The 109080-nt window shown below is 34.8% G+C and carries 105 protein-coding genes; 60 read left to right on the top strand and 45 right to left on the bottom strand.

Annotation, left to right across the window (positions count from 1 at the left end; all coding sequences use genetic code 11):
• Positions 1-81: 81 nt before the first annotated feature.
• Complete coding sequence (locus tag ACODST_RS20105) at positions 82-1254, bottom strand: proline dehydrogenase family protein (RefSeq protein WP_488933875.1); 1173 nt, start codon at positions 1252-1254, stop codon at positions 82-84.
• Positions 1255-1535: 281 nt separating this feature from the next.
• Between ACODST_RS20105 and aroB the strand changes: the two genes are divergently transcribed.
• From aroB to recQ, 6 genes are all read left to right on the top strand, one after another.
• Positions 1536-2603 (top strand): 3-dehydroquinate synthase, encoded by a 1068-nt coding sequence (gene aroB, locus ACODST_RS20110; RefSeq protein ID WP_488933876.1) that lies wholly within the window; start codon positions 1536-1538, stop codon positions 2601-2603.
• A 57-nt stretch (positions 2604-2660) separates the two neighbouring features.
• Positions 2661-2840, top strand: coding sequence for a hypothetical protein (locus ACODST_RS20115; protein WP_488933877.1), 180 nt, complete (start codon positions 2661-2663; stop codon positions 2838-2840).
• Between the two features lie 63 nt (positions 2841-2903).
• Positions 2904-4307: a type III PLP-dependent enzyme domain-containing protein gene (locus ACODST_RS20120; RefSeq protein WP_488933878.1), complete on the top strand. Its 1404-nt coding sequence runs from the start codon at positions 2904-2906 to the stop codon at positions 4305-4307.
• A gap of 111 nt (positions 4308-4418) precedes the next feature.
• Positions 4419-5387: a deoxyhypusine synthase family protein gene (locus tag ACODST_RS20125; RefSeq protein ID WP_343694168.1), complete on the top strand. Its 969-nt coding sequence runs from the start codon at positions 4419-4421 to the stop codon at positions 5385-5387.
• Positions 5388-5396: 9 nt separating this feature from the next.
• On the top strand, positions 5397-5807 hold the full coding sequence (locus tag ACODST_RS20130; protein ID WP_488933879.1) for a DNA primase: 411 nt from the start codon (positions 5397-5399) through the stop codon (positions 5805-5807).
• A gap of 137 nt (positions 5808-5944) precedes the next feature.
• Positions 5945-8089 carry a DNA helicase RecQ gene (gene recQ, locus ACODST_RS20135; RefSeq protein ID WP_488933880.1) on the top strand — a complete coding sequence of 715 codons (2145 nt, stop codon included), beginning with the start codon at positions 5945-5947 and terminating at the stop codon, positions 8087-8089.
• Positions 8090-8194: 105 nt separating this feature from the next.
• Here the strand turns inward: recQ and ACODST_RS20140 are convergent, their stop codons facing one another.
• From ACODST_RS20140 to ACODST_RS20155, 4 genes are all read right to left on the bottom strand, one after another.
• The gene (locus tag ACODST_RS20140; protein WP_488933881.1) at positions 8195-8710 is read right to left on the bottom strand and encodes a DinB family protein; all 516 of its coding nucleotides are present in this window, start codon (positions 8708-8710) and stop codon (positions 8195-8197) included.
• Between the two features lie 18 nt (positions 8711-8728).
• Positions 8729-11314, bottom strand: a complete 2586-nt coding sequence (locus ACODST_RS20145; RefSeq protein ID WP_488933882.1) for a phosphoenolpyruvate carboxylase — start codon at positions 11312-11314, stop codon at positions 8729-8731.
• Between the two features lie 97 nt (positions 11315-11411).
• Positions 11412-11891 (bottom strand): Lrp/AsnC family transcriptional regulator, encoded by a 480-nt coding sequence (locus ACODST_RS20150; RefSeq protein ID WP_008468989.1) that lies wholly within the window; start codon positions 11889-11891, stop codon positions 11412-11414.
• 77 nt (positions 11892-11968) lie between these two features.
• On the bottom strand, positions 11969-13123 hold the full coding sequence (locus ACODST_RS20155) for a M14 family metallopeptidase (RefSeq protein WP_488933883.1): 1155 nt from the start codon (positions 13121-13123) through the stop codon (positions 11969-11971).
• 312 nt (positions 13124-13435) lie between these two features.
• Here ACODST_RS20155 and ACODST_RS20160 point away from each other — a divergent pair, with 312 nt between their 5' ends.
• Positions 13436-13891: a helix-turn-helix domain-containing protein gene (locus ACODST_RS20160; RefSeq protein ID WP_488933884.1), complete on the top strand. Its 456-nt coding sequence runs from the start codon at positions 13436-13438 to the stop codon at positions 13889-13891.
• 84 nt (positions 13892-13975) lie between these two features.
• Here ACODST_RS20160 and ACODST_RS20165 read toward each other — a convergent pair whose 3' ends face one another.
• A complete protein-coding gene (locus ACODST_RS20165) occupies positions 13976-14527 on the bottom strand; it encodes a 1-acyl-sn-glycerol-3-phosphate acyltransferase (RefSeq protein WP_488933885.1) in 552 nt (183 codons plus the stop codon).
• Positions 14528-14594: 67 nt separating this feature from the next.
• On the opposite strand from ACODST_RS20165, the gene ACODST_RS20170 reads away from it, so the two are divergent.
• Genes ACODST_RS20170 through ACODST_RS20195 form a run of 6 tightly spaced genes read left to right on the top strand, consistent with a single transcriptional unit; the run spans position 14595 to position 19283 of the window.
• Positions 14595-15260: a spermidine synthase gene (locus ACODST_RS20170; RefSeq protein WP_488933886.1), complete on the top strand. Its 666-nt coding sequence runs from the start codon at positions 14595-14597 to the stop codon at positions 15258-15260.
• A gap of 10 nt (positions 15261-15270) precedes the next feature.
• On the top strand, positions 15271-15948 hold the full coding sequence (locus ACODST_RS20175) for a peptidoglycan DD-metalloendopeptidase family protein (RefSeq protein WP_488933887.1): 678 nt from the start codon (positions 15271-15273) through the stop codon (positions 15946-15948).
• 6 nt (positions 15949-15954) lie between these two features.
• The gene (locus ACODST_RS20180) at positions 15955-16431 is read left to right on the top strand and encodes a hypothetical protein (protein WP_488933974.1); all 477 of its coding nucleotides are present in this window, start codon (positions 15955-15957) and stop codon (positions 16429-16431) included.
• 10 nt (positions 16432-16441) lie between these two features.
• Positions 16442-16963, top strand: coding sequence for a hypothetical protein (locus tag ACODST_RS20185; RefSeq protein WP_488933888.1), 522 nt, complete (start codon positions 16442-16444; stop codon positions 16961-16963).
• 51 nt (positions 16964-17014) lie between these two features.
• Entirely contained in the window at positions 17015-17485 is a 471-nt protein-coding gene (locus ACODST_RS20190; protein ID WP_488933889.1) for a nuclear transport factor 2 family protein, read from the top strand.
• Positions 17486-17540: 55 nt separating this feature from the next.
• The gene (locus tag ACODST_RS20195; protein ID WP_488933890.1) at positions 17541-19283 is read left to right on the top strand and encodes an APC family permease; all 1743 of its coding nucleotides are present in this window, start codon (positions 17541-17543) and stop codon (positions 19281-19283) included.
• A gap of 92 nt (positions 19284-19375) precedes the next feature.
• On the opposite strand, the gene ACODST_RS20200 is transcribed toward ACODST_RS20195, so the two are convergent.
• Positions 19376-20863, bottom strand: coding sequence for an aminotransferase class V-fold PLP-dependent enzyme (locus ACODST_RS20200; protein ID WP_488933891.1), 1488 nt, complete (start codon positions 20861-20863; stop codon positions 19376-19378).
• A 171-nt stretch (positions 20864-21034) separates the two neighbouring features.
• Between ACODST_RS20200 and msrA the strand changes: the two genes are divergently transcribed.
• A complete protein-coding gene (msrA, locus tag ACODST_RS20205) occupies positions 21035-21568 on the top strand; it encodes a peptide-methionine (S)-S-oxide reductase MsrA (RefSeq protein ID WP_488933892.1) in 534 nt (177 codons plus the stop codon).
• Between the two features lie 24 nt (positions 21569-21592).
• Complete coding sequence (locus tag ACODST_RS20210) at positions 21593-23167, top strand: protein adenylyltransferase SelO (RefSeq protein ID WP_488933893.1); 1575 nt, start codon at positions 21593-21595, stop codon at positions 23165-23167.
• Between the two features lie 121 nt (positions 23168-23288).
• Here the strand turns inward: ACODST_RS20210 and ACODST_RS20215 are convergent, their stop codons facing one another.
• Together ACODST_RS20215 and ACODST_RS20220 are read right to left on the bottom strand one after the other, a co-directional pair.
• On the bottom strand, positions 23289-24257 hold the full coding sequence (locus ACODST_RS20215; RefSeq protein WP_488933894.1) for a YpdA family putative bacillithiol disulfide reductase: 969 nt from the start codon (positions 24255-24257) through the stop codon (positions 23289-23291).
• Between the two features lies 1 nt (position 24258).
• A complete protein-coding gene (locus ACODST_RS20220; protein WP_488933895.1) occupies positions 24259-24735 on the bottom strand; it encodes a CYTH domain-containing protein in 477 nt (158 codons plus the stop codon).
• Positions 24736-24930: 195 nt separating this feature from the next.
• On the opposite strand from ACODST_RS20220, the gene ACODST_RS20225 reads away from it, so the two are divergent.
• Entirely contained in the window at positions 24931-25845 is a 915-nt protein-coding gene (locus ACODST_RS20225) for an OmpA family protein (protein WP_488933896.1), read from the top strand.
• A gap of 12 nt (positions 25846-25857) precedes the next feature.
• Positions 25858-26409, top strand: a complete 552-nt coding sequence (locus tag ACODST_RS20230; RefSeq protein ID WP_488933897.1) for a hypothetical protein — start codon at positions 25858-25860, stop codon at positions 26407-26409.
• Between the two features lie 62 nt (positions 26410-26471).
• On the opposite strand, the gene ACODST_RS20235 is transcribed toward ACODST_RS20230, so the two are convergent.
• The 7 genes from ACODST_RS20235 to menD all read right to left on the bottom strand — a co-directional run bounded on the left by ACODST_RS20235 (position 26472) and on the right by menD (position 35010).
• Positions 26472-27509, bottom strand: a complete 1038-nt coding sequence (locus ACODST_RS20235; RefSeq protein WP_488933975.1) for an o-succinylbenzoate synthase — start codon at positions 27507-27509, stop codon at positions 26472-26474.
• Positions 27510-27564: 55 nt separating this feature from the next.
• Entirely contained in the window at positions 27565-28767 is a 1203-nt protein-coding gene (locus ACODST_RS20240) for a tetratricopeptide repeat protein (RefSeq protein ID WP_488933898.1), read from the bottom strand.
• 150 nt (positions 28768-28917) lie between these two features.
• Positions 28918-29595: a metal-dependent hydrolase gene (locus tag ACODST_RS20245; RefSeq protein WP_488933899.1), complete on the bottom strand. Its 678-nt coding sequence runs from the start codon at positions 29593-29595 to the stop codon at positions 28918-28920.
• Between the two features lie 26 nt (positions 29596-29621).
• On the bottom strand, positions 29622-30584 hold the full coding sequence (menA, locus tag ACODST_RS20250; RefSeq protein WP_488933900.1) for a 1,4-dihydroxy-2-naphthoate octaprenyltransferase: 963 nt from the start codon (positions 30582-30584) through the stop codon (positions 29622-29624).
• 96 nt (positions 30585-30680) lie between these two features.
• Positions 30681-31514, bottom strand: coding sequence for a 1,4-dihydroxy-2-naphthoyl-CoA synthase (locus tag ACODST_RS20255; protein WP_111369033.1), 834 nt, complete (start codon positions 31512-31514; stop codon positions 30681-30683).
• A gap of 851 nt (positions 31515-32365) precedes the next feature.
• Complete coding sequence (locus tag ACODST_RS20260) at positions 32366-33223, bottom strand: CvfB family protein (protein ID WP_488933901.1); 858 nt, start codon at positions 33221-33223, stop codon at positions 32366-32368.
• 122 nt (positions 33224-33345) lie between these two features.
• On the bottom strand, positions 33346-35010 hold the full coding sequence (gene menD / locus ACODST_RS20265) for a 2-succinyl-5-enolpyruvyl-6-hydroxy-3-cyclohexene-1-carboxylic-acid synthase (RefSeq protein WP_488933902.1): 1665 nt from the start codon (positions 35008-35010) through the stop codon (positions 33346-33348).
• A gap of 178 nt (positions 35011-35188) precedes the next feature.
• On the opposite strand from menD, the gene ACODST_RS20270 reads away from it, so the two are divergent.
• Positions 35189-36364 (top strand): thioredoxin family protein, encoded by a 1176-nt coding sequence (locus tag ACODST_RS20270; protein WP_488933903.1) that lies wholly within the window; start codon positions 35189-35191, stop codon positions 36362-36364.
• A gap of 75 nt (positions 36365-36439) precedes the next feature.
• A complete protein-coding gene (locus ACODST_RS20275; protein ID WP_488933904.1) occupies positions 36440-36937 on the top strand; it encodes a GNAT family N-acetyltransferase in 498 nt (165 codons plus the stop codon).
• A 114-nt stretch (positions 36938-37051) separates the two neighbouring features.
• Here the strand turns inward: ACODST_RS20275 and ACODST_RS20280 are convergent, their stop codons facing one another.
• Positions 37052-37639: a glutathione peroxidase gene (locus ACODST_RS20280; RefSeq protein WP_488933905.1), complete on the bottom strand. Its 588-nt coding sequence runs from the start codon at positions 37637-37639 to the stop codon at positions 37052-37054.
• Positions 37640-38382: 743 nt separating this feature from the next.
• Here ACODST_RS20280 and ACODST_RS20285 point away from each other — a divergent pair.
• The 6 genes from ACODST_RS20285 to ACODST_RS20310 all read left to right on the top strand — a co-directional run bounded on the left by ACODST_RS20285 (position 38383) and on the right by ACODST_RS20310 (position 41716).
• The gene (locus ACODST_RS20285) at positions 38383-38913 is read left to right on the top strand and encodes an RNA polymerase sigma factor (RefSeq protein ID WP_488933906.1); all 531 of its coding nucleotides are present in this window, start codon (positions 38383-38385) and stop codon (positions 38911-38913) included.
• Complete coding sequence (locus ACODST_RS20290; protein WP_488933907.1) at positions 38913-39701, top strand: anti-sigma factor; 789 nt, start codon at positions 38913-38915, stop codon at positions 39699-39701. The genes ACODST_RS20285 and ACODST_RS20290 overlap by 1 nt, the downstream gene beginning before the upstream one ends.
• 85 nt (positions 39702-39786) lie before the next feature.
• Entirely contained in the window at positions 39787-40170 is a 384-nt protein-coding gene (locus ACODST_RS20295; RefSeq protein ID WP_488933908.1) for a DoxX family protein, read from the top strand.
• Between the two features lie 80 nt (positions 40171-40250).
• Entirely contained in the window at positions 40251-40583 is a 333-nt protein-coding gene (locus tag ACODST_RS20300) for an ArsR/SmtB family transcription factor (RefSeq protein WP_488933909.1), read from the top strand.
• 17 nt (positions 40584-40600) lie between these two features.
• The gene (locus tag ACODST_RS20305; protein ID WP_488933910.1) at positions 40601-41074 is read left to right on the top strand and encodes a DUF6428 family protein; all 474 of its coding nucleotides are present in this window, start codon (positions 40601-40603) and stop codon (positions 41072-41074) included.
• A 12-nt stretch (positions 41075-41086) separates the two neighbouring features.
• Positions 41087-41716: an arsenate-mycothiol transferase ArsC gene (locus ACODST_RS20310; protein ID WP_488933911.1), complete on the top strand. Its 630-nt coding sequence runs from the start codon at positions 41087-41089 to the stop codon at positions 41714-41716.
• A 51-nt stretch (positions 41717-41767) separates the two neighbouring features.
• Here the strand turns inward: ACODST_RS20310 and ACODST_RS20315 are convergent, their stop codons facing one another.
• On the bottom strand, positions 41768-44977 hold the full coding sequence (locus ACODST_RS20315; protein WP_488933912.1) for a cytochrome c biogenesis protein: 3210 nt from the start codon (positions 44975-44977) through the stop codon (positions 41768-41770).
• Between the two features lie 278 nt (positions 44978-45255).
• Between ACODST_RS20315 and ACODST_RS20320 the strand changes: the two genes are divergently transcribed.
• The 13 genes from ACODST_RS20320 (at position 45256) to ACODST_RS20380 (ending at position 60464) form a co-directional block, all read left to right on the top strand.
• Positions 45256-46017 carry a Rossmann-like and DUF2520 domain-containing protein gene (locus ACODST_RS20320; RefSeq protein ID WP_488933913.1) on the top strand — a complete coding sequence of 254 codons (762 nt, stop codon included), beginning with the start codon at positions 45256-45258 and terminating at the stop codon, positions 46015-46017.
• Positions 46001-46528, top strand: coding sequence for a KdsC family phosphatase (locus tag ACODST_RS20325; RefSeq protein ID WP_488933914.1), 528 nt, complete (start codon positions 46001-46003; stop codon positions 46526-46528). Before ACODST_RS20320 ends, ACODST_RS20325 begins: the two co-directional genes overlap by 17 nt.
• Positions 46529-46643: 115 nt before the next feature.
• Entirely contained in the window at positions 46644-47579 is a 936-nt protein-coding gene (locus tag ACODST_RS20330; protein WP_488933915.1) for a geranylgeranylglycerol-phosphate geranylgeranyltransferase, read from the top strand.
• On the top strand, positions 47572-48156 hold the full coding sequence (locus ACODST_RS20335) for a Maf-like protein (RefSeq protein WP_488933916.1): 585 nt from the start codon (positions 47572-47574) through the stop codon (positions 48154-48156). Before ACODST_RS20330 ends, ACODST_RS20335 begins: the two co-directional genes overlap by 8 nt.
• Positions 48157-48167: 11 nt before the next feature.
• Positions 48168-48698 carry a mechanosensitive ion channel domain-containing protein gene (locus ACODST_RS20340; RefSeq protein ID WP_488933917.1) on the top strand — a complete coding sequence of 177 codons (531 nt, stop codon included), beginning with the start codon at positions 48168-48170 and terminating at the stop codon, positions 48696-48698.
• Between the two features lie 113 nt (positions 48699-48811).
• Positions 48812-49912: an AI-2E family transporter gene (locus ACODST_RS20345; protein WP_488933918.1), complete on the top strand. Its 1101-nt coding sequence runs from the start codon at positions 48812-48814 to the stop codon at positions 49910-49912.
• A gap of 86 nt (positions 49913-49998) precedes the next feature.
• Positions 49999-51831 (top strand): hypothetical protein, encoded by a 1833-nt coding sequence (locus tag ACODST_RS20350; RefSeq protein WP_488933919.1) that lies wholly within the window; start codon positions 49999-50001, stop codon positions 51829-51831.
• A 193-nt stretch (positions 51832-52024) separates the two neighbouring features.
• Positions 52025-52528: a hypothetical protein gene (locus ACODST_RS20355; RefSeq protein ID WP_488933920.1), complete on the top strand. Its 504-nt coding sequence runs from the start codon at positions 52025-52027 to the stop codon at positions 52526-52528.
• A 208-nt stretch (positions 52529-52736) separates the two neighbouring features.
• A complete protein-coding gene (locus tag ACODST_RS20360) occupies positions 52737-54359 on the top strand; it encodes an LVIVD repeat-containing protein (RefSeq protein ID WP_488933921.1) in 1623 nt (540 codons plus the stop codon).
• A 181-nt stretch (positions 54360-54540) separates the two neighbouring features.
• Positions 54541-57072, top strand: a complete 2532-nt coding sequence (locus ACODST_RS20365; protein WP_488933922.1) for a PIG-L family deacetylase — start codon at positions 54541-54543, stop codon at positions 57070-57072.
• Positions 57073-57190: 118 nt separating this feature from the next.
• Entirely contained in the window at positions 57191-58918 is a 1728-nt protein-coding gene (locus ACODST_RS20370) for a sodium:solute symporter family protein (RefSeq protein WP_488933923.1), read from the top strand.
• A gap of 253 nt (positions 58919-59171) precedes the next feature.
• On the top strand, positions 59172-59792 hold the full coding sequence (locus tag ACODST_RS20375) for a hypothetical protein (protein ID WP_488933924.1): 621 nt from the start codon (positions 59172-59174) through the stop codon (positions 59790-59792).
• A gap of 42 nt (positions 59793-59834) precedes the next feature.
• Complete coding sequence (locus ACODST_RS20380; RefSeq protein WP_488933925.1) at positions 59835-60464, top strand: MCP four helix bundle domain-containing protein; 630 nt, start codon at positions 59835-59837, stop codon at positions 60462-60464.
• A 7-nt stretch (positions 60465-60471) separates the two neighbouring features.
• Here the strand turns inward: ACODST_RS20380 and ACODST_RS20385 are convergent, their stop codons facing one another.
• The 7 genes from ACODST_RS20385 to ACODST_RS20415 all read right to left on the bottom strand — a co-directional run bounded on the left by ACODST_RS20385 (position 60472) and on the right by ACODST_RS20415 (position 65294).
• Complete coding sequence (locus ACODST_RS20385; RefSeq protein ID WP_488933926.1) at positions 60472-60885, bottom strand: DUF1348 family protein; 414 nt, start codon at positions 60883-60885, stop codon at positions 60472-60474.
• A gap of 7 nt (positions 60886-60892) precedes the next feature.
• Positions 60893-61414 (bottom strand): TetR/AcrR family transcriptional regulator, encoded by a 522-nt coding sequence (locus ACODST_RS20390; protein WP_488933927.1) that lies wholly within the window; start codon positions 61412-61414, stop codon positions 60893-60895.
• A gap of 134 nt (positions 61415-61548) precedes the next feature.
• Positions 61549-62391, bottom strand: a complete 843-nt coding sequence (locus ACODST_RS20395; RefSeq protein ID WP_488933928.1) for a DUF2911 domain-containing protein — start codon at positions 62389-62391, stop codon at positions 61549-61551.
• Between the two features lie 70 nt (positions 62392-62461).
• The gene (locus ACODST_RS20400; RefSeq protein ID WP_488933929.1) at positions 62462-63124 is read right to left on the bottom strand and encodes an HAD family hydrolase; all 663 of its coding nucleotides are present in this window, start codon (positions 63122-63124) and stop codon (positions 62462-62464) included.
• Between the two features lie 128 nt (positions 63125-63252).
• On the bottom strand, positions 63253-63972 hold the full coding sequence (locus ACODST_RS20405; RefSeq protein WP_488933930.1) for a tRNA threonylcarbamoyladenosine dehydratase: 720 nt from the start codon (positions 63970-63972) through the stop codon (positions 63253-63255).
• Positions 63973-64047: 75 nt separating this feature from the next.
• Complete coding sequence (locus ACODST_RS20410) at positions 64048-64695, bottom strand: TatD family hydrolase (protein WP_488933931.1); 648 nt, start codon at positions 64693-64695, stop codon at positions 64048-64050.
• Entirely contained in the window at positions 64695-65294 is a 600-nt protein-coding gene (locus ACODST_RS20415; RefSeq protein WP_488933932.1) for a DUF1684 domain-containing protein, read from the bottom strand. The genes ACODST_RS20410 and ACODST_RS20415 overlap by 1 nt, the downstream gene beginning before the upstream one ends.
• Before the next feature lie 97 nt (positions 65295-65391).
• On the opposite strand from ACODST_RS20415, the gene ACODST_RS20420 reads away from it, so the two are divergent.
• The 10 genes from ACODST_RS20420 to ACODST_RS20465 all read left to right on the top strand — a co-directional run bounded on the left by ACODST_RS20420 (position 65392) and on the right by ACODST_RS20465 (position 73991).
• Complete coding sequence (locus tag ACODST_RS20420) at positions 65392-66609, top strand: MDR family MFS transporter (protein WP_488933976.1); 1218 nt, start codon at positions 65392-65394, stop codon at positions 66607-66609.
• Positions 66610-66775: 166 nt separating this feature from the next.
• Complete coding sequence (locus ACODST_RS20425; RefSeq protein WP_488933933.1) at positions 66776-67144, top strand: BlaI/MecI/CopY family transcriptional regulator; 369 nt, start codon at positions 66776-66778, stop codon at positions 67142-67144.
• A 10-nt stretch (positions 67145-67154) separates the two neighbouring features.
• Positions 67155-68753 (top strand): M56 family metallopeptidase, encoded by a 1599-nt coding sequence (locus ACODST_RS20430; protein ID WP_488933934.1) that lies wholly within the window; start codon positions 67155-67157, stop codon positions 68751-68753.
• Between the two features lie 7 nt (positions 68754-68760).
• Positions 68761-69129: a BlaI/MecI/CopY family transcriptional regulator gene (locus ACODST_RS20435; protein ID WP_488933935.1), complete on the top strand. Its 369-nt coding sequence runs from the start codon at positions 68761-68763 to the stop codon at positions 69127-69129.
• 6 nt (positions 69130-69135) lie between these two features.
• On the top strand, positions 69136-69267 hold the full coding sequence (locus tag ACODST_RS20440) for a hypothetical protein (RefSeq protein WP_488933936.1): 132 nt from the start codon (positions 69136-69138) through the stop codon (positions 69265-69267).
• Positions 69268-69326: 59 nt separating this feature from the next.
• Entirely contained in the window at positions 69327-70949 is a 1623-nt protein-coding gene (locus tag ACODST_RS20445; protein ID WP_488933937.1) for a M56 family metallopeptidase, read from the top strand.
• A 93-nt stretch (positions 70950-71042) separates the two neighbouring features.
• Positions 71043-72476 carry a serine hydrolase gene (locus ACODST_RS20450; RefSeq protein WP_488933938.1) on the top strand — a complete coding sequence of 478 codons (1434 nt, stop codon included), beginning with the start codon at positions 71043-71045 and terminating at the stop codon, positions 72474-72476.
• 80 nt (positions 72477-72556) lie between these two features.
• Positions 72557-72700 (top strand): SsrA-binding protein, encoded by a 144-nt coding sequence (locus ACODST_RS20455; RefSeq protein ID WP_488933939.1) that lies wholly within the window; start codon positions 72557-72559, stop codon positions 72698-72700.
• Between the two features lie 60 nt (positions 72701-72760).
• Complete coding sequence (locus ACODST_RS20460; RefSeq protein ID WP_488933940.1) at positions 72761-73606, top strand: EamA family transporter; 846 nt, start codon at positions 72761-72763, stop codon at positions 73604-73606.
• Between the two features lie 4 nt (positions 73607-73610).
• A complete protein-coding gene (locus ACODST_RS20465; protein WP_488933941.1) occupies positions 73611-73991 on the top strand; it encodes a hypothetical protein in 381 nt (126 codons plus the stop codon).
• 30 nt (positions 73992-74021) lie between these two features.
• On the opposite strand, the gene ACODST_RS20470 is transcribed toward ACODST_RS20465, so the two are convergent.
• Positions 74022-74576, bottom strand: a complete 555-nt coding sequence (locus ACODST_RS20470; protein WP_488933942.1) for a fasciclin domain-containing protein — start codon at positions 74574-74576, stop codon at positions 74022-74024.
• Between the two features lie 215 nt (positions 74577-74791).
• Here ACODST_RS20470 and ACODST_RS20475 point away from each other — a divergent pair, with 215 nt between their 5' ends.
• The 4 genes from ACODST_RS20475 to ACODST_RS20490 all read left to right on the top strand — a co-directional run bounded on the left by ACODST_RS20475 (position 74792) and on the right by ACODST_RS20490 (position 76989).
• The gene (locus tag ACODST_RS20475; RefSeq protein WP_488933943.1) at positions 74792-75325 is read left to right on the top strand and encodes an ExbD/TolR family protein; all 534 of its coding nucleotides are present in this window, start codon (positions 74792-74794) and stop codon (positions 75323-75325) included.
• Between the two features lie 26 nt (positions 75326-75351).
• Positions 75352-75879 (top strand): ExbD/TolR family protein, encoded by a 528-nt coding sequence (locus tag ACODST_RS20480; RefSeq protein WP_488933944.1) that lies wholly within the window; start codon positions 75352-75354, stop codon positions 75877-75879.
• A 132-nt stretch (positions 75880-76011) separates the two neighbouring features.
• The gene (locus ACODST_RS20485) at positions 76012-76437 is read left to right on the top strand and encodes an ExbD/TolR family protein (protein ID WP_488933945.1); all 426 of its coding nucleotides are present in this window, start codon (positions 76012-76014) and stop codon (positions 76435-76437) included.
• An 18-nt stretch (positions 76438-76455) separates the two neighbouring features.
• The gene (locus ACODST_RS20490; protein ID WP_488933946.1) at positions 76456-76989 is read left to right on the top strand and encodes an ExbD/TolR family protein; all 534 of its coding nucleotides are present in this window, start codon (positions 76456-76458) and stop codon (positions 76987-76989) included.
• Positions 76990-77069: 80 nt separating this feature from the next.
• Here ACODST_RS20490 and ACODST_RS20495 read toward each other — a convergent pair whose 3' ends face one another.
• From ACODST_RS20495 to ACODST_RS20535, 9 genes are all read right to left on the bottom strand, one after another.
• Entirely contained in the window at positions 77070-79874 is a 2805-nt protein-coding gene (locus tag ACODST_RS20495) for a DUF7619 domain-containing protein (protein ID WP_488933947.1), read from the bottom strand.
• 140 nt (positions 79875-80014) lie between these two features.
• Positions 80015-81790, bottom strand: coding sequence for a 30S ribosomal protein S1 (rpsA, locus tag ACODST_RS20500; protein WP_488933948.1), 1776 nt, complete (start codon positions 81788-81790; stop codon positions 80015-80017).
• Between the two features lie 341 nt (positions 81791-82131).
• Positions 82132-82671, bottom strand: a complete 540-nt coding sequence (locus ACODST_RS20505; protein WP_488933949.1) for a hypothetical protein — start codon at positions 82669-82671, stop codon at positions 82132-82134.
• A gap of 54 nt (positions 82672-82725) precedes the next feature.
• On the bottom strand, positions 82726-83052 hold the full coding sequence (locus ACODST_RS20510; protein ID WP_488933950.1) for a helix-turn-helix domain-containing protein: 327 nt from the start codon (positions 83050-83052) through the stop codon (positions 82726-82728).
• 236 nt (positions 83053-83288) lie between these two features.
• Complete coding sequence (locus tag ACODST_RS20515; protein ID WP_488933951.1) at positions 83289-84665, bottom strand: nucleoside permease; 1377 nt, start codon at positions 84663-84665, stop codon at positions 83289-83291.
• A gap of 68 nt (positions 84666-84733) precedes the next feature.
• On the bottom strand, positions 84734-85426 hold the full coding sequence (cmk, locus tag ACODST_RS20520) for a (d)CMP kinase (protein ID WP_488933952.1): 693 nt from the start codon (positions 85424-85426) through the stop codon (positions 84734-84736).
• A 231-nt stretch (positions 85427-85657) separates the two neighbouring features.
• On the bottom strand, positions 85658-86677 hold the full coding sequence (gene porQ, locus ACODST_RS20525; protein WP_488933953.1) for a type IX secretion system protein PorQ: 1020 nt from the start codon (positions 86675-86677) through the stop codon (positions 85658-85660).
• 275 nt (positions 86678-86952) lie between these two features.
• Complete coding sequence (lon, locus tag ACODST_RS20530; RefSeq protein WP_488933954.1) at positions 86953-89406, bottom strand: endopeptidase La; 2454 nt, start codon at positions 89404-89406, stop codon at positions 86953-86955.
• 225 nt (positions 89407-89631) lie between these two features.
• Entirely contained in the window at positions 89632-90324 is a 693-nt protein-coding gene (locus ACODST_RS20535; RefSeq protein WP_488933955.1) for a hypothetical protein, read from the bottom strand.
• A 245-nt stretch (positions 90325-90569) separates the two neighbouring features.
• Here ACODST_RS20535 and ACODST_RS20540 point away from each other — a divergent pair, with 245 nt between their 5' ends.
• From ACODST_RS20540 to ACODST_RS20555, 4 genes are read left to right on the top strand one after another with little or no spacing between them, the layout of a single operon-like run.
• Positions 90570-91124, top strand: a complete 555-nt coding sequence (locus ACODST_RS20540; RefSeq protein WP_488933956.1) for an RNA polymerase sigma factor — start codon at positions 90570-90572, stop codon at positions 91122-91124.
• On the top strand, positions 91121-91657 hold the full coding sequence (locus tag ACODST_RS20545) for an anti-sigma factor (protein ID WP_488933957.1): 537 nt from the start codon (positions 91121-91123) through the stop codon (positions 91655-91657). Before ACODST_RS20540 ends, ACODST_RS20545 begins: the two co-directional genes overlap by 4 nt.
• Positions 91641-92699, top strand: coding sequence for a hypothetical protein (locus ACODST_RS20550; RefSeq protein ID WP_488933958.1), 1059 nt, complete (start codon positions 91641-91643; stop codon positions 92697-92699). Before ACODST_RS20545 ends, ACODST_RS20550 begins: the two co-directional genes overlap by 17 nt.
• Positions 92700-92718: 19 nt before the next feature.
• Complete coding sequence (locus tag ACODST_RS20555; RefSeq protein ID WP_488933959.1) at positions 92719-93450, top strand: head GIN domain-containing protein; 732 nt, start codon at positions 92719-92721, stop codon at positions 93448-93450.
• Positions 93451-93543: 93 nt separating this feature from the next.
• Here the strand turns inward: ACODST_RS20555 and ACODST_RS20560 are convergent, their stop codons facing one another.
• From ACODST_RS20560 to ACODST_RS20590, 7 genes are all read right to left on the bottom strand, one after another.
• Complete coding sequence (locus ACODST_RS20560) at positions 93544-94869, bottom strand: MFS transporter (protein WP_488933960.1); 1326 nt, start codon at positions 94867-94869, stop codon at positions 93544-93546.
• A 155-nt stretch (positions 94870-95024) separates the two neighbouring features.
• Positions 95025-95837, bottom strand: a complete 813-nt coding sequence (locus ACODST_RS20565; protein WP_488933961.1) for a M48 family metallopeptidase — start codon at positions 95835-95837, stop codon at positions 95025-95027.
• A gap of 85 nt (positions 95838-95922) precedes the next feature.
• Positions 95923-98322 carry a glycoside hydrolase family 31 protein gene (locus ACODST_RS20570; protein WP_488933962.1) on the bottom strand — a complete coding sequence of 800 codons (2400 nt, stop codon included), beginning with the start codon at positions 98320-98322 and terminating at the stop codon, positions 95923-95925.
• A gap of 203 nt (positions 98323-98525) precedes the next feature.
• On the bottom strand, positions 98526-100430 hold the full coding sequence (glgB, locus tag ACODST_RS20575) for a 1,4-alpha-glucan branching protein GlgB (RefSeq protein ID WP_488933963.1): 1905 nt from the start codon (positions 100428-100430) through the stop codon (positions 98526-98528).
• 47 nt (positions 100431-100477) lie between these two features.
• The gene (locus tag ACODST_RS20580) at positions 100478-101758 is read right to left on the bottom strand and encodes a glucose-1-phosphate adenylyltransferase (RefSeq protein ID WP_488933964.1); all 1281 of its coding nucleotides are present in this window, start codon (positions 101756-101758) and stop codon (positions 100478-100480) included.
• Positions 101748-103175 carry a glycogen synthase gene (locus ACODST_RS20585; RefSeq protein WP_488933965.1) on the bottom strand — a complete coding sequence of 476 codons (1428 nt, stop codon included), beginning with the start codon at positions 103173-103175 and terminating at the stop codon, positions 101748-101750. The genes ACODST_RS20580 and ACODST_RS20585 overlap by 11 nt, the downstream gene beginning before the upstream one ends.
• 41 nt (positions 103176-103216) lie before the next feature.
• Positions 103217-103429, bottom strand: coding sequence for a hypothetical protein (locus tag ACODST_RS20590; RefSeq protein ID WP_488933966.1), 213 nt, complete (start codon positions 103427-103429; stop codon positions 103217-103219).
• 31 nt (positions 103430-103460) lie between these two features.
• Between ACODST_RS20590 and ACODST_RS20595 the strand changes: the two genes are divergently transcribed.
• Together ACODST_RS20595 and ACODST_RS20600 are read left to right on the top strand one after the other, a co-directional pair.
• Positions 103461-104162, top strand: coding sequence for an alpha/beta hydrolase (locus ACODST_RS20595; protein WP_488933967.1), 702 nt, complete (start codon positions 103461-103463; stop codon positions 104160-104162).
• A gap of 46 nt (positions 104163-104208) precedes the next feature.
• Entirely contained in the window at positions 104209-104859 is a 651-nt protein-coding gene (locus ACODST_RS20600) for an endonuclease III domain-containing protein (protein ID WP_488933968.1), read from the top strand.
• Here ACODST_RS20600 and ACODST_RS20605 read toward each other — a convergent pair whose 3' ends face one another.
• From ACODST_RS20605 to ACODST_RS20615, 3 genes are all read right to left on the bottom strand, one after another.
• Positions 104860-105294, bottom strand: coding sequence for a nuclear transport factor 2 family protein (locus ACODST_RS20605; protein ID WP_488933969.1), 435 nt, complete (start codon positions 105292-105294; stop codon positions 104860-104862).
• A gap of 18 nt (positions 105295-105312) precedes the next feature.
• Positions 105313-105765, bottom strand: a complete 453-nt coding sequence (locus ACODST_RS20610) for a DUF1569 domain-containing protein (protein WP_488933970.1) — start codon at positions 105763-105765, stop codon at positions 105313-105315.
• 163 nt (positions 105766-105928) lie between these two features.
• A complete protein-coding gene (locus ACODST_RS20615; RefSeq protein WP_488933971.1) occupies positions 105929-107257 on the bottom strand; it encodes a vWA domain-containing protein in 1329 nt (442 codons plus the stop codon).
• A 165-nt stretch (positions 107258-107422) separates the two neighbouring features.
• Here ACODST_RS20615 and ACODST_RS20620 point away from each other — a divergent pair, with 165 nt between their 5' ends.
• Together ACODST_RS20620 and ACODST_RS20625 are read left to right on the top strand one after the other, a co-directional pair.
• Positions 107423-108313 (top strand): hypothetical protein, encoded by an 891-nt coding sequence (locus ACODST_RS20620; protein ID WP_488933972.1) that lies wholly within the window; start codon positions 107423-107425, stop codon positions 108311-108313.
• On the top strand, positions 108310-108858 hold the full coding sequence (locus ACODST_RS20625) for a hypothetical protein (protein ID WP_488933973.1): 549 nt from the start codon (positions 108310-108312) through the stop codon (positions 108856-108858). The genes ACODST_RS20620 and ACODST_RS20625 overlap by 4 nt, the downstream gene beginning before the upstream one ends.
• Positions 108859-109080 lie beyond the last annotated feature (222 nt).

Raw genomic sequence — 109080 nt, forward strand, 5'->3', positions numbered from 1 at the left:
AAACTGTAAACTGTAAACTGTAAACTGTAAACTGTAAACTGTAAACTGTAAACTGAATACTAAGAACTGAACACTTAAAAACTATTCCTTCCCTTTTCTGCGTTTACGTTCCGCTTTAATCATTGATAATTCACGACTTGTCTGACCCGCTACAGAGGTGTTTTCTTCAGCACGGCGGATTAAGTATGGCATAACGTCTTTTACAGGTCCAAATGGCAGATATTTAGCCACATTATAACCGTTTTCGGCTAAGTTATAGCTGATATTATCACTCATTCCGTATAATTGTCCAAACCAGATTCGGTTATCATTTTTGGCAATTCCTTTCTGAGCCATTATCTCCATCAATTTATAAGAACTCAATTCATTGTGGGTTCCTGCGAAAATTGACATCGTTTCCAAATGATCAGCCATATAGTGAACAGCAGCATCATAATTATCATCCGTTGCCTGTTTAGAAACACAGATCGGAGAAACATATCCTTTTTCTTCGGCTCTTTTGTTTTCTTTTTCCATGTAAGCTCCACGAACCAATTTCATTCCAATATAGAAACCTTCCTTTTTAGCGATTTCATGCAAACCTTTTAAATAATCCAAACGATCCCAGCGGTACATTTGTAAAGTGTTAAAAACAATCGCTTTTTCTTTATTGTATTTACGCATCATATCCGTAACCAAATCATCAGCAGCATCCTGCATCCAGCTTTCTTCACCGTCAATCAGTAAAGCCACATCTTTTTTATGTGCTTCACTACAGATTTTATCAAAACGGGCTATCACTCTGTCCCATTCAGCCTGCTCTTCCGCAGATAACGTTTGTTTTTCACCTAATTTCTCATACAATTCAAAACGTCCTAAACCAGTTGGTTTAAAAACCGCAAATGGAATAGCAAGACGTTCTTTGGCAAATTCAACAGTTCTTAATGTCATAGCCAGGGCTGCATCAAACTGCTCTTCTTCTTCTTTTCCTTCTACTGAATAATCTAATACAGAAGAAACTCCTTTGGTAAACATTTTATCCACCACCGTTAAGCAGTCGTTTTCGTTTACACCTCCACAGAAATGATCAAAAACAGTGGCACGAATTAAGCCTTCAACCGGAAGATGTGCTTTGATAGCAAAATTAGTAACAGCAGTACCAATTCGTACCAAAGGTTCGCTGTCGATCATTTTAAAAAGAAAATAAGCCCTGTCAAGCTCCGTATCGCTTTTAAGAGAAAAAGCAACCTGCGTGTTATCGAATATTTTTTCCATTAAGTTTAGTTTTTGTGCAAAGATAGAGAGTGTTTTGAAAATTCTTTACGAAATCGTATGATATTTTTTCAAATTGATAATCCGAAAGATTGAAAATAATAAATTTATGATGTAAAATTTTACCTGTTTATAACTGGAGCCCTTAAAACTTTTAAAGGAATATTTTTACAGCTCTTAAAACTAATTTAGAATGAATCATTTTAAAACAAATTACCTCTCAAGTTTGAATATTATTTAGTTTAAAATACTTTATTTTTGCGCTTTTAATTAACTAAAGAATTATGAAATCTATTCAGGCCAATAATTATCTCGTACATTTCAACCAAAATGCTTACGAAGCTTTAAATAAACACTTAAAAGAAAATAAATATTCGAATATCTTTATTATAGTAGATACCGAAACCAACGAATATTGTCTTCCTAAATTTCTTCCTGTAATTGAAACAGAGCTGAACATCGAAATCATTGAATTTGAAGCCGGTGAAGCCAATAAAAATATTGAAACCTGTATTCAGATCTGGCATGTATTAACAGAGCTTGGCGCCGACAGAAAATCGCTTGTAATTAATCTGGGCGGTGGTGTTGTAACCGATCTGGGCGGATTTGTAGCTTCCACTTTTAAAAGAGGGGTTGATTTTATAAACATTCCAACTACTTTATTATCTATGGTAGATGCTTCTGTTGGCGGTAAAACCGGGGTTGATTTAGGAAATCTTAAAAACCAGATTGGAGTTATCAATGTACCGCAAATGGTTTTAATAGACACACAGTACCTTGAAACCTTACCGCAGAGTGAAATGCGTTCCGGACTAGCAGAAATGCTGAAACACGGTTTAATTTATGATGCTGCTTACTGGAGAGAATTTCTGGATATAACGTCTATAGATTATAACGGACTTGATGAACTTATTTATCGTTCGGTTGAAATTAAAAACGAAATAGTAATCCAGGACCCGACTGAAAAAAACATTCGTAAGGCCCTTAATTTCGGGCATACCTTAGGTCATGCCATCGAAAGCTACTTCCTCGAAAGCGAAGATAAAACTACTTTACTGCATGGTGAAGCAATTGCCGTGGGAATGATCCTGGAAAGTTATATTTCACTTCACAAAAACTTAATTTCAAAAGAAGAATATATTGAAATCAAAACGGCCGTTCAGTCTATTTATGATCAGGTAATTTTTGATGAAAATGATATTGATCCTATTCTTGAATTACTGGTTCATGACAAAAAAAATGAATATGGTTTAATTCAATTTGCTTTAATTGAAGGAATCGGTAAAATAAAAATTAACCAATCCGTTGAAAATAAATTGATTCTGGAAGCGTTTCAGGATTATAAATCTTAATTTTTTTTTAATCAAAAGCATTGCTTTTGGTATATTTTATTTTTTACATTTGCCACGATGAAAACAAACAAAAAACAAAGACAATTCAGCGTTTACAGAAACCGGCTCAGCAGTTCTTTACTAAGAATGCTGGATCGTTTTTACAATAGCAAAAGTCCTTTTTGTTTTGATGTTTTCCAATGTTCAAAAGCCGAACACGAAAAACTGCAGATTGTATTTGCCAATATCAGAGTTTGAATTTTAGATTTAGAACCTTTTTTACTAAATTTAAAATAACAAACTTAAAATATTGAAAACTAAATGAATACAAAATATTCTGATCTTATAAACCAAACGTATTATTTCCCTCAGGAAGAATTTAAATTAAACAAAGACAACTTATTGTTTCATAACATCGATTTAATGAAATTGGTAGAACAATACGGCACACCTTTGAAATTTACGTATCTGCCTCAAATTTCTGAAAACATCAATAAGGCAAAGTCCTGGTTCAGAAAAGCGATGGAAAAGAACAAATACGAAGCAAAATATTATTATTGCTATTGTACTAAAAGTTCTCATTTTGAATACATTATGAATGAGGCTTTCAAGAATAACATTCATATCGAAACTTCATCAGCATTTGATGTTAATATTGTTGAGAATTTACTGGAAAACGGTAAAATCAATAAAAGTACTTATGTAATTTGTAATGGTTTCAAAAGAGACGAATACATTACCAATATTGCCCGATTAATTAATAACGGTCATAAAAATACTATTCCTATTATTGATAACTACGAAGAACTGGATTTACTTCAGGGAGAAATCAAAGGAAAATTCAAAATTGGAATTCGTATTGCAGCCGAAGAAGAACCTAAATTTGAGTTTTATACTTCAAGATTAGGTATTGGTTACAAAAACATTGTTTCTTTCTATAAAAAACAGATTCAGGAAAATGATAAATTAGAGCTTAAAATGCTTCACTTTTTTATCAATACCGGGATAAATGATACTTCATACTACTGGAACGAGCTTGTAAAATGTATTAAAGTATACATTGCGCTTAAAAAGGAATGCCCTACTCTTGATGGACTGAACATTGGAGGCGGTTTCCCTATTAAAAATTCTCTTGCTTTTGAGTATGATTATCAATACATGATTGACGAAATCATCAATCAGATTAAAATAGCTTGTGAAGAAGCCGAAGTAGATGTACCGAATATTTTTACGGAATTTGGTTCGTTTACCGTAGGCGAAAGCGGCGGCGCCATTTATCAGATTTTGTATCAAAAACAACAAAATGACAGAGAAAAATGGAACATGATCGATTCGTCGTTCATTACCACTCTGCCAGATACCTGGGCGATAAACAAACGTTTTATCATGCTGGCCATTAACCGCTGGAATGATACTTACGAACGGGTTCTGTTAGGAGGTCTGACTTGTGATAGTGACGATTATTACAACTCAGAACAAAATATGAACGCCATTTATCTGCCTAAATACAATAAAGAAAAGCCGTTGTATATTGGTTTCTTTAATACAGGAGCGTATCAGGAAACTATTGGAGGTTACGGAGGATTACACCACTGTTTAATTCCACAGCCTAAACATATCCTGATTGACCGTGATGAAAACGGAATCCTGGCAACAGAGGTTTTCTCCGAACAGCAGACTTCTGATGATGTATTAAAGATTTTAGGTTACAAGAAAAAATTGTAAAAAAAAACTGCAAAATTTGATAGCTTCATAGCAGGAAAATTATTAATTTGCAGGTACACTAAAAAAAGGTTAAAACTTTTAATTCAAAAAAAAACAAAAAAACAAGAACAAATGAAAGGACCAATCAGTCAGTTTATTCAAAAACATTATTTACACTTTAACTCTGCTTCACTTGTAGATGCAGCTAAAGAGTACGAACAGCAGTTGGCGAATGGCGCTAAAATGCTGGTAAGTATGGCTGGAGCTATGAGTACAGCTGAAATAGGTAAAATTTTTGCTGAAGTAATTAGACAGGATAAAGTACAAATTATTTCATGTACGGGAGCCAATCTAGAAGAAGACATCATGAATTTAGTAGCTCATTCTCACTACGAAAGAGTTCCTAATTATCGTGATTTGACACCAGAAGACGAATGGGCTTTACTTGAAAGAGGATTAAACCGTGTTACAGATACCTGTATTCCTGAGCACGAGGCTTTTAGACGTTTACAAAAACATATCTATAAAATCTGGAAAGATGCCGATGATAATGGAGAACGTTATTTTCCACATGAATTCATGTACAAAATGTTATTATCAGGCGTTCTTGAAGAATACTACGAAATTGATTTAAAAGACAGCTGGATGTATGCTGCAGCTGAGAAAAATTTACCAATTATCGTTCCGGGATGGGAAGATAGTACTATGGGTAACATTTTTGCTTCTTATGTTATTAAAGGAGAGCTGAAAGCATCAACAATGAAATCAGGTATTGAATACATGACTTTCCTGGCTGACTGGTACACAAAAAACAGCCAAAATGGTATCGGATTCTTCCAGATTGGTGGAGGAATTGCAGGAGATTTCCCTATTTGTGTGGTTCCAATGTTATACCAGGATATGGAAATGCATGATGTTCCGTTCTGGAGCTATTTCTGCCAGATTTCAGATTCAACTACCAGTTATGGATCTTATTCAGGAGCTGTTCCTAATGAAAAAATTACCTGGGGTAAATTAGATATCAAAACCCCTAAATTTATTATCGAATCGGATGCGACAATTGTGGCTCCGTTAATTTTTGCCTATTTATTAGATTTATAGTATATTTTTATGAAAAGAGTTATAGTAGACTACGCCAAATTGACCAATGAAATTTTGAACCTTTTGGTTGAAAAATTTCCTGATGGTTATGATGATTCGGATGTGATCCGTTTTAGAAACGCTAAAAACGAATTAGTAGAAGCTGTTGAAGTTCGTACCGAAGACACTATTTATTTAGTAAAAATCAGTACTAAACTGGCTGACAGAATTGAAAATTACGAAGATGACGACGATATGGATCTTGATGTTGACACAATCGAACCGGTAAAAGGTCTTGATCTGGATGACGAAGCTGACGATGATGACGAAGACGATGACAGACAGGATAAACCGGATACAGATGGCGACGATGATGATGACGATGAAGACAGAGACGCTGATATTAGCGACGACGATGATGATGAAGACGATGAAGATTAATCACTCTCTTTTAAAATAATAAGAAGGAACTCTGCCAGGAGTTCCTTTTTTTATTAATCAACCCGACAAAATAATATAATTATAAGAAAATTACTATATTTATACTTTAAAACTCTTAAAGTATAAATATGCGCCATATGAACTCAGAATTACTACACGCCAAATTAAAGGAGAATTTTGGTTTTGAAAAATTCAGACCTAATCAGGAAACCATAATTAAAACCGTTTTATCCGGACATGATGCTTTGGCCATTATGCCAACCGGAGGCGGGAAATCTATTTGTTTTCAGCTGCCTGCCCTTTTAATGCCCGGTATTACGGTTGTTATTTCGCCTTTGATCGCTTTAATGAAAGATCAGGTAGACAGTTTAAAAACTAACGGAATTTCTGCCTGTTATATCAACAGCAGTCAGTCTTCTGAAGAACAGCAGTATTATATAGACAATTTAAGATCCAATACTTTTAAACTGGTTTATATAGCTCCCGAAAGCTTGTCTTATCTGGACACTGTTTTTAATGAGCTCACTATTAGCATGATTGCTATAGATGAAGCACATTGTATTTCTTCCTGGGGACACGACTTTCGTCCGGCATACACCAATTTAGGGTATTTAAAAAACCGCTTCCCTTCTACTCCGGTTTTAGCTTTAACAGCTACAGCCGATAAAGCTACACGTGTCGATATTGCAACCCAGCTTAATTTAAGGAACCCTAGAATATTCGTAGCTTCCTTTGACCGAAAAAATCTAAGTCTTGAAGTACGTCCGGCATTAGACCGGGTTAAGCAGATTATTGATTTTGTAGAAAACAAACCCAATGAATCCGGAATTATTTACTGCTTAAGCAGAAAAACGACCGAAGAGCTTGCTGAAAAACTAAGCAAAAATGGTATTTCAGCAAAAGCCTATCATGCTGGTTTAGATAATATCAAACGTGCTAAAACGCAAGATGAGTTTATAAATGACGATTGTCAGGTAGTTTGTGCTACCATTGCTTTTGGTATGGGAATCGACAAATCGAACGTACGCTGGGTTATACATTATAATTTGCCAAAGAATATTGAAGGATATTACCAGGAAATTGGACGTGCCGGCCGTGATGGGCTTCCGGCGGAAACGCTTATGTTTGAAAGTTATGCCGATGTGATTCAATTGCAGAAATTTGCTTCCGAAGGCCTAAACGCCGATGTGCAGCTGGCTAAACTGGATCGCATGAAACAATATGCAGACGCTGTAAGCTGTCGTCGTAAAATACTGCTTTCCTATTTTGGCGAACTGGTTACCGAAGATTGCGGAAATTGCGATATCTGCAAAAATCCACCTATATTTTTTGACGGAACTATTCTGGCTCAAAAAGCCCTTTCGGCTATTGTACGATTAAAGGAATCAGAATCTTTGGCTGTTATTACAGATTTCCTGCGCGGCTCTAGAAACGCGTATATCTACGAAAAAAATTATCAGAAGCTAAAAACGTACGGAATTGGCGCAGACATTTCTTGGCATGACTGGAATCAGTATCTAATTCAGCTTATTAATTTGGGATACTGCGAAATTGCCTTTCACCAGCATAATAAAATTTTGCTCACTCCTTTTGCCCGAAAAGTGCTGTTCGAAGGAGAAAAAGTAAAATTAACTACGGTTGTGAAGAAAGCTATTGATAAAAACGAAATCAAAGTTGAAAAAACAAAAGCCGTTAAAAATTCCTTATTTGAATCACTTCGAAAATTACGTTATGAAATTGCGAAGGAAGAAGAAGTTCCCGCTTATGTTATTTTTAGTGATGCTGCTTTAAGACAAATGGAAATTCTGAGACCTATGAGTGATGAAGAATTCCTGACTGTAGAAGGAGTTGGTAAAGTAAAACTTGAAAAATACGGTTCTGATTTTATAAATGCTATTATTCAGTTTGAAAGAAACAAATCTGTTGTAAAAAAAGAAAAAAAAGACAGTACTTATATCAAGACCTTTGAATTGTTCCAAAACGGACTTACTGTAGAAGAAATTGCAGGACAGCGAAATCTGGGTGAAAGCACCATTGTTTCTCATCTGGCTAAATTATATGCTGATGGTTATGATTTAGATTTAAATTCTTTTGTTTCCGATAAAGAAATTACGGAGATAGAAAAAGCAAAAGTAAAACTCGAAAATTCAACGGCCCTGAGACCTTACTTTGATTATTTTGAAGAAAAAATGTCTTATGATAAGATTCGCTTTGGTCTGGCTGCTATTGAAAGGAAAAATAATAACAATTCTTCACGATTGAAAAAACAAGAATTAAAGTAGTTTCTCATATCTATTTTCAATTCATTTAAAGTACACTTTTACTTCAATAAAAAACCCGACAAGCTTTTAAACTGTCGGGTTCGTTTTATGATAAAACCTGATTTTTTATAAATATCTTTCTTCAAAAATTTTCTGATGATGTTTTTGATGTCCGATCATTACAAAACCTAAAGCACGCACCGATATTTGATTATTTGAAGCTGTCCCAATGCGTTTAAGCTGTTCTTCAGACAAACTTTTATAAAATAATAAGGTAGAGTGTCTTATAGCTGAAAATTCAGTTAGTAAATCCTGAATGCTTCTGCTTCCGGCATCTGTATTATCAGCATAATCTGCTTCTTCAAAACTAGGAAGCGGTGTCTGGTCATTTCTTGAAAAACGCAGGGCACGATAGGCAAAAATACGTTCTGTATCCATCACGTGCTGAATAATATCCTTAATAGTCCATTTGCCTTCGGCGTAGCGATAATCAAATTTATCCATTGGAATATCCTGAACAAACCGAATAAATGCGTGAAGAGAAATTTCTAATTCTTCGATCAGCTTTCCTTCTCCGGCTTGTTTAATGTAATTTCCAAAATGGCCTGAGTATTCGTTTTCTAATAATTGACTTACAACCATTGTATCTGTTTTTAGTTTTTATGCTGAATTTCTACTTGCATTCGTATTTCCAAAAAGAGATCGTGTTACGATTTTTTCGTACACTTTAATCAACTCTTCGTCTGTTGAATTTTCTTTGTTCAGTTCGTTAATTCTTAATAAAGCATATTGTTGTATCGTTAACAACGGCAGTACAATACGCTCTCTTATCTGAATAGAAGCGATACCATCCGGATAATTTTCCATCAGAGTTTTGTGATCTGCGATTTTCAATAATAAACGCTTTGTTTCTGAAAACTCATCATAAATAATCTGCCAGAATTCTCCAAACTCTGGATCATTTCTCATATAAGCCGTTAAAGGCAAAAATGATTTGGCCAGCGACATCATACTGTTTTCCAGTAAAGTTTTAAAGAATAACGAATTATGATACAAATCACTCACTTTATCCCACTGTCCTGATTCTTCAAAATATTTTAAAGCACTTCCTACTCCAAAGAATCCCGGTACGTTTTGTTTTAACTGGCTCCAGGAACCCACAAACGGAATCGCTCTTAAATCGGCAAAATCAAGTGATTCTGATTTGCTTCTTTTAGACGGACGGCTTCCGATATTGGTTTTAGAGTAGTATTTCAGTGTACTCATTTTTTCCAGATACGGAATAAATTTAGGGTGGTTCTTAAAACTTAAATATTTTTGATATCCTAAATCGGCTAACTGGTTAAGAATCTGAGTTTCATCAGCAGAAAGCTCATTTTTATCTTTTCCAAAAACCTGATTGGTAACACCGGCACTCAATAAGTTTTCAATATTGTAACGACAGGAATCTAAAGTTCCAAAATTAGAACTGATCGTTTGTCCCTGAACCGTAATCTGAATTTCCTGATTTTCGATTTTTGGCCCTAACGAAGCGTAGAATTTATGTGTTTTTCCACCACCACGCGCAGGAGGTCCGCCTCGTCCGTCAAAGAAAATGGCTTTGATTCCGTATTTTCTTGAAATTTCAGTAAGTGAAATTTTAGCCTGATAAATACTCCAGTTGGCCATTAAATAACCACCGTCTTTAGTACCGTCAGAGAAACCAAGCATAATAGTCTGTTCGTTTCCTCTTGACTGTAAGTGTTTCGAGTATTCCGGGTTAGTATACAGCTGCTCCATAATTTGATGGGCATTCTGTAAGTCATCAACAGATTCAAAAAGCGGAATAATATCAACGGTAGGTTTTTCCCAGTTGTTTAAACGAATCATGGCAAAGGTTTCCATTACATTCAGCGCACTTTCGTTATTACTGATGATATAACGATTAGCTCCTTCTTCTCCATTATTGTTCTGAATGGTTTTGATGGCCTGAACCGACTCTAAAGTCGATCTTGTGATTTCACTTTCAAAATCAGCAGGATTTAAGTTTCCTTTTACTTTAGATAAAACATCGATTTTTTGATCTTCAGTCAAATCATAATAGTTTTTAGGGAAAATATCTGAACCTGAATTCAGGTAATAATTCACAACATCTTTAAATACCGCATTATGAATTTTACTGTTCTGACGGATATCTAAAGTCGCAAAATGAAACCCGAATAAATTAATTTTTACCAAAAGAGCTTCCAGTTCATCTAAATATAAAGACTGGTGTTTTTCGATAATAATACTTCTTATGGTATTTAACTGTGTTAATAATTCTTCTAAAGTAATGAAAATTTCTCCTTTAGAATAAAACACAGAACGGTAAAGCTTATGTTCAAGATCAGCTACTAAAGTGTCTACTCCTGAGAAAGTTAGCTTACGTTTTAAATTTCTCATTTCAACATAATAACACTTCAGAATAGAGGTACGCAGACGATCGGCTACCTTAAGTGTAATTTCGGTAGTAACAAACGGATTTCCATCACGATCACCACCTGGCCAGAAACCTAATTTGATTAACTGGTTTTTAATAGCACTTCCCTGCTGAATATTTTTCTGAAGGTAATGTACAATTTCCCCGGCTGTAGCGTAGAATACATTTTCAAGATACCAGATCAGACTAACCGCTTCGTCATACGGATTTGGTTTTTCGTGCTGAATAAAAGGTGTTTTACCCAGCTGGGCCAGTAATTGTTTAATCTGTAATAAATCGTTCTGGCGAATAGCTTCTGTCAGGTCATTTATAATCCCTAACACCGGACCAGGATAAAACTGGGTTGGGTGTGCGGTTAAAACAGTGCGGACATTAAAATTTTCAAGAAACTCTACTAATTCGTCGTTTTTTTCTTTAGCATCTGATTTTTCTTTGATATCACGTAAAGAACCGTGTCCTTCCATATTGTTAACTTCCGGAAAAGCAGCATCTTCAATGGCATCAAATAATACAATCTGACGTTCTATATATTGAATAAATCGAAACATTAAATCGATTTTTTCGGTTTCTGAAACATTATTCAGGAACTTATTGGAAAAGAAATCAAAAATTTCCTTTGGTGTTTCCTGTTTTTTAAATCCGGTCTCACAAGTTTCTGTAAATAAAGGCAGTAATACCCCTGTATTATCAATAGAATCGAATGGTAATGTTATGAAAACACTATTGTAAATGTGGTATTTAGAAAGAACGTCCCGATTAAAACGTTCAATTTTTGGAAGCGTGTACATAAAATCCTGTTATAGTTGTGTGGTTGGTTATTTAGTCATAAAAAAACCCCAAGAATAAACTTGAGGTATATTTTAATATAGCATTCAAGAGGAGTTCTTACATATTTTTGAAAATAGTATGCATCAAACGCTTCTTATCGTTAATACTTTCCTCTAATGAAATCATAGTTTCAGTTCTGTAAACACCATCGATATCATCAATCATGAAAATAACCTCTTTGGCATGTTTAGTATCTTTCGCTCTGATTTTACAAAAGATATTGAATTTTCCTGTCGTTACAGAAGCTACTGTTACGAATGGAATTTGATTGATACGCTCTAATACAAATTTAGTTTGTGAAGTATTATTAAGAAATACCCCAACATAAGCAATAAATGAATAACCTAATTTATCGTAATCTAAGGCTAATGAAGACCCCATGATGATACCGGCATCCTCCATCTTTTTTACTCTAACGTGTACTGTACCAGCAGAAATCAATAGTTTTTTTGCAATGTCAGTAAACGGTACTCTCGTATTGTCTATTAACATATCTAAAATCTGGTGATCTACTTCATCTAAACGAAATTTACTCATAATTCTTTAATTAATATTACTAATTGCTATTACAAAGTATAAAAATATATATAAAAAATAACAAATTCACATAAAAATTAACTTTTTATCAACCCGTTAACAAATTTAATGTTTTTATTTAAATAAAAATCTGCTTTTTGGTTTGTTTTCGGAATATTAGAATAATCATCAGAATATACAGCATCTTTTCCGTCATATTCGTAATGACCAAAATAATTTTCCAATTCGCCTGCTTCTACTATATAAGCATTAAAATGAATCTTATTTTCAATCAATTCTTCTTTGTATTGAGCGACAAAATTCGTAATAATTTCGATACCATCATAATTTATTTTGATATTTTTATACATAAAATCATAAAAAACCACTTTATTTTGTGAAATATTCAAATAATCGGAAATTCTATTGACAACTAAATCGTTTTCGCTTATCAGCTTAAAGCTTGTAATTAGTGAGAAAAATATGTATTTTCTGGTAATTTCTCTTTCGTAATCCTCAGGAAAATGACCTGCTTCAAACAGTATCGTTGGAACGCCTAAAAACTGAAAAGTATCCCCTATACAGTTTATATTGAATGAATCGTCGAATCGGCCTACCTGTCCGGGAATATATTTCTGTAGTTCATCATTAATTCCGGCAATCAGATTAATCGCTTTCTGCCTGTTTTCATTTACTTCTCTTTCTTCATTATAAGAAGGAGCTAAAAAAGAAACGGTTGCAGGCTTTCCGGTAGCGCCGGCACCAAAAATAGTGCGCTGATCATGAAGGTTAAAGCAGAAATGCGGTTTAAAATTTTCAAAAACTTCTCTAAGTATATTGCTTTCCGGCTGGGTCAGGTTTTGAGAATCACGATTCAGATCTATTTTATTGGCATTTTCACGGGTATATAAACGCGCACCATCAGGATTTAATATTGGAATACAATAAAAAGTAAAAGTATCCAGCATTTTTTTTGCAAAATCAGATTTGCTGTTTAATACATTAATAAAGTCAAAAAGAGCTTTAGTCGTTGTACTTTCATTACCGTGCATTTGCGACCACAAATAAATACGTATTTTTCCGGTTCCGGTCTGGTAACTATATATAGGTTCTCCTAAAACCGACTTTCCAATAATTTGAACCTGGTTATCGGTATTTAATTTATCAAGCAGAGGCTGAATGTGATCTAAAGTAAGATAACGTCCCTCTATGGATTGTTCTTTGTTCTGGCTGAATAATTCTTCTAAATTCATTGTGTTTTGATTAGTTTACAAAAGTAAACATCTTTATTTTTACAATTGTAAACAGCTAAATTTTTCACGAATTTAGATTTGTAAACAGATTTTTAAGCAGATATAAAGTACTAAGCCTCTTAATTGTTAACATCTGTAATAAATTTAAATAATCATATTTAAAAAACACTATTTCAAGATGTTAAACATAAATAATTAAAGTTTTAATATAGTGTTATAATCCGTTGTAATCTGAATCTGATCTCTATAATTGGATATCTTGTTTCTTTTAATTACATTTGTAAACATGTAAAATCGAAACACTAATTTACAATGGTAAACATCGAAGATTTTGTAAAACGCCTTGAAATTATACTGGATTATTACGGATTAAATGCCTCTTCTTTTGCAGATAAAATTGGAGTACAGAGATCCAGTATGTCTCACCTTTTGTCAGGAAGAAACAAACCCAGTTTAGATTTTGTCATGAAAATTCTCGATGTTTTTCCTGAAGTAGACCTGTATTGGATCCTGAATGGAAAAGGAAATTTTCCTAAAACGGAAGATCAGAATACTACAGAAACAAGAAATACGATCTCTCCTATTTCTTCCGGTGAACCGTTTGGTGGAACCGATTTGTTCTCACAACTCGATTTCGTGGAAAAAGAAAAAGCTCCGGTTAAAAATGTACCCGAAGTTAAAAAAACAAATTTTTCTGTTGAAGAAGAAGAAATAGAGAAAATCGTGTTTTTCTATAAAAACGGAACTTTTAAGGTATACGTACCATAACCCGGAAATTTTGCGTATTTGAAAATTTTTTAAAATAATTTTCATTTAAGCGATTCTCACGAATCGTAAAAAAGTATTAAAAATTTAGAGAGCGAATCCATTTTGTGCAATTTTTCCTAAAACACCTTTATAATGTTGTTTTAAAATTTCCCAGTCCGCTTCATAATTTCCCGTTGGGTAAAAAGGAGCGGCCAGATTTACCTCTTTCTTTCCCCAGTCAAAAACGACAGCAACAATGGGTACATTGGCTTTAAGGGCAATATAATAAAATCCGGTTTTAATTTCCTTCACCGCTTTTCTCGTTCCTTCGGGGGCAACGGCCAGACGAAATACCTCTTTACGGTCAAAAATAGCTGCAATAGCATCTACTTTATTTAAACGACCGGAACGATCGATAGGTTCACCGCCAACATTTCTAAAATAATAACCAAACGGAAAACGAAACAACTCCTTCTTTCCTACCCAGTTAATCTGAAGCCCCGATATTCCCCGTGTAAACAATCCGATATAAAAATCATGATTGCTTGTATGAGGCATTACCATTAATATACATTTTTTCACCCCGGCATTTTCCATTCCCACTATCTTCCAGCCCATTAGCTTAAAAAAGATGAATTTGTATATTATTTTCTTCATTAAAGTTTGATTTTTTTTGTAAAATAAAAGATTTAAAATGGTATTTTTGAGTAAAAGCATTACAAAAATGATTCAGAAACTATTCAGTTATCTATATCCCGTTAAAATATTTAAGAAAAAATCAGCCAGAAGTAAAGTGATCGAAGTAACATGGGCCAATGGCGAACTGGTTTTAGATTCTGAAAATACAAATTACTCTTACGGCAGTCTTCAGCGTATATTACGTTATGGTCTGAGAAATATTGGTTACCATAAAATCCTTGAAATGGATCATATACTCGTTCTGGGAGTTGCCGGCGGAAGCGTTATTAAAACACTTGTTGACGAAATCGAATATAAAGGTAAAATCACCGGTGTTGAAATTGATCCGGATATGATTGAGATTGCCAATACGTATTTTAATCTTAATGAAATCAAACAGCTTGAAATAGTGATAGACGATGCTTTTGAATTTGTTTTAAAAACCAAAGACCGTTATGATTTAATTATCATTGACATTTTTGAAGACACCAACATGCCGAACTTTTTGTTTGAAAAATTTTTCAGCGAAAGAACTTGTTTTCTTTTAAAAGATCAGGGATTCATTTTATTCAATACTATGATTCTGGATGAAGCCCATAATGTTCGTAACCGAAAGTACATAGCCGAAATAAACCCCAAATTATATACTTCTAAAATGCTGCCGCGTATTGAAGTACATAATGAATTAATCATAACCGAAAAAAAAGCCTAATTTAAAATCTATGAAATCTCTTGTTTCCATATTAAAAGCCTTACCTCCTGTCAAAATTATTGATGCCTCTATCGATTTTTCAAAATACCTTCCTTTAGATTTATCAATAACCAATACTGAATTGGTAGCGAGTAAACCGGAAACATCTGAAGATTTTGAACGTTTTATTTTTGGATACATGGCAGCACATAATGCAGAAGTAGCCTATGGCGGCTATATTGAAGGTCGTAACCTGTATAAGAGAAGTTCGATTTTTAAGAACGACTCGGTTCCTGAACGCAACATTCATATAGGACTTGATTTATGGGCAAAAGCCGGAACGGTGGTTGCAGCACCTATTGACGGTAAAGTACACAGCTTTAAAAACAATGAAGGTTTAGGCGATTACGGACCTACTATTATATTAGAACACAGAGTTGAAAATGAAAAATTCTATACTTTATACGGACATTTATCGTTAGAAAGTATAAAGAACTTAACTGTTGGGACAACTTTTAAAAAGGGAGAACCTATTGCAACCCTTGGAAATTCAACAGTCAACGGTGATTATGCACCGCATCTGCATTTTCAGATTATAAAAAACTTAGGAGACAAATGGGGTGATTATCCCGGAGTCTGCAATACCAATGATTTGAATTTCTATATTGAAAATTGTCCTGACCCTAACTTATTATTAAAAATAACTTAAATGATTATGAAGAAAGCGGGATTGATTATATGTTTGTTGCTACTAATAGGATGTAAATCTAAAACTGTCAGCCGGGATACCGAAGATTTAAAAATAAAGAAAGTACCTGTTTCCGAAATAAGTTCAGAACAACAGAGAAAAGCATATGAATTAGGAAAAAGAGTTTTAGAAACCTGTAATACGTCAAAATTTAAACCTTTTAATGAAACTGAAGTTACCCAGTCAGTAAGAGAAAATACTACTGAGGAACGACTGACTAAAACCTGCACGAGGTTCAGACAATATTACGGCAGTTTTATAGATTTAAAATTAGACGGTGTTTACAAAACGAGAAATGAAGTTATTTACCGTTATCATGCCCTGTATACTAAAAAGGTGGCTAATAAAGAACTTCGTGTTTTTGTAAATGAAGAAAATTTAATCTCAGCTATTAAATCAATGGACTGGGATGAAAAATTTGATGCCCGATTAAACGAACAATAAAGTAAAAAATATGAAAATACAAATGCCACTGCTTTTATTACTGTTTATTACAGCCTTTACAAATGCTCAGGAAAAAATGACGGTTAAAGGACAATCTTTTCCAGCGACTCAGAATTACACTTTTATCTGCGAAAAATATGCTTTTACAGGTGAAACCGAAATTCAGATTGCAAAAACGGATAAAGGCGGCATTTTAAAAATTACCATTGCTACTGCCAATGACAAAGCCCGTATAGCTGGAGGTTTATATGTTGACCTGGCCAATGCGGATGTTATAGCCTGTGTAGATAAAAATGTAAAAGAATCTTCAGATGGCAAAACAACCTCCTATTATTATTTTACGCCTGCCGAATTTGCAAAGCTTAAAAAAACAGACATGTATGCTGTGAGGTTTATCATCAACGGAGGTGACAATACATTTGGAAACCAAACCGGTTACTTTACGACGTACAATAAAAAGAATTATTTTTCAACGGCTTATGATACCTCCAAAAAGAGTTACGATACGGCTAAAGAAATTAGTATTTTATAAATAGAATATTTCATAAAATAAATCTTATATTTATATTCTAATTTCAAATTTATGACTCCTAACGAAGCTTTAATTACAAAGTTCTATACTGCTTTTGCCAATTCTGATGCTAAAACTATGGCAGAATGTTATCACCCAAAAATTCATTTTATAGATCCGGCTTTTGGTTTGTTAAAAGAAGAACAGGTTGCCAGAATGTGGGAAATGCTGCTGCTTAAAAGCAAAGGCAATATTAAAATTGAATTTTCAGATGTAAAAGCAGATGAATCTACAGGTTCGGCAAAATGGGTCGCCACGTATAATTTCAGTAAAACAAACCGCAGGGTTATTAACAAAATATCAGCTGAGTTTGTTTTTCAGGACGGGCTAATCATCAAACATACTGATAGTTTTGATGTTTGGAGATGGTCCAAACAGGCCTTTGGCACTACAGGTTATTTGCTGGGCTGGACCGGTTTTTTCCATAAAAAAATTCAGGAACAGGCGTTGCTGTCACTTAAAAAATTCCAGGAAGCCCGATAAGGTTCTAAAACTTCCTTCTGTTATTGATGCGTAAATAGTGTTGAATCCTGAAACCATGAACGAAGTCCTACACAAAAAACTAAATCAACTACAGGCAACGGCCATCTGCGGAAACGATATCAGCTCTTCCTGCCTTTATGTTTCGGCACTTACTATTTTATATGCCGGACAATATGCCTGGATTTCTCTTTTAATTGTGGGGGTGGTTTTATTTCTTTTCAGAAAAATTTATGGCGAAGTGGTAGGAGCAATTCCTTTAAACGGAGGGGCTTACAATGTTTTGCTTAATACATCGACTAAACGCCTCGCCTCTCTGGCAGCTACTTTAACCGTGTTATCGTACATGGCAACGGCAGTAATCTCGGCTTCTGAAGGAATGCATTATCTGCACGGCATTTTTGAAGGGCTGAATGTGACCACAGCAACTGTTGTCGTTTTAATCTTTTTTACTTTTCTTGCTATACTCGGAATAGGTGAATCAGCATTTGTGGCCGTAATTATCTTTGTCACTCATATTGCTACTTTAAGCTTACTCGTTCTGGCTTCACTTTGGTTTATTCTGAACCACGGTTTAAGTACTTTTCATATCAATTGGGAAACACCAATTGCTTTTGGAAATATCAAAACGGCTCTATTTCTTGGATTTTCGGCTGCTATGCTTGGAATTTCAGGTTTTGAAAGCTCGGCCAACTTTGTAGAAGAACAGCAGACAGGCGTTTTTCCGAAAACACTGCGTAATATGTGGGCATTGGTAAGTTTCTTTAATCCGGTAATTGCCATTCTTCTTATAAGTGTTATCCCGCTGGCACAGGTGGGAGAAAACAAAGAATCGCTTCTGGCTCACTTAGGAGAAACTACAGGTGGTTCATGGCTGGCCTGGCTTATTTCTATAGACGCTGTTCTGGTTTTATGCGGAGCCGTGTTAACCTCATTTGTAGGTGTTTCGGGATTACTAAACCGTATGACCCTGGACAGGATTCTGCCCAACTATTTTCTAAAAGCCAATAAGAGAGGTTCTCATTACCGAATCATAATCAGTTTTCTAATTCTTTGTTTATCTGTTCTTTTTGCTACAAACGGCCATCTGGAATCTTTGGCCGGAGTATATACTTTTTCATTTCTCGCGGTAATGGCTTTATTCGGGATAGGAAACTTACTTCTTAAATTCAAAAGACGAAAACTGCCAAGACCGGAACGAGCCCATGGTTTGGCCGTGGTTATTGCTGTTTCGTTTATCATTGCTGCTTTTGTTGGCAATATGAAATTAAATATCAATGCCTTTTTTACCTTTTTACAATATATGGTTCCGGCACTTATCTTTATCGGAATCATGCTGAATCGGGTTATACTTATAAAAGTACTGATAGAAATTTTAGAATATTTCTACCAGCCGCTTCGCAAAATGGTAATTCTAAGCAACCGCTATCTCCAGAATTTAAGTACTGAAATTAACTCACAGGAGTTTGTTTTCTTTACTAAAGGAGACAATATTGCAATTTTAAATAAAGTACTGCAGTACGTAGAAGGTAATGAAACTACCAAAAAACTGAAAATTGTATACATTAAAAAAGACGAAAAAACCAATGAAGCTCTAGTAAAAGATCTTGAAGTTTTAGATCGTGCTTATGATAATATCGACATTGAATACCTGGAAATTCAGGGCGTTTTTGGACCGCAGATAATTGACGAATTGTCAAAAAAATGGAAAATCCCTAAAAACTTTATGTTTATAGGCTCTCCGGGAGATAAATTTTCTTATCGTGTTTCCGATCTTGGCGGAGTCCGTCTGATTATGTAATTTTTACAGCGAAAAAATCTGAATTTTATAAAAATAAACCCGGCAGATTTTTAAACTGTCGGGTTTAGTATTTTTCGTTATTTAAATAAAAACTAAGATTTAAACCAGCCTTCTACCAATTCATCTTCAAAAGAACCGGCATTTTTATGGATAAACTCGTTAGTATTTTTATTGTATGAGTAGTCTAAAGCCCATTCTGTGTGATTTTTAGCCAGCTCTTTTATACTGTCGCAAACAAAAGCAATTTCTTCATCTGTTGTCGTTGGATGAATAGACATTCTGATCCATCCCGGTTTTTTAATCAGATCCCCTATTGTGATTTCGTTTACCAGTTTGTTAGAAGTTTCCTGATCTACATGCAGTAAATAATGCCCGTAAGTTCCGGCACAGCTGCATCCGCCTCTGGTCTGGATTCCAAATCGGTCATTCAGTAATTTAACTCCTAAATTAAAATGAAGATCTTCAATAAAAAAAGAAACAACTCCCAGACGGTTTTTATGCTGCCCGGCCAGAATTTTAATATTTTCAACAGGTTCTAATTCATTAAAAACAAAATCAACGATCTCATGTTCACGCTGTAAAATGTTTTCAATTCCCATTTCTTCTTTAAGCTCAATGGCCAGAGCGGTTTTTATAACCTGAAGAAATCCCGGAGTTCCCCCATCTTCGCGGTCTTCGATATTATCTATATATTTATGTTCTCCCCAGGGATTTGTCCAGCTTACGGTTCCCCCGCCCGGACAATCCGGAATCATATTGTTGTATAATTTTTTATTGAAAATTAAAACTCCAGAAGTTCCGGGTCCGCCAAGAAATTTATGCGGAGAAAAGAAAATAGCGTCCAGATACGCTTCCGGATCAGCCGGATGCATATCAATTTCTACGTAAGGTCCTGAACAGGCAAAATCCACAAAACACACACCATTATACTGGTGCATTAATTTGGCCGCTTCGTGAAAAGGCGTTTTTAAACCTGTAACATTCGAGCATGAAGTTATCGACGCAATTTTAATCGTCCGGTCACTGTATTTTTGCAGCAGCAGCTCTAAATTATCCAGACAGAAAAGCCCTTTTTCGCAGGATGGAATAATTTCAACATCAGCAATAGTTTCCAGCCAGGAAGTCTGATTAGAATGATGCTCCATATGTGAAATAAAAACAATCGGTTTTTTCTCGGCCGGAACAGTGGTAAAATCTTTTAAATTTTCAGGAATTTTCAAACCCAAAATACGCTGAAATTTATTGATAACGCCCGTCATTCCGGTACCGTCTGTAATCAGAACATCATCTTCACTTGCATTCGTATGACGCTTAATAATATGTCTGGCATGATGATAGGCTTTTGTCATGGCAGTACCTGACACTGTCGTTTCAGTATGTGTATTGGCTACAAAAGGCCCAAACTGGTTTAGTAGTTTCTCTTCAATAGGCCTGTAAAGTCTTCCGCTGGCAGTCCAGTCTGTATAAACAATACTTTTTTTGCCAAAAGGTGACATAAATTCCTGATCTATGCCAACGATATGCTGTCTAAAATCCTGAAAATAAGTTTCAAGACTGATGGTACTATTTTTGGTATTCATTAGTTGTGCCTGTATTTGACTGCAAATATATTGTTTTTTTATAAAATTGAGAATTTATCAATAATAAACTTCAAATGTTGAATATATTTATATTAAAGGAGTATTTTTTAGATAAATTATCACAATATTCTATCGGATTAATAGGGCATGTAAACTTAAACAATCACATTTATGGGAAATTTAGCAACAGCCACTTTTGGTGGTGGATGTTTTTGGTGTATTGAAGCTGTTATCCAGCGTTTAAAAGGAATAGAAACCCTAAAATCCGGTTATTCAGACGGATCTATTAAAAATCCTGCATACCGTGAAGTTTGTACGGGACGAACCGGTCATGCAGAAGTAATACAAGTAACTTTTGATCCTGACATTATTTCATATCACGATCTGATCACTATATTCATGACCAGTCATGATCCTACAACATTGAATCGTCAGGGCGGAGACAGCGGAACACAATATCGTTCTATTATTCTGTATCATGATGAAGCGCAGAAAGAAGCCGCTGAAAAGGTTTTCGAAGAAGTACAGCCTGTTTACCCAGATCCCATTGTTACGCAGTTAAAACCTTTTGAAGTATTTTATGAAGCTGAAGAGTATCACCAGGATTATTACAATAACAATCAGGAAGCCGGTTACTGTCAGGTCGTAATTGATCCGAAAGTTCAGAAGCTGAAAAAAATGTATGCTGACAGATTAATTGACTAAAAAAAGAAGAAGGGACAAATTCAGATGAAGAATTTAAAAATAAACAATCGATTTACAGCCGAACTGCCAGCTGATCCCGATGAAACCAATCAGGTTCGTATGGTAAAGAACACTGCCTTTTCATATGTAAATCCCACAAAGCCATCGAATCCGCAATTGATTCACGCTTCTGAAGAAACAGCAGAATTGGTAGGTATTTCAAAAGACGAAATTCAGTCTGAAGAATTTTTGAATGTTTTTTCAGGAAAAGAAATTCTACCGGAAACACGACCATATGCAATGTGTTATGCGGGGCATCAGTTTGGAAACTGGGCCGGACAGCTGGGTGACGGACGTGCTATTAACTTAACAGAGGTAGAACACAATAATACGTTTTTTACCCTTCAGTTAAAAGGTGCCGGACTAACTCCTTATTCCAGAACTGCTGACGGTCTGGCTGTTCTCCGTTCCTCTATAAGGGAATATTTATGCGCCGAAGCGATGTTTCATTTAGGGGTTCCTACTACCCGCTCTCTTTCCCTGGTTCTTTCGGGCGATCAGGTTTTACGTGATATTTTATATAACGGAAACCCAGCATACGAAAAAGGAGCTGTTGTATGCAGGGTCGCGCCTTCCTTTATTCGTTTTGGAAGTTTTGAAATGCTGACGGCCAGAAACGAACTTAAAAATTTAAAACAATTTGTTGATTATACCATAAAACATTATTTCCCTGAAATTAAAGGTGAACCTAAAGAACAGTACATTCAGTTCTTTAAACAAACGGCCGACACTACACGTGAAATGGTTCTGCACTGGCAGCGGGTGGGTTTTGTACATGGTGTTATGAATACGGATAATATGTCGATTCACGGAATCACAATTGATTACGGTCCTTATGGCTGGCTGGAAAATTACGATCCTAACTGGACGCCCAATACAACCGACCGCCAGTACCGAAGATACCGTTTTGGCAATCAGCCGCAGATTGCCCATTGGAATTTGTACCAGCTGGCTAATGCGATTTATCCTTTAATTAATGAAGCAGAGCCCCTGGAAAAAATCTTAGAATCATTTATGGATGATTTTATTTTGGATTATAAAGAGATGCTTTTAAATAAGTTAGGGTTGTTTATTTCAACTTCTGCTCAACTTGATAATGATCTAACTGATGAACTGGAAGCCGTTTTACAATTAACAGAAACGGATATGACGATCTTTTTCAGAAATTTAAGTCTCGTTAAAAAAACGGATGCAATCGAAAAAGCCATTGAAAAAATTCAATATGCATTTTATAACATTGAAGAAGTTTCGGGAGATATACTAGAAGCCTGGAAAAAATGGTTTTCGATCTATCTTAAAAGATTGAATGAAGAAACAGCATCAGACGAAGAACGCTCAGAAAAAATGAATAGTATAAACCCTAAATACGTACTTCGAAATTATATGGCCCAACTGGCTATCGACGAAGCGGATAAAGGTAATTACTTGCTTATAAATGAGTTTTACACGCTTTTGCAGAAACCATATGAAGAACAGCCGGAATATGAAAAATGGTTTGCTAAACGTCCGGACTGGGCCAGATCTAAAGTGGGCTGTTCGATGCTTTCCTGCAGTTCTTAAGTTTTTTTTCAGCCGCGAATTCACGAATTTTTATTTTTTGTCTAATGATATATGGTTAGTGTAATTTACACTAAAAATCAATTTCTAAAAAATACTAATTCGTGAATTCGTGGCTGAAAAATTATTTCGCTGAAATATGATGCATAATCATACTGGCATGAATTCTGGAATTCTCAATAAACCATTTATGGGTCTGCATTCCCCCACACACAACACCAGCAAGGAACAAGCCTTCTACATTCGTTTCCATAGTTTCGGGATTATAAACCGGAATTTTAAGTTCGTCGTTCGAAAGCTGTATTCCAATTTTTTCCAGAAAATGCAGATCCGGTTTATAACCGGTTAAAGCCAGTACGAAATCATTTTCAATTGTAACTTTTCCGTCCGGCGTTTCGATTTCAACTTCATTGTCGCGAATTTCAACAATATTAGACTGGAAAAATGCTTTGATACTTCCCTCTGCAATTCGGTTTTCAATATCCGGTTTCACCCAGTATTTCACTCTGCTGTTAATTTCGTTTTTACGGATCACCATGGTTACCTCTGCTCCTTTTCTCCAGCATTCGAGAGCAGCATCTACAGAAGAGTTATTAGCTCCCACTACCAAAACTTTTCTAAAAGCATATTCATGTGCTTCTTTATAGTAATGACGAACCTTAGGCAGTTCTTCACCTTTTACCTCCATCTGAATCGGGATATCATAAAAGCCAGTCGCGATAATCACGTTATCAGCTTCGTACTTATTTTTATCAGTTGTGATCTCAAAAACAGCATCCGAATTTTTATGGATTTCATTTACCTTTTCAAATAAGTTGATATTGAAGTTAAAATAGCGGTGAATATTTCGATAGTATTCCAAAGCTTCCTGACGACCTGGTTTGGGGGCTAAACAATTAAACGGAATATCGCCAATTTCAAGTCTTTCTGCCGTAGAGAAGAAAGTCATATACAAGGGATAATTAAAAATACTGTTTACAAGAGCGCCTTTCTCCAGAATCAGATAACTTAAATTTTTCTTCTGGGCTTCGATAGCGCAGGCAAGACCTATTGGGCCTCCTCCTGCTATAATTAGGTCATAACGGTTATTCATATTAGTAGTTTCCCCAGTTTTTAAAAGGGTTTTTACTTAAAAAAGCATTATAATATCTTTCATCATTAGTTACTTCCTCTCCCAGCCAGTCCGGTTTTTCAAAACTTTCGTTTTCCGACTGTAATTCAATTTCGGCCATTATTAATCCTTCATTTTCTCCGTAAAATTCATCGACTTCAATAATATGGTTTCCTGATTTTACTTCGTAACGTGTTTTTTCAATTTTTCCTTTTTCGCATAATTTGAGGAGCTCTTCGGCTTCATCAACGGGAATTTGGTTTTCCCATTCAAAACGGGTCATTCCGCCCTGCTGTCCAATTCCCTTTATGGTTAAAAAAGCTTTTTCTCCTTTAATTCTCACGCGGACAGTTCTTTCGGGAACAGAACTTAAATATCCCTGTGCTATGGTATTTTCTGCAAATGCCTGTTCTTTAAAATCACCTGATTTTACAAGAAACTTTCTTTCTATTTCGAGCATTTTGTATCTGAATTTATTTTATGGCAAGTTACTCATTTTAATCCACTACTGAAATTGGATTTACGTAAATCTGATTCCGCTCTTTCATTTCAAAATTCCGTTTCATTAGTCTAAGATGAAGCCATTTTCTATTGATTATTAATGTATTAGCATTTATATTTTTGGTAAATTTGATAGAATCTAAACTCCGTACGTATGTCTAAAAAAGCACTTTATCCGGCAGGTATAGTTCTCACAATCATATTGGGTACTCTTTTATATGTGAAATACTGCTGTAATTGTTGTGAGAATTCACCACAAGACGATACTCAAAAGGCTTCTCAGGTGGTGGTTAAGAACGATAATTCGATTCCTTTTTTACTGAAGGGATCCGGATTTGAATATAAAACGAATGATAACTTTAGGTTTTTAAAAAATAACGCTGCTATTCTTGAGCCTGTTAGTGATTCTGTTACAGCAGGTATAGAAAACCTTAAAGTTTTTCTCGGATCGAATCCGGGACAAAAAATTACCATTACAGGTTATGGCTTATCAGATGAAAAAAATACTACTCAATTTGAAAATCTGGGACTTGCCAGAGCCAATGCAGTTAAAAATTATTTTATTTCAAAAGGCCTTTCCGCTTCGCAGCTGAATAGCAGAGGAGAAATTTTAAACAGCTGGAAATCAAACAACGATACACTTATAGGTCCGGTGGAATATCAATTTGAAAAAACTTCGAATACAGGAATTACAAAAAACAGTGAATGGGGAGATTTAAAGGAAAAAATTAATACTGACCCGTTAATTCTTCATTTTAGTACGAATCAGACAAGTTTACAATTAAACAGTGAAGAGGAACAAAAGATATCTGATATACTGAAGTACTTACAAAATGAAAAAAATGCTTCAGTGCTGGTAACAGGACACAGTGATAATACCGGGAATCGGGAGCTTAATATTGCTTTAAGCCAAAAACGGGCAGAATTTTCAGGTAATTATTTAATCAAAAAAGGAGTTCAGGCTTCCCGAATCGCAACAGAAGCAAAAGGCCCTGACGAACCCATTGAAGACAATACAACATCTAAAGGCAGAGCGGCTAACAGACGAACTGTAATTACAATCAAATAAAAAGATACGATTATGAATTTACCATGTATTTTAATACCCATTGTAACAGGTATAATCTGTGGAATATTAGGTTATTTACTTGGAAAACTAAACTCTAAAGAAGATAATTCGCTTTCAGCTGTTTTACAGGCCGATCTGGATGCGTGTAAAGCCAATGCGAAAAGCCTGCAGACCAAAATAGCGTCTTTAGAAGCTGATTTAAATGCGCAGGTAAAACCGGCCGCACCAGCTCCAAAAGCTTTTACTGCTGAAATTCCAAAAGTAGTTTTTGATGCCGGGCTTGCGGAAACTGTTTTAGGCAAAAAAATAACTGAAAACGATTTAAAAATTGTAGAAGGAATTGGTCCTAAAATCGAAGCTTTATTCAAAGCGGCTGGTATCGCAACCTGGTATGATCTTTCGCAGGCATCCACAGAAAAACTACAGTCTGTCCTGGAAGCCGGAGGGGAAAATTTCGCTATGCACAATCCTAGTACCTGGGCAAGACAGGCACTTCTTGCGTATCAGGGAAAATGGCAGGATTTAAAAGAGTGGCAGGATAGCTTACTGGGCGGAAAAGAGTAATGTAAGGTATATAAACAAGCAGAGTGACAAAAGATCAAAGATTTGCTGCTTTGCTTGTTTTGTTATAAAAAATTAGAGTTCCAGCTTTCTGTGGTATCGTACCATAACTTTCCCTGTTTTACTTTTAGAGGGCAATCAATATTATTGGTGTAAAGCGCTCCTGTGCCCAGACCCTGAGGCATTTTTGAATTTAAGGTAAAAGTCCACTGAGCAATGGCGTTTAAACCAATATTACTTTCAAGTGCAGAAGTAATCCACCAGCCGATATTGTATTTTTCTGCCAGTGTAATCCATTCCTGTGTTCCTTTAAAACCACCAATAAAACTTGGTTTTAAAATAATGTACTGCGGCTGGATTTCCAGAAGTAATTTTTCTTTTTCTTCAAATGAAAAAACACCTATTAATTCTTCATCGAGAGCAATGGAAAAAGGCGCTGCTTTACACAAATGTGCCATAGCGGCATGATTACCTTTTTTAATAGGCTGCTCAATACTATGAAGCTGAAAATTATTAAGCTGACTTAGTTTATGTAAAGCTTCTGTTTCAGTAAAAGCGCCATTAGCATCTACACGAATTTCAATTTCTTCTTCGGAAAAATGACTGCGGATAAAAGCCAGTAATTCCAGTTCTTTTTGAAAATCAATAGCTCCAATCTTTAATTTAATACAGCTGAAACCGTCGGCCAGTTTTTCTTCTATCTGCTGTTTCATATAACCGGGATCTCCCATCCAGACCAAACCATTTATTTCTATAGATCGGGTATGTGTAGTAAAATCAGATGGAAAAAGTAAATAAGGATTTTCGCTTTTTAAGGATAAAAATGCCATTTCGATCCCAAACTGAATAGAAGGGAATTCTATTAAAGCTTCCCAAAGTGCCGCTTCACCTAAATAAATGTTTTCGCAGGCCCATCTCAATTTTTCCTCGTAATCCTCACGGTCGTCTGCGCTTAGACCACGCAAAATTCCACACTCTCCTATTCCTTTATTACCATTTTCTTCAAGAATGATAAACCAGGTTTCTTTTTGGGTCATAATACCTCTTGACGTCCCTGACGGACGCTTAAATTCAAGCATGTATTGATGGTAAGTCGCTTTCAGCATTTTATTTATTTTAAACCCTGTAAGGTATTTAAGAAAATTAAGCCTGCACTCTTTAATTATACAGTTTTAAGATTTTTTCGAAATCTTTTGAAGGAAGACCTGCTTTTTCGAAAAGAATAAAATCAGTTTTCGTTTTGTCCTGCCAGCTGACACTGTCGGTTACATTCTGATCTTTGTATTTTTTATAAATTGCTTTAGCTTCACTATAATTATTATTTACTAAATATACATGAGCCAGATTGAGTTTTACCAATAACTCTGTATCATCAAGCTTTTCTCCTTCCTGCAGGAACTTCAGCGCTTTTGCATATTGTTTGGTCAGGATATAACAATAACCTATAGAACTGTAATCAATCGCAGAGGCTTTTCCGTCTCTAATAATTGTATTTAGTTTAGGAATCGCTTCGTTGTATTTTTGCTGTTTGATCAGTGCGGCAGCCTGTTTTCTTAAATCATTATAGATGTTTTTAGAAATGTCGGCATCTTTATAACAGAGATTTCCAAAATCTTTATATACTTTGCTTTTTTCAACGGCGAGCAGCTTCTGAAATTCTGAATAACGGTATTTACTTATTATTTTATCCAGAATACAAACACAAAAATCATCAGAATTAGCCATTTTTTGAGCCATTGTTGATGTTTTACACAAACTGATAATTTCGTTTTTATTCTCCTGATTCCAGCCTCTGTTTAATTTGGTGTCGACCCAAGGCACTACTTCCAGAACAATTTTCTGATTTAAAAGCCAGTTTTTACTATGAAAACCAAACCAGACATTGCTGATATTCTGTCCGAGGCAGGAAGATTTGTCAAGAGATAATCTTTTAGCATCTTTACTTAAAGGTTCGTTTTGAGCATAACAAGCTTTATCTGTTTTTCCGTCTTCTACATACTTTTTTGCATTTTCATTAGAAGTAAAAAGACTGTAAGTACAGGTATCATCACCTGAAATTTTAGACATTAAGAAAACAGCTCCGGCAGATCCCTGACTGATTCCGCTGGGATCAGGAATGGCTTTTAACAAAGAAACCAGACTGTTGGCCATTTGCTGGTTTTCGTCTAAAAGGGTAATTCTGTAAATGATTTCGGTAGTCCCAACAGGAAGATCTTCTGTTTTCAGAACAATACGGTCACGGGCAGAAACAATAATTTCCTTTGTTGTAGCACGTTCTTTGTCCCAATAACCGTCTTTTTGAGCAAAAGCGCTATAAACCGAAGTGAGTAAAAGAAATAGAAATATTCTTTTGGAGTTCATATTTGAGTCGGATTTTTTAAAAACTCTTTATGTTTTTGAAGCAGATTTATGATTCTACTGATTTTGTGTGCTGAACCTATTTATAAAACGATATTCTTTTGCGCCAGTTTCAGCCAGCGCAAAAGAGATAACGTAATGCGGATCAGCTGCTTATAATTCTATAGATTCTCCTATTTCTATAAGCATTAAATCTTTTCCTTTATCAAAGAATTTACGAATAGATTCTTCATGGTTGATTTCTATATAACCAAAGGTATCAAAGTGATAGCCCAAAATTTTGTCACATTCTATAAAATCAGAAGCAATAATGGCATCTTCTACATCCATTGTAAAATTATCACCAATTGGCAGGATAGCCAGATCCAGTTTAGTTCGTAACGGAATCAGTTTCATGTCCATTGTAAGTGCAGTATCTCCGGCGATGTAAATATTTTTGTGTTCGCCTTCTATCACAAATCCACCAGGATTACCTCCGTAAGTGCCATCAGGAAAAGAACTCGAATGAATAGCATTTACATATTTTACTTTCCCGAAATCAAATTTCCAGTTTCCACCATGATTCATCGGGTGCGCATTAAAACCTTTTTTAGCATAATAACTGGCAATTTCTGCATTTGAAACAATAACAGCATTGGTATTGGACGCAATAGTTTCAACATCCAGAACGTGATCTGTATGAGCGTGGGTAAGCAGAATATAATCTGCTTTTAATGTATTCACGTCAATAGCGGCCGCTTTGGGATTTCCGGAAATAAAAGGGTCCACAATAATATGTTTTCCTCCAACTTCAATTGCTAAAGAAGCATGTCCGTAGTATGTTATTTTCATTTTTTTATTTTTTAAAGTTTAACATGTTATCTTCCGCCTAAGAAAAGATTGACAATTACATCAGCAATCAATGAAAGCATACAGGCGGTTAAAAGTAAAGAAAGCAAAAAGGTACTTAATGCCAGTTTCTTTAATTCAGGATCTAACAGTTTGGGATTTTGGTTTTTATAAACGGTAATTAAATGTTTGGTTAAAGGAATATAGGCCAGTAAAAACAAATACTGATCCGGGCGGTAATCACTTAAAACAGCAAAAAGAATCACCAGTACCATTGCGGTAACAATCAGGAAATAATGGTATCCTTTTGCTTTTGCTCCGCCCATTTGAACGACAATAGTATTTTTTCCTGATTTTTTATCCGATTCCTCGTCACGCATATTGTTCAGGTTTAGTACGCCCACACTTAAAAGTCCTATGGAAACAGCCGGAAAAATCAATAACGGATCAATCTCTTTTGAGTATAAAAAATTAACTCCTAAAGTACTTACCAAACCAAAGAAAATAAAAACAAAAAGATCTCCAAATCCTTTGTACCCATAAGCTGAATTTCCTACCGTATAACGAATAGCGGATACAATAGCAGCAATTCCAAGTAAAAGGAAAAAGACAGAATATCCGAAATTATCCTGACCAAAAGCAAAATAAATCAGAATAATGGCTGATAATAATGTCAGAACCGAAGTGATTATAATGGCCTTTTTCATGGCCTGCGGCGTGATAATTCCACTTTGAATAGCACGCTGCGGTCCAACCCTGTCAGCGTTATCAGTTCCTTTTACCCCGTCTCCGTAATCATTGGCAAAATTGGATAAAACCTGTAGTCCAAGGGTCGTTAAAAGCGCAAAACCAAAGATCTTCCAGCTGAATACTTCTGTTGGCGTATTGATAGTGTCTGTAGAATTGGTAAGGGCATAAATACTTCCTACAATAATTCCGGAAACTGATAAAGGCAGAGTGCGCAGTCTTGCGGCTTCAATCCAATGTTTCATATTATAATTTTAGATTTTAGAATGCAGATTTTAGATTTATAGTATTCCGATTAAAAATGATAGATCAAAAGATCTAAAATCAGAAATCTAAATTAATTAAGGGATCCACTTATTTTCACCGAAGTTTGGTTTTCTTTTTTCTAAAAAGGCATTTCTTCCTTCTTTAGCTTCTTCTGTCATATATGCCAAACGGGTAGCTTCTCCGGCAAAAACCTGCTGTCCCACCATGCCATCATCTGTTAAATTCATAGCAAATTTCAGCATTTTGATTGAGGTTGGGGATTTTTGAAGAATTTCCTGTGCCCATTCATAAGCAGTAGCTTCAAGTTCATCATGAGGAATCACTGCGTTTACCATCCCCATTTCAAAAGCTTCCTGAGCAGAATAGTTTCTTCCTAAAAAGAAAATTTCGCGGGCCTTTTTTTGTCCTACCATTTTTGCCAGATATGCGGATCCGTAACCACCATCAAAGCTGGTAACATCGGCATCTGTTTGTTTAAAAATAGCATGTTCTTTACTAGCCAGGGTCATATCGCATACTACGTGTAAGCTGTGTCCTCCGCCTACTGCCCAGCCCGGAACTACGGCAATTACTACTTTGGGCATGAAACGAATTAATCGCTGTACTTCCAGAATATTCAATCGGTGCTGACCGTCATCGCCTACGTATCCCTGATGTCCGCGGGCATTCTGATCGCCCCCGCTGCAAAAAGAATACACACCGTCTTTGGTAGATGGTCCTTCGGCGGAAAGCAGTACTACACCTATTGAAGTATCTTCCTGTGCATCATAAAAAGCCTGGTATAATTCTGAGGTCGTTTTAGGTCGAAAAGCATTTCTAACGTTGGGTCTGTTAAAGGCAATTCTGGCAACCCCGTTGCATTTTTTATAGGTTATATCTTCAAATTCTCTGGCTGTAATCCAATCCATTTCTGTTTGTTTTGTTTAAAATAATTATAGTGTAAAAATAAATCATTTTTTACATTTTCAGCTATCGATTTTAGTTTAAGTGGGGAGGAATCTTTGTTTCAATGTTAACAATTGGCAGCTTTGTACAAAAAATAACACTTTTTAACATTACTTTTGAAAAATAATAAGTAATTTTACACCCTAGAAATCAATGAGATACAAAGTATTTTATTGATATAAGATTGATTTTCTTTCACTGATTTATTAACCTAAAAAATGATTTTTTTGAGAAAACTTAAAAAATTTGTCGCTCATTTTTTTACGGTTTTAAATAGTAAACCTGTTAATGGGCAAATGATTTACTCGTTTGTCAAAATTTCAAAAAAGAGATAGTAACACCTAAGGTTAAACGCTAGAATTGTTTTGTAATTAGTATCAGATTGATTACGAAAAAGAAAAATGCTAACTAAAACTTTCTAAAAGTTATTTTATTAAACCAAATGGATTAGCCGTGAAATTATTTTTTTTGGCTTTGAGACCAACGAATTAATCATTTAAAAGACATACCATTGAGAAAGTAGTTTCTAAAATTCGTAAGGCTATTACTTTCGAGATGAATTCGAATTTATTTTATTTCTGTTTTTTTTTAATTACAATTTTTTTTAAAACTAGAATAAAAAGGGAGAGGCTGCTTGTAATGAGCAGCCTTTCTTGTTACGATATTCCAAACTCCAAACTCCAAATTTCAAATTTCAAATTTCAAATTCTAAAAACAGAATTGGAGCTGGGTTTAATATCAAAAAAAATCCAAATCCCAATGCATAGTGAGTAGATTGGAATCTGGATTTTAAAAAATTTAGAATTTAGAACTTTTAGTTTTCTTTCACTAAATAAATTCCATCATCTTTTATTTCGATGAGTTTTTCTTTATACAAAGCACCTATTGCTTTTTTAAACGTTTTTTTACTCATTTTTAAAACCGTTTTGATGTCTTCCGGATGCGAATTGTCATTTAGTCTTAAAAAACCTCTGTTAGCTCTTAATTCACCCAGAATTTTCTCTGCATTTGGTTCAATACTCTGATATCCCTGAATTTGCAAAGCAACATCTATCTTGTTGTCGGGACGAATGTTTTTAATATAACCGCGCATTCTGTCGCCTGTTCTTATAGCATCATCATAGACTTCATCTTTATATAAAAGTCCTTTATGTTTTTCGTTAATAATCACATTGACTCCGAGATCGGTAATATGTGAAACAATCAAATCGACTTCTTCCCCTTTTTCTACGGTAAGCTGATCATTGTTTAAAAACTGATTGGTTTTACTGGAAGCCACCAGTCGGTTGGTTCTTTTATCCAAATAAAGATAAACCAGATATCGTTTACCTTTTTCCATCGGGCGGGCCTGTTCTTTAAACGGAACCAAAATGTCCTTTTCCATTCCCCAGTCCATAAAAGCACCAACCTGATTGATGTAATTTACTCTTAAAAGTGCAAATTCATTCAGAAATATATAAGGTTCCAGTGTCGTGGCAACCGGACGCTGTTCGTGATCTAGATAAACAAAAACGACAAGTTCTTCGCCTATTTCAAATTCACTGGGAACGTATTTATTAGGCAGTAAAACATCGTAATTTCCTTCCGGGTCAATTTCAGGATTTCCTAAAAATAAACCCACTTTGGTATCACGTAATATAGTAAGTGTATTGTATTTTCCTATTTCAAGCATTTCTATTAAAATTCTAAGCCGATTAACCAGCTGAGTTTATGAAGTGCAAATGTACGAACTTTGAAACTGGTAAAACGAAAAATGTTTTTATAAAAAAAGTGCCGCTGCGGGCACTTTTTCTTTTAGTTCAATTCTTTAAAATATTGTTTGAGTATCACATCATTTTCTGCTGTTGGTGTAAATACTTCGAGTATGCCGGGAGCGTTATCTGCTTTATACAATTGATCCAGACCGTTATTTAATGAATCTAAGTCTTCGGCTTTGTAATAATTACAACCGTACATTTTAGCCAGGTGCTCAGCGGTAAGCTGATGTGAAGTTTCAAAATAAGTATTGAAAACCGGTTTTTCCTGATGACCCGGCAGAATCCTGAAAATTCCCCCTCCTCCATTATTAATGACTATAATTTTGAAATTTTTGGGAATATAAGAATTCCATAAAGCATTACTGTCGTATAAAAAACTAATATCGCCTGTTATAAAGACATTTTGTTTGGTATTAGCAGCGGCAGCTCCAATAGCTGTAGAAGTACTGCCGTCTATTCCACTGGTTCCTCTGTTACAGAAAACTTCAATTGATGGGTCTATTTCAATTAACTGGGCATATCGAATAGCAGAACTGTTGCTGATCTGCAACTGACTGTTTTTAGGAAGTGTCTTGATAATTTTTTCAAAAACCTTAAAATCAGAGAACGGAATCTTTTTTAGATATTCCTGTTTTCTGCTGTTTCTTAAGTTGTATACTTTTTCGATTTTTGAAGAATACTGACTTGGTGTAAATATTGTTTCAGGCAGTAGTTCTTTAAAAAAATCATTGGGTTCCATTTCAAAATGCTTGGTTAAAGCATCAAATGTATTGTAGGCACGTAAAGTATCTATATGCCAGTGATGTACCGGTTTGTACTTTCTTAAAAAAGCTTTGATACGTTTTGAAACAATCATGCCGCCAAAAGTAATTAAAACCTGAGGCTCTAAGTCTTTAAAATCAGCATCATCAAAAGGAGTAATTAAAGTATCGATACTGGTAACGAAACTTTGATTATGCAAATTTGAAGTTGTTTCTGTTAATACGACTACAGATGGATCATTAGCGAAATTAGTCAGGATTTCTTCGTCAACAGAATTAGATTCGTTTATTCCGCCAATCAGGATTAATTTTCGTTTGGATGAATTCCAGATGGAGACGATTTCTTCCCTGTTTTCTATCGTTTTAACTGTGTCTTTTTCTTTAACTGCAGTAATGACAGGCTTCACAGAAAGCTCTGAAACAGTTTCATATAAAGGCTCTTCAAAAGGGGCATTAATATGAACAGGTCCTCTTTGAAGAATGGCCGTTTCAATAGCTTTGTTGATCTTTAAATCGTTCTCAGCCGAGGCTTCCTCGGTCAGGTTGGCGTTAAAAACCGAATGGTTTAAAAACACATTTTCCTGACGGATCGTCTGTCCGTCTCCAATATCAATTTTACTCTGCGGACGATCAGCCGAAATCACAATTAGAGGAATCTGACTGTAGAAGGCTTCAGCCAAAGCGGGATAATAATTTAATAATGCTGAACCAGAAGTGCATACAACGGCAGTTGGCACTTTTGTCTGCTGCGCTATTCCAAGTGCAAAGAAAGCGGCACAGCGTTCATCGGCAATACTGTAACAGTTAAAATTTGGATTTTGTGCAAAACCAATTGTTAAAGGGGCATTTCTTGAGCCCGGAGAAATAATAATGTTGTGAATTCCTTTTGCCGCACAAATTTCGATGATGCTTTGTGCAAGGGGTATTTTGGGGTAAATCATTCTAACTGGTGTATAATTTTTAAGGAAATCTATAACCCTGAATTTTCCTTTTGTGAATACAAAGTTACAAACTTAACGCTTCATTTAACTTATATATTAGGAAGATATTAAGACTGTTTTTAGAAAAAGGGGATATATTTGTAAAACAGAATTTTCTTTATTTTAAATACCTTGTTTTATGCGTTTCTTATCTTTTTTCTTTCTTTTTCTTTCGATACATGCCTTACAGTCTCAAAATCAGTTCGCTGTTGACGGAATATCCTATAAAACGGCTTTAGAAACTTCAGGAAAAGAAGGGAAACCGGTTTTTATAATGCTTTATGCCGACTGGTGCCCGCATTGCAATCAAATGAAAAAAGACGTTTTCAGCGATGCTAAGGTTATGGATTTTTTAAATACTCATTATATCTGTATCTGGAAGAATATTGAAAAAGAAGAAGGTATGGCACTTAAAAACAAGTTCAAAACCACTTCTCTTCCTGCTTTTGTATTTGTAGATTCGAATGAAACGGTATTATATGCTTTAAAAGGCGAAATGAAAAGCCAGGAATTTTTAGCAGAAGCAAATTACGCCTTAAATCCTAAATTTCAGCTTCCCTATCTGGAAAAAGAGTTCATGGCCGATCCCGGAAATGTGACTAAATTTTTCACCTATCTGAATACGCTTAAAAAAGGAAAAGACAGAACGGCCTTATCTGTACCCACCCATCTTTATCTGAACACCCAGTCAGATTCACAATTAGTAAGTGAAACCAACTGGCGCGTGATTGCCAACGGAGTCACTGATATTAATTCCCGTGAATTTCAGTATGTTTTACAGCACCAGAAAGAATTTGCCTCTGTAGCCTCACAGAATCGTGTAGACCGAAAAATTGAAAGTATCGTAAATGAACTGCTTCGTCCTCTGGTAGATAATCTGGACACTATAAATTACTATAAACAAAGAGAAATTGCCAAATCGATCCGATTACAAAAAACAGATTCAATCGTTTTTAAATTTGATTTATCGCTGGCTGAACGAACTGAAAAATGGGATTTTTACAAAAAAGTAACTTTAGAAGACACTGAAAAACTCGCCTGGAATGACGCCGCTTTCCTCAAGGATATTGGTCAGACCTACTTAAAACATATTAATGATACCGAAAGTTTAAAAAAATCTATAACCTGGGTCAGACATTCTTTAGAGTTAAATGATTCTTTTGATGGCAATTTATTGACCGCAAAACTTTATAATAAAATTAAAGACCGTAGAACAGCTTTAAAATATGCTAAAGACGCAAAAGCCATTGGTAAAGAAATGGGATGGAATACTCAGGATGTTGATGCCCTGCTCACCGAATTAAATTCTAAATAAAGTAAATTTTTGAGAGCGAATCCTGAATTAATTTCAGTGAAATTCGTTAATTCGCAGTGAAAAACAAATAAAATCATGAGCCTTCAACTGAGACCAGCTACTACAAACGATCTTGAAAAAATTCTTGAAATTGTAAATCATTCTATTCTTTACACTACAGCCAATTACAGCTATGATGTTCAGACACTTGAAGTGCAGACTAAATGGTTTGAAGACAAACAGGCTAAAAACCTTCCGGTTGTAGTTGCTGATTTAGACGGCGAAGTAGTTGGATTTGGGAGTTATGGACAATTTCGTGAAAAAATAGGTTATCAATATACAGTTGAACATTCTGTTTATGTAGTAGATCATGTTATAGGTAAGGGTATTGGTTCTAAATTGCTGACAGAATTAATTTGCCTGGCGAAGGAACAGGGTTATCATGTTATGATTGGTGCCATTGACGCCGACAATGCCGGAAGTATCGCTTTTCATGAAAAATTTGGATTTACAGCTACCGGAACCATACGTGAGGTTGGTTATAAGTTCGATCATTGGCTGGATTTGGTTTTTATGCAGCTCATATTAAAGTAATATTTTATTTACTGACCAGTCAAATTTTACCTGAAATTCGATAATACCATAAAATAACAAACCCGGCTAGTTTCTTCTTAGCCGGGTTTTATTTTATTATTCTAAGACTTGTTCTTAGCTTTTTATCCAGTTGATTACTTCTGGTTCTGTTACTAAAGTTCTTGGTTTAATTACTTTAACCAGTTCCCCTTTTTCGTTAATCAGGTATTTTTGAAAATTCCATTCCACTTCAGAATCCTGAAGTCCGTTTTTAGATTTTTGTGTCAGGAATTTGTATACCTCGCACATATCATCTCCTTTTACAGAAACTTTGTTCATCATAGGAAACGTTACACCATAATTCTGCTGGCAGAAAGTTTCAATTTCTTTTGCTGTTCCCGGTTCCTGTGAGGCAAAATTATTTGCCGGAAAACCAACAATTACAAAACCTTTGTCTTTGTATTCTTTGTAAATCGCTTCCAGGTCTTTGTACTGTGGTGTTAAACCGCATTTTGAAGCCGTATTGACAATCATAACTTTTTTGCCTTTTAGAGAGGCAAAATCAAAAGTGTCTCCCGACAGGTCTTCTACTTTAAACTGATAAATGGTTTCTTTTGCCATAATTTTATCTGATTTAGATAATTTGTTTTTGCTTGTCTGCGCCTGAATTGGTGCGCTTAGAAAAAAGACTGCACTGCAGGCTATAAAAAGTAATTTTCTCATTGTGTAATTTTTTATAAAATTAAATAAAATCTAATTCAGCAGTATCTTACTTAGTTCTTAATTATTAGTTAAATATAAAAATGAAGCCCGGCGTTAATCAGACGCCGGGCTTCCCCCCATACAAACAAATCAAACCATGAATTAATTGTTTCTTTTATATTTTTAAATTATAGTTGATGTCCCGGTTTTATTGAAAATTTTAAAATTTTAATCGCATTAATTCAATTTTATCAATGGCGTTTATGAATGGAAAATTTCTATTTGTTCAATAATGCGTAACTTTTAATTTAAATTTTATTATTTTCAGCTGGAAGTCCGGAGACATCAACTATCTGGTATTTTTATCTAGGCTTAAAAATTAAGTACTGTATCCGTCTTACTAACTGCTTTTCTAAAATCGCTTTCATTAAAACTTACCAGTGATAGAACAGTGGTAAGCCCCACAATTAGTATCTTCATTTTGGTAATTTTGTTTTTGAACATTCGTTTTTGAAATTTAAATTTTACTAATTCGGTTTTTCATTTTTCTTTTATAATGTTATATACGTAAAGGGGTTTGATTTGGATTTAAAAAAAGTAGAAAAAAAAATCTTTTTTTTACTTTTTTTTTGTGAAGCCCTTATTTTACTAAGGTTTTAGCTATTAAAAAAAAATAATATTTTTCATAAAAAAACAATTACCTTTATGATAGGTTACCTTTTTACGATCAATATATTTTTGTTTAAGCTTAAAAATCCCAATCTATGAGTCAAGAAGAATTATTAGTTTTAATTTACAAAAAAGACGAAAGAGCTTTTACCCACTTGTACGATATGTACTCCAAAAGTTTGTTTTCTGTCATAAATGTGCTAATCAAAAATCGTGAAGAAGCGGAAGATGTTTTACAGGAAGTATTTGTAAAAATCTGGAAAAACATCGATTCTTATAGCGAAAGTAAAGGCAGATTTTATACGTGGATCCTTAATATAGCAAGGAATACTTCTATTGACAAACTGCGATCTAAAAATTTTAATAACAGCCAAAAAAACCTTCCCTCAGAAAATTTCGTAAATCTGTTAGATGACAACACGAGATTAATTAATCGTATTGATACAATTGGAATTCAGGAATTCGTAAAAAAACTGAAACCTAAATGTATAGAGATTATTGACTTGTTGTTTTTTAAAGGATATACCCAGCAAGAAGCTTCAGAAGAATTGGCACTGCCACTGGGAACTATCAAAACACAAAACAGAAACTGTATTAACGATTTAAGAAATTATCTAAAAATATAATGGAAGCACAAGAATATATAGAATCAGGAATTCTGGAACTTTACGTTTATGGTTTATTAACGGAAAAAGAGAATCTGGAAATAGCCGAACTGGCTAAAAACAATACGGAAGTAGATCAGGAAATTATTGAAATTGAAAAAGCTATTATTGCTTTATCATCCAGTTTTGCCCCTTTCCACTCTGTTGAAAACTTTGAGAAAATCAAAGCCCGTCTGGAGCTTAAACATGGCAAAGTAGTCGATCTTAAACCGGCATCCAACTGGACACAGTATGTGGGCTGGGCAGCTGCTGTTTTATTATTGTTAGGTTTTGGTTATCAGACACTGGAATTAACCAAAACAAAGGAAGCCATTTCTACTGTTGGAGCCGAGAAAAATAAAATTCAGAGAGATTTTGCTTTTTTAGATCAACAGAACAAAGAAACTGAGAAGAATCTAACCATTGTGAGGGATATCAAAAATACTGGTGTCACACTGGGCGGCCAGGCTGTTTCTCCTACTTCGTTTGCAAAAGTGTACTGGAACCAGCAGACTAAAACGACTTATATTGATGCGGCTGGTTTACCGGCACCGCCAAAAGGAAAAGTATATCAGGTATGGTCTTTAAAACTAAGTCCCGTTCTTACACCGACCAGTATAGGTTTACTGGACAACTTTGAAGGAAATAAGCAAAAGATATTTGCTGTAAGCCAGACCGATTCGGCCGAAGCCTTTGGAATTACTTTAGAGCCTGCAGGAGGAAGTCCGACACCTACTATGGATCAGCTGTATACTTTAGGAAAAGTGTAAAAACGTTCTTAACCATAATTTCAAAACGCATATTAAAAACCTTAATATGCGTTTTTCTTTTTAACCTTTAAAAAATAATCCTGTAATGAACGGAACTTTACTTTTAAGAATAGCAACTGCTGTAATCCTGCTTACTCATTCGGTTTTTGGAATGTTTAATGGAGGTATTAATGATTTTGGAAATTTATATTTAAACCAAATCGGCTTTGCCCCTTTTGGTCTTTTTCTGGCATGGTCTGTTAAAATATCCCATGTTATCGCGGCTATACTCCTGCTGCTTAATAAATATGTAAAACCAGCCGGGTTTATCACTATTTTTATTTTAGTCATGGGTATCGTACTGGTGCATTATCAGGAAGGCTGGTTTGTGGTAGGCGGCGGCAGAAACGGTGTGGAGTATAATTTTCTGCTGATCTGTGTACTGCTGGCTATTATGTTTCCTAATGGCTTTAGAAATAGCTCAATGTAAATCATAAAGCAAAAAAAAAAATACCTAAAGTGTTCTTTACATGATTTTATATCGTAATATTGCAATATAAATATAAAACGATGGGAGCAACTAAATCAGATCATTTTACAGAAAGCCAGAATGAACTGGCTGTTCTGACTAAAGCTTTGGGCCATCCGGCACGAATTGCTATAATTGAGTATTTGCTAAAAGTAAACAGCTGTATCTGCGGTGATATTGTAAATGAACTGCCTCTTTCCCAGCCTACTATTTCCCAGCATTTGAAAGAGCTTAAAAGTGCCGGGCTTATAAAAGGCAGTATAGAAGGCAATAGCATTTGTTATTGTATAAACGAAAAAGGATTTGAAAAAATTAAAGGATTTCTCGAAGTGATATCATTTCATACAGAAAAACAAAAAAACAACTGTTGTTAATTTTAAATACGAAGACTATGAAAATATCAGAAATTAAAAAAATATTAAATACCGTGGAAACTGTAAATTTTCAGCTTCCCGACGGCAATTTTGTGCCGGAGCATTTTCATGTTACGGAAGTAGGATTCATAACAAAAACCTTTATTGACTGCGGTGGTACCGTGCGAAATGAAACCACTGCCAATTTTCAGCTTTGGGATGCTGACGATTATGAGCATCGCTTAAAACCAGGTAAACTGATTCATATAATTGAACTTTCAGAAAAAATATTGAATATTGGCGATTTTGAAATTGAAGTAGAATACCAGAACACTACTATCGGAAAATACGATCTGGCGTTTAACGGAAAAGATTTTCTTTTGCTAAACAAAACCACTGCCTGTCTTGCCAAAGACCAGTGTGGAATTCCGGCAGAGAAACCAAAGTTAAAATTAAAACAGCTAAGTCCGGATAATGGTAATTCCTGTACTCCGGGCGGCGGATGCTGTTAATTCAATTCTGCAATGCACAATTCAGATCTCTTATTTTCCGAAATTAAAAACACTCTTGCATCTTTTGATTTTAATGCAATAGACAATTCCCGTAAAGCTGCATTACAGCCTCTTATAGAATTTGTTCAGTACAAATACGATAATCAAGAACCTGTGAGATTAAATTTTATCTGTACACATAATTCCAGAAGAAGTCATTTATCCCAGATATGGGCACAAACCGCTGCTTTTTACTTTAAATTAGACAGAGTATATTGTTATTCCGGAGGAACAGAAGCAACCGCTTTGTTCTCAATGGTCATTGAAGTATTATTAAAATCAGGTTTTAAGATCTGTTTAATTTCTGAAGGTGTAAATCCGGTTTACAGTATAAAATATGCTATAAATGAACCGGCGGTTATTGGTTTTTCAAAATTATATGATGCTGATTTTAATCCCAAAACCGAATTCGCAGCCGTGATGACCTGTTCTAATGCTGATGATGGCTGTCCGTTTGTAAACGGAGCCGAAAAACGGATTTCAGTTACCTATAAAGATCCAAAAAAATACGATGGTTCTTTACTTCAGGAACAAAAATACCTGGAAAAAAGTTTAGAGATCGGCCTGGAAATGTTTTATATTTTCTCGATGATCAAAAAATAAATCTTCCTATTATAAAAAAAGGTTCAACAATTGTTGAACCTTTTTCATTCCTTATTTTTTCTTGCTTTTATAGTATTTACGGTATTTTGGATATGTTACCGCACCAATTAACGTTATTGTTCCCAGACAGTAATAGATCCAGTTTAAGGAATGAGCTTCTCCGGTAGCGTAAGAATGAAGTCCTACTAAGTGGAAATTCACCCCATAATACGTAAATAAAATGGAAACGAATGCATACATACTCATAAGGTTAAAGAACCATTTTCCTCTTAAAGCCGGAACAAAACGGGCATGAATCACAAAAGCATATATCATAATCGAAATTAGAGCCCAGGTTTCTTTCGGGTCCCATCCCCAGTAACGTCCCCAGCTTTCGTTTGCCCATTGTCCACCAAGGAAGTTTCCAATAGTCAGCATGATAAGACCAATCGTTAAAGTCATTTCGTTAATATACGTGATTTCTTTAATGTTCAGCTCCATTTTAGCTTTGTTCTTTTCCGTTGTAAAGAAAATCAATAGTAGTGAAACAAAACCTAAAATCATTCCTAACGCAGTCGGACCATAACTACCTACAATAACCGCCACGTGAATCATTAACCAATAAGAATTAAGTACAGGCTGTAAATTTGCAATTTCCGGATCAATCCAGTTCAGGTATGCCGCCATTAAAATCATGGAGGTAACAAAAGCAGATGAAGCTACTGTCAATTTTGATTTTCTGTCAAAAGCCAGTCCAAAGAACATCGTTGACCACGCTACATATACAATAGATTCGTAAGCATTACTCCATGGCGCATGTCCTGAAATATACCAGCGTGCAATTAATCCTAATGTATGAAGCACGAAGAATAATCCAATTATAATATGGAATCCGTTTATTGTAATACGAAGCCATCTTTTCTCAAAGAAAATATTAACAATAATAAAGATGAACATAAAACTTGCTGCCGTAATATACCAATACGATAATTTTTGAAAAACATCGTATTTGTTATAGGCAATCTCTGCATCGATTTTCTGCTCGCTCGGACGTACTTTACTTCCAAATTTCTTTTGGAAACCGTTAATACTCTCCAGTAAATTATCAGCCGTATCCCAGTTTTTAGAAATAGAACCGTTGTTTAAAGCACTAAAATACAAAGGCAGGATTTGTTTCACGTAGGTCGAATCCATTCCTTTAAATCCCTTATTATCACGTTCCAGATAAGAAACCCATTTATGTCCTGGATCATTTGGAATAGGGAAAATCTTCAGGATACTGCCGCTGAGCGCCGATTCCATTAAATTTACTTTTTTATCTGTTTCGATAAAGTCTTTTTCAAACTGATTTGGATTTCCTGCTTTATAAGCCGCATCTAAATAAGGTGAAAGTTTATAATTTCCAGTCTCATCAAAAAACTTAACAAAAGGGGCATATTTTGCTTCTTTTTCGATTCCGATAATTTTACGTATACTGTCATTTCCTGATTTTATGTAGATAAGCGGAATCTGAATCCAAACCTGTGCATATTGTGTCATAGACAAAAACACCTGATCAGAGTTCATTCCATTATAAGTATCATTATGATTTACTTTACGAAGTAATTCAGAAGAAAATGTATTTATCGGTTTCATTCTTCCTCCAGCATCCTGAATGATCAAACGTCCAAATTTGGCTGCATGAGATTCCGGTACCTTGTAAATTGCCAATAAAGAGTCCAGTTGTTTCTGACTTGGCGGAGCGGTAACATGATTGGCGTGATCATTAGGATCTGCTGTATGATTATGGTCATGATCATGTGAATGTACATGCGGAGACTGCTGTGCAAAACCACTTAAACTAATCATTAAAATCAGAATCGTGATTAGTTTTTCTTTTTTCTTCTTAACTGTTTCCAGTTTACGTTTCAAATCGCCAAAACGGGAATGTTTGGTAAACATAATAGCCATTAATCCTATATATAACATGAAATAACCAAAGTACGTGATATTGGTTCCCCAGAAATCATGGTTTACAGATAAAACGGTACCCTTTTCATCCGGATCAAATGACGACTGAAAAAAACGATATCCTTTGTAATCCAGGACATGGTTCATAAAAATATCATAATTGAAAGTTTCTGTTGAATCCTGAACAGTTACTTTACTTTTATAAGAGGAGTAACTTTTTTCGGTTCCCGGATATTTTTCGGCAATAAAATCATTTAATTTTACTTTGAATGGTAAAACATAGGCTTTACTTCCAAAGAACAAAGAATATTCAATATTTCCTATTTTAACAGTTTTAGGTTCTCCTACACTGCCTTTAGATCCCATCAGCATTACTTCTTTTTCCTGTCCTTCCGCTTTTACCTTTACCACTAAAGCATCTGTATGTGATTTGGCTTTAAAATCATTAGAAGCTTCATAATCTACTTTACCCTTCATAGCCGGTTCCGGAAATACAATACGAATATCTCCAATACTGTATAAAGAGCGCATCATTAAAGGCTGTACATTGTCTTTCGTGACTTTTCCTTTAAACTGGTCGGCCATTCGCATAAATTCTCCTTCAAACGGTGTCTGAATTGTATATTCTTTTCCGGTTGTTGTAATATTAATAGCGCCGTCTGTTGGTTTATTTAATGCAAATAAAACATTATGAATGTTCTGAACTTCTCCTTCTTTTAAGTAATGTTCTTCACGTCCGCCTGCTCCTGCTTCAACCATTTTCAGGTATATAATTCCGTTAGGATCTTCTTTTACTACTTCTTTGGCTCCCATCAAATACTTAGAATAGGTAACTTCAAACGGAGTTTCGTCAAATTTTCCGGCAATAGTAAAATCATTATTCGTAACCGGAGATAATAAAAGGCTTTTTTCAAAAACCCTGCGTTTCATTTCTCCTTTATATTCACCGTCAGCAAAAATTGTTATAAATGTTTTGTCTGAATAAACCTGGTTCTCCGCTGCCCCTTCACGAATCGGCATCATTCCTTCATAACTGATGTAACGGGTAATAAAAGCTCCTACGATGATAAAAATGAAAGCAATATGCAGTAACAAAGTGGCCCATTTTTCTTTTTTCAGAAGCTGGTACTTTTTGATGTTTCCAAAAAAATTAATGACAAACACAAGCATAATGCCCTCAAACCACCAGGTATTATAAATTAAAATTCTGGCTGTATCGGTATTGTATTTACTTTCGATAAAAGTTCCAACACCCATTGCAATTGCGAATGTTAAAAAAAGAACGGCCATTAAACGTGTAGAAAACAAAAAAGAGTATATTTTTTTATCCATTTCTTAGGGATTACATTGTATAAAAGTGGCACAAAAATACTCAAAAATGTTGATTTGCAGTATGGGTATTTTGTTAATAAAAACCAAATAAAAGCTTTATATGTGAGCCGGAAGCTTTGAAACCAAAGAGGTTATTTTGGTATTATTTCTCTGTTCCTCTGATTTTACTTTATTGAATACATCATAAGTAGATCAAAATCAGTTCAATTACTATGATTGCTGTTCAAACTTTTTCCCTCCTTACTCTGGTTAGAAAAAATAATGTTAATTTTGCTTCCATGATTCGACTCTCGATAATAGGTTCCGGAAATGTAGCGCAGCATTTAATTAAGGCGTTTTCTACAAGTGATTCTGTTGAAATTGTACAGGCTTTTTCGAGAAAGAAAGAAGCTCTGGCGCATTTGCTTGATGCCGCGAAAATTGTAACTGATTTTGCTGCTCTGAAAGAATCGGATTTGTATATTATTTCTGTTTCAGACAATGCCATTGCGGAAGTCTCGCAGCAGCTGCCTTTTGAAAACCGACTGGTAGTACATACTTCAGGCACCACTTCAATTGATGTTCTGGATTCTAAAAACAGAAAAGGGGTATTTTATCCACTACAGACTTTTTCAAAAAGTAAAGCAGTAGATTTCTCTGTGATTCCGGTTTGTTTAGAAGCTGAAAACGAAGCCGATTACAACATTTTGGAAACAACTGCCAAAAGTATTTCAGATGCTGTTTTTGCTATCAGTTCCGAACAGCGAAAGGCATTACATGTAGCCGCTGTTTTTGTCAATAATTTTACGAATCATTTGTACCAGATCGGTCAGGAAGTCTGTGAAGAACACCAGGTCCCTTTTGAAGTTTTAAAACCTTTAATTCTGGAAACTGCAGAGAAAATCAAGACTTTAGATCCTTCCGATGCACAGACGGGTCCGGCCAGACGACACGATTCGGTTACTACTGATGCCCATCTGGCTTTTATTACCAGCGAAAATCAAAGAAACATTTATAAAATCCTAACACAATCTATACAGAATAATGGCAAAAAGTTATAAAGAAATGATGAACGACATCACTACATTTGTTTTTGATGTTGACGGCGTACTTACAGACAGTTCGGTTTTTGTAACCACAGAAGGAGAAATTCTTCGTACGATGAACATTCGTGATGGTTATGCTATGAAAGCAGCTGTAGAAAGCGGTTACCATGTGTGCATTATTTCTGGCGGAAGCAATGAAGGAGTACGTGTAAGGCTTCAGAATCTTGGAATAACCGATATTCATTTAGGAGCTCCGGACAAAGTAAAAACTTTTAAGGAATACACGGAAAGTTATAATATAAAACCAGAACAGGTACTGTATATGGGAGACGATATTCCGGATTATCATGTCATGAAACTGGTAGGCCTTCCGGCCTGTCCACAGGATGCAAGCCCGGAGATTAAAAACATCTGCCGCTATATCTCACACGTAAAAGGCGGAAGAGGCGCTGCCCGTGATGTTATCGAACAGGTAATGAAAGTACAGGGTAAATGGATGGCGCATTTTAACGGACAGCATGATTAAGTTTTTAGTGTTCGGTCTCAGTATTCAGTCTCAGTATTCAGTCGCAGTGTTTAGTGAATAACCTGAACTAAAAAATTTAGAACCTTAGTATTTAAGCCCCTCAGAATATTAAAAAATGAAATATCTAAAACTAATTCGATATAAAAATCTATTAATGCTTGCTTTTATGCAGGTTTTATTTCGTTACGCTTTTTTAAAACAGCAGGATATTCCGCTTGCTCTGGCTGACTGGCAGTACAGCCTTTTGGTTTTAAGTACCGTTTTACTGGCGGCTGCGGGTTATGTTATTAATAATATTTATGATGTTGCTACAGATACTATCAATAAACCGCAGGATGTTGTGGTTGGTAAAGGAATATCTGAAACAGCTGCTTTTAATATTTACATTGGTCTCAATGTAACCGGAGTTGCTTTAGGTTTTGTTTTATCTAATATTATTCTGAGACCCACTTTTGCTTCTCTTTTTATTTTAATCGCTTCTGTTCTTTATTTTTATGCCACAACTCTAAAGTCAATTATGATTATAGGAAATTTTGTTGTAGCTGCCTTACTTGCGGTGAGTGTGCTGATTATTGGTGTTTTTGATCTTTTTCCGGCCACAGATTCAGAGAATCAGGCACAGATGGCGAGTTTTTTCTCTATTCTGACGGATTATGCCTTGTTTGCTTTTATGATCAATTTTGTTCGTGAGATAGTAAAAGATATTGAAGACATGGATGGTGATTATAATCAGGGAATGAACACACTTCCTGTTGCAATTGGTAAAAACCGTGCCGCAAAAATTGCTCTTGGATTTGCAGTAATTCCGTTTATTCTGTCCCTGCTTTATGTGAACACTTATTTTTTCGAAAATAATCTATTAATTGTTACCTTTTATATGTTTGCTTTTGTTCTGGCTCCACTTTTATATTTTATTGTAAAAATATTCGGTGCTAAAACTAAAAAAGATTTTCATCATTTAAGTACGGTTTTAAAACTGATTTTGTTCTTCGGAATCCTTTCTATTTTGATCATCAGCTTAAACCATCAATACCTTCAGAATCATGCTTAAAGAGAAATTAAAAAAATATAAATTAATACTGGCTTCTGGTTCGCCAAGAAGACAGCAGTTTTTTAAAGATTTAAATCTCGACTTTGAGATTCGGGTAAAAGAAGTTGAAGAAATTTTCCCGCCTGAATTAAAAGCAGCCGAAATAACCGATTATCTGGCTCAGTTAAAAGCAGCTGCTTTTGAAGGTCAGTTAAATGATAATGAAATTGTAATTACGAGTGATACTATTGTCTGGCATCAGGATAAAGCTTTAGGAAAACCAAAAAATGCCAAAGAAGCCTTCGAAATGATCAAATCAATGTCTGATGCTGCACATGAGGTTATAACTTCGGTATGTTTTAAAACCAATAAGACTTCTACCCTTTTACATGATACTACCAAAGTAACGTTCAAAGAGCTTTCAGACGAAGCGATTTTGTATTATATCGAAAACTATAGACCGTACGATAAAGCCGGCGCTTATGGCATTCAGGAATGGTTTGGTTTTATGGCAGTTACCAAAGTAGAAGGTTCTTATACGAATGTTATGGGGCTGCCGACAGCCAAAGTTTATGAATATTTGACTACATTAGTGTAAAAAAATTATTTATGTTTTCCTTTAAAGAATATACCCAGGAGATTCTGGCGACCTTAATTCTTCTTTTGGCTTTGGTCGCTTTAAGAATGATCGTTGCTCAGTTAATCAGACGTTTTGCTGCTACAAGCCACCTGTTAGAACATCGTACTAATCTGGTGATTAAATACATTCATATTTTAATGAATATTCTGGTAACGCTGAGTCTTATTGTAATCTGGGGAGTAGATACGAAAGATATTTTTATTACGATATCGTCTATTGCTACCGTTATTGGTGTGGCGATGTTTGCACAATGGTCTATCCTCAGCAATATTACTTCGGGAATGATTTTGTTCTTTTCATTTCCTTTCAGGATTGGAGATACTATTAAAATTCACGATAAAGATTTTCCTATCGAAGCTGAAATTGAAGACATTAACACCTTTCATGTCAGTTTAAGAACCAAAGAAGGTGAAAAGATCATTTTTCCGAATAATCTGCTGCTGCAGAAAGGAATTTCGATCATGCCCGCACAATACGAAGAGAAAGAATTTTTTGACTAATTTTTAAATGGGAATTTTATAAAGTAAATAAGAAAAGCTAAAACGTTATAATTTAAATAAATTATAAAATTTGTTTAGCCTAATTATGTACTTATCTAAAATTTCATTTAAAAATGAACGACTCTGTAAAGCTGCCCTTTTACGCAAAACTTGCCTGTATACTGGTAAGTCTGATTTCCTTTGCTTATATATTCTGTATCGCCAAAGACATCATAACCCCTGTTTTATTAGCCTTTTTATTTGCTGTATTACTGCTTCCTGTTTTTACGTTTGTAAATACAAGGTTTAAATTTCCAAGACACCTTGCCGCAATTATCTGTGTTTTACTCTTTCTTTCTGCCATTGTCGGAATCCTGGTTTTTATTTCGTATCAGGTTACCTATATGGCTAATGATTTTGATACTATAAAAAAGAATGCTAACTCTTTTATAATTGAAATTCATAAGTTTATCAGGGAAAATTTTCAGGTCAGTATCGGTGAACAAAAAAAATACCTGGACACGGTTACCAAAGATTCAGTCAAAAACGGCAATGCTACTTTAGGCTCAGCTATTATTTCAATAAGCGATCTTCTTCTGGACAGTACTATTATCGTAATTTATACGTTTTTGTTTTTAATATACAAAGAACATTTTAAATTGTTTCTGGCTAAATTAATCAGTAAAGAAAACCATACAGTCCTTAGAGATATTCTTTCGCAGATAAAAGTCTCTATTAACAATTATATTGTGAGCCTCATTATCGAAATGATAGTGGTTTCGGTACTGACAAGTTTAGGACTCTGGATTATCGGTGTTAAGTATTTTATATTATTAGGTTTGATAACAGGTATTTTAAATTTAATTCCTTACATCGGAATTTTGATTGCGGGAATCATCACCATTCTCGCATCTCTGACGGGCTCTGCCGAGTTTTCGATAATTATCGGAATTCTGGTAGTAAACGCGATAGTACAGTTTATAGACAACAACCTGCTGGTGCCCTTAATTATAAATTCAAAAGTAGAAATCAATGCCTTTGTTTCTATTATTGGTATTATTATCGGCGGGGCCTCTGCAGGCATTTCAGGTATGTTTTTGGCCATTCCGCTTCTGGCTATTTTAAAGATTATTTTTGACCGGATTGAATCATTAGAACCCTGGGGTTATTTAATGGGAAATCATGTGCCCCGAAAATTTACATGGCGTATACGAAGAACCAAAACGCAGGAATAAATAATGACCCGATTAAGCAGATAATCGTAATAATTGTCTTAAATTCATAGAATAATCAGCCTTAAAATAAGTTTAAAAATATCTGAATGTTACGCCATAAAAAAATACTTATTTTTATTTGCTTATGCTTTTGTTTTCAAAGCATTTGTGCGCAGACAGATACTACCAAAAAAGAGAATCAGCCTAAAAAAGACAGTACCGAACTTTACAATAAAATTAAAAACTATTCTAAAAAGAATAAATTTACCCAAACCCTTCATAAACTTCTTTTCAGGTCTAAAAAACCCAGAAAAAAGGAAGAAATTATTGATCCTGTTGACAATGAAAGTTTCAACGGAAAAATTATTCGGAAAATCAATATCGTAACACTGGATCCTTTTGGGCATTCTGTTACTGATACTACTGCAAAACCAAGAAACTGGGGAGAAAGAACCGGAAACCGGCTTCATTTAAAAACAAAAAAAATTGCGATTTACAATTTGCTTTTGTTTCGAAAAAATACACCCTACGATTCCTATAAAGTGCAGGAATCCGAGCGTTTAATTCGTTCCCAGAGATATGTTACAGCAGTAAGGATTACTAACGAACTGACTGGCACCGCTTCTGATTCAGTCGATGTTACGATCCGGGTTTTAGATTCCTGGAGTACCATCCCAAGATTTTCCATTTCCAGCAGCAGGGTTTCGGCAGGTTTTAAAGAAAAAGATTTTTTTGGTACCGGTCAGCAGCTGGAATACCGTTTTACAAACCGGTTTGATGATGGTGCAAATGGCAATGACATTACCTATACCGTTCCTAATATCAAAAACACGTATATTGGAACAGTACTTCATTACAATATGGACCTCGAAAACAATTACAGCAAAAGTATTGATATTGAAAGGGATTTCTACTCTCCGCTGACGAAATGGGCCGGAGGTGTTTTTATCGGTCAGAATTTCAGAAAGGACAGTCTTCAGGCACCGGATCTAACTTATGCATTCCAGCCCGTGAAATACAATTTCCAGGATTTTTGGGTGGGTAAAGCCACCAAAATGTTTGAAGATGAAAATGAAGCCATTACCAATCTGATTACGTCTGCCCGTTTTTTAAATGAAAATTACAGTGAATCTCCGGATTCCTTATACGATCCAACGGATTATTATTCGGATGAAAAATTACTCCTGGCAGGAATTGGACTAAACAGGCGAAAATTCGTCAAAGACAATTATATTTTCAGAAATGGACAAACTGAAGACGTTCCTATTGGAAGGATATACGGAATTACATTTGGATACCAGTATAAAAACCGGATCTGGAGGCCTTATGCCGGAGCACAGTTTTCTTTTGGAAATTACTATTCTTTTGGTTTTTTAAGCATGAACTTTGAAGCCGGAACTTTCTTCCATCAGTCCAAAACCTATCAGACAGCTTATTTATTTGAATCCAATTACTTTACCAAATTATTTGATTTGGGAAACTGGAAGCTAAGACAATTCGTAAATCCTAAAGTGGTTATTGGAGCCAACCGTCAGGATTTTATAGGTGACCAGCTGGATATAAATGAGCGAAACGGACTCGCAGGATTTAATACAGCATTGTACGGAACAAGTAAAACTCTTTTGTCTTTACAAACACAAACTTATTCTCCTTATGCACTATGGGGTTTTCGTTTAAATCCGTTTTTTAACTATACGATTGCTTTTTTAGGAAGCCCCAATAATGCCATGTTTGACAGTAAACCCTATTCAAAAATTACTTTAGGACTGTTGATCAGTAATGACTATTTGGTATTCAGCTCCTTCCAGCTTTCTTTGTCTTATTACCCAAGTATTCCATTGCAGGGAGACAATGTATTTAAAACCAATACTTTTGAAACTACAGATTACGGATTACAGAGTTTTGAACTTGCTAAACCACGAATTGTGGATTATAAATAACAAAAATCCTTCTTTTTTTATTACTATTTTTTTCGGCAGCAAAAACATTAAAAACCAGTCTTTTAGAAATAACACAACCGTTATTGTATCGTCAAAATACATATTTTATCCGACGAAATACAATTGTTTTTTTATTTTTGGCACGGTATATGAAAATCCCTAAACAAGAGTAACATTAAAAACTTTAGAAAAGATGAAAACAATAAAAATAGCAATCGCCGGATTATTCCTTTTGGTTGCAAACGCCGCACAAGCCCAGGTATCCATTAACGTAAATATAGGAACACCTCCAGCTTGGGGACCAGCCGGATATACTGAAATGGAGTACTATTACTTACCAGACATCCAGGCTTATTATGATGTACGTGCAGCTCAGTTCATCTATTTTGGAAGAGGGAAATGGGTCAGAACAACTTATTTACCAAGACAATACAGAAATTATGATTTATATGGCGGTTACAAAGTAGTTTTAACCGATTATCATGGAAGAACGCCTTATGTATATTTTGACCGACATAAAGTAAAATATTATAAAGGATATCACGGAGCGCCTCAAAGGCCATACAAACCAAGACCTGTGTACGGATACAATGACCGTCGTCATGATCACAGAGATTACAAACACGATAAACATCATGGTAAACACGACCGACACGACGATGACCATCATCATCATGATGGTCCCGGAAGAAGATAACCTAGTAAAATCAATACTTTTGACGTAAAAAGAGGAAGCCAAAATTTGACTTCCTCTTTTTTTTACTAACTTTAATAGGCTATTTTAACAAAAAACGTGATGTAGAACGTAAATATTTGCTTTTCAACGACTATTATCATAATTAACATTTGTTTAATAGGATTAACATATACATTTGTCCAAAATTTAAAAATCCACTAAGAAAATTATGAAAAAGAATCTCTATTTATTTTCATTTTTAGCGATGTCACTTTTAATAGGCTGTGACAACAATGATGACTCGAACAACAATCAGTCAACAGAAGGCATTACCATTTCTACAGATGCTGCCGCCTTAAATCAGCGACTTGATTATACCAACTCTGGTGTAATTGCGATTGAAACCAGTTCTGCAACTGGTAAGACTACAGAAAACACGGTTACCTCGTTCCCTTTAGTTCAGATTGCCGAAGTAAAACCTCCGGTAGATGCAAATGGAAAAACATTACAGGCAAGCCATGTTACTGTAAACGGGAACTATGCTTACGTTTCATACATTACAAGAGGTGATGTTTATTCAGGAGCTATCGATGTTATTGATGTTTCTGATCCTTACAAACCAAAATTAGTTACCTCTGCCCTAATTCCTAATACTGATATTACATCACTTACGTACACAAATGGGAACCTGATTATTGGGGCTGCAAAAGATGTAGATAAAGATCCTTTACTAGGTTCTAATCCTGCAATTGTTTTTAATATGCCGTTAAGTTCAGGATTACTTACAAATCAATTGACTACTAATTATTTAGAAAGCAGGGTAACAACAGATGTTGCTGCCAACTCTTCTAATTATTTTGCGGTTACAGGAGATAATGGAAGTTTATTCAAATTTAGTACTTCAACTAAAGCGGTTACAGGAAGAACAGCTATGGCAGATTTACGTTCTATTGCTTTAACAAGTGATAAAGTGGTGACTTTGAGCGGAACTAAAGGAGTGAATATTTATAACCAGTCAACTCTTGCTTTGCAAAAAAGTTTTACAACCTCTACAGATGTGAGTGGTGCCAAAAGAACAATGGATATTGACGGAACCAAACTTTTAGTTTCTGAAGGTCCGGCTGGTCTTGGTGTGTATGATATCAACAGCGGATCTAAATTGCAAACTATCGCAATTGCGTCAACAGGCGAAGACAATGTTACCAATGCCGTTTCTGTAAACGACGGTTATGCATTTCTAGCTAATGGTGCTTTAGGTCTTAATGTTTACCAATCCGGAACACAGCTTAGCCTTTTAGGCTCGGTAGGAATTGCCGGTTCATCTAACTACGTAAAATCAAGCGGTAATTATATTTATGTTGCCAGTGGAACAGGTGGTTTAAAAATCATTAAAATGGAAAAACCAAGTACCACATTTGCAAGCTGTTCATCCTATGGTTTATATAATCAGGGCAAAGATTTAATTTTGAACTCGAATGAAATTAAATCTTATCAGGGAGCGACTTCTATAAATTCAGCCATTGTGAATTCTGGTGCAGTATTAACACATTGCGGTGCGATCTCTGTTTTAAGCAACTTAACTTTAAACAGCGGCGGTACATTTAATATGAGAGGAAGTTTATCTCAGGGGAAATACTTTCAGGCTAACCCAACAGAGCTTATTATTAACAGCAATGCGGTATTACAGATTGAAGGTTCTGTTGTAATCTGGGGAGATTTAAGATTAAACAGTGGCGCTAAAATTAATTTCATTGGAAACGGTTCTTCTATTACCATTTATGGAAAAGTGACCAAAGGAAGCAATGTTACGATTACCGGAAATTATAACGATACGGAAAACAAACTAAAATAAAGTTTTTTAAGCATTTAACTGCTTTTACTACAGGAAGCTGTCAGAGATAATCTGACAGCTTTTTTTGTTTTTATACTTAAAAAATGGGTATAATTATTGTGCATTAACATTTCATTTAAATATTGTTCCATAAAATTATTAGTATTTTTGAAGCTATTTCAAAAAACAATTCAATCTTACCATGCAAAAAATACAGGTTTCTTTTCTTCTTTTATTTTTTATAGGTTTTCAAATTTCGTTTGCCCAGCAGCCGCAAAAACCCAATTCTGTTGAAATTTACAATCAAATCAAAAAGTTAAACTTTTTAGGATCTGTATTGTATATAGCGGCCCATCCAGATGATGAAAATACCAGAATGATTTCGTATCTGGCCAATGAAATGAATGCAAGAACGGGCTATTTATCGTTGACCCGAGGTGATGGAGGGCAAAACCTGATTGGTTCGCAGTTACGTGAATTATTAGGCGTTATCAGAACTCAGGAACTAATAGAAGCCCGAAAAATAGACGGTGGAGAACAGTTTTTCTCAAGAGCCAATGATTTTGGTTTTTCTAAAAATCCTGCAGAAACACTTCAAATCTGGGACAAAGATAAAGTGCTGGCCGATGTAGTCTGGACGATCCGAAATTTTCAGCCGGATATTATTATCAACCGCTTTGACCATCGTTCTCCGGGAACTACTCATGGCCATCATACTTCTTCGGCTATGTTAAGCGTCGAAAGTTTTAAACTTACCAATGATCCTAAAATATACCCTGAACAATTAAAATACACAACTCCATGGCAGGTAAAAAGACAATTCTTCAACCCTTCATGGTGGTTTTACGGAAGCCAGGAAAAATTTGATGCCGCCAATAAATCTAAATTCACGAAACTGGAAACCGGAGTTTATTATACCGGAACAGGAAAATCTAATCAGGAAATCGCTGCTTTAAGCCGAAGCCGCCATCAGTCACAAGGCTTTGGAAGTACGGGTGTACGTGGTTTAGAAACTGAATATCTGGAATTAATTAATGGAGACAGTCCTAAAGACAAAGACAATTTATTTGACGGAATTGACACCAGCTGGAACCGTGTACAAAATGGAAAACCAATTGGGGATTTAATTTCATCTATTATAGAAAAATACAATTTCAGCAATCCATCTGCGAGTATTCCTGATTTGGTTAAGGTTTACACTATGATTCAGGCTTTAGAAGACAATCACTGGAAAACTTTGAAATCTGCGGCGGTAAAAAACATCATTGCATCCTGTTCCGGTTTATACCTGGAAGCTGTTGCCAGCGAACAGGAAGCCACTCCCGGAAGTACTGTCAAACTAAGTCTGGAAGCCATTAACAGATGTTCTGCAGACATGGAGCTGGTGAGTGTTACTACCCTGCCCGATCATAAAACAACCGTTCAGAATAGTGTTTTAAAAAACAATAACGATCAAAAAATCAATCTGCAGCTGCAGCTCCCTGTTGATATTGAATACACACAGCCTTACTGGTTAAAAGAAAAAGCAGGTGTTGGTATGTACACTGTTTCAAATCAGCAACATATTGGGATACAGGACATTATTCGAGAAGTTAAAGTTATTTTTAATGTAAAGATAAACGGAGTTGAAATCCCGTTTGAACGTACTGTAGTTTATAAGTATAACGATGGCGTTAAGGGAGAAATGTACAATTTCCTTGATATTGTTCCTGAAGTTACTTCTTCTATTTTAGAAAGGGTTTTAGTATTCAGAGATACTAAAAGCAAAATGGTACCGGTAAAAGTACGTGCCGGAAAAGATGATCTTAAAGGAAATCTGCAATTAGAACTGCCTAAAAGCTGGAGTGTTTCACCAAAACAAATTCTGTTTTCATTAGATAAAAAAGGAACTGAGCAGGTATTTTATTTTGAAGTTACACCTCCGGTAAATCAGGAAGAAGCTGTAATCAAAAGTATTGCTGTAGTGGACAACAAACGTTTTGACAGAGATCAGACCATTATAGACTTTAATCATATTACCAAGCAGCTGGTTCTAAAACCAGCTGAATCAAAATGTGTCAGAATTGATTTAAAAACTTCTGGTGAATCCATTGCTTACATTATGGGTGCCGGTGACGAAGTTCCGGAAAGTTTAGCGCAGATGGGATATAAGGTTTCTATTTTAAAACCGGAGGAAATTACGCCGGAAAAACTGGATTCTTTTAGTGCTGTAATTACCGGAATTCGCGCTTACAATACAGTGAATGCCTTAGCTAATAAACAAAATATACTGTTCAATTTTGTGAAAAGCGGTAAAAATATGATTGTGCAATACAATACCAACGGGAAACTGGTAACCGATAAAATTGCTCCTTATCCTTTAAAATTATCAAATGATCGTGTAACCGAGGAAAATGCAAAAGTAACTTTTCTGGCCCCAAATCATCCTGTTTTAAATACACCAAACAAAATTACATCTAAAGATTTTGAAGGCTGGACGCAGGAACAGGGACTGTATTATCCGGATGAATACGATGCAGCGTTTACTCCGGTTATTTCTTCACATGACAAAGGCGAATCAGCTAAAAACGGGGCGCTTTTGGTAGCACAATACGGAAAAGGCTATTACATTTATACCGGACTGAGTTTTTTCAGAGAACTTCCGGAAGGCGTTATGGGAGCATACAGACTGCTTTCCAATATCATTTCTTTAAAACAGCCCTTAGAAGCTCCTAAACAAGACTTAAAGCAATAATTAGACTATGGAAGCTAAAAAAACAAAAAAATGGAAAAAAAGCTATACCTATGTTTTGGTTGCTAACGCAATCTATATCGCTATTTTTCTTTTAATCATGCAATTATATTCATAACCTATGCAGCTATTTGACTGGATCGTACTTATTGTAACCCTTTTATTCATTGTTGGATATGGTTCATGGAAAACCAAAGGAAGCAAAAACGTTGAGGACTTTATTTTAGGAAACAACGAAACGCCCTGGTATACCGTAGGGCTTTCTGTAATGGCAACTCAGGCCAGTGCCATTACTTTTTTATCTACACCGGGACAGGCTTATCATGACGGAATGGGCTTTGTTCAATTTTATTTCGGACTGCCTATTGCCATGATCGTTATATGTGTGACTTTTATTCCATTATATCACAAAAACAAAGTTTTTACCGCTTACGAGTTTCTTGAAAAACGATTTGATGTAAAAACCCGTTCACTTGCGGCCATATTATTTTTAGTACAGCGTGGTTTAGGAACAGGACTTACTATTTATGCTCCGGCCATTATTTTATCAGCATTGCTGGGCTGGAACCTTACGGTCATGAATATTATCATTGGAGTTATGGTGATTATTTATACCTTTTCGGGAGGAACAAAGGCTGTAAACGTTACGCAGAAACAGCAAATGTTTGTTATCATGTCCGGAATGTTTATTACATTTTTCCTGATCTTACATTATCTACCCAATGATATGACGTTTACCAGTGCACTGCATATTGCCGGTGCCAATGATAAAATGAATATTGTTGATTTCTCCTTCGATCCCGAAGAAAAATATACTTTCTGGAGTGGAATAACAGGTGGATTCTTTTTAGCTCTGGCCTATTTTGGTACCGATCAGTCTCAGGTGGGAAGATATTTATCCGGAAAATCAGTTGCAGAAAGTCAAATGGGATTAATCATGAACGGACTTTTAAAAGTTCCGATGCAGTTTTTTATTTTGCTTACGGGAGTTATGGTTTTTGTGTTCTTTCAGTTCAATCCCGTTCCTCTGAACTTTAATCCCAATAATAAAGTTTTAATCGAAAAATCAGCTTATAAGAACGAATACAATGCTTTGGAAAATAAACTGGTAAAACTTTCCGAAGACAAAAAAGTAATCAATCTGCTTTATATTGACCAGCTCAATCAGGATTATGACAATCCAATTTTGAGAAAAGAACTTGTAGCTTTATCAAATAAAGAAAAAGACCTTCGCGACCGTGCTAAGGAAATCATTTCTAAAGCCGATAGTAACAGCGAAACCAATGATAAAGATTATGTATTTTTTCACTTTATTTTAAATTATCTGCCAAAAGGATTAATAGGTTTACTGTTAGCTGTTATTCTTTCAGCAGCCATGTCATCAACTGCTTCAGGACTCAACGCTTTGGCTTCTACAACTGCTATTGATATTTACAAACGAAACCTGAAAACAGAAAAATCTGAAAAACATTATTTAAATGCTACAAAGTTTTTCACCTTGTTCTGGGGCGTTATTGCGATCCTTTTTGCCTGTGTTGGAACGTTGTTTGAAAACCTTATACAGCTTGTGAACATAATTGGTTCCATTTTCTACGGAACTGTTTTAGGGATCTTTCTTGTTGGTTTTTATCTTAAACGGGTTCAGGCCAAACCAATGTTTATTAGTGCCATTATCAGTCAGCTCACGATTTTTGTGATTTATTATTATATGATCTACAGTCAGGAAAAACTGGGTTATTTATGGCTTAATTTTATAGGCGCAATCTTAACCATCGTATTATCACTTTTATTGCAGTTTTTATTCTTTAAAGGGAAAACTGACGACAATGATCTGCTTTTAGATAATTAAATTCATAATCCAAAAGCAGAAAAAATGATATTCTGTTTTTACTAACAGAATAAAAACAGATACAGTTCAGGACTTTTAATAGTTCTGAACTTTTTTTATTTATAAAGAATAGAAATAAATTTAAGTACAGTATGCTTTCTGTGAAGAAGCTGTAGAAAATGATAAAATCTTCAACCACAAAACAATTATTCTTTATATAATAATCAAAAACACTATTTTAGTATTTCCAAAAACCAATAAACCGAAATGCTAAATGAAAATTTCAGATAATATTGAAAAATTACTTCCTTTAGGCTATCTCTTCCTTGTGGTAATGGGAATACTGAAGGAAAGTTTTTTTTATTACCAGTTAGGCATAAACATTTTAAAATACTCCAGTATCATGGACATTTTGATAAGCCCAATTGCTGAATTTACCTCACATCCTTTAATCCTAATCTGTATTATTTTACTATTTGTTCTTCATTTTTATCTTCCAAAACTTCTGTCTAAATACCATCACCTTAAGTTGGTTCAAAAAACATTTGAACTTAAAAGTACGGGTGCTCTATCGGATGAAGAAACCAGAAGTTATTACAATACAGTAGCGATAAAAAGTCTGATAGGTCTTCTTTTTTCATTTTTCTTTGGTTATGGAATTGCAGGAGGATATTTTACTTCAAGGCATATTAGAAACAATACACTGGAGTACAATCACAAACTTGAATATACTAATGGTAAATCAGAACTGATTTATTTAATTGATACGAACAGTCAGTATTATTTTTACATCAGTAAAGGAACAACCGATATAAGAATAACGCCTTTGGGAAACATTCAGACAATAGAACTGATCAATAATAAGATTCTGAAAAATGGTGATTTTGCATTATAATATCTCTATCTTTGAGAGGATCACTTCATAAATAAAAGCATTATGAAAGAACAAAAGAAATACAGTAATAAAACAAAGGCCGCTTTTGTTCTGTTAATTGTAATGCTCATTATTTTATTGGGGAACTTTAATACGCTTTTAAATTCTAAAAATGTAAATGAAAATATAAATGCGATTTATAAAGACCGACTGGTTGTAGCGCATTATATTTTTCAATATTCCAAACAGCTTCATTTTATAAAAGCTGAAGCTGAGAAATTGGATTTAAGTGACAACATCAAGAAAACTGAAATTATACATACCCTTGATATTATTCATGATATTGATAATTTGTACGCTAAAACGGTTTTAACCAACAAGGAAAAAGAGCACTTTGATGCTTTTTTAAATTCCTGTAAAGAAATCAACAAACAGGCTGAAGATAAAAACTGGAAGAAAATCGCCAATTCCAGTTCTGAAGCCCTGAAGACATTAGAATCCCTATCTCAGATACAAATCCAGGAAGGCAAAGCAAAATTAGCGGCGGCTAATAGCATGTATAGTAAAAATAATAGCCTTGGACAGCTTCAGATTGCCTTATTAATTATTTTGGGCGGCATTACTTTTTATCTGTTGATTGTAAAGAAAATAAAGAGAACCATCAAAATCCCCGAACCGCCCGGACTGAATTAAACAGGTATCATCGTAATTTCCTGTCTTCTTCCTTTATCTGAAGATCGTTGATACTGGCAAATCTTTTCTGCATTAAACCATTAGCATCAAATTCCCAGTTTTCGTTTCCATACGCCCTAAACCACTCTCCTTCAATATTTTGATATTCATATTCAAAACGTACAGCAATTCTGTTATCAGTATGTGCCCAATATTCCTTTTTAAGCTTGTAGTTTTTTTCCTTTTTCCATTTTTCAGTCAAAAAAAGAACAATTTCTTCCCGTCCGTTTACAAACTGATCTCTGTTTCTCCATTCGCTGTCCGGAGTATATGCTTTTGAAACCCTTTCCGGATTCTGACTGTTCCAGGCCTCTTCTGCCAGTTGAATTTTTTCTATAGCTGTTTCCAAAGTAAAAGGCGGCAGCGGTAATTTCTGTTCCATACTATTTCTAAATTAAAGTTTGAAGTATTTTTTTTGATCTTTCTATTAACTCGTTCGATTTAAATAACTGACTTTCGATTATACAGCTTTCAAACAACAAATACACATGATCTGATAATTGATCGTCCTTTAAGATATCCTTAAAATAAGTCCGAAGATCCTTTTTATGACTTTGAATAACACTGAGAATCTTACTGTTGTCGGATGGAATTTCTGAAAGTATATTTAAGAAACTACAGCCTCTGAAATTTTCTTTTTTGTTCATAAAAATCAAAAAATCAAAAGAGGCAGAAACTTTAGAATTGGAATCTTCTGCAGATAAAGTAAACCTTTGCAGTTCAGCAAACCAAAAAGAATGCCGCTGATTTAAGAAAGCAGCACACAAATCTTCTTTTGATTTAAAATGCTGATAAAAACTGGCCTTTGCAACTTTGGCTTCCTCAATAATTTGATTAATTCCCGTGGCGTTATAACCTTGTCTGTGAAATAAAACAAAAGTCGTTTCTAAAATTCGTTCTTTAGGCTGCATCTCATGTTACGTTTAAAGTACAAATGTAGTTATTTTTAAAACATACAGACAAGTCTGTCTGTATTTATTTCAAAAAAAATTCCAAAACTTAGGAAAGCTTTGGAATTTGGAATTTTATATTAAGCTTTTCAGAACTATCTGCTCCACTCTGAGATGCTGTCTTTGTTCATTTTTACATAATCCTGATTGTTGGCCGCTTCAGCTGCAGCCAGTGAAGCTTTTGCTGTTTCAACTGCTCCTTTTTTATCACCTTGTTTTGCCTGGATTAACGATTTTAATCTGGTAACATAGTAAGGTTTTTCACTGCTCATATCCAGAGCTTTGTCAACATAAGTTCTCGCTGTTTCAATATTTCCGTTTGAAGAGAACAAATACTGAGCTGATGCAAAGTAGTCATTCCAGCTTGGTCCTGCTAAAGTTTTCTCTATACTGGCAGTAGCCGTTTTAGCTGTTGGCACTTCAAATTTTAAAGCTACATGCGAATTTTCCCAGGCCATTTCTAAATAAGCAAAATTAGGATCCAGACTATTAATTCCAATAGTAAAAGTCTCAACAGGCGTTGGCAGTGCATCTTCTTTTACTGTAGTTCTTAATACCACATAGGCATCGTTCCAGTTTTCAGGCAATCCCCAGTTGTCTGTAGAAAGATAAAAAATAACTTCCCAGCTTTCAATTTTAGGAATTGTATAAATTGCGTATTTTCCTTTTTTCAAAGTTTTACCATCAATAATAACATCATCGCTAAAATTGATTACTGTATTTTCATTAGCCCCGGTTCTCCATAATTTACCAAAAGGAACTAAATTTCCAAATACAGCCCTTCCTCTGGCTCCCGGTCTTGAATAAGTGACTTCAACATCGGTCAGACCAACCGTTTGTTTAATATATGCTTTTGGACTCGCCTGCGGTGTTTTTACTTGTGCTTCAGCAGTATAAGATGCTAAAACAATGGCTAATGCGATAAGTAGTTTTTTCATTATATGAATTTATTTGTTTTCTTCAAATTTACAAATTCAATCAGCTACGAAATGTTAAATTTAATATAATTCAGGGTTCAAGCTGTGATATTTTTTGGGCATTTAATTCATTAAAATGATTGATTACCATATCAGCTTCCGAAAGATCCTGCATATTTGAATGAATACTATTGTAACCAATACAATAAATTCCGGCACCTTTTGCTGCTTTCACTCCATTGGTACTGTCTTCTATGATAATACATTCCTCTTTTGGAGCAGCAGATAATGAAGCCGCATGAATAAAAATAGCCGGATTAGGTTTAGACTGCGGAAAATCTTCCCCGCTTACAATATGAGAAAAGTACTGATGCAGATTAAATCTTGTAAAAACACGATCTATGGTTACTTTTGAAGCAGAAGAGGCCAGAATGATCTGCAGTCCGTTTTTGTATAAATCTTTAATAAGATCTTCAACTCCGTCTAATAAATACAAATCTTCTTTGGTATCAAAAGCATCATTGAAAATGCTTCTTTTTCGCTGAATTAAATCTTCGACCTCCTGTTCAATTGTCGAAAAATGTCCTTTTAAAGTCTGAAATGTATTCCGTGTCGATAATCCTGTAAATGAAGTATACATTTCCTCCGGAACTTCGATTTCTAATTCTGAAAATTGTTTATAATAGGCATAACGATGAACGGGTTCTGTATCGACTATCACGCCGTCCATATCAAAAATTACTGTCTTAATCATTTTTTTTAAGGTACTAAGGTTTTGAGGAACAAAGGTTTTGAGGAACAAAGGTTCAACGTTTTTTTTACACTGCAAGTGTAAACTGAGACTGTAAACTGAGACTGTAAACTGTCAACTGTAAAACAGGACTATTCTTCCTTTTTAAGCAAATGGCGAATTACCGTTTCAGCTGCATGAAGTCCAAATAAACCGGGCATATAACTGTTGGTTCCGTAAAATGATTTCTTAAAGTTCTTTCCGTCTGTTAATTTTAAACTTTTTTCATTCTGGATTTCCGATGAAAAAACCACTTTAAGCTTATTAATATTTACAGCTTTTAAACGCTTGCGAATTGTTTTAGAAAAATAACAGTTAATCGTTTTGGAAATATCAGCCACTTTTACTTTAGAAGCCAGCATCTTTCCTCCTGCTCCCATACTGCTTATAATTTTAACTCTTTTGCGTTTGGCCGCAATAATTAAATTTAGTTTTGGTGTAATACTGTCGATACAGTCCAAAACGTAATCAAAATCCGGAGAGACGATTTCAAAAGCTCTCTCAGGAGATAAAAATTCCTGTACACGGGTTAATTTTAATTCCGGGTTAATATCCATTAAACGGTCTCCTACAATTTTAATTTTAGGTTCCCCAACTGTAGAATGCAAAGCAGGCAGCTGACGGTTAATATTGGTAATATCTACCACATCCCCATCTACAATTGTCATATTCCCTACTCCGGCTCTTGCCAGAAATTCAGCAGCAAACGATCCAACACCGCCCAAACCTACTACTAATACATTTGCATTACGCAAATTCTCTAATCCTTCTTTTGTAAATAAAAGTTCGGCTCTTTCTGTCCACTCTGCCATATATTCTTTTTAGTTTTTTTTTTATTCTGTTTAATTTCCGTTTCGGGTACAAATCAAGTATAGGTATTCTGGATTTTATTCTCCAAAAACATTCTTATAATTACCTGATATAAGCCCTTTTAACTCGTTTATTGTTAAATTCTTATATTCTGATGCCAAATCATAAACCTGCTGAATCGTTTCTTCGAGAGTATCTGTCTCCAGAAAGAACCGGTCGTTGGGAATATTCTGAAATACCGTTTTCAAATCAGGGTTCTTTAAAAGATATTTCCCAAAAGAAAGATAAAACCCGTCTTTTATTAATTGCCCTGCCAGCTGATTATTTTTTGAAAAACCATGAATAATCATCGGCACAGAAATCTTTAGCTTCTTCTTTATTTCTGATACTTCCTGAAAAGCAGCCACACAATGAACAACCACAGGTTTATTATATTTCTCGGCTAAAATCAGTTGTTTTTCAAAAACCGTAAGCTGCTGTTCTAATGGAATTTCAATACGTTTATCTAAACCGCATTCTCCAATTGCGAGGCAATTTTTATTCTGTACTTTTTTTTCAATAATTTCCAGTTCACACTCTACCTGATCCTTTTTTATATACCAGGGATGAATACCAACGGAATAAAACGGAACAGTCGAATCAAACTCCTGCGGATACTGATTTACCAGTTCTAAAACAGCTGGCTGACCTGTAAAGTGATGCGTATGAAAATTAAAGTATTCCATTAATGAAAAGTTTTCACTCCGGCTTTGATTTCAACCTTCAAATCGTTTTCTAAAGGTACAAGCGGACATGAATATTTATGGTTATAAGCGCAATAAGGATTATAAGCCTGATTAAAATCAATTGTCATTGTATTGCCTTTTGGTACTTTTAAATCGATATATCGGCCTCCTATATAACTTTCTTTCCCGCAGGTCAGGTCAGAAAAAGGCAGAAACAAATGATCCTTGTATTCTTTTTGTTTGGAGAGTTCGATATTCCGGTAAACATTCAGCTGCATTTCGACACCTTCTAATGTAAAATACAAAGTTCCGTACTTTATATATTGGGGTGTTCTGGTTCCTGTCGTTTTCATTTCGAAAACTTTCTCATTTTTAGCTTTTACGAATCTTGCGTTCACAAAGTATTTTTCACTTACGGGATAAAACGCTAAAGATTTAAATGTTTTTAAATCTTCTTCCATCAACGGACTGGTCTTAGCATCAGCATATTCGGAGTTAATCTGTTTCTGAAATTTCGCAGTCTCTTCCTGACTGAATTTCTTTTGACTGAAACCAAAACTAAAAACTAAAAATAAAATAAGGACAGCTGTGTTCTTCATCTGGAAAAATTTCTGCAAAAATAGTTTAAAAGTAACAAAGCAACAACCGTTGTACGTTACAAACTTTCCTAACTTTGTGGCAAATACAAAAATGATAATGCTCAAAACCGCTTTTAACCACTACATCAACAATTTTAAAGGATTTACAAGAGAAATTTGGATACTGACCTTAATTACGTTCATAAATCGCGCCGGTACTATGGTACTGCCTTTTTTATCGAAATATTTGAAAGAAGATCTTCAGTTTACGTACAGCCAGGTTGGATGGATTATGGTGTCATTTGGTTTTGGCTCAATGCTGGGTTCCTGGCTGGGCGGAAAGCTTTCGGATAAGATTGGCTTTTATAAAATCATGATCTTTAGTTTGTTTACTACGGGAATTTCAATGTTTCTGGTACAATATATCACTACTTTCTGGGGATTATGCATCGCTATGTTTGTCCTGATGACGATAGCCGATATGTTTCGTCCCGCTATGTTCGTTTCATTAGGTGCCTATGCAAAACCAGAAAACAGAACCCGTGCTTTAACCCTTGTGAGACTTGCCGTAAACCTGGGGTTTGCAGCCGGACCCGCTTTAGGAGGTTTAATTATTATGGGAATGGGATATTCCGGATTATTTTGGGTAGACGGAGCTTCCTGTATTCTTTCGATTTCTATTTTTGCTTTATTGGTTAAAGAAAAGAAAAAAACAGATCACGGAGATAAAACAGAAAATGCGCCTGATGTGAAATCTGTTTTTCACGATAAAATCTTCTGGGTTTTCCTTTTTGTAAGTTTTATAACAGCCATGATTTTCTTTCAGCTGTTTACTACTCTTCCTTTATACCATAACGAAAAGTTTGGTTTAAGTGAATTTCAAACGGGGCTTTTAATGACTCTTAACGGACTTTTGATTTTTGCTTTAGAAATGCCAACAGTTGGTTTTATGGAAAGAAAAGGGTTCCCAAAGATTAGAATCATCATTATCGGTTCTTTTATAATGGCATTTAGTTTTATTCTTTTACTTATAAATGTGTGGGCAGGAATTCTGGCGGTAAGCATGATTTGTATTTCAATTGGCGAGATCCTCACCTTTCCTTTTTCTAATGCTTTTGCCTTAAGCCGTGCCCCTCGTGGTCAGGAAGGTCGATACATGGCTTTGTATACCATGAGTTTCAGCCTTGCTCATATTATAAGTTCCAAAGTAGGTTTCGAAATTATCTCCGATTTTGGTTACCAGATTAACTGGCTCTTTATGGCAGGAATTGGAATTCTGGCTACCTTATGCTGTCTTTGGATTAAAAAAGCGCTGTCTTTCGAAAAAAACAAATAAAAAAACAAATCCACGTAATTTACTATAATTCAAATCATTAACTTTGATTCCGAATCGCTTTTCTGTGTTTTCAACCTTCTAAAAAACTAAATTTTTAGTTAAATAACTATTTTTATAGTTGCGTAACTAAAAAAATAGTTGTAGGTTTGAATTAAAATTAGAAAACATGCAAAAGTTAACAAACAAAGAAGAAGAAATAATGCAGATTTTATGGAAGCTTAAAAAGGCCTTTGTAAAAGAAATCCAGGCAGAGATAACTGAAGACCAGCCGCATTATAATACTCTTTCGACTATAGTGCGAAATCTGGAAGAAAAAGGTTTTGTGGGTCATAACGCTTTTGGGAATACACATCAGTATTATCCGGTGATCACTCTTGAAGCTTACAGCAAAAAGTACATGAAAACAGCTATAGATAATTACTTTAACAGCTCTTATAAAAACCTGGTATCCTTTTTTGCTAAAGAAGAAAAAATATCGGCCGATGAATTACGGGAAATTCTGGCTATGATCGAAAATCCTAAAAAAGAAAAATAGTAATCAAAATATGGAAGCACTACTTATTTATATCGCAAAATCAACCGGCTTAATTGCATTATTCTATAGTGCTTACTATTTTTTACTTCGTAAAGAAACTTTTTTCAACAGTAACAGGTGGTTTTTGTTAGCTGGTTTATTCACTTCCCTTCTGCTGCCTTTTATGGTATATACCAGAATAGTGACTGTTAATCCTGATCCAATTCCAAATCTGAATGTATCTGATACCATTCTCAATCAGTCTGCAGGAAACGAGAATTTCGAAATCAACTGGTTGTATGTTTTGCTTATTGTTTATGGTCTTGGACTTTTTGTGCTTCTTATAAAATTTGTTCTGGATTTTTACAATCTGAACTCAGTCATAAAAGGGAAAAAGATTTATCAGCAGGCCGATTTCAAATTTATAGATACCACTGAAAAGATCGCTCCTTTCTCCTATTTCGAGTATATCGTATACAACTCATCAATGTATACGCCATTGGAACTCGAAAATATTATCGAACATGAAAAAGTACACAGCGATCAGAACCACACCGTTGATGTTCTTATTTCCCGTGCATTTTGTATGCTGTTCTGGTTTAATCCGTTAATCTGGCTTTACCGCAAAGCTATTACGCAAAATTTAGAATTTATTGCAGATAAGGAAGCTGCTAATAAAATAGCTGATAAAAAAGCCTATCAATACACACTTTTAAAAATAACAACACATGAAAACTGTGTTGCCATTACCAATCATTTTTATCAATCATTAATCAAAAAACGAATTGTCATGTTAAACAAAAATCAATCAAAAAAGAGAAATTCATGGAAGTACTATACTGTAATTCCGGCACTTGCAGCCTTTGTTTTATTATTTCAGATCGAAATAATAGCAAAAGAAAAGCCGCAGACAGTAAAAGAAGTATCTGGAGAAATTAAGTCTGTAGATGTTTACAGAATCAGTAAAAGTTCCACAGATGCCAAACTGAAAGAAATTAAGGAAAATCTAAAAAAATATCATAATGTTGATTTTGAAGTTTCTGAAGTAAAAAGAAATACCGATAATAATCTTGTTTCGCTTAAAGTTGACATTAAAAATGGAAACCAGATTGCCCAGTCTTTTCAAACAGGAGAAAACAATCCTATCAAAGATTTTGGAGTAATCGTTACCACTAATAAAGACGACAGTAAAGAAGTGGGCATTCGCACTTTCGATGAAGTAACTGCTTCTCAAACTGCCCGTGAACCTAAGATCGTAATCAGTAAAAAATTAAAAAACAAAACCAATGTCAGCAATAATCCTGATGTTAGTACAAAAACTAACGTTAATACTAATACTAATACTGTAGTAACCACTACTACTGATAATAATACTAATACACAAGTAATTACAACCAATAACGGTTCTAAAGTTACTGTTTACACTTCAGATAAAACAGAAAAAAAACCGGTAAAAACAGGGTCTCAGCTTATTATAGTTAACGGTGAAGAGATGCCGGCCAGTTTTGATTATAATGACATTGATGCTAAGGATATCAAAGCAATTAACATCTTCAAAGGTGTAAATGCTATTACTAAATACGGTGATCGCGGTGCCAACGGCGTGATTGAAATTGAAACCCGAAATTAAAAACAAAATGCAGAAACTAACCAACAAAGAGGAAGAGATCATGCATATTTTATGGAAGCTTAAAAAAGCTTTTGTAAAAGAAATTCAGGCTGAAATAACCGAAGATCAGCCGCATTATAATACGCTGTCGACTATAGTACGAAATCTGGAAGAAAAAGGCTTTGCAGGTCATAATGCCTTTGGAAATACACATCAGTATTATCCGGTTGTGACTCTTGAGGCATACAGTAAAAAATATATGAAAACGGCTATTGATAATTATTTCAATAGTTCGTATAAAAATATGGTATCGTTTTTTGCTAAAGAAGAAAAAATTTCAGCAGAGGAATTACGCGAAATTCTGGCCATGATTGAGAACCCAACAGAAGAAAAATAACACGTTATGGAGGCACTTTTTACTTTTATCATAAAATCAGGCGGTTTAATTACCTTGTTTTATTTTGCTTATTTTTTTCTGCTTCGAAAAGAAACTTTTTTAACAGCAGCAGGTGGTTCCTGCTGGCAGGATTATTAACTTCGGTTATACTTCCGCTTGTTGTATATACCAAAATCATATGGATTGATCCGGCTCCGGTGAGTTATACACCATTGCCTGCATCAGCTGATTACCATTACGTTCCTGCTGTATATACTCCTCAGGCACCGGAAGAAAAAAAGTTTGAAATTGACTGGAATTTAGTTTCGCTTGTTATTTATGGTATTGGATTTTCTGCTTTTATGCTAAAATTCGCTATCGATTTTTATAGCCTGAATTCTGTTTTAAAAGGGAAAAAAGTAGATCAGCAGGCTGACTTTAAGTTTGTGGATATTAAGGAAAACATCGCTCCTTTTTCTTATTTTGATTATATCGTGTACAACTCATCAATGTACAGCGCATCAGAATTAGAAAACATCCTCGAACATGAAAAAGTACACAGCGACCAGAATCATACCATAGATGTAATTGTTTCCCGAATTTTCTGTATCCTCTTTTGGTTTAATCCCATTATATGGCTTTACAAAAAAGCGATTCTTCAGAATCTGGAATTTATTGCAGACAGTGAAGCTGCCAAAAAAATTGCTGATAAAAAAGCGTATCAGTACACCCTTCTGAAAATAACAACACACGAAACCTGTGTGTCCATCACCAATCATTTTTATCAATCATTAATCAAAAAACGAATCGTCATGTTAAACAAAAATCAATCAAAAAAATGGAACTACTGGAAGTATTCAGCCATAATTCCGGCATTGGGAGCTTTTGTACTTTTATTTCAGATAGAAACAATAGCACAGGAAAAAAAACAAAATAAGAATACCGTTATTTCAAAAGATACCATTAAAGGTTCTGATGAGTCTTTTAAAATAACCAAAAACACAACCGATGAAGAATTGAAAGAAATGACAGCGCAGCTGAAAGCCAATCATAATCTTGAAATTGAAATCTCAGACGTAAAAAGAAACACTAAAAAAGAATTAACCGCTATTCAGATCAGAGTAAAATCTGATTCGGGCAAAAAACAAACTATTAAAATTGACGGAAATGAAGCAATAAAAGACTGTGAGTTTGCTGTTTCGACAGATGAAGATGGAGAAAAATCTTTAAATATCAATACAGACGAAAATTTTTCTGTACCGGTAATGATTAAAAATGAAAAAGTTATAGTGCGTCATTACGGAGATTCTGATGTAACTCCGCCGTCACCACCATCGCCGCCAGCCTTTCCATCAGGACCACTGCCTCCTGCTCCGCCAATTGACATGGCAAAAATGCCAAAACCTCCTGTTGCTCCTAAAGATGTAAAGGATAAAGTTGCAATGAGTAAGTTTGAAAAAGAAATGAAGGCATTCGAAAAAGAAATGGAAGCTTTAGAACCGCAAATGAAGGCTTACGAAAAACAAATTGAAGCCATTATGTCACAGAGAGAAGCTATTTATGAAAAAGAGATGGCTAAATACGAAATTGCAATGGAGAAGTTTAATGCTAATATGGAAAAGTTCAATTATGATTTTCAATTCAAATTCGGAGATGATTCTCAGGAATATCAGAACAACATGAAACAATATGAACAGGACATGAAGCAGTATGAGCTGGATATGAAACAGCATGCGAAAGATATGAAACAACATGCAAAAGATATGAAACAGCATGAAAAAGACATGAAACAGCATGAGAAAGATATGAAAGCCTGGGAAAAAGAAAATAAAAAAGCTTAATTATAATTCAATTGTAACAAACAAAGAACCAGCGTTTTTGAACACTGGTTCTTTTTGTTTAGAACTTTATTCAAAACCACAAAAACTCAAAATATGAAGAAAATTATTTTAATTCTTTTTTTGAATTTTAACCTGCTTGTTACTGCCCAGAAAAAAACAGTCGAAAAAGATATTTTTATTGCGATGGACAAAACGGCTTCTATTCTAATGCAGAAATCAAAAGCCAATTCCGTTTCTGTTGGCGTTGTTAAAAATGGAAAAACCTATACACGTCATTATGGCGAAATCGACAAAGGAAAAGAGAATACTGCCAGTAATAACACTGTTTTTGAAGTCGCTTCGATTACAAAACTATTTACGGGACTTTTGACAGCTCAGGCCGTTACTGAGGGAAAAATTAATCCTGATGATGATATTAGAAAATACATTACCGGCACTTATCCTAATCTTGAGTATAAAGGAACTCCAATTACGATTAAAGATCTGGTATCGTTTAGAACCGGTTTTGATAAAGATCTGCCGGACAACGCAGAATTAAGAAAAAATCGCAATGACAGCAGTTATCTGGCCTTTAAAAGAATGGATGAATCTTATAACCGAACCAAATTCTTTGAAGACCTTAAAACAATACGATTAGATACTCTGCCCTGTACAAAATTCAAATACAGTAACGGAAGTCTTAATTTAACAGCCCATATTCTGGAGAATGTTTATAATAAGAGTTATGAAACGTTATTGCAAGAGAACCTGCTTTCCAAACTGAATATGAAATCAACCGGAATAAACCTGAGCCCGGATATCATTATTGCAAATGGTTACAACGCAAAAGGAATTCTAATGCCAAATATTTCGGATAATTTATGGGGTGCGGCAGGTATGTTAAAATCTACTTTAGGTGATTTGACTAAATTTATTGCTTATGAGTTAAATACTAAGAATAAAATTGTCCGGGAATCGCAAAAAAATCTTTTAAACAGCCCCACAACATGGAACGGATATTTCTGGGATTATATTGAGGTTGATGAAAATGGTCAAAACTGCTGGAAACACGGTGGTGCTTTTGGAACTCAAAATATGCTGGTGATTTATCCGGAACGACAATTGGGACTTTCCATTATTGTAAATATCAGTGATGAAAATACGGCTAATACTTTGGGAGAAGCCATTATCAGGCTTTCTAATGATCTGCTTAGCGAGAATAAAAAGCAAACCGGTATTTATGGTTATAAAATAATCAATGACAATGTTGTTTTCAGCTATGAACACGATAAATCATTAAATCAGGATCTGGTCAAAAGTGTATCTATCGCAGGTTCTTTTGATAATTGGGACCCAAATAATAAAGAGTATCAGATGATCCGGAAAACTAAAAACACATTTGAACTCACAGTTCCAAAATCAAAATTCGAAAAAAACAAAAGTCACTTTTTCAAGTTCGTAATTAATAAATCAGGCTGGATTGAGGCTCCTGAAAATGTTATAAACAGGGAAACTGATGGTGATAATAACTTAATCTTAAAGTTTTAAATACAGGAGGCAACACTCACAAAAAGACTTTGTTAAGAAATGCAAAGTCTTTTTTATATCTTTGGCGAAACAAATCAGTTATGTATAAAATTTTAGCCCGCCTAAACAAGATTCTTTTACCAAGTTTTACCAAACAAGGTTTAGATGTTTCAAAAGCAAAAAAATGGCAATTGGCCATCATTGGTTATCGTGCTTTTGTGACCAAACGTGCTCTGGGTAATTAAAATCAAAAACTTTTTTGCACAAAAACACATTCTTCATTTTCTTTCCTGCATTATTTTTTCATGCAAACTAAAAAAATCAACCTCCCTCCTGTTCCGGCAGTATTGCTGGCAATTATTAGTGTACAGTGCGGAGCTGCTATTGCCAAGACACTTTTTCCTTCAATTGGAGCCGCTGGTACAGCCTCTATTCGTATAGGAATTTCAGCTTTACTCTTATGGCTGGTGTATAAACCCAGTTTAAAAAACATAACAAAAGCACAATGGAGAATTGTGGTTCCTTACGGATTGTCTTTAGGAGCTATGAACCTCATATTTTATCTGGCTATTGAAAGAATTCCGATTGGTTTAGCAGTGACTTTAGAATTTGTCGGTCCGCTGCTGGTAGCCATTATAGGTTCAAAACGTCTTATTGATTACTGCTGGGTTTTACTGGCTGCTATTGGCATACTCTTAATTGCTCCCTGGACCAACGACCGTCTGGATACTTTAGGGGTTATTTTTGCTCTCCTGGCAGGAGCGCTTTGGGCAGCGTATATCGTTTTGGGTGGGAAAATTTCGAAAATAATGAACGGCGGTCAGGCCGTTTCGGTGGGAATGTTGTTTGCGGCCGTCTTAATTTTACCTGTTGGCATAATCGAAAACGGATTTTCAAATTTAACACCTAAACTATTCGGAATGGGAGCCGCACTCGCCCTTTTATCTAGCGCAATTCCCTTTACTTTAGAGATGAAAGCATTAGGACAGTTACCTCCCCGTACTTTTAGTATTTTAATGAGTTTAGAGCCGGCTGCAGCTTCTGTCTGTGCTTTTATTTTTTTACAGGAAAATTTAACGATTTACGAAATACTTGCCGTTTTCTGTGTGGTAGCTGCATCGGCAGGAAGTACCGTAACGGCTAAAAAGTAATCCTATGAAAACAGATTTTATTAAAGTTATTAATACCATCTGTTTTTTAGCAGTTCTAATATGGATATTGTATATTCTGCTGTTCTTATCTATCAACGTCAGAGGTTTGGTGCTGTTATCTATTTTAGTAATTGGATTTCATATCATAGTATTGATCTACAGCCTGCTTTTTTCTTTTTTTACCCGAAACCTGTTAGAAAGTAAAGATCAGATCAAATATGGTTTAATCTTTTTCTTAACGGGTTTAAACCTGTACTTTCTACTTATATCGGGAGGTTATTTTGAATTGAATTATTTCATCTTTATAGGGATCATTGATCTGCTCTGCATAGGTTATATTACAAAAAGCAGCATCTTTAAAATACTAAAAAAGCCCGGTAATTAAATCTATCGGGCTTTTTCAATTTTTTAAATCTTATTTTTTAGGAAGTAAAACAGTGTCTACAACATGGATAACACCATTTGACTGATTAACATCGGCAATAGTAACTTTCGATTTGCTGCCATTCTCGTCACTTATATACAAGTCTTTTCCTTTCATCCATGCGGTCAGTGTTCCTCCGCTTACAGTTTTAAGAACTGCTTTTCCTTTCCCTGCCTTAATTGCTTCAGCAATATCCGCAGAATTCATTTTACCTGAAACGACATGATAAGTAAGAATGTTTTGCAATTGTTTTTTATTTTCCGGTTTTAATAAAGTTGTAACAGTGCCTTTTGGCAGTTTATCAAAAGCGGCATTGGTTGGTGCAAAAACAGTAAAGGGGCCTTTTCCCTGCAGAGTTTCTACCAGTCCGGCGGCCTTTACAGCAGCAACAAGGGTGGTATGATCTTTTGAATTAACAGCATTCTCAATTATATTCTTGTTTGGGTACATAGGTGCTCCGCCTACCATTACTGATTTTTGGGCAAAAGATGTAAAACCAAATGCCATAACTAAAGCTAGTGCCAATAAATATTTTCCAGTTTTCATAATGAAATGTTTTTTAAGTTATAATTTCATTTACGGAGAGAAAACTGTTTTGGTTTTTAAAATAAGTTCCGGACGGGTTCCAATTTAACTTCAAGAATGCGAAAAATCCGCTGCAAAACGCGATATAACTGGCTTTATTACTTCTGAAAATATTTCTCATCCAAACTCATTTTATTCATTTTTTATTATTATTTTTAGAAATAAAATATTTTATTATGAACAATTTACCTCAAAAAGTAAGAAGTAAAAAATTAAACTCAAGAGTTGATTTAACTGCCATGGTCAGTGTTTCTTTTTTGATGATCATATTCTTTATGGTCGTGGGTGAATTATCAAAACCAAAAGTAATGGATCTTAGTCTGCCGGAAAAATATCAGCAGCCTGAAGGAGTAATTATTTGCGGATTAGGAAACCATGATCGCACTATAACCGTTTTATTAGATAAAAACAACAAAGTAATTACGTATTCAGGATTCTTGTTTGCTCCTATGCAGGGGCCCAAAAAACTAAGTTATGGTAAAAATGGAATCCGCCAGGAATTAGAAAACAGGAAAAAAAAGATCCTGGAATATTCAGCTGCCCTAGGGAGACCTAAATTTGGGCCAATTGTAATAATCAAACCCAGTAAAGAAAGCAACTTTAAGAATCTTATCGATATACTGGATGAAATGGCCATTACAGGAATCGACACTTATGCAATTGTAAATGATTTTTCTCCTGAAGAATACAAACTATTAGCTTCAAATTAGTTCTTTAACTGTCTAAAATAAAAACCATGAAAAATCTACCGCAAAAAGTACGAAGTAAAAAACTGCGCTCCGGAGTTGACTTAACTGCTATGGTCAGTGTTTCTTTCCTGTTGATTATATTTTTTATGCTGGTTGGGGAGTTATCAAAACCTAAAGCAATGGATTTTGCTCTGCCAGACCGATATCGTGGCTGCGGCGGCAGCATAGCCTGTGTGAAAGCAGATCGCTTGTACACTATTTTATTGGATGAAAATGATAAAATCATTACCTATTCCGGTTTGTTGGAATATGATTCCGGAACTGCCAAAAAAGTTCAGTTTGGAAAAGAAGGAATTCATAAAGAAATCACCAGGAAAAAGAAAGAAGTAAATGATTATATGATATCGGTTGGAAAACCAAAAAGCGGTGTCATAGTCATTATCAAACCAAGTTCGAAAAGTAATTTTAAAAACCTGATTGATATTTTGGATGAAATGAAAATTATGAATATCGATACTTATGCGATTGTAGATCAATTCACAACAGAAGAATCTAAGCTATTAGCTTCAAATTAATTCTTTAACTGTCTAAAATAAAAATCATGAAAAATCTGCCGCAAAAAGTACGAAGCAAAAAACTGCGTACCGGAGTTGATTTAACTGCTATGGTCAGTGTTTCTTTCCTGTTGATTATGTTTTTTATGCTGGTTGGAGAATTATCAAAGCCAAAATCTCTCTCTAAGTTTACCGGATCGCGATCCTGTCTGTGGTGGGATACGCAGCATTGCGTGTTATGACGGAAGTCGTTATTATACTGTTCTTTTGGGTGATAATGATAAAATAATAACATATGCCGGTTTATTAGAGAGCCCGATAGAAAAACCAAAAGAAACAAATTATAGCCAAACAGGGTTTCATACTGATCTTACTCTTGTTAACCAAAAAATTCTGGAATATTCTACTGCATTAGGCAAGCCAAATAATGGACCAATTGTTTTTATAAAACCATCTGGTAAAAGCAATTATGGTAATTTAGTGGATATTTTGGAAGAATTGAGAATTGCAAATATCAAGAATTACGTAATCGTAAATGAATTTACTCCTGAAGAATCAAAATTATTAGCTTTAAATTAATCCTGTCAAAATAAAAACATGAAAAATCTGCCGCAAAGAATAAGAAGCAAAAAACTGCGCTCCGGAGTTGACTTAACTGCTATGGTCAGTGTTTCTTTTTTGCTGATTATATTTTTTATGGTAGTGGCTGAATTAAGAAAACCTAAATCTATAGAACTTCATGCACCAAACTGTACCGCTGAGGAATACCGTTATATCGGGTGCTTTAATCCCGATGAAAATCGAACTATGACCATACTTTTAGACGGTAACAATAGAATTGTAACGTATTGCGGGCTGATTTTTGCACCTATTAACGGGCCAAAAGAAGTAAAGTATGGTAAAACCGGCATCAGAAAACAATTATTAGAACAAAATAAAAAAGTTCTGGAATATTCAGCGCAGCTTGGCAAACCAGGAAGAGGCGTAACCGTAATCATCAAACCTGGTAAAAAATCCAACTACGGAAATCTGGTCGAGATTCTGGATGAGATAAAAATCTGTAATATAAACTCTTATTCCATCGTTGATTCTTTTACTCCGGAAGAAACCCAACTATTAGCTTTCAATTAAACTATTTGTAAGCATGTAAATCTCTAAAGACTAACATAAAAAAAAGTCCCACATTGTCATGGGACTTTTACATTTAAATCTTATCTCTTAATAAATTTAGCACCGGAACTGCCTTTATCTGATTTGATTACAATCAAATAATTACCAGCTGCGAGCTTAGAAACATCTATATCTGAAACTGATTTTGCATTTGGCACAGCAATCACTAACTGCCCGAGAATATTGTAAATTTCAATAGATTTTATTTCTATGTTCTGAGAACTGCCTAATTTTAAAGAATTCTGTACCGGATTAGGATACAGCGTGAAATAATTAGAAAATTCGAAATCTTTAGTACCTAATGTCTTAAAAGTAGATGTTGCTTTATTCGTTAAAATTGGGTAATTGTAATCAAAATAAATATTAGCTTCATTGGTAAATGAATCTCCTGTAACAAGTGTTGGTTTCGTTTTGATTTTAAAAGCAATATAACCGTCGTTATTGGCATCATCAAAAGGAAGATTAATATTTTCGAAAATGAATTCTACTTTATTTTCTGCAGAAATTTTTGTCACAAAAGAATGACTTGAACTGGTTGAAATCAAAGTTGAAATATCGAATTTGGTCAAATCAATCATATCTTTTACCACAATATTCTGTGCCGGATAAGTTCCCGTATTTTCAAATCGGATCATATAATGTACATATTCACCAATTAACTCCGGAGTAATGACATCACCTTCCAGACATGTTTTATCGTTTGGATCATAGGAACCAACTACTGTTTGATTTAAAGTAAAGGAATTATCTAAAGGTGTTTTATCGGTCTCCTGAGAAGTAATCAATGCTTTGTATTTTAGTATATCACCATTATTAACTGCTGGTTGATCTGTTGGTTTGTTTACTTTAAAAGTCAAACCAATATCTTTAGTAGCAAATGGAAGTAAATTTGAAAAATTCCAGGACAAACCATTGCTTATTTGGCTTTCTACCGCCTGGCTTGAATCTTTAAAATCTAAAACATCGTCATTAAAAATTAAACTAATAGAACCAGACTGCGTAACGTTACCTTTATTTCTATATACTAATTTGTATTTTGCGTCAAATCCCGGACGCGCCGCTTCTGTAGGTATTAAAACTATTTCTAAGTCAGGTTCATTTCCATTTGATGAAATACAGAAATCCTGCGTATAAGGACTTGTTTCTGCTGGAAAATTCACAGTTATTGATGTTGGAGAAACTGTAAAATAATTTGGGTTTTCTATAATTGGTCTGATAGTTACTACTCCTGCCTGAACCGGGATTGCATAAGACGAATTATTGGCAGAGTAAAAACTACCCGAATTTGTTCCGTTCGTAATTGTATACTTTAAATTTGAAAATACTGAATTATTCGGCAAGCATTCTTTATTATCAAAATTATATCTGTTTGTTCCATTAATAATATAATAAGCTTTACCCGGAACAAAATTACAATAGGTATTTATTTCACAATTTTTTGGATTACCCAAAAGCTGCTGATAATACTTAATATTCTCGTCGTCAACACATAAATATTTTAGATTAGGTGCTCCTATCGAATAACCAGATGATGCTTTTCCGTTTTTCAGCAATAAATAGAGCAAAGAATCAACATAATAAAGACTTAAATTCTGAAGCTCCTTTAATGAAGACAAATCCAGAAACTCTATTTTACCTGAGGAGCCATTGAGCGATTTGAGATGTGGAATCTTAGTTACATCTAAATTCAAAAGACCACTTCTTTCATAATTTAATGACTCTAAATTTTCAATACCAGATAAATCAAGAGTTGTCATTGATGTGTTAAAAGCACAATCTAACACTTTTAGCACGGGCAAAACACCCAGTGTTAAAGTTCCCATTTTGTTTTTACCACAGTATATTTCTGCTAAACTATTACATTGAGAAACTGTCAGGCTATTTAATTGAGGCTTAAAAGAATCACCCTCACAAACTAAAGTCTTGAGTTTAGACATATTTGAAATAGTCAAACTATTTAACGAATTACTGCTGCAGTTTAAATATTCTAAATTTTGACACTTTGAAACATCAAAACTTGTTAAACTATTATAGAGAAATCGAAGCGTTTTTACTTTTGTAAGAGCTGTAAAATCCAGACTGGTCAAACTATTTGAACTGCAATCCAGATATTCTAAATTTGGTAAACCAGATAAGTTTAAAGTTTTTATGGCATTAAAGCGACAATCTAAATATTCCAGTTTGTTTAAATTATCAAGAGTTAATGAAGCAAGGCGGCTTTCGAAACAGTACGCTTTTTTTAAATTCACCAATCCGGTAAAATCTAAACTGGTTATAATAGTCCCGTAAGATCTTAATTCTGCTAGTTTTGTCAGACCTGATAAATCTAAAGAAGATATTGACAATCTGCTGCAATCTAAATATTCCAAATCTGTTAATCCGGAAACATCAACGGCAGAAAGATTATTACAATGATTTGTATCAAGATATTTTAATTTTGTTAATCCTGAAATTTTCAAATATTTCATCTGATGAGTTTCAGAACAAGTAAGTTTTTCCAGATTTTTAAGTAAGGTCAGATCAAGTGTCTGATTATAAAAACCCGAACAGTTTAAGTCTTTTAAGTTTGTAAAATATTCAATTCCTGACAAACTTAGAATAATCCCTACTCTAACAGGCATGTCGGTATTAAGTTTATATACATTTAAAGCCTCGCTTAATTCAATTTCTTTGTCGTCATTTAAATCAATTTTGATTGGATTTCCATTAACGTCCTGAGCGATATCATTGGTTGTGTCCGCCTTAAGCAAAGTTTGTTTAAATGTAACATCCGGAATAGTAATTATTTGAGCATTCATCCCTGTGAAAAAGCATAAAGCCAAAGTTAAAAAGTAGAGTTTCTTCATATTTGGAAATTTTAAACAAAAGTAGCTTTTTAACAGAATAACACAACTTTAATTGTTAAAATTTTCAAAACGTTTTACTTACATTCTAAAAAAAAAGTCCCACATTGCTGTGAGACTTTCTATTTCAGGAAACTTGAGAATTATTTTTTCTCAGTTTTTTCCATTTTAGCTTTAAGAGCAGCTAATACGTCGTTGTTGTCACCTAAAGTCGCAGCTGGTGCGTTAGTAGATGCAGCAGAAGTATTTTCAGCAGCAGCTTTTACATTTTTCTCTTCTTCTTCTCTGAAGATAGCAGTGTGAGAAGCTACAACTCTTTTGAATTCTTTGTTGAACTCAATAACTTTGAAATCAGCAGTATCACCTTTTTTCAATTTCTTTCCGTCTTCTTTTTCAAGGTGACGAGTAGGAATGAAAGCAACGATATCATCTCCGAATTCTACAGTAGCTCCTTTGTCAACGATTTCAGAAATCTCACCGTTGTGGATAGTTCCTACAGCGAAAGAATCTTCGTATTGATCCCAAGGATTAGCAGTAGTTTGTTTGTGACCTAAAGATAATTTACGTCCTTCAACATCTAATTCTAATACTACAACATCAAGTTTTTCACCAACGTTTACAAACTCAGATGGGTGTTTAATTTTCTTAGTCCAAGAAAGATCAGAAATGTAGATTAATCCATCAATTCCTTCTTCTAATTCTACGAAAATACCAAAGTTTGTGAAGTTTCTAACGATACCTGTATGTTTAGAACCTACTGGGTATTTAGAAGTAATGTCAGTCCATGGATCCTGAGTCAATTGTTTGATACCTAATGACATCTTACGATCTTCTCTGTCAAGAGTTAAGATAACTGCTTCAACAACATCTCCAACTTTCACAAAGTCCTGAGCAGAACGTAAGTGAGTTGACCATGACATTTCAGAAACGTGGATTAAACCTTCAACACCTTCAGCAACTTCGATAAATGCACCGTAATCAGCGATTACCACTACTTTACCTTTTACTTTATCACCAATTGTTAAGTTAGCATCTAAAGCATCCCATGGGTGAGCGTTTAATTGTTTCAATCCTAATTGAATTCTTGTTTTCTCATCATCGAAATCAAGGATTACAACGTTTAATTTTTGATCTAATTCAAGAACTTCACTTGGGTGGTTGATTCTGCTCCAAGAAAGGTCAGTAATGTGAATTAATCCGTCAACACCACCTAAGTCAATGAACACACCATAAGAAGTAATGTTTTTAACAACACCTTCTAATACTTGTCCTTTTTGTAATTGACCGATGATTTCTTTTTTCTGTACTTCAATATCAGCCTCGATAAGAGCTTTGTGAGATACAACAACGTTTTTGAATTCGTGGTTGATTTTTACCACTTTGAATTCCATCATTTTGTTTACATATACATCGTAGTCTCTGATTGGCTTAACGTCAATTTGAGATCCAGGTAAGAACGCTTCGATTCCGAATACGTCAACAATCATACCTCCTTTAGTTCTGCATTTAACAAAACCGTTAACGATTTCTCCAGTTTCATTTGCTGCAATAACTCTATCCCAAGATTTGATAGTACGTGCTTTTCTGTGAGATAATACTAACTGACCTGTTTTATCCTCACGGATGTCGATTAATACTTCTACTTTGTCACCTACTTTTAAATTTGGGTTGTAACGAAATTCGTTTAAAGAAATAACACCTTCAGATTTAGCATTGATATCAACGATAACGTCTCTATCTGTAATTCTAACAACAACTCCTTCTACTACTTCTTCCTGATCTGTAGCAATGAAAGTTTTTGATACTAGTTCCTCAAACTCTTGTAAGTTTTTCTCATCTACTGCATCGATTCCTTCTTGGAAGTTGTGCCAGTTAAAATTTGCTAAAAACTCTTCTTGTGATTTTGTTTGTTCAGACATGCTGATAAAAAAATTTGTATTCTGTTTTTCTTGAGTTTCATTAAGCAGTAGAAAATACAGAAGTTGTTTTACATAAATAGTTGATACCTAAAGGAAACTCTTCTTTGCCAAAAGGTCTGCAAAATTACTACAAATATTTGAACTTACAAAATAAATTAAAGATTACCAGCCAATTATTTAAAAGAAAAAGATTTTAACTCGTTTTAGACATAATGTCTTTTTAAGACCCTACCGATTTAAACAAAAAAAGCTTTGCCAAAAAATTATTCTTTTAACAAAAGCTTCTCTAAATCAAGCTCAAACTCCATATCTCTCAACTCGTTAAGCACGTATAATAAAATCTAAAAAACTTTTCCATGTCTTGAATTCTCACTCGTTTGTGTCCAAACTTCAGCTCTGGCAAACTTACGGTTTTCAAAATGCAACTCTAAATTTGGCAAAACACCAAATGAACTTTGAGTTCCTATATCAAATCTCAAACATAAGTAATGGGAATTAAATGCATTACTTTCTCCAGACCAAAATAAATTTAAAGTCGAAAAATTAATTTCCGGAATCTTTTTTAATTTGTCCTGAGGGACATATAAACTTTTGTCTTTAAAAGCAATCTTAAACAATGTCCAGTTATTCCCATTAGATTGTACAGTTACAATTTCCCCTGTTTTGTAAAATAATTGCACTTCCGATATTACTATTCTCTTATTGATAATATCCTGACAGAATTTTTCTAATTTTACATCCTTATAATCAAAACGAACTACTTCACTGTTTTGCGTAATAAAAATAAGCCGTTGCGGAACTTCAATCCGATCTTTATGTGCATCCATAGTACTAAAAACAAAAAATAAAAGAATTAGAAATATTGATTTACTATTTTTCATATCAATAAAGCAGGCATCAAATTATAAATCTAAACATTAAAAACTATACTTAAACTAAGAAACCTGTAAACTCTGATTCTCAATTTTCACATTAAAACTTATTTCAGCCTGTAATGCTTTAAAAACCTTAATTACAGTATCAATTGTCGCACTGTTTGCGCTGCTTTCTAATTTAGAAATCTGAGCCTTTTTAACACCAATTAATTCTCCTAATTGTTCCTGAGTAAGATTCCTTTCCTTTCTGGCAGTTTTAATCATTCTGCCTAATAAATCCATGCTAAGCTCGTACTCATATTGATCTCTTTCAGGAGTTCCTATTTCACCAATATACTTATCTTTCATTTCTGAAAGCGAATATGATTTCAATTCTTTCTTTCCCATGCTTTCAAACTTTATTTATTTTCAAAATAATTATCTTTTATTTTCTTTGCCCTTTCAATATCACTTAAAGGAAAATTTATCAGCCTCTTCCAAAAATTTTGTTTCAAAATATTTCATCAAACTTTCGTATAACAAAAACACCACAAAAAGTTTCTAAAATTAGAAACTTTTTGTGGTGTTTTTTATTTTATTAGATCTGTTTTTTCCTGAAAACCTAACTTCAAAGATTAGGAATCTTAATGACTCAAATTCTCAATTTCTTTTGGATCATGTTTGTGTTTAAATAAAACAGCAAAAGCAATCGCAATTACCAAAGCATAAAGTGCAAAAGAAAGCCAGATAGTATGCCAGTCTTTCATTAAAACCGGATTTGCAAAAATTCCATCAGAAGAAATTGAATTCCCTTGGCTTTTTACAAATTCTACCATCTTTTCATTTGAAGCGTCTGTTTGTAAAAATCCTGCTAATTCAGTTGTATTAACGAATGATTTTGTAAAGAAACGGTCGATTGCCCATCCAGAAGTTAAACTACCTAAAACCGCTCCTACTCCATTGGTCATCATCATAAATAATCCTTGGGCCGAAGAACGGATTTTAGAATCGGTATTGCTTTCTACAAATAAAGAACCTGAAATATTAAAGAAATCAAACGCCATTCCGTATACAATACAAGACAGAATAATCATCCACAAACCATTTACCGGATCTCCAAAAGCAAACAATCCAAAACGCAGAACCCAGGCCAGCATACTGATCAGCATTACTTGTTTGATACCAAAACGTCTTAAGAAAAACGGAATTGCTAATATAAATAACGTCTCAGAAACCTGAGAAATCGACATGATAATGGTCGAATATTTTATAACAAACGAATCTGCATATTTTGGAAAATGTTTAAATTCATCCAAAAACACATCTCCATAAGCATTTGTTAGCTGAAGTGCTCCTCCTAAAAACATAGAAAAAACAAAAAACAAAGCCATTTTGTAGTTCACAAACAATTTAAAAGACTCTAAACCTAAAGTTTCAATCCACGTTGCATTTTCTTTAATCAAACGCTGCGGCTTGCATTTAGGCAGTGTAAAAGCATAAATCCCTAAAATCAAAGCTCCAACACCTGCGATATAAAACTGATATTCAGTTGCTTTACTCCCGCTTAAATTTGTAATCCACATAGCCACAATAAAACCAATGGTTCCCCAAACACGAATTGGCGGAAAATCTTTTACGATATTTTTATTATTTAATTTTAATGAAGTATAAGATATAGAGTTACTTAAAGCAATTGTCGGCATATAACAGCACATAGCCAAAAGCATTACAACAATAAAATTATCCGGAGTTGTTACTTGTGCAATTCCAAACAAAACTACAGCGTACACAATATGAAGAATTCCGTATAATTTTTCAGCATTTACCCATCTGTCGGCAATAATTCCGGTTAATGTAGGCATGAATAAAGAAGCAATTCCCATGGTTCCAAATACCAAACCAAACTGTGTTCCTTCCCAATTTTTGGTTCCAAACCAATAATTTCCAATTGTAATCAGCCAGGCTCCCCAAACAAAAAACTGAAGAAAGCTCATTACGATTAACCTGTTTTTAATTCCCATACGATGAATTGTATTTTTAGTAAAAATGAAGTCGTAAAACTAGCATTAAAAATAATATCTACAAAAAATTAATCTATTTTAACAACATCGTTTACTAATTCTAAAACGGCAGCAAACTGCTCCTCTCTGCTTAAGTAAGAATTATCAATCTCTATGGCATCCTCCGCAATTATTAAGGGTGAATCTTCGCGATGTGTATCAATATAATCTCTTTCAACTACGTTTTTTAAAACCTCTTCGTACGAAACATCATTCCCTTTTTGTTTCAGCTCGTCAAAACGTCTCTGTGCACGGGTTTCTGCGCTGGCTGTCATAAAAATTTTAAGTTCTGCATTAGGAAAAACTACCGTTCCAATATCCCTTCCATCCATCACTATCGCCTTATTAACGCCCATTTCCTGCTGTTGTTCGACCAGTTTGGCTCGTACTTCTGAAACTTCAGCCACTTTACTGACAAAATTTGAAACTTCAATTGTCCTGATTTGTTTTTCAACATTCTCCCCGTTCAGATACATTTCAGCAAAACCCAAATCAGCATTAAACCTGAACTCCAGCTGAATTTTTGGTAAAGCCGCTATCAGAGCTTCTTTGTCAAAAAAATCAGGTCCGATAAAGGTATTCTGCATCGCAAAATAAGTTACTGCACGATACATTGCTCCCGTATCTACGTATACATATTCAAGTTCTTTGGCAAGCTGTTTCGCTAAAGTGCTTTTTCCGGTTGATGAAAAACCATCAATCGCAATTGTTATTTTTTTCAATTTATATTGTTTTTATTATTTTTTCTTAAATACTTTTTGTGACTATCCAATAGTGAATACCTGTTGCAAATGTAACCATCTTTCTTTTTATACCGAACTTGCAGAAATAATTAAAAAGCAGTAAATTCTTCTTTTATTCACCAAAAGACAAAATGATCTGAGGCCAGAAATCATCAGTTTAAAAAAAATTTATAAGCTGATTAAAAACTTTTTAGGCTATAACTAAAAAAATTATTGCAAATTTAATACTAGCCCGAAAAGACTTGTATTGGCAGCCAAAGTATATCTGGAATAGGAATAATTGAATTTTAGTTTATTCATTTTTATTCCCAGCCCTAATGAAACACCGGAAAAATTACGCTGTTCATTAACTCTGAGCTCTTCTCCTCTTCTGAAATTATAGCCTAAACGAATATTAAAAGCCCGTTTTGGAAACAATTCCACACCAAAAATAACGTGACGTAAAGCATTATTTACGAACGAAACTTTCTCAGCACTTGTTGAGCCGTCGATATTAGTTTCTCCTCGAACGGGATTTGAAAAAGAAATATTCCACTGCTGTAAATTTTCCAGAGTAAGATGCCAGCGGATGGGAACGTGTTCCAGTTCCTGAGAAACCCCGGCCGTAATTTCAAAAGGTAAATTCTCCTGTATTCCGGAGTAGGTCTTAAACTGTGTTCCTATATTACGAAATACAAGTGCGAAATTAATATCATTTTCCTCTACGACATATAAGAAACCTAAATCAACAGCAGCTCCAATCGAATTATAACTCTCTAATGTAGAAGTGATCAATTTAGCATTAGCACCAATATGCAGGTTGGTAAAGGGTACATTGTAAGCATATCCCAAAGAAAGCGCCCCTTCACTTCCTGTAAAATCAGAAGTAGCCTGACCATTTTCATCATATCCTTCAAAAGAACCGTAATTAATATAATTAACCCCGGCATAAAAAGTCTGCACATGGCGGTCGTAAGTATACGCATAAGAAGCCGTTCCGTAAGAAGCTTCTCCATAATAATTACCATAATTCAGCGCCAGATGATTGTCCATATCCTCGTTTAAAACAGCAGGGTTAGACATGGCCTGATTAACGTCTTCGTCATAAATAGTGATAACCTTCCCGCCCAGTGCCGCCTGACGCGGAGATGTTGTTAAATTTAAAAACTGATAAGTGTAACGACCTCCAATCTGTCCGAAAGAAACCGAACAAACGAATAAGAATAAAAAAAGTAGAGGTTGTTTTGGCATTCTTTTTTGGCGCTCCTATATGGGACTAACGCAGACGCAAAGATAAAATTATATAAGTCAAAAATAAAATACAATACAGAAATTCCAAATTCTGAAATTCCAAATTCCAAAACAGAAGTTTTTAAACCGGAATCCGGCTGCGGACAATAACAAACAGGTAAAGCTATTTCTTTATTCCAGTCACCGCAAACAGAACATCAAAAAAAATCCAAATTTCAATCTAAAGTTTTTAAATTGGAATCTGGACTTTTAATATTGGAATTTTTAAGAATATCTTATTTCAACTGCTTGGCATTTTTAACATTCTGATCTGTCAGTGCAATAGCCAGTACTTCACTCATTTCTTTTACATAATGAAAGACAAGACCTTCCAGATATTCTTCTTTAATTTCATCGATATCACTTTTGTTTTCATGACATAAAATGATTTCTTTGATACCGGCACGTTTGGCTGCCAGGATTTTCTCTTTAATTCCGCCTACAGGCAGTACTTTTCCTCTTAGAGTAATTTCCCCGGTCATAGCAAGGCTTTTCTTTACTTTTTTCTGAGTTAGTAAAGAGACCAAAGAAGTCAGCATGGCAATACCGGCACTTGGTCCGTCTTTTGGCGTAGCTCCTTCCGGTACATGCAGGTGAATATTGTATTTTTGAAATAACTCTATTGACAAACCTAGCTTTTTAGCATTGGCCTTAATATACTCCAGGGCAATAGTAGCTGATTCTTTCATTACATTCCCAAGATTTCCGGTAATGGTTAAAGCGCCTTTTCCTTCAGAAATCAAAGATTCGATAAACAAAATATCACCGCCAACACTTGTCCAGGCCAGCCCTGTTACTACACCAGCAACATCATTGTTTTCGTATTTATCACGTTCTAATCTCGGAACTCCCAAAACTTTAACGATATCCTCGTCAGTCACTTTTTTATTGTAATCCTCTTCCATAGCAACAGCTTTGGCTGCATTACGAATTACCTGTGCAATTTTGGTTTCTAAATTACGAACACCTGATTCTCTGGTATATCCTTCTACAATTTTTTCCAGCTGCTTTTTACCAATAGTAAGGTCCTTTGCTGTCAAACCGTGTGCTTCCAGCTGTTTTGGAAACAAATGTCTTTTTGCGATTTCAACTTTTTCTTCTATGGTATAACCTGACATTTTAATTACTTCCATTCTGTCACGCAAAGCCGGCTGAATCGCCGCCATGTTATTGGAAGTAGCAATAAACATCACTTTAGATAAATCGTATCCCATTTCCAGGAAGTTATCGTAAAAAGCGTTGTTTTGTTCCGGATCTAAAACTTCTAATAAAGCTGAAGACGGATCGCCGCTGTTTCCATTTGATAACTTATCAATCTCGTCCAGAATGAAAACAGGATTCGAAGTTCCGGCCTTTTTAAGGCTCTGGATAATACGTCCCGGCATCGCTCCGATATACGTTTTTCGGTGTCCGCGAATTTCCGCCTCATCACGTAAACCACCTAACGAAATACGAACATACTCACGTCCAAGCGCTTCTGCAACCGAACGTCCGATAGAAGTTTTACCAACCCCCGGAGGCCCTGTTAAACATATAATAGGAGATTTCATGTCATTTCGCAGTTTTAAGACCGCCAAATGCTCAATCATTCTTTTCTTTACTTCTTCAAGTCCGGAATGATCTTTGTCTAATATCTTTTGAGCATGTTTTAAGTCGAATTTATCTTTAGAATATTCTCCCCAGGGCAATTCTAAAAATAACTCTAAATAATTACGCTGAATCCCAAAATCAGGAGACTGCGGGTTCATTCGACGCATTTTTGACAATTCTTTTTCGAAATGTTTCTGCGTTTTTTCATCCCATTTTTTGGTTTTCGCTTTCTGTCCCATCTCATCCATTTCCTCTTCCTGCGAAACGCCTCCAAGTTCTTCCTGAATGGTTTTCATTTGCTGGTGAAGGAAATATTCGCGCTGCTGCTGGTCTAAATCAAAACGGACTTTTGACTGAATGTCATTTTTCAATTCTAATTTCTGCAGTTCTACGTTCATGTAACGAAGCGTTTCCAGAGCACGTTCTTTTAATCCGTTTATCGATAAAAGGCCTTGTTTTTCTTTTACTGATAAATTCATATTTGAAGATACAAAATTGATTAAAAACGACTGGCTTTCAATGTTTTTAATCGCAAAAGTAGCTTCAGAAGGAATATTTGGGCTCTCTTTAATAATCTGAATGGCCAGTTCTTTAACTGAATCTAAAATAGCTGTAAATTCGCTGTCATTTTCGTCAGGACGTTCCTCTGCCACTTCTTTTATAGTAGCCGTCATATAAGGATCTTCTGAAACCACTTCATCAATTTCGAAACGTTTTTTCCCTTGTAAAATAACCGTTACGTTTCCGTCAGGCATTTTTAGTACACGTAAAATACGGGCCACTGTTCCTACCTTATGAATATCGTCTTTTGACGGATCTTCGTCCTCTTCATTGATCTGGGAAACAACACCAATTATTTTTCCGCCGGCATTGGCATCATTTATTAATTTAATTGATTTATCTCTTCCGGCTGAAATTGGTATTACTACACCCGGAAATAAAACCGTATTTCTTAAAGGTAAAATAGGCAGTGAAACAGGAAGCTCTTCATTGTTCATTTCCTCCTCATCTTCCGGAGTCAGTAATGGGATTAATTCTGCTTCTGAATCAAATTCCTGAAGTGACAGATTGTCAATAGTAAGTATTTTATGATTTGACATAATAGTATATAAGTCGTTTTGTCATTAAAAGTTCAATCTAAATTGCAAACAGTGTTGTAAAAGCGTTTCTTTTAACCAAACTCTTCATTTGCAAGACAGGTCGTAAAAATAGACAATCATTATGCCAAATCCAACAACGTCAGATTTGAATTCGTATAAAAAGAAGAAAGCATAAAAAAAGGCCGAAATTAATTTCGACCTTTTAATTCATATTTCCAGATTCGCTTAGTTTAATTTATGAGATACCAATTCAGATGATGCATCACCTAAAACAAACTTAATTACCCCGACTCCTTTTGCCATCCAGTATTCTGCTTCATATAAACCGGCAGATTCTCCTTCCATTGTAATTTCCTGTTTAAATTTGAAATGAATAACATCTTTATAAACGACACCTTTTACCGTTGTCGTTATTCCCTTTTCTACAATAGTACCGGTATATTTTGTTGTTGATGAAATACTTCCCAATCCCGTGTAAGTCGTCGTCTGTGTATAACTTCCCGTCCAGGTTTGATTTACATCAAGGTAATCTTTAAAGAAAAGAAATTCGTATCCGCTTACTTTTCCTGTCAGGCCGTTAACATTAATATTAATATCATCAAGTTTGATATAATAATCCCCTGATGTTTTTTTAAGAGAGGCTGAAACTGAACCTCCAATTTCACTTGAAGAAGCGGTAAGAAATTTATCAAACTTAAAATAAGTGGCTCCGCTTACATTTTCGGTACTGATGATTTTCATGCTAGTTTCATTACCACTCTGACTTAAGACCCATTGATTGCCTACTGCAGCAGGCCAGTAATCATTTTGCGAAGCTTCCGGTGTCTGCTCGTCAGAACCTGAATCGCTTGAACAGGAAGTAAATAGTGCCGTTGATACCATTAGCGCTATCAGCGCAAGGTTTTTCATTTTTTTCATAGGATTATATTTGTTTTTTGGTACTTCAAAAATAAACAAACGGTCGTATTTTTTACTTATTTTTAACAAAATATTTCCTATACCAACAAACAGAATAAACAACTACTAATCAGATGTTTACAATATAAAACTCTACTATTATCTCCTGCCTCTAAAAAATATTTGAAAAAAAAGTAACATTATTGTATCGAAACTGTAACAAACCAAAAAAAGCAAAGTCATTATAAAAAACCAGCAACCATTACTTGAGTATAACTAATCAAAATATCGAAGAATTAATTGCGCTTTGTAAAAGCAATCATCAGAAAGCCCAATTCGAAGTTTACAATCGCTATTGTAAGGCTATGTATAACGTAGCTTTCAGAATTGTAAAAGACGAGCATTTTGCACAAGACGTCATGCAGGAGGGTTTTTTGAAAGCTTTTACCAAGATTAACGATTACAAACAGGAAGTAGCGTTTGGCGCATGGCTCAAAAGAATCATTATTAATTATAGTATTGATTTTTATAAAAAGAACAATGCGTTCCAGATCGAAGACCTGAACAAATCGCTTTACAAAATAGAGGAAACAGACACTATTCTATCTGAAAACATTGATCTGAATTCACTTAAAGTGAAACAGGTCCTGGAGGTTATTTCGGGTTTAAAAGATAATTACCGAATGGTACTGACGCTCTTTTATATAGAAGGATACGATCAGGAAGAAATCTGCGAAATATTAAACATTAGTTATGCTAACTGCAGAACAACACTCAGTCGGGCAAAAGAAAATTTACGTAAAAAATTAGAGGAACTATGAAAAAGGAAGATGATGCAATAGACAAATTGTTTAACCAGTTTGAGAATCAGTGGGATATTCAGGAACTAAATCCGGATCATCAGGTTGATTTTCTAAATAAATTAAACACAAAACAGCCAAAGAAAAAAAATTATGCCGCCTGGGCTATCGCTGCCTCTATTACGCTGTTGTTGGGAATATCCTTATTTTACAACAATACCGAAAAACCGCATGATCTTAAGTTTGCCTCAAAAGAAACCAAACGAACGGATTCTATCTTTACTATTCTGATCGAAAATGAGCTGGTTAAATTAAAAGAAAAAAGTTCTCCGGAGAACGAACAAATCATTAATGATGCCTTAAAACAAATGAAAGTCTTTGATGCCGATTATGAAAAGATCATCAAAGAAGTTCAGAAAAATGGCGAAAACAAACAGATAATTTATGCTATGATCAGCAATCTGCAAACCAGAATTTCATTCCTGCAGACTGTTTTACAGCGAATTGAAGAAAACGAAAACTTAAAAAACACATCCGATGAAAAGACATTATAATTTACTAATCTTACTTTTTTTGATTCCTTTTTTAGGATTTTCAAATGACGACACGTATATCACCAAGCAGAAAACGATCAAAAAAACGTATATCGTTAATTCTAATGCAGGAATTGACATTGAGAACAAATACGGTAATATCTCGGTATCTACCTGGGACGAAGATAAAATTGATCTTGACATTACTATTAAAGTAAACGGAGCCAACGAAAACTGGGTAAACGACCGCCTGAATACTATTGACGTTGATATTACGGCTTTAAAAGGAATGGTCACGGCGGTTACCAACATTGGAAATTCTGCTCTTAAAAGCAAAGGCAGCAACAATAGTTTCGAAATCAATTATATCATTAAAATCCCTAAAAACGGCTCTGTAAAACTGGTTAATAAATATGGTAATATCTCTACTCAAAATTTAGAATCTACTACAGATATCAGCTGCAAATACGGAAAAACAACTCTTGGAAAACTAAACGGATCCAGTAACCGCTTAGAAATTTCTTACTGTCAGAATTCAAGTATCGATTATATCAAAAGCGGTACGATAAACGCCCGTTATTCCGGTTTAAAAATCAATGATTCAGGAAATCTGAACTTAGATGCCAGCTATACTGATGTTACTCTGAATGAGGGGCAGAATATAAAATATGACTGCAACTACGGGAATTTTAAATTCCAGAAAATTAATTCATTAAACGGATCAGGAAATTATTTAACGATTGTAATAGGTGAAGTCTCAAACAGTCTGAATTTTGACACCAATTACAGTAAATTAAACGTTGGCACCATCTCTGAAAAAGCGGCCAATATCAGTATCAATTCAGGGTATACTGACGTGTCTCTGGGATATGATTCTAATTATGCTTTTGACTTTGATCTTTCAGGAAAATATACCGGAATTAAACATGATAATACCTTAGACATTACAAGTACTGAAGTGAAGAGTAATTCCAAAAGAATCAGTGGTTTTTATAAGAAAAAAGGACAAAACAAAGTGAATGTAAGTTCTAATTACGGAAATATATCACTAACCAAAAATTAATCATTAAAACAATCAAAAAATGAAAAGATCAATTTTACTTCTGGCATTAGCTGTGTTTCTGCTAACTGGAAACACCGCCGATGCACAGGACAAGAACAAGTTAAAAGGAAACGGGAAAGTTGTTACAGAAACCCGGACTACAAATGATTATGACAGCATTAAAATATCAGGTTTCTTTGATGTAGATCTGGTAGCCGGCAAAGAAGGAAAAATCACCCTTAAAGGAGAAGAGAATTTACTCTCGGCTATAAAAGTGGAGGTTGAAGATAATACGTTAAAAATTTATGTAGAAAGATTTACGAATATCAGACCAAGTGATGGCAGAAATATTCAGGTTGTCGTTCCTTTTGAAAAAATCTCAGAGTTAAATCTGGCAGGTTCAGGAAACATCAGATCAAAAGATGTTATCAAAGGGGATCATTTTTCTGTGAAACTTTCCGGTTCCGGCAATTTTAATCTGCCAATTGATGCTTCAAATGCCGAATTAAGTGTGAGCGGTTCTGGTAATATCAATTTAAAAGGTACGGCTGATACTTTCACTTCAAAACTTTCGGGATCCGGCAATATTGATGCATCTGATTTAAAAACCAAAAATGCAATAGCCAGTATTTCAGGTTCAGGGAATACTAAAGTAAGTTCTAACGAAAGTATTACAGCCAGAGTGTCAGGCTCAGGAAAAATTAAATATCTTGGAGATCCTGAAAAGAAAGATGTAAAAGTTTCAGGCTCAGGAACAATTGTAAAAGGTTAATTGATTTGTAAAAAATATCACGAATTTCAAAAAATGATCATCAATCAAATAATCCTGTAATTCGTGATATTCCTATTAGAAAGACGTTTCAGATTAATTTGAAACGTCTTTTTTATGAACTCTTCTTAGAAGGAAAATGGCAGTAATAAAGAATATTGCTAAAATTACAATCGCCGCACGCGGACTTCCGGTAATCTGATCGATAATTCCGTACACACACATTCCAATTACAATCCCTATTTTTTCGGCTACATCGTAAAAGCTGAAAAAGGAAGCGGTATCTTCTGTTTCAGGTAATAACTTAGAATAAGTAGAACGTGACAGAGCCTGAATACCTCCCATTACAATTCCGGCCAAAGTTGCCATTACATAAAAATGTATCGGCAGGTAAATGAAATAAACAAGTGCACAAAAAACTACCCAGATAAAATTAATCACAATAAGCGTTTTGATATTTCCATATTTTTCAGAAGCTCTGGATGTTGCTATAGCTCCTGCAACAGCCACTAACTGAATTAATAAAATACAGATAATCAAACCAATTGTACTTTCTTCTTTTGATGACCACTGAATTTCCTGAGCACCAAAATAAGTCGCTACCAGCATTACCGTCTGCACTGCCATACTCGAAACAAAGAAACCTCCTAAATATCTTCTCAATGGAACGTTTTGTTTTAATAATGCCCAAACTTTCTTTAGTTCCTTAAAACCATTAAAAACAACATTTTTAGTCAGTTTTTGAGTTATTTCCCTACTCCCATTCGGCAGATAATAATAGGTATACTGACTGAATAAAATCCACCATACACCCACCATCACAAAAGAATAACGCATGGCTTTCATCGCTGCTTCTCCATCGGTTCCTGAAATCCCGAATAATTTAGGTTTCATGATCATGGCCAGATTAATAATCAGTAAAATCACACTTCCTATATATCCTAAAGAATATCCTTTTGCACTAATTCTGTCCTGCTGCTCTTCAAAAGCGATATCCGGAAGATAGGAATTGTAGAAAACCAAACTTCCCCAATAGCCCAGTAAACCTAAAAAATAAAATAATAACCCAAGATAAATATCTGATAAATTAAACCAGTATAATCCCATACAGGACAATGCTCCCATGTAACAGAAGAATTTCATAAAAGCTTTTTTATTTCCCACATAATCAGCAATTCCAGATAGTAAAGGTGAAATAAAAGAAACTACTAAGAATGCCGCAGCCGTAATAAAACTAATTAATGCGGAGTTTTTCAAATGAAGACCGAATACATCGATATAATGATCGCGGTCAGAAAACAAAGCTTCGTAAAATATTGGAAACACGGCCGAGGCAATGGTAAGTGTATAAACTGAATTCGCCCAGTCATAAAACGCCCAGGCATTTAAAAGTTTTTTATCTCCTTTTGGTAGGTTTTTCATAGAAATGATTTTGTTAATGCGCTACGAATTTATCTAATTTTTATCATAATCAAACAGAATTTCCCTAAATCCTGCATTATTAAATTATAAAGAATTACAAAACAAAAAAAGCTATCCGGTTAACGAATAGCTTTAGATTATTTCTTAAAATGATTTTATTTTATCACTCCTACTTTAAGTGCAATTGATTTTGCTTCGGGAATTAAAGCTTTAATATTAGCGATCCTGGTAGCATCAGAAGGGTGTGTACTCATAAATTCAGGAGTACCTGATCCTCCGGATTTAGCAGACATTCTGCTCCAGAAAGCAATAGCATCATCCGGATTATAACCTGCAATTGCCATCAAGGTCAAACCAATTTTATCTGCTTCACTTTCGTTGCTTCTGCTGAAAGGAAGCATAACGCCATATTCTGAACCTAATCCGTAAGCCTGCGCAAATATTTGTCGGGTCGATTCTGTTTTACTGCTTGTTGCCGCATCTAAAGCCACACTTCCTATCTGCTGCAGCTGGGCAGCCGACATTCTTTGTGCGCCGTGATTAGCCAATGCATGCGAAACTTCATGTCCCATTACAGTTGCTAAACCAGCTTCGTTTTGAGTTATAGGTAAAATTCCTGAATACACTACTATTTTTCCTCCCGGCATACACCAGGCATTCACTTCTTTATTGTCTACCAGTTTATACTCCCAACGGTAGTCTTTTAAGTACTCTGACTGTCCTAAATAGGTTAAATATTTTTCGGCTGCTGCTTTAATTTTTAATCCCACAGTTTCAACACGTTTGGCATCTGCCGTTCCTGTAATCACTTTATTTTCAGATAAAAACTGACTATACTGCTGAAAGGAAGATGGAAACAGTTCACTGTTTGAAACAAAATTCAAATTCTTTTTTCCCGTTACAGGATTGGTTGCACAACTGCATACTAAAACAGCTGCAAAAAGGCTTGAAATTAGATGTTTTTTCATGATCTTAGTAAATTTAAACACACAAAAATACAATTAAAATTTCTTCGAAATTTATATAATTATTCAAAACGGTATCAGAATTTACTTATTCGCCTACAATATGAAGTTCATTAAACTCTTTATCAACGATTAAGAATTTATTGGCTTCAAAATTTACCTGATCAAATTCGATTTTTTCGTTGTCGATTTCGATTTCTGTTACTTTAAAAGGCAGTCCAATCAGGTTAATTTTATATTTGCTGTAAGGTGTGTCAAATTTTCCTTCTTTATGCAGCTGGATAATTAATTCTTTTTCTTTTCCAATACTTCTTAATGACAAAAAGCTGTAACGGCCTTTTTTATAATCATAACCATCCTGAGCGTCTTCGTACACTACTGATTTTTCTTTTCCGTGTTTATAGTATACGTCCAGTGTTAATTCGTCAAACTCCAGTTCGCCTACATACTGCTGAACCGGATATTTAGGAATTATGGCACCCGCTTTTACAAAAACCGGAATTTCATCAAACTTAGTATCCACCCAGATTTCTCTTCCTCCAACATACAATTCATTAGTCCAGTAGTTGTACCACTCACCTCTTGGGATATACATACGTCGTCCAACAGCATTAGGTTCCAGTATCGGGCATACTAAAATCTGATTACCAAAAATAAATTCATCGTTGCGATAATGTGTTTGTGTATCGTCCTGATCAAAGTAAACCAAAGGTTTCAACATTGGAATTCCTTCTTCGATATACTGCCAGAACATGGTATATAAATACGGCAGCAGCTGATAACGCAGGCTGACAAATTTTCTGGTAATGTTAATTACCTCTTCGTCAAAGGCCCACGGCTCCTGATTTCCATGATCACCTGAAGAGTGTGTTCGGCAAAACGGATGGAAAACACCTAACTGAATCCATCGTGCATAAAGCTCCCCTGTTGGCTGCTCGGCAAATCCTCCAATATCAGAACCTGTAAAACCCATTCCGGATATCGACATTCTTTGTACCTGAATATTGGCAATCCACAAATGTTCCCAAGTAGCTACATTGTCACCGGTCCATGACGAAGTATATCGCTGTGCCCCGGAATAGGCCGATCTGGTAATAACAAACGGACGTTTTGGATAGACAAATCGTTTAACACCATGATAAGTAGCTCTTGCCATTTGTGTTCCGTAAATATTATGGGCTTTTCTGTGGCTGCAGGGATTTCCGTCGTATACATGGCGTACATCCATTGGGAAAGTTTTATTGGGCACTTCCATAACAGCAGGTTCGTTCATATCATTCCATACCCCTTTTACCCCGATATCTGCTATTAATTCTTTAAATAAACCAGCCCACCACTCTCTTACTACGGGATTTGTATAATCTGGAAAATTACATTCACCCGGCCATACTTTTCCTTTCATATAAGGTCCGTCTGCCCTTTTACAGAAATAATCTTTTTCCAGCGCTTCTTTGTATACCCAGTAATCTTTATCAATTTTGATTCCGGGATCAATAATTACCACTGTTTTAAATCCGTCCTCGGCCAATTCAGCAACCATCTTTTTAGGATCAGGAAAATAATTTTTATTCCAGGTAAAACATCTGAAACCGTCCATATAATCTATATCCAGATAGATCGCATCACACGGAATCTGCAGTTCCCTGAACTTTGAAGTGATTTCTTTTACTTTGCTTTCAGGATAATAACTCCATTTGCACTGGTGATAGCCTAAAACCCAAAGCGGCGGTAATTCCGGTTTCCCGGTTAAATCAGTATAAGTGGTCACGACATCCTGCATTTGAGGGCCGTAAATAAAATAATAATTCATTTCACCGCCTTCTGCCCAGAAACTGGTGACATTTCTTCTTTCCTGGCAAAAATCAAAGAAAGTTCTGAAAGTATTGTCAAAAAATATTCCGTACGATTGTTTGTTATGTAAACCGATATAAAACGGAACTACTTTATATAAAGGTTCCTGGTCTTTCTGATAAGCATATTGATCTGTAGCAAAATTTTCAACTCTTTTACCTTTAAGGTTCATCTGAGTAGCTTTGTCACCAAGACCATAATAACACTCTCCGTCTTTGGAGAATTTACTCATTTTTACGATATTTCCGCCATATTCATAACTTTCTTCCCAATGAAAACCAAGTTCATCTTCGAGAATCAGAAAATCATTTAAATCATAAATTGCCAGACGCAAATCTGCTTTCTGGATTTTACATTTTACTTTACTGGTTCTGATCTGAAAATAGGTTTCTTCTTCTGTAACTTCCAGAAAATTATAACCGTGAAGCTGTGTCTTATCAATTGCGTATGAAAAGTCATTGCTAAAATAACCTTTTGTAGTAAAGCGAAACCGGATTAAGCTGTCTCTGAGAATCGTAACTTTTAGAATTACTTTATTATCTGTATTAAAAAAAACAGAATCTCCTTCATGCTCATAAGAGACAATTTTAGAGGGATATAAATCGCCTTTGTATTCTAATGATGTGTTTGTAATCATACCGCCAATGAATTAATTATAACAATAACTGTTATTTCAAACATACAAAAAAAGTTAGTAAAGCCCTATGAATAAAAGGTTTATTCACGAAAACGTTTTTTCTGACTGAGTCTTAAATAACAGCTGAAAAAATCACCAAATTGATAATTTTAGAACTGTAAAATGACAAAAAAGTACCGATAAAAATAATTGTAAGATTTTTTCTAAACGAAAGAATATACGGTTACCCCCAAAGGAGGTAAAACTAATTCAACAGAAAAATCCCTTCCATCGTACTTTACAGCCTGTGTCTCTATTATATCCGATTTTCCAACACCACTGCCGCCATACAACGTACTATCAGTATTAAAAATCTCTTTTAAGTTCCCTTTTCCGGGAATACCGATCCTGTAATTCTCCCTGACAACCTGTGTAAAATTGCATACTACAATTAAATTTTCATTAGGATTATTACCTTTACGGATATAGGACATCACCGCATTTTGATGATCAGAGTAATTAATCCACTCAAAGCCTTCTCCTGAAAACTGTTTTTCATATAAAGCAGGATTGAGCTTGTATAACCGGTTCAGATCTGTGATTAATCTTTTTATTCCCACATGAAAATCATACTGAAGCAGGTGCCAGTCCAGACTCTGCTCAAAATTCCATTCGCCCGTCTGGCCAAATTCGGCTCCCATAAACAGTAATTTTGATCCGGGATGAGTAAACATGTAGCCATACAATAATCTTAAATTGGCAAATCGCTGCCACTCATCGCCCGGCATTTTATAAATAAGTGCTTTTTTTCCGTAAACGACTTCATCATGAGAAAACGGAAGCATAAAATTCTCGGTAAAGGCATACGTCATCGAGAAAGTCAGGTCGTTTTGATGGTATTTTCTATATACTGTTTCTTTCTCAAAATATTTCAGGGTATCGTGCATCCAGCCCATCATCCATTTCATGCCAAAGCCCAAACCTCCTGCAAAAGTGGGTCTCGAAACCATTGGAAACGAAGTACTCTCTTCGGCAATAGTCTGAACTCCATCAAAATTAGCATAGATAACTTCATTAAATTCTTTAAGAAAACTGATACTGTCTAAATTTTCTCTGCCTCCAAAAATATTAGCTTCCCATTCGCCGTCTTTTCTCGAATAATCCAAGTACAGCATTGAAGCAACTGCATCAACACGAAGTCCGTCTATATGATAATGCTGAAGCCAGAAAACAGCATTACTGATTAAAAAGGCACGAACTTCATTTCGTCCGTAATTAAAAACCAGACTTTTCCAGTCCGGATGATAGCCTTTTCTGCGATCGGGATGTTCATACAAATGCGAACCATCAAAGAATCCTAAACCATAAGCATCGTCAGGAAAATGCGATGGAACCCAATCCAGAATAACACCAATACCTTCCTGATGCAGTTTGTCTACTAAAACCATAAAATCCTGGGGTTTTCCAAAACGGGAAGTCGGCGCAAAATATCCTGTTAACTGATATCCCCATGAAGGATCATAAGGATATTCCATAACCGGCATAAACTCAACATGAGTAAAACCAGTTTCTTTAACATAATTAACCAGATCATCTGCCAGTTCCAGATAAGTCAGGAAACGGTTATGATCTGCCCTTCTCCACGAACCCAGATGTACTTCATAAACTGAATAAGGTTTGTCCAGAGCATTTTTCTCTTGTCGGTGCTCCATCCAGTTTTCATCTTTCCACTTATAATCCAGATCCCAGACCACGGAGGCTGTGTGCGGCGGTTTTTCACAATACAAAGCAAACGGGTCGGCTTTTTCGGTTACAATTCCATCAACATTCGACTGAATTTTATATTTGTATAATGCTCCTTTTGAAATATCAGGAATAAAGCCTTCCCAAATTCCGGAAGAATCCCAGCGAACATTGAGAACATGTTCACCCTGCACCCAGTAATTGAAATCGCCGACTACAGAAACAGATTGTGCAGTGGGAGCCCAGACCGCAAAATAAACTCCTTTAACTCCATTCACTTCTGTTAAGTGCGCCCCCAATTTTTCATATAAACGGAAATGTTTTCCGGATTTGAATAAATCAATATCAAAATCGGTAAAAAGAGAATGTGGAATTACTTTAGTCATGTTTATTGTAAAATTGGAATTTGGAATTTGTCTATTGAAATTTATTTTTATTCGATTCTGAAATTATCGGAAAGTGTCACCCCTTTTTTGATCACAACAATCCCGTCTTTGATACTGTATAATTCATTGGTAAAATTATCAAGGTGTTTTCCTCCGTTGATGTGTACATTATTTCCAATACGAACATTCTTATCTACAAGAGCATTTTTGATAAAGCAGTTTTCGCCAATTCCAACATGTATTTTATTAATACTTGAATCATGATTCATTTCGTCCAGGTCCTGATAAAAATCGTTCCCCATTACATAACAGTTTTCCAGTACAGTCCCTTCACCAATTCGGGAACGGATACCAATCACGGAACTTTTAATTTCTTTTGCATTAATAATACAGCCTTCAGAAATCAGGGACTGATTAATAATGGAATTCCTAAACTTAGAAGGAGGTAATAATCTTGGACGGGTAAAAATTTTGTTTTCGTTATCAAACAGATTGAATTCCGGAATATCCGCTGTTAAACCAATATTTGCTTCAAAGAATGATTCAATATTTCCGATATCAGTCCAGTACCCTTCGTATTGATAGCTTAATATTTTATGTTTTCCAACGGCCTGTGGAATGATTTCTTTTCCAAAATCTTTTGTTTCCTGATTGGCCATCAGTTCTTCCAGTAATGCTTTATTAAAAATGTAAATACCCATCGAAGCCAGGTATTTTTTACCTTTTTCCTGCATCTGCTCACTTACTTCAGATTCCCATTGCGGTAAAAGTGAAGCATCTGGTTTTTCAATAAATGCCTGAATACAGCTTTCATGATCGGTTTTAAGAATTCCAAATTCCGGAGCATCTTTGGCATTTACCGGCAGAGTGGCAATTGAAATCTCAGCATCTGCCGCAATATGAGCTTCAAGCATTTCATTAAAATCCATTTGATACAGCTGATCACCGGAAAGGATTAAAGCGTGATCAAAATCGTGTTTTAAGAAATGGGACATACACTGTCTTACAGCGTCTGCCGTTCCCTGAAACCAGGTTGGATTATCGGGAGTCTGTTCTGCTGCCAGAATATCAACAAATGACTGACTGAAAATACTAAAATTAAAGGTGTTTTTAATGTGCGCATTAAGTGATGCGGAATTAAACTGTGTCAAAACAAATATTTTAAATATATCAGAATTGATACAATTCGAAATCGGAATATCTACCAAACGGTATTTTCCTCCAATAGGGACAGCCGGTTTAGATCTGGTTTCTGTTAAAGGGAATAAACGAGATCCCTGTCCTCCTCCTAAAATAATAGCAACTACATTTTTCTTTTTAAATTTCATTTTTCTGAATTATTAGGTTGTATATTTCAATATATTCTTGGCACACTCTTTCCCAGGAATGATCTGCCGACATTCCTCTATGGATAACTTTATTATAATTTAGGGTATCAGCATATAAATGAACAGCCCGATTTATAGAATAACAAATATCGCCAACCGAAGCCTGATCATGGCAAATACCATTTCCTTCATCTCCAAAATCAATAACTGTATCGCGTAAACCACCTGTTCTTCTTACTATAGGTATAGTACCATAACGCATGGCATACATTTGGTTCAAACCGCAGGGCTCTACTCGTGACGGCATCAAAATATAATCAGAACCGGCATAAATCAAATGGGCAAGTTCTTCATTATAACCTATAAAAACATTGTAATTTCCTTTATAATCACTGCGTAACTGTGTTAATTGTGATTCGATTTCAGCATTTCCTGACCCTAAGATCAGGATATTAATCTCTTCGAAATGCTCTGATAATGCTAAAGCAGAAGCCTGCGGCAGTAAATCACCTCCTTTTTCTTCAAACAAACGTCCAATAAAACTAAACAGAGGTTTTGAAGGATCGAGATCAAACTGTTCACACAACTTTTCTTTATTTTTCTTTTTTCCGGCTTCGAAATTATCAATAGAATAATTCTCAGCAATCATAGGATCTTTAGACGGATTCCAGACTTCAAAATCAATTCCGTTCAGAATACCTTTTGACTTATTGCGAACAGACTGAAACAAAGCTTCTAATCCGTTTGCCGCGTGATTAATTTCATTTAAATAGCTTGGAGAAACAGTAGTCACCGCATTGGCGCATTTAATTCCAACTGCCAGCGAATTGATACAGTTATTCCATTCTAACAATCCCACATGCTTTAAATCGAATTCCGGCAGATAATATAATTTATCAAATCCAAACCAGCCCTGATACAAACCGTTATGAATCGTTATAACTGTTTTTACCTCTTTAAGGGTTTCATACTTGTAAGCTGCCTGAAGCAAAAACGGAATCAATCCGGTATGATGGTCATGGCAGTTGATAATGTCCGGTATTTTATTTCGGGCAATAATCCAGTCCAAAACGGCTGTCTGAAAAGACAAAAAACGTTCAATATCATCTTCATATCCGTAAATACTGGAACGGTTAAATAAATCATTAATCTCAATGAGATATAGCTCAAAACCTAATTTATCTGTGGTTTCTTTAAGAACGCTGAAAGGAAAATCAAAGTTTCCAAGTTTCACAGTCCCCCAATGTACACATTCAAAATCATTCTCATGTCTGAATTTAGTATCATAACAGGGAACCACAACCCTGACTTCATGTCCGGCATTGGTTTGATATTTAGGCAATGCTCCCACTACGTCAGCCAGACCGCCTACTTTGGCCATAGGATAACATTCTGCGCTTATATGAAATATCTCCATCTCAAAAAATTAATTTGCGATCATTTCGTAAGAAACAATCATTAATATGCTACTTTTATCTTTTTTTTAAATTTAGCAAAAAAACAGGCAGAGTTCTTCACCCCGACAAGTTTTATTGAAATGGCAAAAAAGACAATTAATCCTACTAAATCATTAAAAATTCCACAGATAATTATAGTATCTGCCAAAATTTGCGCATTTGTATCCACAAAACTGGCCGTTAAATTTGCAGCCAGAATATTCACTACACCCATAAAACATAAGGTTCCGAAACGCGAATTTGAAATGGACCGAAAAAGCCTTCAGAAAACGGTTTACATACCTGCTATTAATAAAGAAGTTGTTACTTACCAATACGGACAAAGCGAGCGTAAAGTACTGTTGGTTCATGGCTGGTCCGGCAGAGGAACACAATTGTTTAAAATAGCTGAAGAACTCTTACATAACGGGTATTCTACGATTAGTTTTGATGCGCCCGCACATGGCAAATCTGAGGGTAAAACCACTATTATGTCTGAGTTCATAGCGTCTATTCTGGAAATAGAGAAAGAATTTGGTCCGTTTGAAATCGCTGTCGGGCATTCATTGGGCGGAATGTCTGTTTTAAATGCTGTTAAAGACGGTTTACAAGTCAATAAAGCTATCATCATTGGAAGTGGTGATATTGTTCAGGATATTCTGGATGAATTTATTTTTAAACTAAAACTAAAGAAAGAATTCAGTGAACGTCTTCGTGTTTTCTTCGAAGAGAAGTACCAATTAAAGATGGACGATTTTTCAGCCTACAGAGCAGCTCAAAAGATTACAATCCCGGTTTTGGTCATTCATGATAACGACGATCCCGAAGTACTTGTTAAAGCGGGAATTCACATTCATCAAAACCTTGAAAATGGCTCCTTATTTTTAACTGACGGACTAGGGCACCGGAAAATACTTGGTAATCAAAATGTTATTAAAAAAATAACAGAATTCATTAAAATCAATTAACTTTACAGATAACTACCTGAATCACAACAATAAAGAAAATTGTCAAATGGATTTATTTGGAGAAACTTCAAACTGGGAAATTAAACTGGCACCCATTTTAAAGAAATACAAAGGTAAAAAACATCCTTTAGAGTATCAGAATACCTACCAGCTGCTGGTTATGGTTGTTTTATCTGCCCAGGATTCTGATGCTAATATCAATTCTCTCTCTCCTGCTTTGTTTGAAAAATATCCTGCCTTAAAAAGTCTATCCAAAGCAGATCCGGAGAGTTTTATACCATATATCAGTAAAGTACGTAATTATCCCACTAAAGCACAATGGCTGCTGGAAATCGCACAAACCCTTAAAGATGATAGTGCTATCCCGCTAACCATGTCAGGTTTAACAGCTTTAAAAGGTATTGGAAGAAAATCAGCCAATGTTATCATGAGGGAAACCCATCAGCCGGCCGAAGGAATTATAGCTGATCTGCATGTCATAAGGGTCGCTCCCCGAATTGGGATTATCAAAGAATCTAAAGACGGAAACAAGGTAGAAAAAGACCTGATGCTGGTTTTACCTAAAACAATCTGGTCGGAAATTGGTATGGCTATTTCTTTTTTAGGCAGGGAAACCTGCAGACCCAAACCAAAATGTGAAGAATGTCTTTTGACGGATATCTGTCTGTATTATTCCTCTGAAATACAAAAAAATTAATTATTTTCTTCTGGTATCAATTAAGTAAATAATTTTCCAGGTGTCTTTTTCTTTAAACAAAGTAAAAGTATTGACACCGGAATGACTGAATTTATCGTTAATATAAAACTCATAAGGTGCCCAAACATGAGCCATTGCACCATCTATCTGAATGTTATAACTCAATATCTTCTCCTGAAATTTCATATTTAACGGAATAGAGGCAATCGATTTATAAAACTCTCCCGCACTTTCGTCTGATAGTTTATTTCCTTTAACAGCACTTTCACTAATAGACTGTAAAATCATTTTGTCGGCACAAACAGTCTTTATTTTTACGGAATCTTTTTGATGAAATCCTTCAAAAAATATCTCAATACTTTTTTGAACTTCCTGTTTCTGCGCATTGACCGTCATTCCTAACAAAAGAAAAAACAGAATACCATATACTTTCATAATAAATCAGTTAAAAAATTAAACTCCAAATTGTGTAAAATGATGATCTAAATGTTTGGCAAACATATTATTCCATTCTTCTGCGGTAAGTTTTCCAAATGAAAGAGACTCCTTACCTTCAAATTCATTCGCTCCTAACTCCTGTGTTTTAATAATATAGGAGATAAGTCTGTTTTTTTCAAGATCAAAATCACGACTGCCTGTTATGATGAATTGCGGGGCCGTTCTGCTATTTTTAGGATAGGGAGTTTTATCAACCACTTTCTTTTTTACAAAAGCTTTTAAAATAAACCGTAAGAAAGCATTGGGTTTTGGATGGATATCCTCATATACCATTTCATACGTTACATTACAATGCGCCAGCATCTGATCTGAACTCATTTTACCCCAAAGCGGCTGCAAATCAGGGGTAAGCTGATTAATACGGCTAATAATTTCACTGCAGTCGTTTACATCAAATATATTTTTCATCGAAAAAGTTATTTAGTAAGAAAAAGTATTTACAAACAAAAATATCAAATTTTAGAAAACATTACACATTACTAAAAAAAGAACGAAAAAAAGCAGGGAATGCAAAAGATATCCAAAACCTAAAAAAGAAGGATTCAGGATATCTTTTTCGCAATACTTTTAACTATATTCTTTTTAATATTTCATATATACGTTTCACGTCTGCGTCTGTAGAATCTGCATATTTATCAGTAAAAGCAATTGCATTTTGAATTTCCGTTTTTAAAGGATTCCTGCCTTTTGTAAACGCTGACGCATATTGTTTAAGCGCATCGGCCATCAAAGCAATACTATAATTTTTAGCAATTTCGTTATTCGTAAATTTTTCTTTCTGTTTGTAAACTTCCGTTTCATTCAGATAAACTGTTTTTTTATCATTTTCATATTCAAGCTTTGCTTTTATAACATCCTGCCCCGACATTTTCTTTTCTACTTCCATCATTATAACCTGAGTGGTTCCGGAAGTAAGATTTTCCAATGCAACAGAAACTTTATAATCAGACAGATAATCAGGTTTATAACCATAAATCTTCTTGATTTTAAAAGAATCCGGGAGTTCGATACTTATTTTTGGATTTCTTCCAATGGTATACAATAAACTTTCCAGTTCCATTACAAATACCTTTTGAATATCAGTTTCAGTATCTCCTATAAAATGATTAGAGCCCTTTCCATTTTCGGATAAACTTCTTAATAAGTCAAAATCTAAGCTGTTTCCAACACCAATTGTAGAAATTTCAATTCCCATGTCATTATAGTGTTTAGAATTCAACAGAATTTTTTCTTTATTGGTTTCTCCGCTGTTGGTCATTCCATCAGTCAACAGAATAACCCGGGAGTTTGTATCGGCATTATGCTTCTTTTGAATCTCCTCGTATCCCAGCATCAGGCCTGAATTAATATTGGTAGAACCTCCTGGCTGAATATCATCAATGATCTCATAAATTTCTTTTCTGTCAGTATCTAGTAATACAGTATTCATAATTACTCTTGCTGTATCATCAAAAGTAATTAAGGACAGAGACATTCCGTTATCGAGTTTTTTTACAAATGTTTTTATCGCCGTTTTTACATACTCTATTTTATCCCCTTGCATTGAACCACTGTTATCAATAACCAGCGAAATATTTACTTTTTTAGATGATTTCTTCAGGTTTTCTTTCTGAGCTGTCGCTAACCCAATCTGTAAAACAAATGTATCCTTACTATCCAGGAGTGTGTTATTATAATCAATACTCAACGCCGCTTCTTCTTTATAAGGAATAGCAATTTTGTGTTTATGATAATTCACAAAATCTTCTACTATAACCATACGGTCATTAAATGCGCCGCTTTCGTTATGTGAATTCATACCATTTTTTCTAACCATACTGTAAGAGCCGCTTGAAACACCATACTGTGCCAGACAAATGTTTGCCAATAACAATCCAATAATTACGATTTTTGTTTTCATTTTTCTTGATTTTAAAATTTTCAGCAAGATTAAACTGATCTTAAAAAAGAAACACTGTAAAAGCATTTTATAGTTACTGTAAAGTTTATATGTCATTTTACAGTACTTTTACAGTAAGTCTTTAAACTTTTTAGTTAGATTTGCTTATCGATAAACCTCATTGAATTGTTTCAGGAATTAAAAAATCAGGTACTAAAAGAATATGCCAGACACTACCCTTTTTTTCAGGGAAGCTGGAAAAGCTTTAGTTCTAAAGATATTCGACAGCTTATTGATTTAATTGAAACAACTCAAAAAGAACGTGTGAGCGAAAAATGGATTTATACCCATTTAAAACCTGAAACAACTGAAAAACTGCCCAGAAAGGATATGCTTGATATTTTTTCAAAATTTACAGGATATAGCGATTGGGAAGAATTTTTATTTAAAAATCAGTCCGCCCCTGCAAAAGAATCACAGTCTAAGAAGGAAATCTTTAAAATAACTAAAAAACGCAAAACAGCTTTATTGGGCCTTTTAGTTCTATCCGGCTTAATTATTTTTTATCTCCTGTCCAAAAATCAAAAAACAAAAACAGTAGAAATCAGAAATCAATACACTAAAGATCCAGTAAAAACCAACGACTTTAGGGTTTACAGTATTAGTGACGGAAAAAAAAATGAAGTCGAAGTAAAAGATTCTAAAATTCAGCTTAAAGAAAATGATGAAAAGCTAATTATTGAAAGCCCTTATTTCGAAAAACAAGAAGTAAATACATCTCAGGTTGACAAAGAAATTTTTATTAAGCCGGAAGATTATGCATTCGTCCTCAAAACATTTATACATTCAGATATCAAAAACTGGGAAACCAGAAAAGATAATTTAGAAAAAATACTTTCCGATGATTTAGAAGTCATTATTCTTCTTAAAGACGAATTAGGAGCTGAATACCTGAATAAAAAAGAGTTTTCTCAAAAATTGATTATTCCTACGGCTGAAACAAAAAAAATGGAAATTATAAATCTGGAAACTAATAATCAGAAACAGATTGTGTTTCTAAGAATTAAGCAGTTATGAAAAAAAGATATTCCCTATTTTTTCTCTCCGTTTTATGTTATGGAAATGTTTTGGCACAAGCAGCCCATGTAAAACCAATGACGATAGAGAACAGTTTCACAGAAAAAAGCATTGCTGTTTATCAGGAAAACTCTATGAGTAAAATCTCTGAATTTTACGAATACTTAACCTTATATTCGGATAAAAATACGAGTACAGAACTAAAAAAAGAGCTTAAAGAAAACATATTATTTTTATTCTCACAGGAAAATGAAAATACAGAAGTCCGGGACTTTCTTTCACGGGATAAAAAAATAGTAAGTTTAACTCTTTTACTAAATAAAATTGAAAGTCAATCTTACAAATTTAAATTAAATACACTTTATAATTCTTCTGAACCCAATGCAGATAATTGGATCAACGAGTACCAGCTTACAGTAACGAGTAGTATAACTGAATATAACTTTACCATCAAGCAAAAAATCTACTTTTCACTTGAAGAAAAATATTTTGGGACAAGAAATAAAAAGGTATGGAATCTAAAACTGGGTGAAATGCTTCCTTAAAAGTAAGCTTCGTGTTTTTAACTTTTGAACTTGATTCTAGGAAAATAGATTTTTTTCTCTTCAGATTATCTAATCTTTTTGCCTAATCCCCAACTTTTGAAATTGATCCCCGATATCTTTCAGTTAATCTCAAAAAAAAAACTTCAATTAGCATAACTAATTGAAGTTTTAGTACTCAGAGCGGGACTTGAACCCGCACGAACATTGCTGTTCACTGGATTT

Source organism: Flavobacterium sp. FG19, from assembly GCF_057809475.1.

Bases quoted from the DNA above. Each gene is read 5' to 3' on its own strand.
- ACODST_RS20215 (WP_488933894.1), bottom strand. From the start codon at position 24,257: ATGAATAACCGTTATGACCTAATTATAGCAGGAGGAGGCCCAATAGGT.
- ACODST_RS20555 (WP_488933959.1), top strand. From the start codon at position 92,719: ATGAAAAGATCAATTTTACTTCTGGCATTAGCTGTGTTTCTGCTAACT.
- msrA (WP_488933892.1), top strand. From the start codon at position 21,035: ATGGGAAATTTAGCAACAGCCACTTTTGGTGGTGGATGTTTTTGGTGT.
- ACODST_RS20515 (WP_488933951.1), bottom strand. From the start codon at position 84,665: ATGGGAATTAAAAACAGGTTAATCGTAATGAGCTTTCTTCAGTTTTTT.
- ACODST_RS20460 (WP_488933940.1), top strand. From the start codon at position 72,761: ATGCAAACTAAAAAAATCAACCTCCCTCCTGTTCCGGCAGTATTGCTG.
- ACODST_RS20545 (WP_488933957.1), top strand. From the start codon at position 91,121: ATGAAAAAGGAAGATGATGCAATAGACAAATTGTTTAACCAGTTTGAG.
- ACODST_RS20165 (WP_488933885.1), bottom strand. From the start codon at position 14,527: ATGAAGAAAATAATATACAAATTCATCTTTTTTAAGCTAATGGGCTGG.
- ACODST_RS20350 (WP_488933919.1), top strand. From the start codon at position 49,999: ATGTTACGCCATAAAAAAATACTTATTTTTATTTGCTTATGCTTTTGT.
- ACODST_RS20200 (WP_488933891.1), bottom strand. From the start codon at position 20,863: ATGAATACCAAAAATAGTACCATCAGTCTTGAAACTTATTTTCAGGAT.
- ACODST_RS20140 (WP_488933881.1), bottom strand. From the start codon at position 8,710: ATGGTTGTAAGTCAATTATTAGAAAACGAATACTCAGGCCATTTTGGA.
- ACODST_RS20280 (WP_488933905.1), bottom strand. From the start codon at position 37,639: ATGAGAAAATTACTTTTTATAGCCTGCAGTGCAGTCTTTTTTCTAAGC.
- ACODST_RS20570 (WP_488933962.1), bottom strand. From the start codon at position 98,322: ATGATTACAAACACATCATTAGAATACAAAGGCGATTTATATCCCTCT.
- glgB (WP_488933963.1), bottom strand. From the start codon at position 100,430: ATGACTAAAGTAATTCCACATTCTCTTTTTACCGATTTTGATATTGAT.
- ACODST_RS20475 (WP_488933943.1), top strand. From the start codon at position 74,792: ATGAACAATTTACCTCAAAAAGTAAGAAGTAAAAAATTAAACTCAAGA.
- ACODST_RS20580 (WP_488933964.1), bottom strand. From the start codon at position 101,758: ATGAAATTTAAAAAGAAAAATGTAGTTGCTATTATTTTAGGAGGAGGA.
- ACODST_RS20245 (WP_488933899.1), bottom strand. From the start codon at position 29,595: ATGAAAATAACATACTACGGACATGCTTCTTTAGCAATTGAAGTTGGA.
- ACODST_RS20270 (WP_488933903.1), top strand. From the start codon at position 35,189: ATGCGTTTCTTATCTTTTTTCTTTCTTTTTCTTTCGATACATGCCTTA.
- ACODST_RS20495 (WP_488933947.1), bottom strand. From the start codon at position 79,874: ATGAAGAAACTCTACTTTTTAACTTTGGCTTTATGCTTTTTCACAGGG.
- ACODST_RS20385 (WP_488933926.1), bottom strand. From the start codon at position 60,885: ATGGAACAGAAATTACCGCTGCCGCCTTTTACTTTGGAAACAGCTATA.
- ACODST_RS20105 (WP_488933875.1), bottom strand. From the start codon at position 1,254: ATGGAAAAAATATTCGATAACACGCAGGTTGCTTTTTCTCTTAAAAGC.
- ACODST_RS20535 (WP_488933955.1), bottom strand. From the start codon at position 90,324: ATGAAAAAAATGAAAAACCTTGCGCTGATAGCGCTAATGGTATCAACG.
- ACODST_RS20425 (WP_488933933.1), top strand. From the start codon at position 66,776: ATGCAAAAGTTAACAAACAAAGAAGAAGAAATAATGCAGATTTTATGG.
- ACODST_RS20430 (WP_488933934.1), top strand. From the start codon at position 67,155: ATGGAAGCACTACTTATTTATATCGCAAAATCAACCGGCTTAATTGCA.
- ACODST_RS20560 (WP_488933960.1), bottom strand. From the start codon at position 94,869: ATGAAAAACCTACCAAAAGGAGATAAAAAACTTTTAAATGCCTGGGCG.
- ACODST_RS20625 (WP_488933973.1), top strand. From the start codon at position 108,310: ATGAAAAAAAGATATTCCCTATTTTTTCTCTCCGTTTTATGTTATGGA.
- ACODST_RS20300 (WP_488933909.1), top strand. From the start codon at position 40,251: ATGGGAGCAACTAAATCAGATCATTTTACAGAAAGCCAGAATGAACTG.
- ACODST_RS20390 (WP_488933927.1), bottom strand. From the start codon at position 61,414: ATGCAGCCTAAAGAACGAATTTTAGAAACGACTTTTGTTTTATTTCAC.
- menD (WP_488933902.1), bottom strand. From the start codon at position 35,010: ATGATTTACCCCAAAATACCCCTTGCACAAAGCATCATCGAAATTTGT.
- ACODST_RS20130 (WP_488933879.1), top strand. From the start codon at position 5,397: ATGAAAAGAGTTATAGTAGACTACGCCAAATTGACCAATGAAATTTTG.
- ACODST_RS20335 (WP_488933916.1), top strand. From the start codon at position 47,572: ATGCTTAAAGAGAAATTAAAAAAATATAAATTAATACTGGCTTCTGGT.
- ACODST_RS20365 (WP_488933922.1), top strand. From the start codon at position 54,541: ATGCAAAAAATACAGGTTTCTTTTCTTCTTTTATTTTTTATAGGTTTT.
- ACODST_RS20590 (WP_488933966.1), bottom strand. From the start codon at position 103,429: ATGGGTGTAGTGAATATTCTGGCTGCAAATTTAACGGCCAGTTTTGTG.
- ACODST_RS20490 (WP_488933946.1), top strand. From the start codon at position 76,456: ATGAAAAATCTGCCGCAAAGAATAAGAAGCAAAAAACTGCGCTCCGGA.
- ACODST_RS20375 (WP_488933924.1), top strand. From the start codon at position 59,172: ATGAAAATTTCAGATAATATTGAAAAATTACTTCCTTTAGGCTATCTC.
- ACODST_RS20240 (WP_488933898.1), bottom strand. From the start codon at position 28,767: ATGAACTCCAAAAGAATATTTCTATTTCTTTTACTCACTTCGGTTTAT.
- ACODST_RS20145 (WP_488933882.1), bottom strand. From the start codon at position 11,314: ATGTACACGCTTCCAAAAATTGAACGTTTTAATCGGGACGTTCTTTCT.
- ACODST_RS20190 (WP_488933889.1), top strand. From the start codon at position 17,015: ATGACTCCTAACGAAGCTTTAATTACAAAGTTCTATACTGCTTTTGCC.
- ACODST_RS20305 (WP_488933910.1), top strand. From the start codon at position 40,601: ATGAAAATATCAGAAATTAAAAAAATATTAAATACCGTGGAAACTGTA.
- ACODST_RS20435 (WP_488933935.1), top strand. From the start codon at position 68,761: ATGCAGAAACTAACCAACAAAGAGGAAGAGATCATGCATATTTTATGG.
- ACODST_RS20125 (WP_343694168.1), top strand. From the start codon at position 4,419: ATGAAAGGACCAATCAGTCAGTTTATTCAAAAACATTATTTACACTTT.
- ACODST_RS20115 (WP_488933877.1), top strand. From the start codon at position 2,661: ATGAAAACAAACAAAAAACAAAGACAATTCAGCGTTTACAGAAACCGG.
- ACODST_RS20395 (WP_488933928.1), bottom strand. From the start codon at position 62,391: ATGAAAAAACTACTTATCGCATTAGCCATTGTTTTAGCATCTTATACT.
- ACODST_RS20155 (WP_488933883.1), bottom strand. From the start codon at position 13,123: ATGAATTTAGAAGAATTATTCAGCCAGAACAAAGAACAATCCATAGAG.
- ACODST_RS20195 (WP_488933890.1), top strand. From the start codon at position 17,541: ATGAACGAAGTCCTACACAAAAAACTAAATCAACTACAGGCAACGGCC.
- aroB (WP_488933876.1), top strand. From the start codon at position 1,536: ATGAAATCTATTCAGGCCAATAATTATCTCGTACATTTCAACCAAAAT.
- recQ (WP_488933880.1), top strand. From the start codon at position 5,945: ATGAACTCAGAATTACTACACGCCAAATTAAAGGAGAATTTTGGTTTT.
- ACODST_RS20615 (WP_488933971.1), bottom strand. From the start codon at position 107,257: ATGAAAACAAAAATCGTAATTATTGGATTGTTATTGGCAAACATTTGT.
- ACODST_RS20275 (WP_488933904.1), top strand. From the start codon at position 36,440: ATGAGCCTTCAACTGAGACCAGCTACTACAAACGATCTTGAAAAAATT.
- ACODST_RS20230 (WP_488933897.1), top strand. From the start codon at position 25,858: ATGAATTTACCATGTATTTTAATACCCATTGTAACAGGTATAATCTGT.
- ACODST_RS20330 (WP_488933915.1), top strand. From the start codon at position 46,644: ATGAAATATCTAAAACTAATTCGATATAAAAATCTATTAATGCTTGCT.
- ACODST_RS20150 (WP_008468989.1), bottom strand. From the start codon at position 11,891: ATGAGTAAATTTCGTTTAGATGAAGTAGATCACCAGATTTTAGATATG.
- ACODST_RS20510 (WP_488933950.1), bottom strand. From the start codon at position 83,052: ATGGGAAAGAAAGAATTGAAATCATATTCGCTTTCAGAAATGAAAGAT.
- ACODST_RS20455 (WP_488933939.1), top strand. From the start codon at position 72,557: ATGTATAAAATTTTAGCCCGCCTAAACAAGATTCTTTTACCAAGTTTT.
- ACODST_RS20400 (WP_488933929.1), bottom strand. From the start codon at position 63,124: ATGATTAAGACAGTAATTTTTGATATGGACGGCGTGATAGTCGATACA.
- ACODST_RS20325 (WP_488933914.1), top strand. From the start codon at position 46,001: ATGGCAAAAAGTTATAAAGAAATGATGAACGACATCACTACATTTGTT.
- ACODST_RS20225 (WP_488933896.1), top strand. From the start codon at position 24,931: ATGTCTAAAAAAGCACTTTATCCGGCAGGTATAGTTCTCACAATCATA.
- ACODST_RS20180 (WP_488933974.1), top strand. From the start codon at position 15,955: ATGAAGAAAGCGGGATTGATTATATGTTTGTTGCTACTAATAGGATGT.
- ACODST_RS20595 (WP_488933967.1), top strand. From the start codon at position 103,461: ATGGACCGAAAAAGCCTTCAGAAAACGGTTTACATACCTGCTATTAAT.
- ACODST_RS20565 (WP_488933961.1), bottom strand. From the start codon at position 95,837: ATGAAAAAACATCTAATTTCAAGCCTTTTTGCAGCTGTTTTAGTATGC.
- ACODST_RS20255 (WP_111369033.1), bottom strand. From the start codon at position 31,514: ATGGATTGGATTACAGCCAGAGAATTTGAAGATATAACCTATAAAAAA.
- ACODST_RS20610 (WP_488933970.1), bottom strand. From the start codon at position 105,765: ATGAAAAATATATTTGATGTAAACGACTGCAGTGAAATTATTAGCCGT.
- ACODST_RS20310 (WP_488933911.1), top strand. From the start codon at position 41,087: ATGCACAATTCAGATCTCTTATTTTCCGAAATTAAAAACACTCTTGCA.
- ACODST_RS20605 (WP_488933969.1), bottom strand. From the start codon at position 105,294: ATGAAAGTATATGGTATTCTGTTTTTTCTTTTGTTAGGAATGACGGTC.
- ACODST_RS20410 (WP_488933931.1), bottom strand. From the start codon at position 64,695: ATGGAATACTTTAATTTTCATACGCATCACTTTACAGGTCAGCCAGCT.
- ACODST_RS20550 (WP_488933958.1), top strand. From the start codon at position 91,641: ATGAAAAGACATTATAATTTACTAATCTTACTTTTTTTGATTCCTTTT.
- ACODST_RS20170 (WP_488933886.1), top strand. From the start codon at position 14,595: ATGATTCAGAAACTATTCAGTTATCTATATCCCGTTAAAATATTTAAG.
- ACODST_RS20295 (WP_488933908.1), top strand. From the start codon at position 39,787: ATGAACGGAACTTTACTTTTAAGAATAGCAACTGCTGTAATCCTGCTT.
- ACODST_RS20420 (WP_488933976.1), top strand. From the start codon at position 65,392: ATGCTCAAAACCGCTTTTAACCACTACATCAACAATTTTAAAGGATTT.
- ACODST_RS20505 (WP_488933949.1), bottom strand. From the start codon at position 82,671: ATGAAAAATAGTAAATCAATATTTCTAATTCTTTTATTTTTTGTTTTT.
- ACODST_RS20175 (WP_488933887.1), top strand. From the start codon at position 15,271: ATGAAATCTCTTGTTTCCATATTAAAAGCCTTACCTCCTGTCAAAATT.
- ACODST_RS20340 (WP_488933917.1), top strand. From the start codon at position 48,168: ATGTTTTCCTTTAAAGAATATACCCAGGAGATTCTGGCGACCTTAATT.
- ACODST_RS20380 (WP_488933925.1), top strand. From the start codon at position 59,835: ATGAAAGAACAAAAGAAATACAGTAATAAAACAAAGGCCGCTTTTGTT.
- menA (WP_488933900.1), bottom strand. From the start codon at position 30,584: ATGAAACATTGGATTGAAGCCGCAAGACTGCGCACTCTGCCTTTATCA.
- lon (WP_488933954.1), bottom strand. From the start codon at position 89,406: ATGTCAAATCATAAAATACTTACTATTGACAATCTGTCACTTCAGGAA.
- ACODST_RS20290 (WP_488933907.1), top strand. From the start codon at position 38,913: ATGGAAGCACAAGAATATATAGAATCAGGAATTCTGGAACTTTACGTT.
- ACODST_RS20185 (WP_488933888.1), top strand. From the start codon at position 16,442: ATGAAAATACAAATGCCACTGCTTTTATTACTGTTTATTACAGCCTTT.
- porQ (WP_488933953.1), bottom strand. From the start codon at position 86,677: ATGCCAAAACAACCTCTACTTTTTTTATTCTTATTCGTTTGTTCGGTT.
- ACODST_RS20450 (WP_488933938.1), top strand. From the start codon at position 71,043: ATGAAGAAAATTATTTTAATTCTTTTTTTGAATTTTAACCTGCTTGTT.
- ACODST_RS20285 (WP_488933906.1), top strand. From the start codon at position 38,383: ATGAGTCAAGAAGAATTATTAGTTTTAATTTACAAAAAAGACGAAAGA.
- ACODST_RS20360 (WP_488933921.1), top strand. From the start codon at position 52,737: ATGAAAAAGAATCTCTATTTATTTTCATTTTTAGCGATGTCACTTTTA.
- ACODST_RS20415 (WP_488933932.1), bottom strand. From the start codon at position 65,294: ATGAAGAACACAGCTGTCCTTATTTTATTTTTAGTTTTTAGTTTTGGT.
- rpsA (WP_488933948.1), bottom strand. From the start codon at position 81,790: ATGTCTGAACAAACAAAATCACAAGAAGAGTTTTTAGCAAATTTTAAC.
- ACODST_RS20465 (WP_488933941.1), top strand. From the start codon at position 73,611: ATGAAAACAGATTTTATTAAAGTTATTAATACCATCTGTTTTTTAGCA.
- ACODST_RS20405 (WP_488933930.1), bottom strand. From the start codon at position 63,972: ATGGCAGAGTGGACAGAAAGAGCCGAACTTTTATTTACAAAAGAAGGA.
- ACODST_RS20260 (WP_488933901.1), bottom strand. From the start codon at position 33,223: ATGCTTGAAATAGGAAAATACAATACACTTACTATATTACGTGATACC.
- ACODST_RS20600 (WP_488933968.1), top strand. From the start codon at position 104,209: ATGGATTTATTTGGAGAAACTTCAAACTGGGAAATTAAACTGGCACCC.
- ACODST_RS20355 (WP_488933920.1), top strand. From the start codon at position 52,025: ATGAAAACAATAAAAATAGCAATCGCCGGATTATTCCTTTTGGTTGCA.
- ACODST_RS20470 (WP_488933942.1), bottom strand. From the start codon at position 74,576: ATGAAAACTGGAAAATATTTATTGGCACTAGCTTTAGTTATGGCATTT.
- ACODST_RS20440 (WP_488933936.1), top strand. From the start codon at position 69,136: ATGGAGGCACTTTTTACTTTTATCATAAAATCAGGCGGTTTAATTACC.
- ACODST_RS20120 (WP_488933878.1), top strand. From the start codon at position 2,904: ATGAATACAAAATATTCTGATCTTATAAACCAAACGTATTATTTCCCT.
- ACODST_RS20320 (WP_488933913.1), top strand. From the start codon at position 45,256: ATGATTCGACTCTCGATAATAGGTTCCGGAAATGTAGCGCAGCATTTA.
- ACODST_RS20220 (WP_488933895.1), bottom strand. From the start codon at position 24,735: ATGCTCGAAATAGAAAGAAAGTTTCTTGTAAAATCAGGTGATTTTAAA.
- ACODST_RS20370 (WP_488933923.1), top strand. From the start codon at position 57,191: ATGCAGCTATTTGACTGGATCGTACTTATTGTAACCCTTTTATTCATT.
- ACODST_RS20210 (WP_488933893.1), top strand. From the start codon at position 21,593: ATGAAGAATTTAAAAATAAACAATCGATTTACAGCCGAACTGCCAGCT.
- ACODST_RS20160 (WP_488933884.1), top strand. From the start codon at position 13,436: ATGGTAAACATCGAAGATTTTGTAAAACGCCTTGAAATTATACTGGAT.
- ACODST_RS20345 (WP_488933918.1), top strand. From the start codon at position 48,812: ATGAACGACTCTGTAAAGCTGCCCTTTTACGCAAAACTTGCCTGTATA.
- ACODST_RS20480 (WP_488933944.1), top strand. From the start codon at position 75,352: ATGAAAAATCTACCGCAAAAAGTACGAAGTAAAAAACTGCGCTCCGGA.
- ACODST_RS20315 (WP_488933912.1), bottom strand. From the start codon at position 44,977: ATGGATAAAAAAATATACTCTTTTTTGTTTTCTACACGTTTAATGGCC.
- ACODST_RS20585 (WP_488933965.1), bottom strand. From the start codon at position 103,175: ATGGAGATATTTCATATAAGCGCAGAATGTTATCCTATGGCCAAAGTA.